Here is a 115,343-nt window from a genome sequence, read left to right as displayed (position 1 = left end):
CCGCCGATATCGGCATGGTGGCCGCGCGAGGCGACATAGAACAGGATGTCCGGTTCCTCCTTCCCAGTCGCGCCGCGAGCGCTCCCCGCCTCTCGTCCTTCTTCGAAGACCGGCGTGACCACGGTGATGTCCGGCAGGTGCGTGCCGCCGTTATAGGGCGCGTTCAGGGCGAAGACGTCGCCCGGCCGGATTGCGCCCCGGTTCTGCGCGATGACACTTTCCACCGAGCGGTCCATGGAACCGAGATGCACCGGCATGTGCGGGGCGTTGGCGACAAGCGCGCCGTTGGCGTCGAAAACGGCGCAGGAGAAGTCGAGCCGCTCCTTAATGTTGACGGACGAGGCCGTGTTCTGGAGCGTCACCCCCATCTGTTCGGCAATGGACATGAAAAGGTTGTTGAAGACCTCCAGAAGCACCGGATCGGCCTGCGTCCCCAGCGCCTTCTCCCGCGCCATCTCGCGCGAGCGGGTGAGGAGAACGTGGTTCCTGGCCGTGACGCCGAAGCGCCAGCCGTCCTCCACCACGATGGTCTGGTGCTGTTCCACGACCAGCGCCGGACCCTCCGCGCCTTGGCCGGGCTTCAGGTCTTCGCGCATGAAGACCTTGGCGGCGCGGGTCTTGCCGCCGGTGAAAATCTTCACCTCGCGAGCGGCTTCTGCGCCAAGGTCCGACAGGGCATGTTCGGGCTCGGCCAGAACCGAACCGCCGCCCACCGCCTCGACTTCCAGGGCCTCGGCGATCACGCGGCGATTGGTGAAGCGGAAGCCGAACTGCTTTTCGTGGGTTTTCTCGAACTCGGAAATCATGGTGTCAGCCGGTCCGAGATCCACCGGCAGGGCCGTGTCCGTGCCGTCGTAGCGCAGATGGACGCGCGCCTCGATCCGAACCTCGCCGGGGCCGAGCCCTTGCGCACCCATCTCCGCCAGGACCGCCGCGCCGAACTCCGCGCGCATGGCTTCCAGCGCCTCGCCCGCCTCCGCGACCGGCAGCGCGACGGTCTGCTGGCGGTGGGCGCGGGTGTCGGCGAGACCCATGCCATAGGCGGAAAGAACGCCCGAGAACGGGTGCATCAGCACGGTCTTCATGGCCAGCGTGTCGGCGATCTGGCAGGCATGCTGACCCCCCGCCCCGCCGAAGGAGGTCAGCGCGTAGTCCGACACGTCGTAGCCGCGCGCGACGCTGATCTTCTTCACCGCGTTCGCCATGTTCTCCACGGCGATCTTCAGGAAGCCTTCCGCCACCTCTTCCGGCGAGCGCCCGTCGCCGATCTCGGCGGCGAGGTCCGCGAAGGCCTCGCGCACCGCTTGCGTATCCAGCGGCTGGTCGCGGTTCGGGCCGAAGATCGGCGGGAAAAGATCGGGCCGCAGCTTGCCGACCATGACGTTGGCGTCCGTCACCGTCAGCGGGCCGCCGCGCCGATAGCTCTTCGGGCCGGGATTGGCGCCGGCCGAGTCCGGACCGACGCGAAAGCGCCCCGCCTCGAAGTGAAGAATTGAGCCGCCGCCCGCCGCCACCGTGTGGATCGACATCATCGGCGTTCGCATCCTGACGCCCGCGACCTCGGTTTCGAACGAGCGCTCATAGGCGCCGTCGTAATGGGACACGTCGGTGGAGGTGCCGCCCATGTCGAAGCCGACGACCTTGGCGAAGCCCGCGATCTCGGACGTCTTCACCGCGCCGACGACGCCGCCGGCGGGGCCGGACACGATGGCGTCCTTGCCTTGAAAGAGATGAGCTTCCGTCAGCCCGCCCGAGGACTGCATGAACATCAGGCGCGGAGCCTCCGCGCCGGTTCCCGCGCCGAGTTCCGCGGCGACCCGATCGACATAGCGCCGCAGGATCGGCGAAAGATAGGCGTCCACCACCGTCGTATCGCCGCGCCCGACGAGCTTGATGAGCGGCGAGACCTCATGGCTGACCGAGACTTGGGAAAAGCCGACCTCGCGCGCGATCCTTCCCACCAGCGTTTCATGGTCGGGGAACCGAAAGGCGTGCATGAACACCACGGCGAGCGCGTCGAAGCCCTCGGCACGCTTTTCCCGCAAGGCGGCGCGCAGCGTGTCGGGGTCAGGCGCTTGTTCCACCGTGCCGTTGGCGCGCACCCGCTCGGCGACTTCCAGCACGTCAGAATAAAGGAGTTCCGGCTTGACGATCTTCTTGGCGAAGATGTCGCTGCGCGCTTGATAGCCGATGGCCAGCGCGTCGCGAAAACCCTTGGTGGTGACGAGCAGCGTGCGCTCGCCCTTGCGCTCCAGAAGGGCGTTGGTCGCCACCGTCGTTCCCATCTTCACCGAGGCGATGCGATCGGCGGGAATGGGCTCGCCTGCTCCCAAGCCGAGAAGTTCGCGGATGCCCTGCACGGCCGCATCGCGATAGCTTTCCGGGTTCTCGGACAAAAGCTTGTGCGCCTGGAGCGAGCCGTCGGGACGCCGCGCGACGATGTCGGTGAACGTGCCGCCACGGTCGATCCAGAAGTCCCACTTGGCCGTCGTATCTATCGCCATCTTGCAACGCCTGCGCTCGGATCGCGCGGACCGGATCATTTTATGGATGAAGGGTCAATGATCGGGGGGTGTCATATGAAGCTTGGCCGTCGAGCGATCGGTTTCGTTGACTCCCACCGCCGAGGGTCTAGTATTTCCGCAAGCCTCCGGGTGGGGTCGTCGATGCGCCGTGCGCGCTCATGCCGTTCGAGGCATATGACGGAGAGCCTCGCGCTCGGGCAGTCGTCCTCGGCCGTCTCGCTCCGCTTCTCGCGCCATTCATCGGAAGAACAAATGCATCGCTTGCTTCGCGTGGCCGTCGCGGCTGTCGGCTTCGTGCTGGTGGGGATCGGAGCGTCCAGGGCCCAGTCCGCCCCGACCCTTTATTTCTCCGCCATTCCCGACGACGACGAAACGCGGCTGACGGAGCGTTTCGACAAGGTCGCGGCCTATCTTTCGCGGCAGCTTGGGGTTCCGGTCCGCTACGTGCCGGTGAAGAGCTATGCTGCTTCCGTCACGGCCTTCCGCAACGACCAGATCCAGCTCGCTTGGTTCGGCGGCTTGTCGGGCGTCCAGGCGCGGCTCGCGGTGCCGGGCTCGCAGGCCATCGCCCAAGGAACGGAGGACCGGACCTTCGTCACTTATTTCATCGCGAACAAGGAAACTGGGCTGCAAGCCTCCGAGACCTTTCCGGCGGCGGCCAAGGGTATGACCTTCACCTTCGGCGCGCAGACCTCCACTTCCGGCCGGTTGTTTCCCGAATTCTACATCCGCAAGGAAACGGGGCAGGCGCCGGAGACCTTCTTCTCGCGGGTCGGCTTTTCGGGCGATCACGCGCAAACGCTGCGTCTCGTTTCCACCGGCGCCTTCCAGGTCGGCGCCCTGAACTACACCGTTTATGACGCGGCGCTCGCCAAGAACGCGCCGGAAGTGGATTCCACGCGCGTCATCTGGAAGACGCCGCCTTATCCCGACTACAACTGGACGATCCGGGGCGATGTGGACGCGCGCTTCGGCGAGGGTTTCATGGGCAAGGTGCAGACCGCGGTGACGGGCATGACGGATGCCGATCTTCTGGCTTCCTTTCCGCGTTCGGGTTTCGTGAAGGCGGCGAACGAGGATTACGGGCCGATCGAGGAAACGGCGCGGGCCATCGGACTTCTCGACTGACGCTTCAAATTCATGCTGTGTTTCGAAGGCGAAACGCTCGCCTATGGTCCCATTCCCGTTCTGTCCGACCTCCATTTCTCGTTGAAGGCGGGCGAGCGCGTGGTTCTGCTCGGGCGGAGCGGGGCCGGCAAATCGACGCTTCTGCAGGCGGCCTATCGCAAGCTGGCCCCGACCCTGCCGGCGCTCGCGCTGGTGCCGCAGGAAAACGGCCTCGTGCCGCAGCTTTCCGTGTTCCACAACGTCTTCATGGGCCGGCTCGACGCGCACAGCCCCGTCTACAACCTCGCCAATCTCGTGTGGCCCTTTCCGTCCGAGCGGCGACGCATGTCGACGGTGCTGGAAGCGGTGGGCCTCTCGGGACTCGATCGCAAGTCCGTCGAAACGCTGTCCGGCGGGCAGAAGCAGCGCACGGCCCTCGCCCGCGCCTTTCACCGGGGCGGTCCGGTTCTTTTGGGCGACGAGCCCGTGTCGGCGGTGGACGAGCGGCAGGCGGCGAGCCTCGTGGACGAGATCGCCGGGCGTTTCGAAACAGTGCTTCTCGCGCTTCACGATGTCGGCCTCGCCCGCCGGATCGCCACGCGTCTCGTCGGGGTCGGCGGGGGGCGCATCCTTTTCGACAAGGCCGGCGCGAGCGTGACGGACGCCGACCTTCATGACCTCTACCGGGGCTGAGGGCCGGCGACGTCCGGGGCGCGTCGCGGCGGCAGCGTTTTTCCTGGCGCTGGCGCTCGCGCTTTTGCCGGTGGCGGACCTCTCGGTCGGCGCGCACGATCCGTGGGACGAGTTGCGGCGAATGGGGGCGGGCCTCCTGTCGCCCGACTTCTCGCCGCTCGCCACCTTGGTTCATGCGGCGACACTGACGCTCGCCTTCGCCTTTTGTGGGGTGGCGGCGGGCGCGGGCGCGGGGTTCGCTCTTGCACCCTTCTACCGTTTCGCCCCGGTGCGGCTCCTTGGCGTCGCCCTCCGCTCGATCCACGAACTCTTCTGGGCGGTGCTTCTTCTTCAGGTGACGGGCCTGTCCGCGACGACCGGCATCCTCGCCATCGCGCTGCCCTATGCAGGCATCTTCGCGAAGGTCTTTTCCGAATATCTCGACGAAACCGATCCGCGCGCCGCGGCCGCGATGCCTCCGCGCGCCGACCTCGTTTCCGTTCATTTCTTCGCGCGCCTGCCGCTCGCCTTGACTGAGATGCGCGTCTACCTGCTCTACCGCCTCGAATGCGGGCTGCGCTCCAGCGCTGTTCTCGGCTTCGTCGGGCTGCCGACCCTCGGCTTCCAGCTCGACACCTTTCTGCGCCAAAGCCTCTACGGCGGGGTCGGGGCGATCCTCCTGATCTACTACGCTTTGATCGGGACGATGCGCTTTTGGATGCGCCGCCGGCTCGCTTTCTTCTATCTCTTCGCCTCGGTGGTGGTGATGGCGCGGCTCGCGACGCCGCCGATGGCGGAAGGCGCGTTGTTCCGCTTCCTGACGAGCGACATCGTCCCCGCGCCCTTGCGCAACGGCGATCTGTCGAGCGCCGAGACATGGGGCCACCTCAGTGACTGGCTCCATTCCCTCTTCATGACCCAGGCGTTTCCCGGCCTCCTCGCGACCGTGGTGGTGGCGCAACTCGCGCTCGTCGTCACCGGGTTCATCGCCCTTCTCGGCTTTCCCCTGATCGTTCGGGCGGTCGCCGGCCGGCTCGGCGCTTGGGCTGGGCATGCCGGCCTCGTCGTCATCCGCTCGACGCCCGAATACATGCTCGCCTATATGGCGCTGCAGGTTTTCGGCCCGTCCATGCTGCCGGCCGTGATCGCGCTCGGGCTCCATAACGGCGCCATCGTCGCGCATCTTCTCGGGCGACAATCGGCGGGTCTCGTCCAGAACCTTCGGCCGGACGCGCCGCGCGGGCTCCTGCTCTACGCCTACGAGCTTCTGCCGCGCATCTACGGCTCGTTTCTGGCTCTTTGCCTTTACCGGTGGGAGATCATCCTGCGCGAGTCGGCGATCGTCGGTCTTCTCGGCATCACGACGCTCGGCTTCTATGTCGACGGCGCGATCCAGGAACTGCGGATCGACCGCGCCGTCATGCTGCTGCTCGTCGCCACCCTGGCGACGCTCGGCGTCGATATCCTGTCGAGACGCCTTCGCGCGGCGCTTGGCGTTTCCGCGTTGAAAACGCGAAAGGACGCCGAGCTGAACTGACTCTATTCCGTCGCGCTCCGGACATCGGCCGCGACATCGCGCAGGCTGACCGTCCCCTTGGTGATGACCTTTACCGCCGATTGCAGCTTGGCCCGATCCTGCGCCGTCAATTCTCGGGCGGAAAGCACGATCACCGGAATATCACGGTGACCCGGACGGTTGCGCAGGGCATGAAGGAAGGCGAAGCCGTCCATCACGGGCATCGTCAGATCGAGAAGCACGACGCGCGGCGGCGCGACCTCGACCTTGTCGAGGGCCTCCTGGCCGTTGCCGGCTTCGGCCACGGTCCAGCCGTCGCGCTCCAGAACGTGGCGCAGGCGCGAGCGCGCGTCCGGATCGTCGTCCACCACGAGCACGTCGCCGACATCCTCGCGGAAACGGTCCATCACCTGCCGGAAATTCTCCCAGCGCACGGGTTTGGGCACATAGTCGGCCGCGCCGAGCGAGGAGGCGAGCGAGCGCTCGCTGACCAAGGTCACCATCACCACGGGGATCGCGGCGAGGTCCGGGTCGGACTTCAAGCGGCTGAGCACCGTCCAGCCGTCGAGGCCGGGCATCATGACATCGAGAAGAATGGCGCGCGGCCGCATCTCCTTGGCGAGCGCCAGCCCCGTCTCGCCATCGGCGGCGGTCAGGGTCGCGAAGCCCTCGCGCGCCAGAAAGCGCGTCATCAATTCGCGCTGCGCCGGATCGTCGTCGATCACGAGAACGACCTTGCCGGGCTCGGCCACGAGATCCATGGGAAGCTGCGCCGCAATATCGGGCTCGTCGTTTTGGGGCGGGGGCTCGACATAGGTGGCGGGCAGGGAAAAGGTGAAGGCGCTGCCCTTGTGCTGCTCGCTTTCGACGCTCACCTCGCCGCCGAGCATGGCGCTGAAGGCTTTCGTCAGCGCAAGGCCAAGGCCCGTGCCGCCGAAACGGCGTGTGGTGGAAGCATCGGCCTGCGAGAAGCGCTGGAACAGGCGCTCGATCTGCTCAGGGGTCATGCCGATGCCGGTATCGGACACGCGGAAGCGCATCACCTCGCCGGCGCGCTCGACGCGCAGCGTGATCGTGCCGTCCTGCGTGAACTTGGCCGCGTTGCTGAGGAGGTTGAGGAGGATCTGCCGCAGCTTGGTGATGTCGGTGTTCATCTCGCCGGCGTCCTCGGCGATCTCCACGACGAGGCGGTTGCGCTTCTTGTCGACAAGCGCCTGCGCGGTGATCACCACGTCGCGCACGGCATCCGTGACGCGGAAGGTTTCGGCATAGACATCCATCTTGCCGCTTTCGACCTTGGACAGGTCGAGGACGTCGTTGATGAGGCCGAGAAGATGGCGCGCGTTGCTTTCGATCTTGCGGATATCGACAGCGAGGTCTTCCGGGTTCGTTCCCTCCTCCGCTTCCTCGATCAGGAGTTCGGCATAGCCGATGATGGCCGACAAGGGCGTGCGCAGTTCGTGGCTCATATTCGCCAGGAACTGGCTCTTGGCGATATTGGCCTCTTCGGCCGCTTGAAGAGCCGCGACCGCCGCGCGCTCGGCCATGATCTGGCCGGTGGTCTCGTTGCAGGGGCAGAAGAGGCCCGCGACCCCGCCGGTCTCGTCGTAAACGGGCGTATAGGAAAAGGCGAAATGAGCTTCCGCCATCTCGCCGTTGCGCTCCACGTAGAGGGTGATGTCGTCCATATGGACCGGCTCGCCGGCGAAGACGCGGGACACGAGCGGATCGATGTCCGTCCAGATCTCCGACCAAACATCGTAGAACGAAGCGCCGAGCGCCGCCGGATGCTTGCTTTGGAGGAGCGTCGCATAGGCATCGTTGTAGAGCATGATCTGCTCCGAACCCCAGGCGACATACATCGGCTGGCGGGAGGCGAGCATCAGCCCGACCAGCGTCTTCAGGGCGCGCGGCCAGTCGGAGGGTTGCCCGAGCGGCGAGGAAGCCCAGTCGAAAGCGCGAAGGCGCGTCGCCATCTCGCCCGAGCCGGTCAGGAACCGGGAAGTGACCATATCTCGCGTTTTCCTTCCGATACCCGCTTCCCGGGGCAGCCCCGCGCCGCGTTAACTTGACGAGAGCACCGTTGGTTCGGCCGTCAAGTGACGGGTGGACCTTGTTTTTCCGATCGATCCGCCGCGAACCGGCCCATGGCGTTGCACGATGGATCACTCATTCTTGTTGATTTAGCCGGCTTTCCCGTCGCATCCATGCTTTATCCGTCCGAGTCATGAACACGCGAGCCGCCCGACCCTTGCCGGAACAGATCGAAGCGCATGCCCTTCAGCCGGGGCACAACTGTCGGGAAATCGCGCGAGCCACACGGGCGGCGGTGGTGATCGACGCCGACGACTATTTCACCCACGCCCGCGCCGCGATGTTGAAGGCCGAGCGGCGAATCATGCTGATCGGCTGGGACTTCGACGCCCGCATCACGCTGGGGCGCGGCGGGGAAGACGACCATGCGCCCGAACCGCTCGGCGACTTCGTGCTGTGGCTGGTGCGGAACCGGCCGGAGCTCGAAATCTACCTCCTGCGCTGGGACCTCGGCGCGCTGAAGACGGTGTTTCGTGGCTCCACCGTCTTCACGCTTCTCAAATGGCTGCGGCATCGGCGCATTCACACGCTGCTCGACCGGCACCATCCGACCGCCGCCTCGCATCATCAGAAGATCGTGGTGATCGACGACGCGCTCGCCTTTTGCGGCGGCATCGACATGACGGAGGACCGTTGGGACACCCGCGAGCATCGGCACGACGACCCGCGGCGGCGAAAGCCGAACGGCGCGCCCTATAAGCCCTGGCACGACGCCACGACGGCGCTGGAAGGGCCGATGGCGGAAGCCATCGCGCGCATTGCCCGCGAGCGCTGGCAACATGCCGGCGGCGCGCCGCTGAAGGCTCTGAGCGGCCATCCCTCGCCCTGGCCCGAAGGCTTAGGAGCGACCTTCACCGATGTTGCCATGGCGGTGTCGCGCTCGATCCCGAAGATGGAGGATCAAGAGCCCGTCGCCGAGATCGAGCGCCTTTATCTCGATCTCATCGCGCGGGCCAAGCGCCACATCTATGCCGAAAGCCAGTATTTCGCCTCGCGCCGCATCGCCGAGGCCATCGCGCGCCGGCTCGACGAGGCGGACGGGCCGGAGATCGTGCTCATCAATCCGCTGACCGCGCAAGGATGGCTGGAGCCCATCGCCATGGATACGGCGCGCGCCCGCCTTTACGAGGCCCTGCGCCGCCGCGACAAGCATGGTCGCTTCCGCCTTTTCCACCCCTACACGTCCGGCGGCGAGCCGATCTATGTCCATGCCAAGATTCTGATCGTCGACGACGAGGTCTTGCGCATCGGTTCCTCCAACATGAACAACCGCTCGCTGAGGCTGGACACCGAATGCGACGTGACGATCGACGCGACCCTGCCCGGCAACGTGGAGGCGCGGCAGGTCATCGCGCGCATCCGCGCCGATCTTCTGGCGGAGCATCTCGGCGTGTCGGTGGAAACGGTCGCCGACCGGATCGGGCAAACGGGCTCCCTCATCGCGGCGGTGGAAGGACTCTTAGGCAAACCGAAGACATTGAGGCCCTACCAGACGCCCGACCTCAACGCCGTCGAGGCATGGCTCGCCGACAACGAAGTGCTCGATCCGGAAGGCCCGGACGAAATGTTCGAAGCCTTCAGCCGGCGGGGATTGTTCCGGGGCTGGCGTTGGACCCGCCGCCAGCGCGGCTGAGGGCGCACGACCCCGATCCAACGGTTTGTCGGCGCCCGTCGGCGTGACACCGCTGAAGGCTGCCTATCATGATTACGCGAAGGCCCGCGCCAAAGTCGCGCGATCTCGATATTGCGTGCTCATAGAGCTTTTAGTACGCTGGATCGACGATGAGCAACTCATCGTTCCGTGACGCCGCACGCTGAGAGGGCTGCGTCTCACCCTCAGGAAGTTGCCGAAAAGTGTCCTACCGCCGAAACAATGACGGTTGTTCGTTCTGGCGTGATTCCGAGGCTGTCGGTTTCTGTCGATGGCTCGGCATCAGGGCCGTGCGATCAGGTGCCCTGCAGAAGACCGCTGTGGAGGATTGTGGCGAGCCGACCTGCCAGCCGGCCGCGCATCGTCGCACCGTCCTGCGTTTCGAGGCGGGTCTCGGTCTTCGCATCCGGGGCGGGACTGTCGACATGCAGCAGATCGATCTGTTCGATTCGTGGTTCGAGCCCGATCCGCTCGATGACGCGATCACGTTTCGCCGCAACGACGACCCGCCCGTTCTGACGAGACTGGTGATTTCGCGGGCAGCGCACAAGAACTGACGCCATCGCCGAGCCGGGGTTCCGCTGCTTCGATTCCTTCGGCGCCCGCCTGCGGCCGTAGCACCGCTACGGCCTTATCGATCTCCTCGGCATCATTGCCTCCGACCTCCCGCACGGCGCTTCAAACCGCCTCGATGCGTTTCAGGCCTTGAAGGATGACCGCGCGCATGGCGGCGCGCGCCGAGTCGGGATCGCGAAGCTCGATCGCCTGCGCGATCATGCGGTGGCGGGCCACTGAAAGCGCGTGCGCGGAACTGCTGGAGATCGGCGAACTCACCATGAAGGCCGCTTCCAGCGCGACCTGGATGACGTAGCAGATCGAGCGCATCAACGGATTGCCCGACGCCTCGGCGATGGCCGTATGGAAGCGAAGATCGGCCCCCACGAAGCCTTCGGCGGAGGAATGCGAGCGTTCCATCTCGTCGATGCATTCGGCCAGTTCCACCAGATGCGCGTCGCTGCGCCGCTCCGCCGCCAGGGCCGCCGCTTCCGGCTCGAAAGCCAGACGCATTTCCGCGAGATTGAACAGGAAGCTGCGGTCGATCCCGATGGTCGCATGCCAGAACAGGATGTCGGGATCGAAATAGTTCCAGTCGCGGCGAAGCGTCACCCGCGTCCCGACCTTCGCCCTCGCCAGGATCATGCCCTTGGCGGAAAGCGACTTCAGCGCTTCGCGCAGCACCGTTCGTGAAACCGCGAAACGAGCCAAAAGATCGACCTCGTTCGGCAGCATCGTATTTTCGGCGAATTCTCCCCCGACGATACCGAGACCCAGGCCGTGCATGACCTGATCGTGCTGGGACGATGCCTTGCCGTTGGCCTTCTCTCCCCAGCGCGGGGTGGTGCGGAATCTGATCTTGTCTGACGCAAACATGATTTCGTCGCTTCGAATCGGCTTTACCAGAACCGCGAAGCGCCACGATATCGCGGGCATCATCGGATGCGGACGGATTGTCTTGGCAGGACCCCCGGAATCCGTACTTTCCCTTCGATTGCAGCGTTCTTCAAGACCGTTTCCGCGTTTCGCACCAAAAATTCATCATACATTTGGATGGAACGACAGTGGGACGAATGTCGGTTCCAACGGATGGTCCTGAACGGGGCGGCGGGTTTGAACGAGTGGGCCGACGAGCTTCCATCGCTTCGCTCGCGGCATTGAAGCACCTAATAGCGGGGAACGCGGCCGCGCCGCTGCCCTGCGAGCGTCGACGTTTCGCCGCTACCGACCATCTCTCACGCTCGCCACATAGAATACGACTTTAGCCGAAAAATATGACTTTACGACTTTCGGCGCCGCTGCTAGCTTCGATGCGTGGAGGTTGCCTAAAGTTGGGGACGTCGCGGTCGCCGCGCCGAAAATCGGGCTCTTGTCCGATCCGGCGCTCGATGCCGCACATCCGACGACGGCTTTTCCACATGGCGCGCGCCTGAGGGTCCGGCGCCTTCGGCTGAATTCTGACAGGCAGGCGAGATCGCCACGTGTTCACGATTGGTATCGATTACGGCACGAACTCCGTTCGCGCGCTCGTGGTTCGCTGTTCCGACGGCGCGGAGTACGGCGTCGGGGTGGTGAACTATCCGAGCGGCGACCAGGGCATCCTGCTCGATCGCAAGGACTCCCTCGTCGCCCGTCAAAGCCCCGCCGACTATATCCATGGCCTGAGGGAATCGGTACGCGCCGCGCTGGCGCAGGCCATAAAGCGCGAGGACTTCGCGCTCGACCTCGTCACCGGCATCGGTGTCGATTCCACCGGGTCGAGCCCGCTTCCCGTGGACGCCCGCAATCGTGCGCTGTCGGTGGATCCGCATTGGAGCGGCAATCTGGCGGCGCAATGCTGGCTGTGGAAGGACCATACCAGCTGGTGGGAAGCGGCGGAGATCACGCGTCTGGCCGCCGAACATCGACCCCATTACATCGCGGTCTGCGGTTTCACCTATTCCTCCGAATGGTTCTGGTCGAAGGTCTGGCATTGCCTGCGCACCGCGCCGGAGGTTTTCGAGGCGGCGCATTCCTGGGTCGAGCTGGCGGACTGGATTCCGGCCGTTCTGGCCGGTGTCGATGATCCGGCGCTCGTCAAACGCGGCGTCTGCGCGGCCGGGCACAAGGCGCTCTACAGCCGCAAATGGGGCGGGTTGCCGGACAAGGAATTCCTCGGCCTTCTCGATCCGAAACTCGCCGATCTTCGTGATCGTCTTTACGACGAGGCGCAGGACTCCTCCGTGCCGGCCGGGACTTTGAGCGCCGAATGGGCGGCGGAATTCGGTTTGAAGCCGGGCATCGCGATCGCCACCGGCGCCTTCGACGTTCATTACGGCGCGATCGGCTGCGGCGTCGCCGAGGGCACCCTCGTCAAGGTTATCGGCACCTCCACCTGCGACTGCGGCGTGGTGGCGGCCGAGAAGGATGTGGACGACGTTCCCGGCATCTGCGGCATCGTCGAGGGCTCTATCCTGCCGGGCTTCTTCGGCGTCGAAGCCGGCCAGTCGGCGGTCGGCGACATCTTCAAATGGTGGGTCGAGGGTATCTGCCGGGGCGACGGCGCGCTCCACGGCGCGTTGATGACCGAGGCTTCCGAACTGAAGCCCGGCCAGTCCGGCCTTCTCGCGCTCGACTGGAACAACGGCAACCGCACGATCCTCGTGGACCAGCTTCTCACCGGCCTCATGCTCGGGCAGACGCTTTATACGACCCGTGCGGAAATCTACCGCGCCTTGATCGAGGCGACAGCCTTCGGTGCGCGCGCCATCATCGAGCGGCTGCGCGAATACGGCATTCCGGTGGAGCGCGTCGTTTGCACGGGCGGCATCGCCGAAAAGAACCCGCTCCTCATGCAGATCTATGCCGACATCACCGGCTGCACCATGCTGGTCGCAAGTTCCAGCCAGACCTGCGCGCTGGGCGGCGCCATGGTCGCGTCCGTGATCTCGGGCCAGCACGAAAGCTTCGACGAGGCCAAGGCCGCGATGACCTCGCTTCGCGACGAGCAATACGTTCCCGATGCCGCGCGCGGCGAAGTCTACGATCGCCTCTACGGTCTTTACCGCGAGTTGCACGACAGTTTCGGCGGGCTGACGACGGCCGCCGATCTTTCCAAGGTGATGAAGCGCCTGATCGAGATCCGGCAGGACGCTTCGCGTTAGTCTTCGGCGAAAAAACGAATACTGGCGGTATCGAGCCGCCGTCCCCATTCGACGACCATACAAGGCATGAACATGATCGGTTTGAGTTCCCCCAAGATCTGGTTCGTTTGCGGCTCGCAGCATCTCTACGGGCCCGGGCCCCTCCAGGAGGTCGCCGAGAACGCGCGCAAGATCGCGGCGGGACTCCATGCCGAAGGCGGCTTCCCGCTGGAGATCGTGGCCAAACCCATCGTCACCACGCCCGACGAGATCGCCCGCCTTTGCATCGAGGCCAATGCCGACGAAGACTGCGCCGGTCTGATCCTCTGGATGCACACCTTCTCGCCGTCCAAGATGTGGATTCGCGGGCTGTCGCAGCTCCAAAAGCCCTTCCTGCACCTGCACACCCAGTTCGATCGCGAACTCCCCTGGGAGACGATCGACATGGACTACATGAACCTCAACCAGTCGGCGCATGGCGACCGCGAAGCGGGCTTCATTCACACGCGCCTGCGCCTTGGGCGCAAGGTCGTGGTCGGGCACTGGTCCGATCCGGAAGTGCATGCCCGCATCGACGCCTGGATTCGCGCCGCACGCGCCTGGCACGACTGGCAGGGCGCCCGCTTCTGCCGCTTCGGCGACAACATGCGCCAGGTCGCCGTGACCGAGGGCGATAAGGTGTCGGCGGAAATGACCTTCGGCTTTGCCGTCAACGGCTACGGCATCGGCGATCTCGCCGCGAAGATGAATGCCGTGTCCGACGCCGATGTCGCGGCGCTGGCGGCCGAATACGAGCGTCTTTATGCCGTCGTCGCGGATCTGAAAAAGGGTGGCGCGCGCCACGAGTCGCTTCTCTACAACGCCCGCCAGGAACTCGGCCTTCGCGCCTTTCTCGAGGAAGGAGGCTTCAAGGGCTATACCGACACGTTCGAGGACCTGCACGGCCTGACCCAGTTGCCGGGCATGGCGACGCAGCGCCTGATGGCCGACGGCTACGGCTTCGGCGGCGAAGGCGACTGGAAGACCTCCGCGCTGGTGCGCGCCATGAAGGTGATGGGCGAGGGGATGTCCGGCGCGACTTCCTTCATGGAAGACTACACCTATCACCTGCCGGCCGGCGGCGAAGTTGTGCTCGGCTCGCATATGCTGGAAATCTGCCCGACCATCGCGGAAGGTCAGCCCTCCGTCGAGATCCACGCGCTCGGCATCGGCGGCAAGGACGATCCGGTGCGTCTCGTTTTCGACGCCAAGCTCGGCTCGGCGCTGAACGCCACGCTGGTGGATCTCGGCAACCGCTTCCGGCTCCTTGTCAACGAGGTGGAATCCGTCGTCCATCCCGCGCTTCCCAAGCTTCCCGTGGCGCGCGCCGTCTGGGCCTGCAAGCCGGACTTCAAGACCGCCTGCCAGGCGTGGATTCTGGCGGGCGGCGCCCACCACACCGGCTACAGCTACGACGTGACCACCGAGATGCTGGAGGATTTCGCGACCATCGCAGGGATCGAGCTGGCCGTGATCGACGCCGACACCGAAATCCGCGCCTTCAAGCAGGACCTGCGCAACAACGAGGTCTATTATCACTTCGCCCGCGGCATCCGCGCCTGAGGGAGTTCGGATCGGTGTCGAACTACAAGGAACTGAAGCGCGAAGCCTTCGAGGCCAATGTCGCCCTGCCCCGGCAGGGCCTCATCAACCTCACCTTCGGCAATGCCAGCGCGGCCGACCGCGACCGGGGCGTCTTCGCCATCAAGCCGAGCGGCGTCGACTACGAGGAACTGCGCGCCAAGGACATGGTCGTCGTGGACTTCGAGGGCAAGCGGGTGGAGGGCGATCTGAACCCTTCCTCGGACACGCCGACCCATCGCCGGCTGCTTCTCGCCTTTCCGGCGATCGGCGGCGTGGTCCACACCCATTCCTCGCACGCCACCGCCTTCGCGCAGGCGGGCCAGGCGATCCCGATCTTCGGCACCACGCATGCCGATTATTTCAACGGCGACATTCCGGTGACGCGCAAGATGACGGAGGCCGAGATCGCCACGGCCTACGAATGGGAAACGGGCAATGTCATCGTGGAGCGGATGAACAATCTCGATCCGCTCGACTTTCCCGGCATTCTCGTGAACCGCCACGCGCCTTTCACCTGGGGCAAGACCGTTGCCAAGGCCGTGGAGGCGGCCGTCGCGGTGGAGTGCATCGCCCATATGGCGCTGATGTCGCTGCAACTGGCGCCCAAGCTGGCGCGGATCGAACCGGAGCTGCTGAATAAGCATTTCAAGCGCAAGCATGGCGCCGATGCGTATTACGGGCAGTCTTCGAAATGAATATCAGGCATGCCGCTAAGAAATCGGCATGCTCGGTGTAGTAGAATCCAATTGACTATAGGTAATCAATAGCTTACTGTCTAAATAGTCGATTGGGAGTGGATCGACAATTGGGAGGATTTATCATGACCAAGTGGAAAACTGGGGCTGCCGGCGTTCTGACGGCGATGTTGATGGCGTCGTCGGCCTATGCGGCCGATATGACGGTCGGCTTCTCGCAGATCGGCTCGGAGTCGGGCTGGCGCGCCGCCGAAACCACGGTGACGAAGAGCGAAGCCGAAAAGCGCGGCATCACACTGAAATTCGCCGACGCGCAGCAGAAGCAGGAAAACCAGATCAAGGCGCTTCGCTCCTTCATCGCGCAAGGGGTTGACGCGATCCTGGTGGCGCCGGTCGTCGCGACGGGCTGGGATGCCGTTCTGAAGGAAGCGCAGGAAGCCGAGATTCCCGTGATCCTCCTCGACCGCACGGTCGACGCGCCGGACTCGCTTTACCTGACCGCCGTCACTTCCGACCTCGTGCATGAAGGCAAGGTCGCGGGCGACTATCTCGTGAAGACGGTCGGCTCCAAGCCCTGCAACGTCGTCGAGCTTCAGGGCACCACCGGCTCCTCGCCGGCGATCGACCGCAAGAAGGGCTTCGAGGAAGCGCTGAAGGGTCACGACAACCTGAAGATCACCAAGAGCCAGACGGGCGATTTCACGCGCACGAAGGGCAAGGAAGTGATGGAAAGCTTCATCAAGTCCACCAATGGCGGCAAGGACATCTGCGCCCTTTACGCCCATAACGACGACATGGCCGTCGGCGCCATCCAGGCCATCAAGGAAGCCGGCCTGAAGCCGGGCACCGACATCATGGTCGTGTCGATCGACGCGGTGCCGGATATCTTCCAGGCGCTGGCCAAGGGCGAGGCGAATGCCACGGTCGAACTGACGCCGAACATGGCCGGCCCGGCCTTCGAAGCGCTGGCGAAGTTAAAGGCCGACGGCACCAAGCCGCCGAAGTGGATTCAGACCGAGTCGAAGCTCTACACCCAGGCCGACGACCCGCAGAAGGTCTACGAGTCCAAGAAGAACCTCGGCTACTGACGATCGCGACGGCGCCCGGCGGTTCGAGCCGCCGGGCGTTCGTCGTTCTCGATGTCGGCAGCGCTCCCGTGGGCTGCCGACCCATCCCAACGCATGGGTCAGGTTCGCATGTCCGCTTCACCTCCGCTGCTGTTCGTTTCCGGCGTGTCGAAGAGCTTTCTCGGCATTCCAGCGCTGCAGAACATCGACCTGACATTGCTTCGCGGCGAGGTTCACGCGCTGCTCGGCGAGAACGGCGCCGGCAAGTCGACCCTCGTCAAGATCATCACCGGCGTTTACCGGCGTGACGCCGGCGAAATGCGGCTCGATGGCGAAATCGTCGAACCGCGCGGCGTCGAGGAAGCGCAGGCCCTCGGCATCGGCACCGTTTATCAGGAGGTCAATCTCCTGCCGAACCTCACCGTGGCGGAGAATCTCTTTCTCGGGCGCGAGCCCCGCCGCTTCGGGCTCGTTTCGGTCGGCCGCATGCGGCGCATGGCGCGTGAGGTTCTGGCCCGCTACGGCCTCGACCTCGATGTCGGCGCCAACCTTTCGCGTTATTCGGTGGCCGTCCAGCAGATCGTCGCCATCGCCCGCGCCGTGGAGCTTTCCGGCAAGGTGCTGATCCTCGACGAGCCGACGGCCAGCCTCGATGCGGCCGAGGTGGAACGGCTGTTCACCATCGTGCGCAAACTGCGCGACCAGGGTCTCGCCGTGGTCTTCATCACCCATTTTCTGGATCAGGTCTTCGATCTGGCCGATCGCGTCACGGTTTTGCGCAATGGGCGCCTCGTCGGCACGAAGCCGATCAAGGGGCTGACGCGCCTTGACATCGTGCAGATGATGCTCGGGCGCGAACTGAAAGAGGAAACCGTCGGCGAGCGGCCGGCCCTCAGCGAGGGCGCCGACGGCGAGGCCGCCATCCGCTTTCGCGGTTTTGGACGCAAGACGAGCGTCAAGCCCTTCGATCTCGACATCCGACGCGGCGAGGTGGTCGGTGTCGCGGGGCTTCTCGGCTCCGGGCGCACCGAAACCGCTCGCCTCCTGTTCGGCGTCGACCGCGCCGACAGCGGCGAAGCGAGCGTCGAGGGAAAGAAGATCAAGCTGGACTCGCCGCGCGACGCCATTGCCCAAGGGTTCGGCTTCTGCCCGGAAGAGCGCAAGGTCGACGGCATCGTCGGCGATCTGTCGGTGCGCGAGAACCTGATCCTCGCCCTTCAGGCGCAGCGTGGCTGGTTGCGGCCCCTGCCCCGCGCCGAACAGAACGAACTGGCCGACCGCTATATCCGGATGCTCGACATCCGCACGTCCGACCGCGAGAAGCCGATCAAGTTCCTGTCCGGCGGCAACCAGCAGAAGGTGATCCTCGCCCGCTGGCTCGCCACCAATCCGCGCTTCCTGATCCTCGACGAGCCGACGCGCGGCATCGATGTCGGCGCTCATGCCGAGATCATCCGCCTCATCCGCGAACTCTGCGACAACGGCATGTCGCTTCTCGTGATCTCCTCGGAGCTCGAAGAGCTCGTCGCTTATTCGCGGCGCATCGTGGTGTGCTCCGAGCGTGCCCATGTCGCCGAACTCGTCGGCGAAGAGGTCACGGCCGACCGTATCCTCGGCGCCATCGCCTCGCCGGAAGCCAGAAGAGCCGTCGCATGAACGTTTTGAAGCGCCTTGCGCCCCAACTCGCGGTCCTGGCGATCGTGCTTGCCGTGAACGCCGTGATGTTTCCCGGCTTCTTCCACCTCGCCTTCCAGGATGGCCGCCTCTACGGCAGCCTGATCGACGTTCTCAATCGCGGCGCGCCGGTCGCGATCCTGGCGATCGGCATGACGCTGGTGATCGCGACGAAGGGCATCGACCTTTCCGTCGGCGCGGTGATGGCGATCTGCGGCGCGGTGGGCGCCAGCATGATCGAGCAGGGCCAGCCCCTCCTTCTGACGCTCGTCGTGGTTCTCGTGATCGGCCTCCTTTGCGGGTTATGGAACGGCTTTCTCGTCGCGGTTCTCGACATCCAGCCGATCATCGCGACCCTGATCCTCATGGTGGCGGGGCGCGGCGTCGCCCAGCTCGTGACGCAAGGGGCGATCCTCACCTTCAACGATCCGGCCTTCGCCTTTATCGGCAGCGGTTCCTTCGCCGGCCTGCCGCTCCCGGTTCTGATCTGGATCGGCCTTGGCCTTGCCGCGATCCTGGCCGTCCGGCGCACCGCGCTCGGCCTTCTGGTGGAAGCCGTCGGCGTCAACCGGCATGCCTCGATGCTCGCCGGCATCAACGCCACCGTCCTCATCCTCGCGGTTTATGCGGTGAGCGGCGTTTGCGCGGCGGTCGCCGGCACCATCGCCACCGCAGACATCCGGGGCGCCGACGCCAACAATGCCGGCCTGTGGCTGGAACTCGACGCCATCCTCGCCGTCGTGATCGGCGGCAATTCGCTCTTCGGCGGCCGCTTCTCCATCCTCGCCTCCTTGATCGGCGCGATGATCATCCAGGCCGTGAACACCGGCATTCTCCTGTCGGGCTTCCCGCCGGAGTTCAACCTCGTGATCAAAGCCGGCATCATCCTCGCGATCCTCGTGATCCAGTCGCCCGCCAGCCGCGTCGCGCTCGGCTATCTGCGCCTGCCCAAACGCCAAGCGAGCGCTGCAACAAGGACCGCGGCCGAATCATGATCCGCTCCCGCTACCTGCCCCTTCTGGCGACGATCCTCGTCTTCATCCTCGCCTATGCCGCTTCCGTCGCGCAGTTTCCGAACATGGCCACCACGCGGGTCGTGGGAAACCTCCTGACCGACAACGCCTTTCTCGGCATCGCCGCCGTCGGCATGACCTTCGTGATCCTGTCGGGAGGCATCGATCTGTCCATCGGTTCGGTGATCGCCTTCACCAGCGTGTTCATCGCCGTTCTCCTGCGCGACACCTCGATCCATCCGCTGGCGGCCTTCGCGCTGGCGCTTCTCGTCTCCACCGCCTTCGGCGCGTTGATGGGCACGATCATCCATTATCTCGCCATGCCCGCCTTTATCGTCACCCTGGCGGGCATGTTTCTGGCGCGCGGCATGGCCTTCATGCTGTCGGTGGAAAGCGTGCCGATCTCGCACCCCTTCACCGACTGGCTGCAGACCCTCTACTACCGGCTGCCGGGCGGCGGGCGCCTGACGCTGGTCGGTCTCCTGATGCTCGCCGTGTTCTTTATCGGCGCGGTTCTCGCCCAGCGCACGCGCTTCGGCACGAATGTCTACGCGCTCGGCGGCAGCGCGCAGTCGGCCGAACTCATGGGCGTGCCGGTGGCGCGCACGACGATCCTGATCTACGCCCTGTCCGGTTTCCTGTCCGGCCTGTCCGGCATCGTGTTCTCGCTCTATACCTCGGCCGGCTATTCCTTGAACGCGGTCGGCGTCGAGCTCGACGCCATCGCGGCGGTGGTGATCGGCGGCACGCTTCTCACCGGCGGCTCGGGCTTCGTGCTCGGCACGCTCGTCGGCATCCTGATCCAAGGCCTCATCCAGACATACATCGTCTTCGACGGAACCCTGTCGTCCTGGTGGACCAAGATCGTGATCGGCATCCTGCTCTTCGCCTTCATCATCCTCCAGCGCACCATTCTTTGGCTTTCCGCCAAGCAGCCGAAACCGACGGCGGCCGCCGAGGCCAAGCTGGCCTGACAAGGCGGTCCTGCCATCGGGCTGGAAGTTCGGCCTCCGCTGCTGCTATGACCTGAAGTCACGGCGGCAGCAGGTGATCATCATGTCCATGCGAGTTTTCGATCATCGAACTGGGTGGGCGATGGCGCGGGACGCCGTTTGAGCATGACCTCCCGCCTCGCCCATGTTTCCGTTCCCCCGATCGCGCAGGCCGGGCGCTGGGCCGCCCTCTACGACGGCCGCCACGGCGCGCTGATCGACTGCAGCCAGGCCGTTCCCAACCGGCCGCCCCCGCCCGAACTCGCCGAGCGCCTCGCGAGCGCGGCGGCAAGCGCGGGCTCCGCCCGCTACGGTGAGATCCTCGGCGACCGGACGCTGCGCGCAGCCTATGCCGCCCATGTTTCCGAGCGCTACCGGGTGGCTGTCGATCCTTCGCGCGTGGCGATCACCAGCGGCTGCAACCAAGCCTTCTTCGCCACGATGGTGGCTCTTGGCGGCGCGGGCGATGCGGTGATCCTGCCGGTGCCATGGTATTTCAACCATCTGATGACGTTGCAGATGCTGGGGCTCGAAGCGCGCCCCCTTCCCCTCGATCCGGCGAACGGCTTTCTGCCCGATGCGCTCGCGCTGGAAGCCTTGATCGATGAACGCACCAAAGCCGTCGTGCTTGTTTCGCCGAACAACCCGACCGGCGCGGTTTATCCGGATGCGGTTCTCGCCGAAATCCTGGCGCTTTGCGCCCGGCATGGGCTCACTCTCGTTCTGGACGAGACTTATCGCGACTTCCTGGCCAACGAGGCCGTACCGCATTCATTGTTCGGGCGAAGCGAAGCCGACGACCATCTCGTGGCGCTTTATTCCTTCTCCAAGACCTATGCGATTCCCGGCCATCGTGCCGGTGCGCTGGTCGCGGGTTCCCGCGCGATGCCGGACATCGAGAAGGTGATCGACTGCATCCAGATCTGCGCGCCGCGCGGCACGCAGGCCGTTCTGCCTTGGGCGATCGAATCGCTGGGTAGCTTTCGAAAGGCGAGCGCCGCCGAGATCGTGGCTCGGGCGGAGGTCTTCGCGCAGGCCATGGAGCCCCTGGCCGGCTGGCGCATCCGCCAGATCGGCGCTTATTTCGCCTATGTCGAGCATCCCTTCGCGGGGGAGCCGTCGGGCGAGGTTTCGCGGCGGCTGGCGAAGGAGTTGGGGATCGTCACGCTTCCCGGCAGTTTCTTCGGGCCGGACCAGGAACGGTTCCTGCGCATCGCCTTCGCCAATGTCGACGCGCCGGCCATCGCCGAGATGGCGCGCCGCCTCGCACTCCCCTCGCCTTCATCGGAGCCGGCATGAGCCACGACCTCGACGCCCTTCGCGCCCGCTTCGGGGGCGACAACGAGCGGCTCATTTATGACGAGGGCTTCGCCCGCGTCGCGTCCCGCTTGTTCGATCCGAAGGGAACGCGCGTCGCGCCCTTCGCCGGCATTCCGACGCTTCTGGATGCTCCTCACCGCCCGGTCGATTGGTCGGCGCCCGACCTGTCCGACCTCGATGTCGCGCTTCTCGGCGTGCCGATGGATCTGGGCGTCACCAACCGTAACGGCAGCCGCTTCGGACCGCGCGCCCTGCGCACCATCGAGCGTGTCGGCCCCTACAACCACGTCCTGAAAACCATGCCGACGCTGGATCTGCGCGTGGCCGATATCGGCGACGTGCCGTTCCGCTCGCGTTTCGATCTGGCGACTTCGCACGAGGATATCGAGGCGACGGTGACCAAGGTCACCCGCGCCGGCGTTCTGCCGCTGTCGGTCGGCGGCGACCATTCGATCTCGCTGCCGATCCTGAGGGCCCTTGGCCGCGAGCGCCCCGTCGCGATGATCCATATCGACGCCCATTGCGACACGAGCGGTCCCTTCGACGGCTGCAAGTTCCACCATGGCGGCCCGTTCCGCCAAGCCGTGCTCGACGGCGTGCTCGACCCCACACGCACGATCCAGATCGGCATTCGCGGCTCATCCGAATATCTCTGGGAGTTCTCGGCGGCGTCCGGGATGACGGTGGTCCACGCCGAGGAGATCTCCGATCTCGGGCTGAAGCGCAGCGTGGAGATGGCGCGCGAAACGGTCGGCGACGCGCCTGTCTATCTGTCCTTCGATATCGACAGCCTCGATCCGGCCTTTGCGCCTGGAACGGGCACGCCGGAGATCGGCGGCCTTTCCACCCGCGAGGCGCTCGGCCTTCTTCGTGGGTTGGCCGGCATCCGCATCGTCGGCGGCGACCTTGTGGAAGTCGCGCCGCAATACGACGCCTCGACCAACACCGCCCATGCGGGCGCGCAGATGCTGTTCGAGATCCTCAGCCTCGTGCCGTTCTCGCCGTCTTTCCGCGCCGCTTAAGGACTGGCGTAGCCTTTCCCGAATGCCCGCCGCCGCTCCCGTGAAACGGCGAGCGGCGGCGACCGGTCTTCCCTGTTGCTTTTGTTTTATCCGTTGCGCCCGTCGGATATCGGGCGATGCTTGGCGGCATACATCGTGGCGTCCGCCACCGCGAAGAGTTCTGCCGCGCTGACCCCCGTTCGCCATCGAGCCCCGCCGATGCTGACCGATAAGGGCGCGCCGCCGGGACCGACGAGCGCCTTGAATCGTGCGCCGAGGCGGTCAGCGACCGCGGCAAGCATGGTTTCGCGGGCCGTGAAGATCAGGGCCGCGAACTCGTCGCCGCCGATGCGATAAATGCGGTCGTCCCGGCGAAGACCCTGCCGCAGCGCCACCGCCACGCTCCGCAACACGGCGTCGCCCGCCGCATGGCCGTGCCGGTCGTTGATCGGCTTGAAGCGATCGATATCGAAAACCAGAAGCGCGAAGGGCTTCGATCCGCCGGTTGCGGCGGCAAGGTCCCTGTCGAAGGCGCGCCGGTTGCCGAGCGATGTCAGCCCATCCTCGTAGGCCGCCGATTCCAGGTCGCAAAGGGCAGCCTTGGCGCGGGTGACGTCGATGCAAAGACCAAGAACGTCCCGCCTGCCGCCCGCGTGCCGCACGAGCGGAAACAAGGAAAGGCGCCACCAGTGCGATCCCGTCGGCCGGGCCGGATGCTGTTCCTCCTGCTCCAGGCAGTTATCGGCGGAGAACAAGGCCGATGCCGTCTTCTCCAGCCACCGCCGCCGCATGTCGCCGGCATCATTGCCGAAGACCTCTTGATGCCGGGTGTTCGCCCGAAACGACGCGACCCTTCCCTCAGCGGTGATGGACGCGAGGAATGCCGGCTGCGGCAGGGACTCCAACCCGAAACTCGTGCCGAGCATCTGCGCGTTGCGGTTCGGGATGTCGGTGCACCTCATGACGCCTCCCAGGCTTCCCCGGCCCTTTGTCGTGGAGCGAGCCGTTGTGTTATCCCGCTATGTTATCAAGGGTTATGTCTTGAGAATGTGTGGATAGCCGAAACCCGAAGCCATGACAGTCCATAGCTGGCTCGCGGAAGATCGAAAAAGCCCCATCAGTTGAATGACTTGTTGGATCAAGACTTCGATAACCATAACCTGAGCATCTATCGAGTAGGCTCATTTGAGGAGATGACGCGCAGAACATTCCGATGTTTGCTAATGGTGCTGGATCGGAGAGCGGCCATGCCGTTGAACTCGAAGTTATATTTCCTTTCATTGAAGGCCTTGCGCTTCCGCCGTTGCCCTTCCGGCAGCAACGCGGTGGAGTTCGCCGTGCTGGCGCCGCTCCTTTGCTTCATGGTGATCGGCATGGCCTATCTGGCGTTGTTTCTGGGCACCGCCCATTCGCTCGCGCAGATCGCGGCGGACGTGTCCCGTTATGCCATGGTCGGGCACGACCCGGACGAGCGGCAGGAACTCGCCTCGCGCTGGATGACGCGGACGGCGACCTCTTATCCATTGATCGATGTGCGGCGGCTGCAACTCGAAACCATCGAAGCGGATGAGATGATGACCGTTTCGCTCGACTACGACATCTCCTACCTGCCGATGCCGACGCTCCTCGTGCAGATGCTCGATTTGAAGCCGTCGATCGTGCGCCATGCGGCGGTGCTTCTGCCATGAGGCGGTTTCTGTCGGCCTTGGCTTCCCGCGTCGCCGGCGACCGGAAGGCCAGCACCTCGCTTCTGTTCGGCCTCGCCGCGCCCGTACTTTTGGGGACTGCCGCCTTCGCCACGGATATGGGCGTCCTTTATCTGCGCCATCGCTCGCTTCAAGCGGCGGTGGATGCCGCCGCGGTGGCGGCCGCCGGCCATCCCGATATCGCGGCGACCGTCGCCAAGCGCGTCCTGAACGCCGCCGGCCAGTCCGACGCGGTGATCTCCCTTCAGTTCGGTCAGTACGACCGCGACGCCTCCGACCGCGACGAACGCTTCACGCCTCGAACGGCCGGGCTCGGCGATGCGGTGCGGATCGAGGCGTCGGTGAAGGGCACCCTCCACCTCGGCCGCATCATCGGCATTCCCGAGCCGCAAATCCGCGCCCATGCCGAAGCGGCGGTATCGCCTGTCGTGTCGATGTCGATCGGCAGCCGTCTGGCTGCCGTCGATCTCGATCCCCTGAACGCGCTTTTGTCGTCCGCGCTCGGTGTCACGATCAACCTGACACGAACGGATTACACCCATCTGGCACATTCCGAGATCGAACTCGGTGATCTCCTGGCGACCGTTGTGGGACCCGAGGGGAAGGTCGGCGAGGCCTTGGCGCGGCCGGTGCGAGTGGCTGACCTTCTGACGGAGATGGCACGCGTCATGGGTCGCCACGACGATCCGGTTGCCATGGCCGTTTTGAACAAGGCGGCGCGGCAGATGCTGCGCTCGGATGCCAAGCTTGCGCTCGGTCAGATCCTGCGCCTCGACGACGCCTTGCTGAAGGCGCGGGTGGCCTATCCCAGCCCGGCAATGAAAGCCAAGCTGTCCGTTCTCGATGTCTTCAACGGCGCGATGAAACAGCGCGGCATCGGCTCGCCGGTCTCCTTCCCTCTATCCGTTCCGGCGCTTGGCGGGGTGGAAATCGCCTTTCAACTCGGCGAAGCGGGTGTGTCGACGCGAGGCCTGTCGGTGTCGGAGGATCTGCCGCGCATCGAAACCGATCTCCTGCGGCTCCGAGCGAGGATTTCCACCGGCGGCCTTCTGGACAAGCTGCGGACCGGGCTCGATCTGCCGCTGGAACTCGTGGTCGGGGGCGGAACGGCGGAGGTGGTCGACGTCCAGTGCCCGTCGGACAAGTCGCTTCGCAAGGTCACGGTGCGCGTTCGCCCCGGCGTGGCGAAGCTGGCGCTCGGCAAGTGGACCGACCCGCTGTCGGAAGCCAGCATTCACGGCAGGCTCCCGCCCGTCCAGCTTCTGGAGGTGCTCGGTGCCGGCATCGAAGCCCAGGCCTTTGTCACGACACGCGCGGTGGCCGCAACGGAAGTGACCTTCACCAGCACCGACATCCAGAACGGCACGGTGAAGAGCGTGCGCACGTCGACGGTTTTGCAAAGCCTGATCGCAAGCCTTCTCCAGCAGGTGCAACTCACCCCCAGAGGGGCTGCGGCCTTGCCCCTGGTGCCGGTCGTCGGCACGGCGCTGGCGACCCTTGCGGTACCGCTGGACGCGCTGCTCAATTCGGTGCTGGCGGCAACCGGCATCGGCGTCGGCGAAGTGAACCTTCGCGTCGATGACCTCATCTGCGGGCACGCGCGTATCGTCGGCTAAAGGATGGACGCAAACGGATATACGATTTCTTAACCATGTTATTCCAAGTTGTTGAATATAACTTTTGGAAAACAGACATGATCGGGAATCTGCCCGTTCTCCGCCGCATGCCCTTTCGTTGCCTTTTGCGCGGCGCCGTCGTCGTGGTCGGCTTGTGGTCGTTTCCGGCAGAAGCGCAGATCGTCGATCTCGACACGGATCTCGCAGCGCTCCTGACGAGGCTTCTCGCCGTTCCGTCCACCGCCACGAGCGGGGCCCGTCTCGACAATCTCGACGACGTCGCGACCCGCCTTCTGTCGCCGGGCGGCCTCCTGTCGGATGTTTCGGCCAAGATCGGCGAACAAGGGCGGCTTCTCGACGTTCAGGGCGGCGGCCTGGCATCCCTTCGGGTCGATCTCTCGGACTTGCGCAAGTCGCTCGACCTGAACTCGCAGGATAACCGCACCGAACTCACCGACCTCCGCCGCACCGTGAATACGCACACGACGGTGCTGATGGATCACGAGCAGCGAATCGACCGGAATACCACCGACATCGCCACCCTCACCGAACGGAGCGTTGCGCAGGGGCGCGACGTGACGCGGCTGGACGGGCAGGCGCAGAACCATGAGAAGCGGATCACGGTGCTGGAAGAGGCGATGGACGACAACTGGAACGATCAGGTCGCCGGCCTCGCCGAATTCGGAAACGCGATGAACGAGCGCATGGATAACATGGATGCGCGTATGAGTAAGATGGACGCGCGGATCGACACGGCCAATGAAGGCGTGGCGCTGGCTCTCGCGTTGAAGAGCCCGTATGTCCCCGAAGACAAGAGGGTCGCGATTTCCGGCGGATGGGGCAGCTTCGAGGGCGAGAACGCCTTCGGCCTGTCGGGCGCGGTGCGGGCCGGCTCGAACTTCCAGATCGATGCCGGGCTGGCGGTGGGCGCCGGAAAGGGCAGCGTCGGCGGGCGGGCGGGTGCGACCTTCTCCTGGTAAGGCCGTCAGCCTTGCCGCCGCGCTTCCAGGATGCGGATGAGACTCGCCAAGTGATGCCGCACTTCCTCGTTCTCGATGCGGTCGAGAACGGCCTGCAACTCAGCGTCGTTCGTCCCCTGCGAGTCGGGACGCGCGGCCGTGCGGACCGGCGCCAGTCCTTCGAAGAAGAAGCTCGGTTCCACATCGAAGAACGCGGCGAGGCGGTAAAGCGTGCTGGCGCTCAGCCGGTTTTCGCCAAGCTCGTATTTGCGGATTTGCTGATAGGTAAGATCGACGGCCTGCCCTGCATCCTGCAGCGTGGCACCGCGCCTGTCGCGCAGCATTCGCAGACGCGATCCGATATGCGTATCGACCGGGTCCTTTGACAACGCGCTCAACCTTCGATAGAAACGCTCCCTGAACTCGGAGCGTTGCGGCTGTTTAACGCATTTGGTCGCGGCTTCGCAATGCGCTTCCTCACGCATTCGCGTAAATGTTTCGCAGGCTATGAAATCCGTGCATCGCGTGTTGTAGCTGCGTTACGCGTGGTTCAGCGGCGAGGCATCTCCTGTTCGCTGCAAGAAACCGCACCAAGCCGACGCCCCGCTTCCATCAGAACCGCCTCGACGAGTTTCGCCAGCATCGGCTCGCGCGCTGCGATGGCCAGTTCGTGGGAATGCATCAATCCCTCGACGATCGCCACATGAGGCTCGCTCGATTCGCTCGAGACGGTCACGTCGAGAAGTCGGCCGGGATAACAGAACGGACGGCCATCGGGATCGCGGAAGCAGACGCCTTCTACCTGGACCCAGCGAAGGCCGTAAATTCGGCTGTCGACCCGGTAGGTCTCGCGAAGGGGCTCCCCCGTCAACACCGAATGCTGGACGCTGTGCGCGACGCGATCCCGGTCGGTTGCGAAGATGCCCTGGAAGAAGATCCGTGATGGAACACCCCGGCGGCCTTCTTCCGGCGGAACGGAATAATAGCGGGAGACGGTTTCATCCGCTTGTATGATGTCGTCGCGGACATTCCAGACCCAGACACCACCCCGTTCGCAGATCGCCGGAAGGCTGTCTGAACGCTTCGAATGCGGCATCGGGTCTCCTTTTGGTAAGGATGAAACCTTGGAAACGCTTATCGGTCAGACGGTTACACCGATAAGGTGGCTAATGTCGGCCTCATAACGTTGTTCCCCGACGTAGCGTTCGACACAACTTGCAATTCCATAGCTGTCCAGCGGTTCCGCTGGGAAAGGAAGGGAGTTCCCGCATCCGATCATCGGCGTGACGAGGCGCCGATCAATCGGGAGCGAGACGATCGCGCAAAGGGCTGACGCCGCGAATGGATCAGCTTCCGCCGCGTCTGCCAGTGTCGTTCGAACGGAAAAAAGGCCCGGCAGAACATGCCGAGCCTTCCGATGATCCGATTCTGAAGGGATGCTTCAGAATTCGCGCAGGAACTGCAGGAAGCCGCGCGTCTGGCTGAGGTCGTCGAGTCCGCCCTTCAGATCGACGTCGCGATAGGTGACTTCGCCCAGGACCGAGAAATTGGTGGTGACGGCGTATTCCAAGCTGCCGCCGGCGCCCCAGATTTCGGAGCCCTGCGACACGCCGTTGGCGTAGTTGATCGCGAAGGTCTTGCCGTAGATGCCGTTCACATAGGCCGTCAGCTTGCCGAAGCTCTGCTGGTAGCCGGCGCCGACCTGATATTCTTCCGGAAGGGAGCCGAAGCTGAAGTTCGAGTTCGTATTGCCTTCCGCCTCGATGCCGAGGAGGTAGCCGCCGGGCGACAGCGAGGCGTATTCCGTCGGGTCGAAGGCATAGTGGCCTTCCACCTTGAAGGCGCTGCCCGTGTAGATCAGGTCCTTCAGTTCAGCGCCCGCCTTGATCGCGAAGGCGCCGTCCTCGCTTTGATCGGTCCCGTAGTCGTCCAGGTTAAAGATGGTCGGCTGCGTGACATTCGGATCGAAATTGTCTTCGTCGTAGACACCGGACACGTAGGCCGAGCCCCAGGCGCCCTTGTAGGCGACCTGCGCCACGACATCCGGGATCGCGTCGCCATCGCCTTCGTCCTCGACCGAGGTCGAGATCGTGAAGCCGTTGGTGGCGAAGGTGTAGCGGATCTGGTTCTGCGCCAGATCGCCGACCGACCAGTCGTTGTCGAGGTAGAGACCATCGTTCTCGGCCCAGAGCGAGTCGAGGCGACCCATGGTCAACCCGCCGAGCTGGATGAAGCCCTGGTCGAGATCGACGTTGTTATTGGATGTGCCGTAGCCGAGATCGGTGCCGGAAATGTTGGTAGCCTGGAGGCGCGTGAAGGCGCGCAGAGTGCCGAGCTCGGTTTCCTCGCGAGCGTCGAACTCCAGACGAGCACGAACCTGGGTATTGAAATCGTAGTCGCGCTCGAAAGCGTCCTCGTCCAGATCCCGGTCGTTGACCTCCCCAAACCCGCCCGGCGTTCCGCTGATGTCGCCCGAAGCGTTCAAGCGGACGCGGATATATCCGCCGATCTTGAGGCAGGTTTCGGTGCCGGGGATGTAGAAGAAGCCTGTGCCGTAGACGTCGCAGACGCGGACATATTCAACCGGCTCCGGCTCCACCATGGTCACGGGGGCATCGGCGGCGCGAGCGCCGGAAACCGCGACGAGACCAGCGACGGAACCAAGGAGAAGTTGCTTGAAGCTCATGACCGACCCCTGCCATGCCACCGACTTCCTTCCGCCATCGGCCAGATCAGGCGCGATACCCTCGGCGGCGGGAAAGTCCGTTGTTTGTTTTCGCGGTGAGATTGATCGAATTCGTCGGTTCCAACAAGTACAACCTCGCTGCTCGACACCTTTACGCCACAAACCGTTGCCCAATTATCACGAGGTCTCCGCCTGATAAGTCACTGAACTTATGAGGCGTAGGAAAACGGCACGCGTTCTACTTTCTAGATGAACGAAGCGTGGCAACGGTCCCTGCGCTCGACTCCGGTCTGGTGTGCTCGGCCGGTCCGTATCCTCAATCTCGGCAACCGGCGAAAAGCTGCCAAGCACCGCGAAGCTCTGTATAGACCAATGGAAAGGCCGGGCCGCGCTCGTTTATGCGGTTCGAATCGGTGGAGCCTCCACTTGGAAATGGGGATCGATGCCATGCTCGTCGTGCTGCGCCGCTTACCCCCGACCACTCTTTCGGCGTCCTGAATGGCGTTTCTTCTCCTTCGCCGCGTTCTCGGCCTCCTTCTGACGCTGGTTCTCGTTTCGTTGTCGATCTTCCTCTTGATGAACGTCCTGCCGGGCGATCCGGCGGCGATCATGCTCGGAACGACGGCGCGCCCGGATACGCTCGCGGCGCTGCGGGCCGAGATGGGGCTCGATGCGCCGATTATCCTGCGCTTCGGCCGCTGGATCGGCGGCGTCCTCGTCGGCGATCTCGGCCGGTCCACGACCTATGGCGTTCCCGTTGCGGGGTTGATCGCCGAACGGCTGGTCGTCACCCTGCCGCTCGCCGCGCTCGCCGTCCTTTTCTCCATCGCGATCTCGATCCCGCTCGGCACGGTAGCGGCCGCGCGGAAGGGCCGTTGGCCGGACATGGTCGCGACGCTCTTCGCGCAAGGCAGCGTCGCGTTGCCGAACTTCTGGATCGGGCTTCTCCTTATCCTTCTCTTCTCCTCCGCGCTCGGCTGGCTGCCATCGGGTGGCTTTCCTGGATGGCAGGCGGGCATCGGGCCGGCGCTGGCTGCGCTGCTTCTTCCCGCCCTCGCCCTCGCCTTGCCGCAGGCCGGCATCCTGACGCGCGTGACGCGAACGGCGGTTCTCGACGTTCTGAACGAGGATTTCGTGCGCACTGCGCGCGCCAAGGGGCTGACGCGCTCGGCCGCCTTGTGCCGCCACGCTCTGCCGAACGCGCTCGTGCCGGTCGCGACCATCCTCGGGCTGCAGTTCACCTATCTCATCGCCGGTTCTGTTCTCGTTGAAAACGTCTTCGGCCTGCCGGGTCTCGGGCGTCTCGCCTTTCAAGCCTTCTCGCAGCGCGATCTCGTGGTGATGCAGAGCGTCGTTCTGTTTCTCGCCGGGCTGGTGATCGTGGTGAACGCCCTCGTTGATCTCGCTTATCTCGTTCTCGATCCGCGCCTTCGCGCGAGGGGGGCGGCGTGAGAACCGCCGGCTCGCTCGCCATTCAGCCGAATCGCCCTCCCCTTCCCAATCGGCTGGTCGCGGGCCTCGCCATCGTCGGGTCGCTTGTGGCCCTCGCTCTTTTGTCGCTTGTCTGGACGCCGGCTTCCCCGACCCGCATGGCCATCTCCCAAAAGCTCCTGCCGCCGCTGGAGGGCGGGCTTCTCGGCACCGATCATTACGGCCGCGATGTCGCGTCCATTCTGATGGTCGGCGCGCAGAACTCGCTTCTCGTCGCGGGAGTCGCGGTGACGCTCGGGGCGGTCGTCGGCATCTTTCTTGGGCTCACCGTCGCGGCGCGGCGAGGCATCCTGGAAGCGATCGTGATGCGCGTCTGCGACGTCGTCTTCGCCTTCCCGCCGATCGTGTCGGCGATGATGCTCGGCGCCCTGATGGGACCCGGCCGCCTCACCGCGATCCTTGCCATCGCCACCTTCGGCGTTCCCGTCTTCGCGCGCATCGCGCATGGGGCCGCGCTCCGCATCTGGGCGCGGGACTATGTTCTGGCGGCGCGCGGGGCGGGCAAAGGCGCGTTCGGCATCACGCGCGACCATATCCTGCCCAATATCGCGGGCCTTCTCGTTGTTCACGTCACGATCCAGCTCGGCCTCGGCATTCTCGCCGAAGCGGGCTTGTCCTTTCTCGGCCTCGGCGCGCCCCCGCCGAGCCCAAGCTGGGGCCGGATGCTGGCGGACGCGCAGGAGCGGCTCGGCAGCGCGCCCTGGCTCGCGATCGCTCCGGGCGCTGCGATCGCGCTGGCGGTTCTCGGCCTGAACCTTCTGGGCGACGGTCTTCGCGATCTTCTCGATCCGCGTCGCGCGGGGGGTGGATGAAGACGCCTTTTCTGTCTGTAGAGGCGCTGGCGGTCGACATCCGCCAACCGGACGGCACGCGCCTTCGCGTTCTCGACGACATATCGTTTCACGTGGAACAAGGCGAAACGCTCGGCATCGTCGGGGAGTCCGGCTCGGGCAAGTCGATCCTGGCCCTGGCGGTGATCGGCCTCCTGCCATCGAATGCCGAGGCGACCGGCGCCGTTCGTCTCCACGGCCGACATCTCGTCGGCATCGGCGACCGGGCGCTGTCGCACGTGCGCGGACGCCGGATCGGCATGATCTTCCAGGAGCCCGCGACGGCGCTCAATCCCGCGATGCGCGTCGGCGACCAGATCGCGGAAGGTTTGAGAGCCGGCAGGGAACTGACGCGCGACCAGGCGCGGCGGCGCGCGCGCGAACTCCTGGACCGCGTCCGCATTCCCGACGCCGCGCGGCGCTTTCAGGCCTATCCGCACGAGTTGTCGGGCGGCCAGCGCCAGCGGGTGACGATCGCCATCGCGCTCGGCTCCGAGCCCGAACTGTTGATCGCCGACGAGCCGACCACGGCGCTGGACGTCACCGTTCAGGCCGAAATCATCGATCTCCTGGCCGAACTGGTGCGCGAAAGGACGATGGCGCTGATCCTCGTCAGCCACGATCTCGGGCTCGTGGCGCAAGCGACCGAGCGCATGCTCGTGCTTTATGCCGGCACTCGGATGGAGGAAGGCCGGAGCCTCGATCTCGTCCGCCGCCCGTCGAACCCCTACACGGCAGGGCTGCTCCGGTCCGTGCCGCGCCGCCCTCCCCCCGGCGGGCGCTTGTTCACGATTTCCGGCACCGTCCCCTCGCCGGCCGCCCTGCCCCCCGGTTGCCGCTTCGCCCCGCGCTGTCCGGCCCATATTCCGCAATGCGACGCCGGGGAGCCCGTCTGGCAAAAGGCCGGCAAAAGGCGGGGCCTGCGCTGCATCCGAGCCGAGCCCGGAACACCGGCCCCATGAGCGCCGCGCCCATCCTGCGGCTCCAAGATTTGGTGCGCGATTATCGCGGCGGGCTTCTCGGTCGAGGCGAAGCCCATCGCGCGCTGGACGGCGTTTCGCTGGAACTGGAGCCCGGCACCATCTTGGGCATCGTCGGGGAAAGCGGCAGCGGCAAGACCACGCTCGCGCGCATCGCCGCCGCGCTCGACCGTCCGACTTCCGGAAAAGTGTATCTTGCCGGCGAAGACATCCTCGCCTTGACGCCTCGCGAACTCGTTCGCCGTCGGGCCCGGTTCCAGATGGTGTTCCAGGACCCCCAAGGCTCGCTGAACCCGCGCCGCCGGATCGGCTGGTCAGTCGCCGAGCCGCTCGATCTTCTGCGCCCCCGTCTTGACCGGCCGGAGCGCGAAGCGCGGGTCGCGCAAATGCTGGAAGCGGTCGGCCTTCGCCCGGCCGATGCCGCCCGCGCCCCGCACGAGTTCTCCGGCGGCCAGCGCCAGCGCATCGCGGTCGCCCGCGCGCTCGTCACACAGCCGGACCTCGTGATCGCCGACGAAGCCGTCTCGGCGCTCGACCTTTCCGTTCAGGCGCAGATCCTGAACCTCGTCCTCGACCTGCGCGAGCGCTTCGGCACGGCCTTCCTCTTCATCACCCACAATCTTTCGGTGGTGGATGCGATCTGCGACCGCGTGGGGGTCATGTATCAGGGCCGGATCGTGGAAAGCGGCGGGGCGGACGCTGTCTTCCGGCACCCGTTGCATCCCTATACGCGCCTGCTTCTCGATGCCGAGCCTTCGTTGGACAAACCGGTGAAGAAGCGGCGACGTGTTTCCCTGCCCTTCCCCGACGAGCCGGTGGACTGGGCGGGGTGCGCCTTCCGTTCCCGGTGCCCGCTTGCCACGGAACGCTGTCGCCGCGAAACGCCAGTCTTGAGAGCGCTCGGGGATGGCGGACGCTTGGCGGCTTGTCACCATGCTGAAGCGATGTAGCCCACCCATCGCGACGACGTTGAAGCGCCCACGCCAGCCAATGCGATCATTTCTGTCGACACAATGAATGCAAGATGGCAGGATGATTCTCGTTCATTCCCTCTCGCGGTGCGAGCACGGGCGGCTGACATAACTTTCCCGAGGATTTCGCAATGAAGGCTTCCATCTTTTCCGGCGTCGTCCCCGCGCTGATGACACCTTGCCTTCCCGACCGGACGCCGGATTACGAGACCTTGGTGCGAACGGGCCGCGAACTGATCGCCGCCGGCATGTCCGCCGTGGTTTATTGCGGCTCGATGGGAGATTGGCCTCTCCTCACCGACGCGCAGCGCATGGAAGGCGTGAAGCGCCTGGCGGAAGCCGGCATCCCGGTGATCGTCGGCACCGGCGCGGTGAACACCGCCTCGGCCGTCGCCCACGCCGCCCATGCGGCGAAAGTCGGCGCCAGGGGCCTGATGGTGATCCCGCGCGTTCTGTCGCGCGGCTCCTCGGCGCAGGCGCAGCGGGCGCATTTCAAGGCGGTTCTGTCTGCCGCGCCCGATCTGCCGGCCGTGATCTACAACAGCCCTTATTACGGCTTCGCCACCCGTGCCGATCTGTTCTTCGCGCTGCGCGCCGAACATCCGAACCTCGTTGGCTTCAAGGAGTTCGGCGGCCCGGCCGATCTTCGCTATGCGGCCGAAAACATCACGAGCCGCGACGACGACGTAACGCTGATGGTCGGCGTCGACACGGCCGTCTTCCACGGCTTCGTGAATTGCGGGGCGACCGGCGCGATCACTGGCATCGGCAATGTTCTGCCGCGCGAAGTGCTGCATCTCTGCACCCTGTCTGCCGCGGCGGCGGAGGGCGATGCGCTGGCGCGTCGGCGGGCGCTGGAACTCGAAGCCGCCCTCGCCGTCCTGTCGTCCTTCGACGAAGGGGCCGATCTCGTTCTCTTCTACAAGCACATGATGGTGCTGAAGGGACATGCCGAGTACCGCCTCCATTTCAACGAGACGGATGCGCTCTCGGACAGCCAGCGCGGTTATGCGGAAGCGCAGTTGAAGCTTTTCGACGCATGGTACGGCGAATGGAGCCAGGAACTGGCCGAGGCAGCCCCGAAGCTCGCGGCCGCCTGAAACTTCCGAGGCGCCGCGTCAGGTCGCGGCGCCGTTTTCCAGAAGGCGGTCCAGAAGCGCGATCTCGGCGGAAACAAGGGCGATGCCCTCTGCCTTCGATCGCGCTCTTGCCATGAAGCGCCGCTGTGAGGGCAGCCGCGCGCCCTGCCCGAGGATCGCGTCGAACAGACTTTCCGCCCGTGCGAAGGGATCGCCGGCGCGGTTTCCGGCGAAGATTTTTGGCGAGAAGGCGAGGATCAACTCGCCGTGCATCGGGGCGAGCGTCGTGGTGCCTAGCTTGTCCAAAGCTTCCCGGCTCGTCAGGTCGCCGATCATGATGCCCGCCAGAAGCTCGATCATCGTGCCGATGGCCGAACCCTTATGGCCGCCGAAGGGCAGCATCGCGCCGCCGAGCGCCTTTTCCGGATCGATTGTCGGCTGCCCGTCCACGTCCACCGCCCAACCTTCGGGGAGCCGCTCGCCGGCCCGGCGTTTCAGCTCGATCTCGCCGCGCGCGGCCACCGAGGTTGCGAAATCGAAGACGTAAGGATCGCCGGCTCCGCGCGGCCAGCCGAAGGCGATCGGGTTGGTGCCGAGAAGCGCCCGGTTGCCGCCCGCCGGCGCGACCGTGGAATAGCTCGGGCACATGGCGAGGCCCGCGAGCCCCTGCCCCGTCAAGGCTTCGACTTCCGGCCAGAGAGCCGAGAAATGGGTGCAGTCGTTGATAACGAGAGCGGCAAGGCCGAGCCGCCGCGCGCGCTCCGCCAGAGCCGGGAGACCGAGCGCGAAGGCCGGCGGCGAGAAGCCTTGCTGAGCGTCGACGCGCACGATGGCCGTCCCGTCGTCGGCCATGAGTTCCGGCACGGCGTTCGGATTTACCTTGCCCGCCGCCACCGTTCGCAGGACGCCTTCGATCCGGTAGATGCCGTGAGACTTCGCCCCGTCCCGCTCACCCGCCGTGACGACCCGCGCCACCGCGCCCGCCTGGACCGCGTTCAACCCCGCCTTCGCTAGGATCGCCTCCACCCGCGCGGTGAGTTCATCGACGGTGAAGAAAGTCGTGTCGCCCATCTGTCAATGGCCTTCCGATCCTGGCGTGATCTTCAATTCATAAGACGGGTCGAGACGGATGGAAACCGCCGTACCCGCCTGGCACTGGGATGATATCGTCGTCAGCTCGTCGCTCGCAGGGCAGCCCGGCCCGTTCCACAAACCACCCGGCTGTGTCCACTGCCATCGGGCTACCTTCAATGTGGTTGTCAGCGGACAACCGGTGCAGCGAGATGATCCGGCTTCATCCGATGCTGTTTTCGGTGAGCATCATTGCGTCGACTTTCTCGATCTGAGTTTCGCGCGGACAGGGTTCGAGCCGATGTCCCCGGCAGGCTTACCGAGCCGTTGTCGTCATAGACGCGGCCGACCTATCTATGCTGCGATCGAGGGTCGCTGCTGCGACGAACGGCCGAACGATGAGAGTGGAAACGCGTGATGAGCGATGACGGCGAACAACTGCCGCCCAAAACCAAGCTCACGACCACGAAGGAGCGTTGGGCCGGCGAAGGGCGATTTCTGACGGGACGCGGCGCGGCGCGAGAAAGCGAACGCCTGCCGCCCGGCCAGCATCTGGTGCGCGATTGGCCGGTGCTCGATCTTGGCCTGAAACCCGATCTGTCGCCGCAGACGTGGCGGCTTCGAATGGACGGCGCGGTGGAGACTCCGTTGAGCTGGAGCCACGCCGATCTCATGGCTCAGCCGCAAACGGAATCGGTGTCCGATATCCACTGCGTGACGACATGGTCGCGATACGACAATCGCTGGAACGGCGTTGCGACATCCGATCTTATCGCGCAGTTGCAGCTATGGCCGGGCGCGCGCTTCGTGCGTCTTCATTCCTATGACGGCTATACCACCAATCTGGACCTAGAAGACTTTCTGGCAGAGGGCGCGATGCTGGTCCATTCCTGGGAAGGCCGGCCGCTGACCCTCGACCATGGCGGGCCGGTGCGTCTCGTGGTGCCGCATCTTTATTTTTGGAAAAGCGCCAAGTGGCTGAAGCGCATCGAGTTCGCAGTGGCGGACAAGCCGGGCTTCTGGGAAGTGCGCGGCTACCACAATCGCGGTGACCCCTGGGGCGAAGAACGCTACGACGAGTGATCGCGCGCGTCCGTCATGCGACCAGAAAGCCCTTCGGCCCCTCGCATGGAAGCCTTTCCCGGAGCTTGGGGCCCCGAGCAACGCTTTATTGACCCATCTTGCGACTCGTTGCGAATCGTGACCATTATGCCAGACGGAAACAAGGCGTCTGACGCTCTAATTCCGTCTGAAAGATGGAAGTCATGTCCGCCTTGAAAGCCGTCGCGCCCAACCATCCGCCTTCCGCCGCCGACCGCATCGCGCGGCATGCGGAGATTCTGTCGTCGCAACTGCGCTCCATGCGCGATGCCATGTTTCCACCGACTGCGCAAAAGACGCTGCGCAGTTTTTCGTCCGGCGAAGTCGCCCGGTTCGTCGGCGTCTCAGACGGCTATCTTCGTCAGCTTTCGCTGGACGGGCTCGGGCCTGTCCCGGCTTTGTCGGGCGGTGGCCGGCGGTCCTACAGCCTCGAACAGGTCAACGAACTGCGCCGCTTTCTGTCCGGTCACCGCCCGAAGGAAGCTTTGTCGTTTCTGCCGCGCCGGCGCGAGCACGAGAAGCTGCAGGTCATCGCGGTCGCCAACTTCAAGGGCGGCTCGGCGAAGACGACTTCCTCGCTTTATCTCGCGCAATATCTGGCGCTGCACGGTTATCGCGTTCTGGCCGTCGATCTCGACCCGCAGGCGTCTTTGTCGGCGATGTTCGGACACCAGCCGGAATTCGACATCGGCGAGAACGAGACGCTTTACGGGGCGATCCGCTACGACGGCGACCGCAGGTCGATGCGTGAAGTGATCCGCCCGACCTATTTCGACGGCATCGATCTCGTGCCCGGCAATCTGGAACTGATGGAGTTCGAGCACGAAACGCCACGTGCCATGATGCAGGGCGGGCGGGGGAAGGACGTCTTTTTCCGCCGCGTCGCCGGTGCCATTGCGGAGGTCGAGGCCGATTACGACGTGGTGGTGGTGGACTGCCCGCCGCAACTCGGCTTCCTGACCGTCGGCGCGCTGAATGCTGCGACGGCGATGCTGGTGACGATCCACCCGCAGATGGTGGATGTGGCGTCGATGAGCCAGTTCCTCCTGATGACCGCCGACCTGATGTCGGTGATCGAGGATGCGGGCGGGCGGCTCGATCTCGATTTCGTGCGCTATGTCGTGACGCGCCATGATCCGAACGATGTTCCCGAAGCGCAGATCGTCGCGCTTCTGCGCGGGCTCTTCGCCGATGACGTCTTGGCGGCGACCGCCTGGAAATCCACCGCCATTGCCAATGCCGGTCTCACCAAGCAGTCGCTTTACGAACTCGATCGCGGGGCCGTTGGACGCTCCGCCTATGATCGCGCCCTCGACAGCATGAATGCCGTCAACGGCGAGATCGAGGGGTTGATCGGGAAGGCGTGGGCCCGATGAACAAGAGGTCGAAATCCATCGCCTCGATCTTCGCGACGCGGCCGGAAGAACCGGAGTTGTCGGCTGACAACCCGTCGCGCACGGCGCGCGTGTCGGCGGGTTCGGTGCGCTCGATGAAGGAAAGCTTCTCGCATGTCGAGCGCGAGAACGAGGCGCTGCGCCAGAGCCTCGCGGACGGCGTTCGCATCGTGGAGGTCGATCCGTCGCTGATCGATCCGTCGCCCTTCGCCGACCGTTTTCCGGACGACGAGGATGCCTCCTCCTTCGAGGCGTTGAAGAATTCGATCGCGGAGCGCGGGCAGGAAGTGCCCGTGCTTCTCCGCGTCCACCCCAAAGATCATACGCGTTACCAGACCGCGTTCGGTCACCGGCGGGTGAGGGCGCTTGGGAGCCTGAAGCGCCCGGTGCGCGCGCTGGTGCGCGAACTCGACGACGAGGCTCTGGCCGTGGCGCAGGGTCTGGAGAACTCCGCGCGCCAGGATCTGACCTTCATCGAGCGCGCGGTTTTCGCTAAGCGTCTGGAAGATCGCGGCCAAAGCCGTGTCGTGATTCAGCACGCCTTGACGGTCGACAAGGCCGAAGCATCGAAGCTGATCACTATTGCCAGGGCGATGCCGGACGAGGTGCTGCGCTATGTCGGACGGGCGCCGAAGGTCGGGCGCGGACGCTGGCAGTCGCTGGCGGAAGCGCTGAAGGGGGAGGGCGCCGCGACGCGCGTTTCACGGTTTGTCGCCGAGCCGCCGGCTTCCGGAACTGACTCCGATGCGCGCTTCGCCGCCGTTCTGGAGGCGACGCGCGACACGCGCCCGGCGGCTCCCGTCGAGCGCACGGTTCTTTCCACGTCGGGACGCCGCATCGCTGCCCTCATCTCGATCGGGCGGGATGCGAAACTGACGATCGATCGCGAACTCGGCCCTTCCTTCGCCGATTTCCTCGCGGAGCGCCTACCGGCGCTTTACGAGGATTTCGTCGCGCGGGAGGGCGAGCCAGACCGTTCGGGCACCAAGCCCGCGCGGAAGAAGCAACGCAACTAAAGGGATCAACCGGCAAAAGAAAAAGCTCCCGAAACTCTCGTCCCGGAAGCCTTCTCGTCGTCTAGCAACTCGAGAATCGCATTTCCGCGAATCACTGTCAAGCGATGGACGCCGTTCCGGCGAGCGGATTTCTTTGCCCTGAGATGAGGCAAAGACATGGAAACCCATCTATCGGCGACGCCCTTCGGGCGGCGGTCGATGACGCTCGGCATGGTCGCGGCGCAGATGCGCGCCGAGAACTGCCCGCCGAACGCGCGCGTCGGCAAATGGCCGATCTTCCGCGCTATCTGCGAGGCGAAGGAAACGTTCGGTCTCGGTGACCGGGCTCTCGCCGTTCTCAGCGCCCTGATCTCCTTCCTGCCGGGCGACGAGCTTTGCGCCGAGGACGATCTCGTCGTGTTTCCGTCGAACCGGCAATTGTCGCTACGCGCCCATGGCATGGCGCCCGCCACGCTGCGCCGGCACCTCGCCGTGCTGGTGGGAGCCGGCTTGCTGATCCGTCGCGACAGCCCGAACGGAAAGCGCTACGCCCGCAAAGGCGAAGAGGGGGCGATCGAGCGGGCTTTCGGCTTCGATCTGCGGGCCATCCTCGCCCGCGTGGACGAGATCCAGGCGGCGGCCGAAGCGGCCACTCGCGCCCGCCGAGAACTTTTGGCCCTGCGTGAGACCGTAACCATCCTGCGGCGAGAGATCGTCAAGTCGATCGCGGTTGGGGAGACGTCGGGCATTTCTCTCGACTGGATGGGACTACGTTCCCGCTATCTGACGATCGCGGCGGCCATTCCGCGCAACGGCGATCGCGAACGGCTGCGTGTCTCGGCAGATGCCCTCGCGGACCTCGCGACCGAACTGCGCAACATCCTCGAAAATCTCGTGAATTCCTCAGATTCAAGCGCCAATGAGTCTCAAACTGAGCGCCACATACAAGATTCAAAACCCAAACCCTTAAATGAATCTGAACCTCGCCCAGAAAAGAGCGGGGTGCTGGGCGCAGCGCCCGAGCCGCCAAGGCCGCGGCTGACGGAAAAGACCTATCCCCTCGGCATGGTGCTTCAGGCTTGTCCGGATATCGCCGATTACGCGCGGGGCGGCGTGGCGAACTGGCAGGACCTCGCAAGCGCCGCGAAACTGGTGCGGCCGATGCTGGGGATCAGCGCCGATGCCTGGGAAGAAGCCTCGACGGTCATGGGTGAGGGGCAGGCGAGCGTGGTTCTGGCCTGCATCCTTCAGCGCGGCGAGGCGATCGGTTCGGCGGGAGGTTATCTGCGCTGCCTGACGCGAAAAGCACGAGACGGCGAATTCTCGCTCGGGCCGGTGCTGATGGCGCTTCTCGCCAAGCGTCGGCGAAGCGAAGAGGCGAGAATACCGGCATGATGGCTGACCCGACGACGATCGAACGAGATAAGCCGGCGAAGTTCCGTTCAAACGGCCGGAAGGCGACTTGCAAGGTCGAGCGTTTGGAGCGCGTCATAGGCGGCGAGAACGGTCGCGCTCTGCGCCGCGTGGGCAGCGGCGAAACCCGGACCCTGGATCGTTTCATCGGGATATTCGGTGATGAGCGTCATCGGGGGCGCGTATCGATCGTCCTGCGAGATCGAACAAGGGAAGCCGTCGAGAAGCGCGAAGCCGGGCTCGCCGGAATGGGCGCGGTAGAGTGCGAGTTGGGCTTGGTTGAAGGCCATGAGGCCGGGCAGGCGCGAAAGGCGTTGTGTCACCGTCCTCATCAGCGCTTCGGCCGGAGCTTCCCAGCCCATGTGGTAACGCATGATCAGGAAAAAGCCTCTCGGCAATGTCCAGGACCCAAAACCCTGCGGCACGTAGCCGGACAAGGGCCGCGTCCATTCATGCGCCGGGTAGCCGTGAAGATTGACGTGAAGAAGCGTCTGCACGCGCCGTTCCGCATCAGTGCGGATCGCCCTCTCATGCGGATCGTCACCGGCACGGACGTCCAGATCATCACCGAAGGCGGTGTAGCGCGCCGCGTGGTGCATATGGCGCGGATTGTCCTGAGAAAGGCGCAGGTGCAGCGCCTGTCCGTCCGGGTTCTCGGCGGGCGAGACGGTGAAATGCGCGTTCGGCCTCGCCGCCAGCACCTTCGCCGCGCGCAAGGCGCCGACGATGCCGCTCGCCTCGTTCGCATGCTGTCCGCCGGAAATCATGACAGCGCGGTCGGACCCCTCCCGATACCGCGCCCGAACCGTTCGCCCTGCTCTCGACCGGGCTTCGAAGGCGAGGCCGCTGATCTCTTCGAGTTCGCGCGCGACTGCTTGGGCCGACAAGGGACCCGCAGCTTCTTCGGCAGGTCCCGCGTTGCCCGGTGGTTCATCGGTGGAAAGTGGGCGGGTTTCGATGCGAAGGGTCAAGTGGCCGGGGGCAAAGGTAACCTCCGGCACGATCTGGCCGGGGCGCATGTCGCGCGCGTCGCGCGTCAGCCCCCGGCGATGGCCGAAGAGTTCCAGGATCGAAAAGTAAAGGTCCTCGTGCAAGGCTTCCCCAAGGCTCACGCATTCCTCGCCGACGGGAAGGCGCCGCTCGGCGAAGGGCAGGGTGGCGCGAAGGTTCAGTTCGGCGAAGAAGGGTTCAGCGTCTCCCCAGTCATGGGCGGAGACTGCGGCCATCGCTGCCGCGAAAAGCTGCTCGAAATCCGTTTCCAGCCGCTCGCCCCCGCTTGTTGCATCGACGCGGAGCCAGCCTGTCGGGGAAAGCAGCACCGTGCCATATGGGTCGACATGCGTGCGGTTCGGCGCAAGAATGCGTGTCCGGCTTTCGTGCCCGTTCCGCCATCGAAGATGGACGTCGTAGGCAAGGTCGAGCGTCTCGTTCGCCTCGAAGATCAATCGAGCGTTTCCGATGAGCGCCGCCAGCGGATAGGCTTCGAGACGAAAGCGGTTCGGCGCGGCGGCCGGATGCACCGGATAGCGAAGGACGATCTGGTCGAGGCCCTCGCGCTCCACCTCCTCGAGGAAGAAGTGGAGGAGCGGCTTATAGGCGGAGCGGATGCGGGCCTTAACCCCGACGCACGCCAAGCGTGCTTCCGCCGCGCGGCGGGTGGGGGCGTCGTCGAAAGTCCAGGCTTGGAGTTTCGAGCCGTCCGCGTCCTGTGTTTCGAAACGGTCGAGAAGCGTCTCGATCGTTCGGGGGAAGGTCGTATCCAGAAGAAGCGTCATCGCGGTTCAAATTGGCGACACGATGCGACGGTCGCATCGATAGCTTGTCAACGAAGACTGCGGAGAGGGGATGGCTAACGGGCCGCGGCCGCTTCGTCCCGCAAGGTTCCGCCGGCATGGCGCGGGGGTAGGCGGTCGCCTTCCCCGAACAGGCGATGGCGCAGGGTGCCCGTACGGTAAGCGGCCTTGTAGAGGCCGCGTTCCTGAAGGGCCGGCACCACGAAGCGCACGAAATCGTGCCAGCATTCGGGCGTCACCGTGCGGGTGAGGTTGAAGCCGTCGATCTCGCCTTCCTCGGCCCAGCGCCCGAGTTCGGCGGCGACCGTTTTGCCCGACCCGACCACCAGCGGATAACGGCTGTCGAGCCTGGAGGCTTCGAGAAGCTGACGCCTGGTCAGGCCCTTCTGGCGCGCCGCCGCCGTTGTCGACTGGATCGCGTTGGTCGGGCCATAGGAAATCTCGTCGTCGAGCCCGTAGCGCGAAAAGTCGATGCCGCTCCCCGCCGCGAAATGGGCGAGCGCGGCTTCCGGACTGGCATGGGTGACGTAATCGGCAAGCCGATCCTGGGCGTCTTCATCCGTTTGCCCGGTGACGACGCTCATCCCGACGAGGATGCGGATATCGTCCGGGCGACGCCCGGCGGCCACCACCGCCTCGCGCAACTGGCGGGAGGTGCGGCGCGCGGCTTCCGGGTCCGATGCGCCGATGAACACGCATTCGGCATGGCGGGCGGCGAAACGCTGGCCCCGGCCCGAGGTGCCGGCCTGGAAGATCACCGGCGTTCGTTGCGGGGAGGGCTCGGAAAGGTGGAAGCCGTGGCTTTGATAGAAGGGGCCGTCGTGCCGGATTTCGTGGATTTTCGACGGGTCGGCATAAAGGCGGGCGGGTTTGTCGCGCTTCACCGCCCCGTCTTCCCAACTCGTTTCCCAAAGCTTGTAGAGAAGTTCGAGGTAATCGTCGGCCCGGTCGTAGCGCTCGTCATGTTCGCGCATCGCGTCGCGCCCCACCGCGCGGGCGGCGCTGTCGAGATAGCCGGTCACGACGTTCCAGCCGATCCGGCCCTCCGTCAGGTGATCGAGCGTCGAGAAGCGGCGGGCGAAGGTATAGGGATGCTCGACGGCGGTGTTCACCGTGACGCCGAAGCCGAGCCCCTCCGTCACCGCCGCCATGGCCGGCACGAGAAGGGTCGGGTCGTTCACCGGAAGCTGGATGGCTTCGCGCGCGGTGAGATCGATCGATCCGCCATAGACATCGTAGACCCCGACGATGTCGGCGATGAACATCGCGTCGAACAGTCCTCCCTCCAGAACCTTCGCCAGATCCGTCCAGTGGGAGAGTTTGGCGTAATCCACCGAGCGGTCGCGCGGATGCGTCCAAAGCCCATGATTGATGTGGCCGACGCAGTTCATGCTGAAGGCGTTGAGAATAAGTTCCTTGCGCGCGCTCAATGGATCGCTTTCTCGAATGGCGCCGTGGCCGGGCGGGCGCTCGCCGGTGCGAGGATATCGGTCGACGGGGCGATATTTCCACCGGGGATCGCGCGGGGTTCGACGGCCGATGGCACGGACATTCGTTTCGATACAGCCTCGGTCGAGGGGTGGATCGACGCCGACGATCACCGTCGGGCGACCGATCGACGAATATCCTGGGGGCGACGTCGAGGCGGCGGTGCGCGATATCCGCCGCGAGCGCTTCGTGAACGGTCTGACCAAACGGTAGGATCAAACCCGCGCGAGGCGTTCGAGAATGAGACCTTCCTGCTCGGCCTTGATGGCGGCCACTTCCATCGAGGCCGTGGTGAAGTCGGCGGCCGCCCGGCGCGTCGGTGCGGTGCCGGGAAGGCCGGCCTTCGCGCCGATATGCTTCTCGAAGGGGAGGGACCGGAATAGCGCCGGGTCGGCCGACACGTCGAAAAGCGGGCGGTAGCCGAGCGACAGATACAGCGCGACGGCTTCGGGCTGGCGAAAACCGGTGGTGAGATAAGCGCGGGTGTATCCAAGGGCTGCCGCGCTTTCTTCCAGCGCTGCGACCACGCGGCGGGCAAGGCCCTGTCGCCGCAGATCTGCATGGGTCCAGATGCGCTTCAGCTCGGCGGTGTCGTCGTCATGACTCATGAAGGCCCCGCCGCCGATCGTTTCGCCGTTTCGTTGGAGAAGCAGGAAGTCGCCGAGCGGTGGCACGAAGGCTGCCGCCGGGTAGCGCTCGATCTCGGATCGTGCTCCGCCCGGCCGATCAATGCCGTAGCGGCGCGCGGACTCGGCGACGAGCCCTTCGATCAGGGCTTCAGCTTCGACGGCGAGCGGCGAGGAACGAAGAAGACGGTCGGCCATCCCGCGTTTCCCGTCAGGCCGCGGCTCGGCGCGGAACGGCGGCGATCAGCTCGATGGAGCGCAGTCGGTCTGCCCGGTCGGCGATCGGGGAGTCGAGCACGAACTCGGTGACGCCGTGCCGGCGGGCGAGGCCCCCAAGCGCGGCATGGATATCGTCGGGCGTGCCGGCCAGAACCTCGGGCCGGCGTTCCTCGACCTTGATCGGGCGGACGCCGAGTTGGCGCGCATATTCCTCGGCGGCGTCGAGGCTGCCGAGATTCACCGCCTGCCCACCCGGCAGATGGAGCTTGAACACCTTGTAGTCCGCCGCCGCGCGGGCTTCCTCGCGCGTCGGCGCGGCGATGGCGGTGACGGCCAGGATCGGTTGAGGGCCGGCGATGCGCGCGGCGGCAAGGCTGCGTTCGATGGCGTTCGCGTCGCCGTCGTGGTGCCCGGCATGGACGAAGCCCCAGCCGAGTTCGGCGGCAAGGGCGGCGCTCGCTTCGCTCGCGCCGAGCAGAAAGCGCTCGGGAAGAACGGCGGCGCGGGGAAGGGCCTCGGCGCCCGCCAAGGGATGGCCTTCCGGGGCGGCGGCGGAAAGAAGAAGGTCGAGATCGCGCAGCTTGGCGTCGAAGGAATGTCGGGGTGTCGCAAGCTCGGCCTGCAGCGCCTTCGTGCCGAGTGGCAGCCCGCCGGGCGCCTTGCCGATGCCGAGATCGACGCGCCCCGGCGCGAGCGCCGACAGGACGCCGAAGAGTTCCGCCACCTTGAAGGGGCTGTAGTGCTGGAGAAGCACGCCGCCGGTGCCGATGCGGATGCGCCGGGTGCGGGCGAGGAGATGGCTGGCCAGAACTTCCGGGGCGGCGCTTGCCAGGGCATTCGTGCCGTGATGCTCGGCCACCCAGAAGCGATGGTAGCCGAGGCTGTCGGCGAGTTCGGCATAGGCAAGGCTCGTCGCCAGGGCCTCGCCGGCGCTCGTGCTGGGCGCGATCGGGCTCTTGTCGAGGATGCTGAGGCGATAGGTCATGGCCGACCCTCCCGGTTTTGCGCCTCGTGAAAGGCCGACATCGCTTGGCCCGGCACGAACCGCGCACCGGGCGCGGTCGATCTTATGCAAGCATCGCCGGGATCAGGAAGAATAATATATCAAAATAATGGACTAAAAAGCAAAATGCCGCCCCTCGATGGTTATGTAACCTCAAGTAACATTTTGATGCTTAGATTGTCGTCGCTTTGCTGAAGGGAATGGAGGCGCGGACGTGGCCGTCTACATCGTGACGTGGAATATGCATAAGGAGCGACCGAACTACCTGGGCGCGCGGGATGCGTTCCTGCGGCTTCTCGGCCGGTACGACAACATCGCGGACGGCGGGCTGGAAACCGTGCGCTGGATCTCGACCACTCAGACCGTCGATCAGGTCAGCGCGGTCCTGCAGCAGCGGCTCGACGGCAACGACCGCCTGTATGTCGCGGTCTTGAGCGCCGGGCACCATTACGGATGGCTGAACCATTCCGTCTGGGAATGGCTGAAGACGCACCAATGATCGTCATGCGACAGGCGTAGCGCACGAGGCGGCCGTGACGCTTTCCGAGATTCCGCAGGCGTAATTTCGCCTGCGCCCGGTACGGCGATGCCGGTTACGTTTTCCTCATTCCGGAAGGTGTAGGGTCCTCTGAATACGGGGGTTGTTCATGCCCAACAGCATCAGCCAGACCTACCGAAAGGTCGTCACGAGGGTCACGTTGCCGATCATGGGCATCGTGGGGTTGATGATCTGCGCGGTGATCGCCATGGCCATTTTCGTCGCGCATCGGCAAACCGAGGACGCGCTGGAGCGTCAACGCGAGCTGGCGCGCGGCATGATCGACATCCGCCTGGCCGAGCTGTCCAAGATCGTCGACGATTACGCGCACTGGGACGACGCGCTGAACAATCTCGCGATCCGTCCCGATCCCGCATGGGCCGACGACAATATCGGACCGACGATGCAGGCCCGCTACGGTGTCGACACGACATTCGTCATCGATCCGGCAGGGCGAACCACATACGGCATGACGAACGGGGCGAGGTCCATCCAGCCGGCTGACCGTATCATGTCCTCCGGCTTCGACGGGATATTGCTGAAGCGTGCGTCCGGCGGACCCGATGCCGTCGTGTCCGGTCTCGTTCTCGCCAACGGCCGTCCCGCTCTCGTCGCGGTCGCCCCGCTGCGATCATACGATAATCCGGTCGACGAAACGCGTGACCGGCGCAGCATCCTGGCTTTCGTCGATCTTCTCGACGACGAGCAACTGAACCACCTCTCCGGCATCTACCGCCTGCCCGATCTTCACATCGAGAGCGGCGGGACGGACCTACCTGCATCCGTCGTGGTCACGACCTCGGACGGCAAGGTCCCTGTCCGATTGGCCTGGACCGGCGACGATCCGGGCGGGCGTCTCCTGTCTAAGCTTCTGCCGCCGCTGCTGGTCCTTCTCGCCGCCTTCGCGGGCTTGATCTGCTTCGTTCTTCGCCAAGCGACGCTTCTTCTCAAGGATCTCCGCCGAACGGAAGAGCGGGCTTCGCGAGACCCTTTGACGAGCCTCCTGAACCGATCTGTCCTGATGCGGCATCTGGATGCGATGACGAGGACCGATGGAAAGGTCGAGCCGCACAGTCTTTTGTATCTCGATCTCGACGGTTTCAAAGCGGTCAACGACACGTTCGGGCATGAGGTTGGCGACGCGGTTCTTTGCGAGGCGACGCGCCGCATCGGTGCCGCGCTGCCGAAGAACGCCACCGCTTATCGGCTCGGCGGCGACGAGTTCGCCGTTCTCATGTTCTGCGACAACGATATCCCCGCGATCCGCAGCGCGGGCGCTCGGATCATTGTTGCGTTGAGCACGCCGATGGTGATCGGGGATCATCTTGTCCGCGTCGGAGCGACCATCGGCATCGCGATCGCCCCTCAGGACGGCGCCTCGCCGGTCGAGCTCATCCGCCATGCGGACGAAGCGCTCTATATCGGCAAGCGCGAAAGAAAGGGATCCGTGAGGTTCTACATGGGCAGCGTCGCCGACGATCGAAGCGGCATGGTCGCGACGAAGAACTGAGGTCGTCCGAGAGGCGTGACGGGAAGGGGCCTATGGTTCCGGAGCGGCTCCCGCACCTATCTGATGATCAAGCCGCGCTCGCGCGCCGTGGTCAGCGCCACGACCACGATGATGAAGATCCCGTAGACGAGGCTTTGCGCTTCGGCGCTGAAGCGCAGAGCCTGGATGGCGACGGGCACGAAGGCGACGGTGAGGGCGCCGAAGACGACGTTGATCGGGTTGGTTTGCCCGCCCGAGATCGAGGTTCCTCCCACCAGCGCCGCGGCGATGCCGGGCAGAAGAAGGGCGCTGCCGAGACCGCTCGCGGAGGCCGATCCCGCCTGCGCCAGGATCGCGATCCCGGCCAGACCCCCGGTGAAGCCTGAAATGGCGAAGGCGAGGATCTTCACTCGGCGGTTGGGCACGGCCGAAAGGATCGCGCCGATCTCGTTCTTGCCGATCGCGGTCATGTTCTGCCCAACCCGCGTGAGGCGCAGAAGAAGCCAGTAGAAAAGCGCGACCCCGACCCCGAGCCAGAAGGTCAGCGGCACGTTCAGCCATTGGACCTCGTAGAAGAACGTCACGAGCTCGCGGTTCTCGTCGACATAGATGGTGTTCGCGCCGCTGATCACGAGAACCGCCGTTTGCAGGATGCCGAGCGTTCCGAGCGTCAGAGCGAAGGAGGGCACCTGGGCATAGGCGACCACCGCGCCGTTGACGGCCCCGATCACCGTGACGAGGAAGAGCACGAGAAGAAGCGAGCCGACCCCGAGCGAAGACAAGGTGAGCGCGATCAGGATGGAGCTGAGAAGGCCGATCGCGGCGTTCGTCAGATCGATCGACCCGATATTGAGGATCATGGCTTGGCCGAGCGCGACGAGGAGGATCGGCGCGGCGGTGGCCGTGACGATCGAGATGCCGAAGGGCCCGAGATAGGAGGGGTTCAGGATCGACACCGCCAGAAGCATCGCCGCGAAGACGCAGACGGGGGCCAGGAGATGCCAGGACGCGTGGCGGCGAAGCCGGTCCAACGGCCGCTCGCCAGGGGAAGCGGCGAGGGCGGCGGTGGCGCTTGCGGGGGAGGTCGCGTTCCGGTGGGTCATACCATCTCCGCCACGATCGTTTGGAGCGACAGGTCGCTTCGCTGGGTGAGGTCGTGGCGGGCCGAAACCTCGCCGTCGCGAAGGACGACGATCTCGCTCGCCATTTCGAGAGCTTCCTCGATCGTGTCGGGAACGAGGATCACGGCGGCGCCGGCATCGCAGGCTCGGTGGATTTCCGCGTTCACGGCCTGCGCGGCGCCGACATCGAGCCCGCGCAACGGGTGGTCGAGGATCAGGACCTTCAAGGCGGCCGCGTTCAGCCACTTCGCCATCACCACCTTCTGCTGGTTCCCGCCGGAAAACTGGATCAGGGGCTTGGCGATGTCGTTCGGCCGCACGTCGAGCCGGTCGAACCAGCCCTGCGCGACCTCGTTCATGCGGCCGGGTCGCAGAAACGGGCCGGATGCGCCTTCGCCCGGATGGACGATGGCGATGTTGCGGGCGGCCGAGTAGCCGCCGATCATGCCCTCGGTCTTGCGCTCGGCGGGCACATAGGCGAGGCCCGCCGCGACGGCGCGGCGGATCGACCAGTGCGAAACGGGCCGACCGTCGATCTCGATCGAGCCCGCGTCGAAGCGCTCGGCGCCGAAGATGGTGCGCGCGACCTCGCCGCTTCCCGATCCGTTGGAGCCGACGAGAGCTGTGACCTGCCCTTTCCGCGCGGTGAAGGACACGTCGCGGAAATGCCCGTGGCGGGTGAGGCCGCGAACCACGAGCACGGGCTCGGCCTCGTCCAGCGAGGCGGCCTTCGCGCCCTTGCGGGCCTCGGCCGCATTTTCCACCATCGCGTCGAAGAGCTGCTGCTTGCTCGTGTCGGCGGTCTTCCGGTCGCTGACGAGCCGCCCGCTGCGCATGACGATGACGCGGTCGCAGATGCGCATGATCTCGTCGAGGCGGTGCGATACGAAGATGACGCTGGCGAATTCCTTCAGCTTGCGGATCTCGCGCTCCAGAACGGCGGCCTCGGCTTCTTCCAGAACGGCGGTCGGCTCGTCGAGGATGATCAGCGGCGTTTGGCTTGTCGCCCGGTCGACGCACACGGCGCGGGCGATCTCCACCATCTGGCGGTCCACGAAGGACAGGTCGCCGACGCGCGCGGTCGGGTCGAGGCGCACCCCGATCTTGCCGAGCACGTCGGCCGCTTCCCGGTTCAGGCGGCGCCAGTTCTGGATGCCGAGGCGGCTCAGGATGTCGGTCTTGCGGCTTTGCCGCCCGATATTCTCGGCCACCGTCAGGTTGGTGAAGAGCGATTGTTCCTGATGCACGACGCCGACGCCCGCACGCTGCGCGTCGTAGGGGCCGCGAAAATTGGCCTTCCTGCCGTTGATCTCCATGGTCCCGGTGTCGGGCTGCTCGATGCCCGCCAGGATCTTCAGAAGCGTCGACTTGCCGGCCCCGTTCTCGCCGACGAGGCCGACGACCTCGCCGCGCTGGATCGTCAGCGAGATCGAATCGACGGCCTTGACCTTGCCGAAGGTGCGGCCGACGCCCGACAGGGTCAGAACGGGCGGATGGGAGACGGCGCTCATTTTTCCACCTTCAAACGGCTGCGGTCCGGCCAGGCGACGGCGACGATGGCGATCAGCAGGATCGCGCCGAAGACACCCGACTGATAGTTCGGGTCGACGCCCGCAAGGACGAGCCCGTTGTTGAGGATGATCAGCAGCATGACGCCGAGCGCGGACTGCAGAACGCCGCCCTCGCCGCCTTTCAGGGCCGTGCCGCCGATCACGGCGGCCGGGATCACGGTGAAAAGCTGGCTGGAGCCGATATCGGGCGAGCCGGAGCCGAGCTGCATGGTGGCGAGGATGCCGGCGAGGCCGCTGAGGCCCCCGGCGATCGTGAAGGCGGCGATCTTGATCCGGTCCACCGCCATGCCGCCCGAGCGCGCGATCGTCTCGTTGTTGCCGATCGCCAGGATGCCGCGCCCGAGATAGGTGTAGCGCACGACGAGCGTGCCGATGACGACGGTCGCGAAGGCCAGCCAGAAGGCGTTCGGTAACCCGAGCGTCGGCGTGATGGGCCAACGCGCCAGTCCCTCGTCGGTCAGGCTCGGCAGAAGGCTGTTGCCGTAAAGAAGGATGGCGATGCCGAGCCCGACATACCAGGTGCCGAGCGTCACCACGAAGGAGGGCACCTTCAGCTTGGCGTAGATCAACCCCGTCAGGAGCCCGATGGCGAGACCGAGGCCGAGCGCCAGAACCCACGACCAGCCCGCCATGTCGAGATCGAGCCGGGTGTTGGGCGACAGAAGAATCCAGGCCATGCCGGAAGCGCCCATGACGCCCTGAACCGACAGGTCGATGGAGCCCATCTGAATGACGAGCGTCGTGCCGACCACGATGATCAGCGGGACGGACGCCTGGTAAAGGACGTTCTGCAGGTTCTCGATGCTGGAAAAGCGCGGGTTCAGAAACGAGAACGCCACGACAAGCACGAGAAGCGAAAGAAGAAGACCGCCCGACGCCTTCCAGCGCGCCGACAAGGCCGAGCGCGCCGCGCCCGCATGGCCGGGACCATGTTTAGGCATGAGGTTGGTGTCGCCATGCGCGAAGGACATGTCGTCTCCTTGCCGACGAAACGGCGGTTGGGAGCGGTCGGGACGGTTCGGAACGGAAGGGGCGGGCGGCTGTCACTCGCCGCCCCCTCCTTCAGGCATTCGCCCTTAGGACTTGGGCATGACTTCGGGAGCGCCGCCGACCAGCGGCATGGGCTCGGTGTTCCAGGGACCGTTCTGAACCAGCCGGTCCACGAACTTCGCCGGCGCGTCGGCACTGTCGTACTGGAGATAGTCCTGGTAGTTGTCGGTCTTCACGCAGCTCAGCTTGAACAGGCTTTCGCGCTTTTCGGGCGGAAGCGTGGAGGGCTTCACCTCGCCGGTCGCCGCCAGATAGGCCGTGTAGAGACCGACCGCCGAGGCCATGTAGCCGCGATGGAAGGTTTCGCCGACGATGGCCTTGTTGCCGCGACCCGATTTGATGTCCTCGAGCGTCTTCGGATAAAGCCCGTCGGAAGCGAACTTCACCTTGTCGAGAAGCCCGGCATTCTCGAAGGACTGCATCGCGCCGATCTGCATCGCGTCGTCGGCGCTCCACACGCCGTTGATGTCGCTGCCGTATTTGACGATGAGGTCCTGCGCGTTGCGCGCGGCAATCTGCGGGTCCCAGTTCGAGGGCCGCGCGTCCAGGATCTTGATGTCGGGATATTTCTCCGCGATCTCGGCGCGGAAGCCGGCCACGCGGGTCTGGCTGGTGGTGGAGTCCTGGACGCCGGGCAGAAGAACGACGTTGCCCTTGCCCCCGAGCGCTTCGCCGATGGCCTGCGCGCCGCAGCGGCCGGATTCGACGCCTGGGATCTTCTGGAAGGCGACGAAGTTGTCGCCGACATTCTGCGGCTTGTAGCCGTCCGGCTTGTTCCACCAGATCGACACGTAGCCGCCCGCGCGCTTCACCGCGTCGACGATGGTCGGCGCATCGGAACTGGCGACGGTGTTGACGAACATGATCGGCTTCTTGCCGCTCGCCAGGATCGCCAGGATGTTCGAGATGCCGGTCTGGGAGGAATTGTTGGAGTTCACGATCTCCAGCGGAATGCCGAGCTTGGCGGACAGGGCCTTGGCGCCCTCGATATTGGAGATCATGTAGGGGTTGGTCGTGTTGATGACCGACACCACCATGACCATGTCTTCCTTGGCGATGCCTTGGGCATCGGCACCGGCCGACAGTCCGAGAACTGCGCCGAGGCCGAGCGCGGTCGCGGCGAAGGCGCCGAGGAACCGGGTCTTGGCGCGACGGCGGCCGAAATTCTTCGAATTCAATTCGGGCATGAAATCCTCCTCTGGTTTTTCTTTGTGTCAGCTTCGAAGGTCGCGGAAGAACGTGCGCACGTCGTCCACGAAGAGGTCCGGCACCTCGAGCGGCGCGAAATGTCCGCCACGGTCGTGGATGCGGTACTGCGCGAGGTTGAAGTATTTCTCGGTCCAGGTCCGCGGGGGCTTGTAGATCTCGCCCGGAAAGATCGAGACGGCGGTGGGGACGCCAACGACCGGGAAGCGGTCGTGGCTCGGCGTCCAGGGATTGCCCCGGCATTCCCAGTAGTAGCGCGATGAAGTTCCGCCCGTATTGGTCAGGAAGTAGACGGCGGCGGTGGTGACGAGGTCTTCCTTCGGCCACACGCGCTCGAAAGCCTCGGTTCCGACCCCGCGCTCGGCCAGGCCCCAGAAGTACCGTTTCTCGGTGATCCAGGCGAGCTGGCCGGCGGGCGAGTCGGCCACCAGCGAGGCGAGCGTCTGCGGTTTGGTGAGTTGCATCTCGCCATAGCCGCTTTCGCGCTCCACGAAGAGCTTGCCGCGCTCGAACCAGCCGGCTTCCTCGGCCGTGTATTCGGTCGCCGCCGGAAGCCCGAGGAGCGGGTCGTAGCGGATGCCCTCCGGCTGGTCCGGGTGGGCGGGCAGGTAATGGCTCATCTGCGCGGGAAAGTGCGTGTAAACGCCGATCACGTCGCGCTCGTATTTGTGGCCGTGCTGCTGGGCGATCAGCGCGCCCCAGTCGCCGCCGGCGGTGGCGTAGCGCTCGTAGCCGAGAACGTCCCGCATCAGCGTGTTCTCGAGATCGGCCGTGCGCCAGAAGTTCCAGCCCGTTTGCGTGAGGGGCGAGGAGAAGCCATAGCCCGGCAGGGAGATCAGGACGACGTCGAAGCTGTCCTCCGCCCGTCCGCCGAAGCTTTCGGGGTCGGTCAGGGGCCCGATCACCTTGCGCAGGTCCCAGAAGGTCCAGGGCCAGCCGTGATGGATCAGGAGCGGCATCGGGTTCGGCCCCTTGCCGCGCACATGAACGAAGTGAAGCGGCACGCCCATCAGGTCGATGCGGAACTGCGGCAGTTCGTTCATCCGCCGCTCGACGTCGCGCCAATCGTATTCGTCGATCCAGTACTGGATGAGTTCGCGGTGATACTTGGTGTTGTAGCCGTAGCGCCAATCGTCGTTGGCGAAGTCGTTCGAGTAGCGCGTGCGCTTCAGCCGCTCGCTGAGATCCGCCAGATCCTCGTCCGGGATATGGATCTTGAAGTCCCGAACCTCGCTCGATGATGCCATGTGCCCATTCCTCCCAGAATCAAAGGCGCAACTTCCCGTCGCGGGCCCACCGGAGGCCCGCGCTCAGCGCCGCTCGGCGCGGTTTTCCGTCGATCAGCGGTCGAGGTGGCGCATCACGTCCTTGATGAGCGGCCAAACGCGGGCCGCCGACGTGTGGTCCATGCTCTCCTTCGGCGAATGAAGGTCGTAGAGGTTCGTCCCGATGCCGATCGTGTCGAGCCCTTCGATGCGCTGGGTGAACATGCCGAGTTCGAGAGAGCAGACGGACACGAGGATGTCGGGCGCCCGGCCCATGACCCGCCCATAGCTTTCCTTGGCGATCTCCAGCATGCGCGATTGGGGGTTCCAGGGAAATTCCGGCGCATCGAGGCCGATCTGCTTGGCGGTGACGCCATCGCCCGCCATCTCCGCCAGCAGCATCATCTTGTCGAGAACGGCATGCTTGCGCGAGGTCACGGCGCTGGTGATCGTGGACACGATCTGGACGCCGTTCTTCTTGGTGCGCATCAGGCCGATATTGTTGGATGTTTCCCAGTTGCCCTGGACTTCGAGGTTCTGGGTCTGGATGCCGTCCGGCAGAAGCGCCAGGATGGCGATCAGCGCATCGCCCGCCCGTTTGGAGAAAACGCGCGAAACGTCCCGGTTCTCCTTCGTGACCTTGATGCGCAGGTCCGGGTCGGCGAGCGCGAATTCGCGCTTCAGCTCGACCGCAAGCGCTTCCACCGCTTTGGCCACTTTATCCGCTTCGGCGCTCGGCACCCACAGGACGGCCTCGCTTTCGGCCGGAATGACGTTGTTCTGGACGCCGCCCGAAACGCTCGCGATCCTGACATCCCCGGCTCTCGTCGCGGCGCGTACGAGCCGCCCCAGAAGCGTGATCGCGTTGCCGCGCTCGAAATGGATGTCGAATTCGCAATGGCCGCCGCGAAGCCCACGAAGGTCCACGACAAGCGCCGTGCGACCGGCCTCGGCCTCTTCCCAACCGGCCTCGACGTCGATCTGGCACGACACGTCGCCCGAGCAGCCCGCCAGAAGCTGATTCTCGTCGATCCAGTTGAAGTCGATCATCCGCTTGCCGGAAAGGAGCTTCAGGTCCACGCCGTCGCCGCCGACCTTGCCCATCTCCTCCATCGCCGTCATCACGCATTCGAGCGGCGGATGGGGGATGTCGCGGGAATCGAGAAGGGCGAGCATGTAGGAGATGCCGAGCCCGTTGTCGGCGCCGAGCGTCGTGCCTTCCGCGCGGACCCGGTCGCCGTCGAGCTTCAGCTTCACGCCCTGGCTGGCGAAATCATGGCTTACTCCGTCGTCGACCTTGCAGACCATGTCGAGATGGCCGTGCAGGATCACGGTCGGCGCCTGCTCATAGCCCGGCGTTCCGGGCTTCTTGACGATGATGTTCTGGAGTTCGTCGCGATGGTGCTCGAGACCGCGCTCCGTGGCGAAGTCGGCGATGAAGTCCGTCGCCTGCTTTTCGTGTTGCGAGCAGCGGTGGCGCGCGCTCAACTGTTCGAAGAACCCCATGACTTCACGCGGTTCGACATCTTCCAGAACCCGCATCGTTTCCTCCCAGAAATCCGATGTGCATTTAAAACTTTGTCGGCGTCTTCGAGGGCTCGCCCGGCCTCGCCGGATGGCGAGGCTATTGGGCCGCACCGGCATGCTCGCTGCGAAGATGTGTTCCGAAGAGCGTCATCCTTCCCGTGAATGGCGCTCGATCCGGATGTTCATGCGTAGATGGTACAAATGATCAAGGCATACGCATTTGTATCATATGTTCGTCGGAGCGCAAGCGACCTCTTGTGCTGCAATGCGATGGGACAAGGCCCGTTCGCGTGAAAAATCGCTCTTCACGTCAGTTCGAGCGAAGCTGGGCCGCCCGGGCGTCGCGCAGGCGCGCGAAATCCTTGCCGGCATGGTAGCTCGACCGGGTGAGGGGCGTCGCCGACACCATCAGAAAGCCCTTCGCCCGCGCGATCCGCTCGTATTCGGCGAATTCCTCCGGCGGGACGTAGCGTTCCACCGCGTGGTGGCGGGGCGTCGGGCGCAGGTACTGGCCGATCGTCAGGAAATCGACATCCGCAGCCCGCATATCGTCCATCACCTGAAGGATTTCCCGCCGCGTTTCGCCGAGGCCCACCATGATGCCGCTTTTGGTGAAGAGCGAGGGCCGCAGTTCCTTGGCGCGCTGGAGAAGGCGAAGCGAGGTGTAGTAGCGCGCCCCCGGCCGCACCTCGGCGTAGAGCCCCGGCACGGTCTCCAGATTGTGGTTGAAGACATCGGGCGCGGCCGCGATCACCCTTTCCAGCGCCGAGGAAGGGCAGCGCCGGAAGTCGGGCGTCAGGATCTCCACCGTGGTGTCCGGCGAATGACGGCGGATCATCTCGATCGTGCGCGCGAAATGGTCCGCACCGCCGTCCTCCAGATCGTCGCGGTCGACGCTGGTGACCACCACATGCGCGAGGCCCAGCTTCTTCACGGCGTTGGCGACGCGCGCGGGTTCGAAACGGTCGAGCGCATCGGGCCGCCCGGTGGCGACGTTGCAGAAGGTGCAGCCGCGCGTGCAGATGTCGCCCATGATCATCATGGTGGCGTGGCGCTGGCTCCAGCATTCGCTGACATTGGGACAGCCGGCCTCTTCGCAGACCGTGGTCAGGCGATGCGCTTCCACGATCTCGCGCGTCGCCTTGTAGCCTTCGCCGACACGCGCCTTGACGCGAATCCAGGCGGGTTTCGGCAGGTCGGGCGTCACCGGGCGATGGGCCTTTTCGGGGTGGCGCTCGGCGGGGATCGTCAGATCGCGGGACATGAAGTTTCCTTGGGGGCCGGAAGCCCGGTTCAGGCGGCGGCGAGGCGGCGCGGATGGTTCCAAAGGGATCGGGCAGCGGCCACCGTGTCGAGATAATGGTCGTAGCCCGCGCCGTAGTGTCGGGCGCTCGCCGCGCGCGGCTCGATCGTGCCGTGGGCCTTCGTCCAGGCTTCGGCGTCGTAGCCGATGCCCACCACGTCCATCGCCGCCATGCAGGCACCGCGCGCGCCGACCTCGGGCTTGGGCGCGACTTGGAGGGGTATTTGCAGGACGTCGGCCAGCATCTGCGACCAGGCCGGCGAGGAGGAGCCGCCCCCGCAGATCATCAACCGGCCGTCGAGCCCCGCCGCCTCGATGCAGTGGCGCGCCGCATAGGCGACCGACTCGCAAACGGCGGTGACGAGGTCGGCGGAGGTCGTTCGCGTGCAAAGGCCCGCGAGCTGCCCGCGCGCCCTGACGTCGCAGAAGGGCGCACGCTCGCCGATGGCGGAGAAATAAGGAAGGGCGGTGACGCCGTTCGCGCCCGGCACGCTGCGCGACAGAAGGTCTTCCACTTGGTCGTGCTTGGCGCCCACGAGGTTGAGGACCCAGTCCAGCGCCGCCGTGCCGACGGTGGCTGGAAGCGAGCGAATCCAGCGGTCGGGAGCCGGCGTACAGAGCGTCATACCGACGGGATCGGCGGCGGTGTCGATCCGGTCCACCATCACTTCGCAGGCCAGCGTCGTGCCCATGATGATGAGGCCGTCGCCAATATTGCGCACGCCCGCGCCGATGGGGCAGGCCACGAGGTCGAAGGGTCCGGCATGGACTGGGATGCCCTCGGGCAAGCCGGTCAGCGCCGCGCCCGCCGCGTTCAAGGGAAAGGCTTGCCCGGGCGCCGGCATCACGGGCGCCAGAAGCCGGCGATAGCGCTCGAGGCCGAGCAGCCGGAGGATCTCGGGATCGTAATCGCGCTTCACGATGTCGAGAAAGGGAAGCGAACTGTCGGAAGCGTCGGTCACGCGCGCGCCGGTCAGGCGCTGGAGAATGCCGTCCTTGAGGTAGCTCGCGGTCGCCGCTCGCTCCAAGGCGTCGGGCTCGGCTGCCGCCAGCGCGGCCATCAGCGGGGCGTGCGAGCCGGGGAAGATGGCGTTGGCGTTGCGCCTGAACACGGCGTCGTAGACGCCCGAGTCGATCCAGCGCTGGAGCGGGGCGGTGCCCCGGTCGTCGAGCCAGGAAATGGCGGGGCGCACGGCGCGCCCTTCCTCGTCCAGAAGCCATAGGCCGTCGCCCTGGCCGGTGATGCCGATCGCTTCGGGGATCTGGCCGGAGCGCTCGCAGACCTCGGCGATCACCTCACCGACCGAATGCACCAGCATCTCGAAGTCCTGTTCGACCCGCCCGTCGCCGGGTTGGTCGAACACCGTGCGGCGGGACGCGACGGCAAGGTTCCGGCCGTCAGGCGAAAAGCTTGCGGCCTTCACGACCGAGGTTCCAAGATCGATTCCGAGAATCATGCTTCCTCCCCTGTCCTGCCGGCGCGTCGCATTGTCGCGATCTTCGCCGGTAAGCAGCATGATTGAAGCATATGTTCATCTCATGAACAACTATTTCATTTCAGCGAATCCTTGAGTTCCCGACAAGGGCCGATCAGCGCCGCCGCCCGCCCGCCCGCCGTTCGGGCACGCTCGCGGCGCGGCTGCTTTCCGAAGCCGCCGCCCCCTCCTTGTCCGCCAGAAGAAAGGCGGCGCAGGCCTCGTCGGTGACGAGATGGGTGGCATATCCGCCGCGCAGCGTCGCGCGCACGATCTCGCGCTTCGTCGCGCCGCTCGCCACCGCCAGACGCTCGGGGATGCGCCGCAGCTCGTCAAGGTCGATGCCGATCGGATGGATGGTCGGGGGAAGCGGCACGGGGCGCCCGTCCGCGTCGATCCAGCGGCAGCCGATGTCGCCCACCGCCCCGGCGCGCTCGATGAAGGCGCGCTCGGCCGGATCGAGATAACCGAGCTTCAGCATGGTCGCGTTGTCGTCGAGCGCGCCGACGCCGAACACGACGAGTGAGGCATTGCGGGCCAGATCCAGCGCTTCGCCGAGACCCGGATCGCTTCGAAGCCCGGCGGCGGTGGCCTCGTTCTTGACGTAGACCGGCGCGTAAAGGGCGCGGGCGGGCGCCCGGAAATATTGCCCGAGCTGTTCGGCCACCTCGGACGGGTTCGTGCCCCGGCTCGCATTGTGGAGCCCCCCGACCAGCGCCACCGTCTGCATGTTGGAGACCTGCGTTTCGCCGAACAGCGAGTCGGCCATGGCCTGCAGCGTCGTGCCCCAGGACACCGCGACGATCGACCCGTCATGGACCATGCCGGTCAGCGTTTCGGCCGCGATCTGGCCGATCCAGCGGCGCTGCATGGCCTCGTCCTCGGCGCCCGGAACGATGCGCGCTCGTTTCAGGCCGTAGCGCGCCTCGATGTCGCGCTCGGCTTCGAAGGTCTGGGTGGAAACGCCGAGCGTGATCTGCACCAGCCCGCTTTCCTTGGCCCGGCGCAGAAGACGGATCACGGTGCTGCGGCTGACGCCGAGCTTCTCCGCGATCTGACTCTGGGTCAGTTCCTCGGCGTAGTAGAGCCACGCCGCTCGGGCCGGCTCATTGCTGATCCTATCGATTTCGCTCATGCGCGCCTGTTTCCCTCGTTCCTGGCTTTGCTCTGTGGGGCTTGGAGGAACATTCGTCCAGTGCGACCTCAACTGCGTCAGAAAGTCTTGCGGCCTGCCATGTCCGCGCGCCGACACCCTGATTCCCCCAGAACACGACGACTTTCGTTCTCCTTTGTCTACCCGCATGACGTGCGAGGAAAGGTACGAGCATGCATGCCTCGTCGATTTTTCCACTTGCGGCCCGCTGCGGACGTGATACTTAAGTTCAACAGTTGAACATTTGGTGCAAGGGGGAGGGCATGCAGAATTCGGCGTCCTTGTCGGCCGAGACGATGCTGGAGATGCAGCGTCGCATGTTGCGCATTCGTTTGTTCGACGAACGCGCGTCCAAGATGGTGAAGCGGGGCCAGATCCCCGGCACCGTTCACACCTCGATCGGGCAGGAAGCGCAGGTGGTCGGCGCCTGCATGGCGCTTCGGCGCGGCGACCACATGACCGGCAACCACCGCAGCCACGGCCATCCGATCGGCAAGGGCTCGCCGCTCGGGCCATTGATGGCCGAGCTCGTCGGCAAGGCCACGGGCGTGTGCAAGGGCAAGGGAGGCTCGCTGCACCTTGCAGACTACGCGGTCGGCAGCCTCGGCGAGTCCGGCATCACCGGCTCCTCCATCCCGATCGCGGTCGGGGCCGGCCTGTCGGCCCAGGTGCTCAAGCAAGACCGCATCGCCCTGTCCTTCTTCGGCGACGGCGCGGCCAACCAGGGCGTCTTCTACGAGGCGCTGAACCTTGCCGCCGTCTGGAAGCTGCCCGTCATCTTCCTGTGCGAGAACAACCAATACGCCCTGTCCACTCCGGCCCACACGGTGACGTCGGGCCGCATCGTCGACCGCGCCCACGGCTTCGGCCTGCCGGGCGTGCGCGTCGACAACGGTCAGGACGTGCTCGCCGTCTACGACGCGGTGGCCGAGGCCGCCGACCGGGCCCGCGCGGGCGAAGGCCCGACGCTGGTCGAGGTCATGACCTACCGCTTCCGCGAGCATTCCGAGGGGCTGCGCATCAACGTCGATTATCGCGACGCCACCGAGCGCGACCACTGGCTGTCGCAGGACCCGATCGTCCTGTTCCGCCAGGTGCTCATCGAGCGCGGCGTGGCGAGCGAGGCTCAGATGGACGAGATGGACGCCGCCATCGCGCAGGAAGTCGAGGACTGCGTCCGCTTCACGCTGGAAAGCCCCGATCCCGAGCCGCACGTCGCGTTCGAGGACCTCTACTCCGACGCCTACGATCTGGAGACCACTCTATGAGCGTGATGACCTACATTGCGGCCATCGGGGCCGCGCAGCGCGAGGCGATGGTCGCCGACGAGCGGGTGATCATCATCGGCGAGGACGTCGAGGCCAATGTCTACGGCACGACCGGCTCGGGCAAGGCGCGGGCCGAACGGGGCGACTTCGTGCAGGAATTCGGGCGCAACCGGATTCGCAACACGCCGATCGCGGAGGAAGCGATCGTCGGCGCCGCCATCGGCGCGGCGATGACGGGCCTCAGGCCCATCGTCGATCTCAGCTATTCGAGCTTCCTCTACATGGCGATGGACCAGCTCGTGAACCAGGCGGCCAAGAACCGCTATATGTTCGGCGGTCAGAGTTCGATCCCGGTCGTGTTCCGCTCGGCCATGTTCTACGGGCTCAACACCGGCGCGCACCATTCCGACCGGCCCTATCCGATGTTCATGAACGTGCCCGGTCTGAAAGTGATCGCGCCCGCCTCTGCCAGCGACGCCAAGGGCCTCCTGCGCTCGGCGATCGACAGCGACGACCCGGTGCTGATGTTCGAGGCGGTGCCTCTCTGGGGCCAGAAGGAAGAGGTCGACGACGAGGAATACCGGATTCCGCTCGGCGTCGCCCGCACGCGGCGCGAAGGAACCGACGTCACCGTGGTCGGCGTGTCCGGCTCGCTGGCGCTCGCCTTGAAGGCGGCCGACGCGATGGCCGAGCGCGGCATCTCCTGCGAGGTCATCGACCCGCGCACGCTGGTTCCGCTCGACACCAGAACCATCGTTGAATCGGTGCGCCGCACCGGCCGCCTCGTGATCGCCGAGCCCGCGCACCGCACCTGCGGCGCGGCGGCCGAGATCGCGGCCGTGGTCGCCGACGAGGCCTATGATGCCTTGCGCGCGCCCATCAAGCGGGTCGCGTCGCTGAACATGCAGGTGCCGTTCAGCCCGGCCCTGGAATCGCAGATCTATCCCACCACCGAACGCATCGTCGCCGCCATCGAGGCGGTGTGTTCGGACCAGAGCCAACGGAGGTTTGTCGCATGAAGGTCGAGGTTCTGCTGCCCCAGTGGGGCATGGGCATGAGCGAGGGCACCGTCTCGCAATGGCTGAAGAAAGTCGGCGACCGCGTCACCGAAGACGAGCCGCTGGCCGAGATCGAGGCCGAGAAGGCCACCCAGGAACTCGAGTCGCCCGCCACCGGCACGCTCACCGAAATCCTCGTCCAGCAGGGCGAGGAAGCCAAGGTCCGCTCCGTCGTCGCCATCATCGAGTCTGACGACTGACGGGCTGAAGACCCCCGACATGCGCCGCCGGCACCGGCCGGCGGTTCTTCCCCGCAACCTCCATCCCGGAACGGTGTGCCATGAGCGACATGGGAAGCGACCCGCAAACGGCGGCAGGCGGCAAGGCCCCCGTGCCCCAGCCCGAAAACGTCTTCGATCTCATCGTGATCGGCGCCGGCATCAACGGGGCCGGCATCGCCAGGGACGCGGCGGCGCGGGGTTTGCGCGTGGCGCTGGTGGAAAAGGAAGATATTGGCAGCGGCACCTCGTCCTGGTCGGGCCGGCTGATCCACGGGGGCCTTCGCTACCTGGAACAAGGCGATGTCGCCCTGGTGCGGGAATCGCTGCGCGAACGCGAACTCCTGTTCCGCCTCGCGCCCCATCTCGTGAAGCCCGTGCCGTTGATGATCCCCTTCTACCGGCATAACAAGCGCTCGCGCTGGATGATCCGCGCCGGCATGGTGACCTACGACGTCCTGTCCTTCGACAAGACGACGGACTCCCATAAGACATTGTCGCGCGAGGAAACCATCCGGCGCTTTCCCGGCATCGAGCGCGACGGCCTCGAAGGCTGCGCGATCTTCATGGACGGGCAGGTCGTCTGGTCGGAGCGTCTTTGCGTCGAGGTGGCGCTCGCCGCCAAGGCCGACGGCGCCCATATCTACACCCATGCCAAGGTGGACGGCTTCGTGTCCAACGGCCCGGCGATCCGCGGCATCCTCTTCACCGACACCCTGACGGGGACGCGCCATTCGCTGGCCGCACCCCTTGTCGTCAATGCGGCCGGTCCCTGGGTCGACGCCGTTCTCGACGGTTCGGGCGGCCAGCCGGGCGAGCGCCATATCGGCGGCGCCAAGGGCAGCCATCTGGTGCTCGACCCGTTTCCGGGCGCGCCGACCGATGTCGTTTACTACGAGTCGCGCGCCGATGGCCGCCTCGTCCTGGTGATCCCGTGGGGCAAGCGCATCCTGATCGGCACCACCGACAAGAAATTCTCCGACGATCCCGATACGGCGCGCGCCGACGAGGCGGAAGTCGAATACCTCCTCGGCGAGGTCAACCAGCTCGTTCCCGGCGCCAAGCTGACGACGGCGGACATTCTCTACACCTATAGCGGCGTGCGCCCGCTGCCCTTCGTGCCCGATCAATCGGAATGGAAGGTGCCCCGCAGCCACGTCCTGCGCGACCACGCTCCCGCCCGCCGGGGGCTCCTGTCGGTGATCGGTGGCAAGCTCACCACCTATCGCAGCCTCGCCGAAGAAGCTGTCGACGAGATCTACAAGCAGCTCGGCCGCAAGGCGCCGCCTTGTCCGACCCGGCGCACCCTTTTTCCCGGCGCCCGCGTCGGCGACTGGGACGCTTTCCGCCAAGGGCTGGAGCGCACTCGCGAGGCCTCGCCCGAAACGGTGCGCCGTCTTGTCGATACCTATGGCGCGCGTGCCGCCGAGATCCTGGCGCTCGCCCACGAACACCCCGATCTGGCCGAGCCCTTCGATCCCGATACCGGCGCGATCGGTGCGGAACTGGTCTTCACCTACCGGCACGAATTCTGCCGAACGCTCACCGATGCCCTGATCCGCCGCATCATGGTCGGGCTGAATTCGACCTGCGGGCGCGAGGTTGTCGAGGCGGCGGCAGATATCCTCGCCCGGCACGAGAACTGGGACGGCGCACGGCGCGCCGCCGAGATCGCGGACTACCGCCGCTACATCCGACGCTTCGACGTGCCCGGCCGCCCGGACACGTCCACCAACAACCGCCCGGCCTCCGCCGCCGCGGCCTGATTTTCCCCTCCACTATCTGTCGAGGACAGTTGCGATGACCCAGTCCGATCCCAGAGCGATCATCGAGGCCGCCCGCCAGGGCGGCTACGCGGTCGGCGCCTTCAACATGCACAACGACGAGACCGCCGAGGCCCTCGTTTGGGCGGCCGAGCGTGCCGACGCGCCGGTCTTTCTCCAAGTCGGCCGCGCGATCATCCCGCATATGGGCGTCAAGCGCGCCTATGAGCTGACCAAGCGCATCGCCGAGCGCTCGAACGCCCAATACGTGATCCATCTCGATCACGGCTCCTGGGACGAGGTCATGGAAGCGATCCGCCTCGGCTTCACCTCCATCATGTACGATGGCGCGCATCTGCCCTTCGAGGAGAACATCGCGACGACCCGCCGCGTCGTGGAGATCGCCCACGCCTTCGGCATTCCGGTCGAGGCCGAACTCGGCAAGATCCCCGATGTCGGCGAAAGCGTCGATTGGAACGACTACTACACCGATGTCGAGGAGGCTCGCCGCTTCGTGCGCGAAACCGGCATCGATTATCTGGCGATCTCCGTCGGCATCGTGCACGGCGTCATTCCGGGCCTCCAGACCGAGCCGATCAATATCGAGCGCATCCGTGAGATCCGCGAAGCGACGGGCATCCCGCTCGTCTTGCACGGCGCGTCCGGTTTGACCGACGAGGAAGTCAACGACGCCAAGGCTGCCGGCGTCCACAAGTTCAACGCCGACACGGATCTCCGCCACGCCTTCCGCCGCGGCTTCGAATCCGTCTGGGCCAAGGGCGACCGCCAGCTCGAAGAAGCGATGGCCGAAGGGCGCCGCCTCATGGTGGACGCCACGGAAGAGAAGATCCGCCTTTACGGCTGCGCCGGCAAGACCGCCGCGCTGCGCAAGGCGGCTTGAGGGGATCGACCGATGTCCGCAAGCCTTTCCCCGGAACCGTCGGGCCGCTCCAGGCCGCTGACCAAGACCGCCAAGCTGATGGCCCGTCACATGGCGACCGCCTGGTCGGCCCCGATGTTCGGCGTCACGATCGAGGTCGCGATGGAAGCGGCGAGCGCACGGCGCACGGAGGGCGTGACCCTCACCGACATCATCCTCGCCGACTGCGCCGCGACGCTGAAGGAGCACCCCCACGTCAACGCCCATTATCGCGACGACGCGATCGTGGAATATGACGAGGTCAATGTGGGGCTGGCGGTGGCGGCCGAGCGCGGGCTGACCGTGCCGGTGATCCACGGCGCGGACGCGTTGTCGCTTCCCGAAATCGCCGAGCGCCGGCGCGATCTCGTGGCCAAGGTGCGCGACGGGCGCATCGCGGTCTCGGACGTCGTGAACGGCACCTTTACCTTTTCCAACCTCGGCATGTTCGATGTCGCCCGCTTCACCGCGATCCTGAACCCGCCCCAGGTGGCGATCCTGGCCGTCGGCTCCACCAACCGCCGCCATGTCTGGAACGGGGGCGAGCCGGCCTGGCGGCAGATCGCCGAACTGACGCTGACCTGCGACCACCGCGCGCTCGACGGCGCGCAGGCCGCCGGCTTCCTGGCCGCCCTGAAGAAGCGCATCGAGCGCGACACGGACGCATGACATCCAATCGGCCTGGGAGGGCCGGAGGCTGGGAAGAACTCAGCCTTTGACGCTGAACATCAACGGGAGGAAATTCGCAATGAACCGGAACACGTTCACCAACTGCGTCGCCGGCGCGCTGATGGGCTCGGCCCTGGCGCTGGCCTTCGCGCCCCTGGCCGCGGGAGCGCAGGAAAAGGGCGCTATCGCGGCCTCGGTCGCCGACCAGAAGTCACTCTTCTATATCGCCGCCGTGGACGGCATGAAGGCCGCGGCGCAGGAGGCCGGCCTTCAGCTCAACGTGGCATCCGCCAACAACAGCTCGCGCGAGCAGATCAACCAGGTGCAGAACCTCCTGGTGCAGCAGCCCGGCGCGCTTCTCTTCATCTCGCAGGACTCCACCGCCGCCGCCGCGAGCGTTCGCGCCGCCAACCAGGCCGACGTGCCGGTGATCGCGGTCGACCAGCGCCCCGAATCCGGCAACGGCAAGATCGCCACATTCATCGCCACCGACAGCGTCAAAGCCGCCCGCGACCTTTGCACCTGGCTGTTCGGCCAGATGGGCGGCGAGGGCGAGATCGCGATCCTGACGGGGGTTCTCGGCTCCACGGCCGAACAACAGCGCACGAAGGGCTGCAACGAAGCGCTCGCCCAGCATCCCAAGGTCAAGGTCGTGGCGACCCAAACCGCGAACTGGGACGAGAACGAGGCCTTCCAGGCGACGCAGAACATCCTGACCGCCAATCCCAACATCAAGGCCGTCTTCGCCGAAAGCGACGCCATGTCGCTCGGCGCCGCCAAGGCGGCCCGCCAGGCGGGACGCACCGACCTTCTTTCCGTCGGTATCGACGGCTTCCCCACCATGTTCAAGGCGATCCGGGACGGCCTGACCCAGGCTACCATGGCCCAAATTCCCTACAAGATGGGCCAGATGGCGGTGCAGGACGCCGTGAAGGTGCTGAAGGGCGACGCGGCGTCGATCCCGGCCGAGCAGTATCAGGACGCCGTTCTCATCACCAAGGAGAACGTCGAGAAGTTCAAGGTCACCGATTTCTACGGTCCGGCCGCCGAACGCTACTGATCCTTTAAGGAACGACGGTCCGGCGCCTTCGGGCGCCGGATCGATCTCCCCATCGACCCGTCGCTCGCATCGGATTTGCCATGGACGCCACCGCTCCCGCAGAAGCCGGTCTGGTCTGCCGCCGGCTCGTCAAGAACTACGGCCCGATCAAGGTCCTGAAATCCGTCGACTTCGCGCTTCGGCCCGGCACCGTGGTCGGCCTCATCGGCGAGAACGGCGCGGGCAAGTCGACCTTCAACTCCATCGTCGCGGGCGTCGTTTCGCCGACCGAAGGCGAGATCTGGCTCGACGGCAAGCCTTACAGCCCCCGTTCGCCCTCCGATGCCCTGGCCGAAGGCGTCGCGCTGATCCATCAGGAAATCCGCCTCCTGCCCGGCCTGTCGGTCGCCGAGAACTTGTTTCTGGGACGCCTGCCGCTCCGCGGGGGCCGCGTCGACCGGGCGCGCATGGAAGAAGAAGCGCGCGCCGTTCTCGCCTCGCTCGGCGTCGCGGTGGACCCGCGCCGCACCGTGCGCGGTCTGACGATGGGCGTTCAGCAGGGCATCGAGATCGCCAAGGCGCTTCTGCGCAAACCGCGCTACGTCATCTTCGACGAGCCGACGGCGGCCGTCGGCGAGGCGGAGGCCGAACAGATCCTGGCGCAGGTGATGCGCCTTCGCGCCGAGGGCACAGGCGTCATCTACGTTTCGCATCGTCTCGACGAAGTGCAGAGCGTCGCCGACAGCGTGGTGTGCCTTCGCGACGGCGCCAAGGTCGCCGAATGGAACGTGAAGCCCGTCCCGAAGGACGAGATGATCAACGCCATGGTCGGGCGCGAATTCACCTTCGAGCACCATGCCCCCAAGCCGCGCGGGCAAAAGGTCGTGCTGCGCGTGAACGGGGCGTCCCGCCAGGGCGCGTTCCGCGACGTGTCCTTCGATCTCCAGGAAGGCGAGATCCTCGGTTTCGCCGGGCTCGTCGGGGCGGGGCGCTCGGAGGTCGTGCGGGCGGTCAGCGGCGCCGACCGCCTGGACGCGGGCACGATCGAGGTCGCCGGCCAGCCGGTCCGCTACACCAGCCCCGGCGGCGCCATGAAGGCCGGCATCTTCATGGTGCCCGAGGATCGGAAAGGTCTCGGCCTCAATCTCGACCGCTCCGCCGCCGCCAACATCACGCTGCCCTGGGAGCGCAAGCTCGCGCGCTTCGGGCAGATCACGCCCGCCGCGGTGAAGCGCGTGGGCGAAGAGCAGCGCCGCCGCTTCGACATCCGCGGGCGGCTCGACCTGCCGGTCGGCCACATGTCGGGCGGCAACCAGCAGAAGGTCCTCCTCGCCAAATGGCTGGTGGAGAATCCCAAGGTCTTCATCGTGGACGAACCGACGCGCGGCGTCGATGTCGGCGCCAAGATGGCGATCTACGAAATCCTGCGCAAGCTGGCCTCCGAGGGCATGGGCGTGATCGTCGTGTCCTCCGAACTGGAGGAGGTGCTCGGCCTGTCGCACCGCATTCTCGTCATGTCGGAAGGGCGCCAGCGCGGCATTCTCACGCGCGAGGAGGCCAGTCCCGAGAAGGTCATGTCGCTGGCGGTCAGCAACTAAAGGCTCGGTCCCCGCAAAATTCAGAAGGCAACGGCCATGTCAGACGCGAACACCCACGCCGCCGCGCCGAGAACGGTCCCGGCCACCTCCGCCAGGGATGAGACCGGCACGGGCCGCTCCATTCCGGGCCTGTCGGCCCTGCGCTTCGTACCGGGCCCCCTGATCGGCCTCGTGATCATCTGCCTCGTGTTCTCCTACCTGTCGCCGTACTTCATGACGACGCGCAACATGGTGAACATCTTCAGCCAGGTGTCGGAGATCGGCATCATGGCGGTGGGCGCGGCCCTTGTGATCGTAATCGGCGGCATCGATCTGTCGGTGGGTGCGGTTCTGGCCGTCAGCCTGATGGTGAATGCTTGGGCTTACCGCGAGTTCGGGGTGCCGTTCCCCGTGTCGTGTCTTGCGGGCCTTGGCGTTGGCGCGCTTGTCGGCTTCGTCAACGGCGTCCTGTCCACCTATGGCCGCATCCAGCCCTTCGTGGCGACGCTCGCCACCATGTCGGCCTGTTCGGGCATCGCGCTGTTCATCACCAACGGCGCCCCGATCACCGGCTTTCCCGACTATTTCACGGCGCTCACCTCGACGCGCCTTCTCGGCGTTCCGCTCGAAACCGTCCTCATGATCTCGATCTACCTGATCGCCGCCTATTGGCTGACCTTTCGGCCGGCGGGGCGCGCGCTCTATGCGGTGGGGGGCAACGAGGAGGTGGCCCGGTTGTCCGGCATCAACACGCGCCGCGTCAAGCTCGGCGTCTACGTCCTGGCGGGAGTGCTCGCGGCCGTCGCCGGCCTCGTTCTCGGCTCGCGCCTCGACACCGCCCATCCCACCGCCGGCGCCACCGATCTTCTCAGCGTCATCGCCGTGGTGGTGATCGGCGGGGCGAGTCTCGCCGGCGGATCGGGCGGCATGCTCGGCACCTTCATCGGCCTTTTGATCATCGGCGTCCTGCGCAACGGCATGGCGCTCCTCAACGTCTCCCCCAACCTCCAGCCCGTCGTGATCGGCGTCGCCATCATCGTCGCGGTGATGCTGGATCGCCGGTCGAGCCGATAAGGGTCCTTCCATGTCCCAGTCCCCGAGCCCCCAAAGCCCCCGGTCGAAGTTGGGTCTCCAACTGACGGACCTCGGACAGCTCGACCGCATCCGCGACGCGCTTTCCCGCAACGACCCGCGCTCGCAGTTCGAGCCGCTGGGCTTGAGGGAGATCGTGGTCGGCGAAAACGTCCTGCCGGATGTCGCGGAAACCGTGGCGCGTCACTTGCGCGAGGCGGGCGTCGCGCCGGACCGGAGCGCCCGCGTCCTCATGATGGTGGACCCCGTCACCATCCGGCGCGACGGCGCTGATTTCAAGAAGGCCGTGTTCGCCGAACTCAGCGGGCGCTTCGACGCTGCCTGGACGGTGCTCAACGACGGCCATGCCGTGATGCATGCCGACGACCCGGTGATCGACGAGGCGGCGCGGTTCGCCGTCGGGGCGCAATGCATCGTTTCCGTCGGCGGCGGCACGGTCACCGATGTCGCCAAGATCGCGGCGCAGAGGAACGGCGTGCCGGTTCATGTCGTGGTGCAGACGGCCGCCTCCGTGGACGGCTTCACGGACAACTTCTCCGTGGTGCTGCAGAACGGCGTGAAGCGCACCCTCCTGACGCGCTGGCCGGAAGCGGTCCTTGCCGACACGCGCGTCATCGCGACCGCGCCCCATGTCCTGAACGCGTCGGGCTTCGGCGAACTCCTGTCCATGTATTCCGCGCCCGGCGACTGGTTCCTGGCCTGCCAGATGGGGCTCGACCAGACCTATGCCCCGGTGCTTCTCGACCTTCTGGAACTCTGCGGCGAGGATGTCGAGACGTGGTCGTCCGGGGTGCGCAGCGCCGACCACGACAGTTGCGCGCGCCTTGCCAAGGCGCTTTTGATGCGCGGCATCGTGACGGGGGTCGGCGGCACCACCGCGCCCTTGTCGGGGATGGAGCATCTCTTCAGCCACATGCTGGACATGGTGTCGGGCGAGCGCGGCGAGCCGACGGGCCTTCACGGCGCGCAGGTCGGCGTCGGTTCGGTGATCCGCGCGGCCGCCTGGGAGGAGTTCCGCGATCGATGGAACTCCGGCCCCGTGGCCCTGGATCGGTTGTTTCCCGCAGCCGAAACCCTGGAAGCGACAGTGCGCGATGCCTTCGCCACCATTGATCCCTCCGGGCGGCTCGGCGAGGAATGCTGGTCGCGCTATCGCCGCAAGCTCGCCGACTGGCACGCCTCGCGCGCTAAGGTCGAGGCGTTCTTCGGCGCATGGGACGAAAAGCTGCGCCAGCACGAGGCGATGGTCCTGAGTTCCGGTGCGATCGCTGCCAATCTCCATCGCGCCGGCTCGGCCAAGCGTTCCCGCGATCTCGAACCCGCCCCCTCCGACGAGCTGACGCGCTGGGTTGTGGCCAACTGCCAGTTCATGCGCGAGCGCTTCACGGTGGCCGATCTTCTCCTGTTCTGCGGCTGGTGGGACGAGGCGGGCATCGCGCGGGTTCTCGCCCGCGTCGAGGCCGCCTGCGCGGCGGCCGAGGATGGCGCGAGATGACCGGCGACCTCGTTCTCGGCGTCGACTGTTCCACCACTGCCGCCAAGGCCGTGGTCTGGGACCGGCGGGGCCGGTCCTTGAGCATGGGCCGGGTGACCTTCGGCCATTCCACCCCGCGCCCCGGATGGGGCGAGCAGGACCCCGTGGAGTGGTGGCGCGCCACGTCCGAGGCGATCGGTCAGGCCTGCCGGCAGATCGATCCCTCGCGCCTCGCCGCCCTGTCGATCACCCACCAGCGCGAAACCTTCGTGTGCCTCAACGAGGACGGGCAGGCCCTTCGGCCCGCCATTCTCTGGCTCGACACGAGAGCGGCCGAGGAAGCGGAAACCTTCGGCACGCGCGAAGTGCACGAGATCACCGGCAAGCCGCCCAACACGGCGACGAGCTGGTACAAGTTCCACTGGCTGCGCCGGCACGAGCCGCGCGTTCTCGACCGTGTTTATCGTGTCGCCGACGTCCACACCTATCTCGTCCAGCGGCTGACCGGCGAATGGCGGACGTCCTATGCGAGCGTCGACCCGCTCGGCGTCCTCGACATGCGCTCCTTTCAGATCCACGACGGGCTCGTCGGCGAGGTCGGCCTGTCGCGCGAGCAGTTCGGCGAGACCTGCGCGCCGGGCGAGGTGGTGGGGGCGCTGCGCGCCGACGTCGCGGCGGATCTCGGCCTTCGACCCGGCCTGCCGGTCGTGGCGGGGCTCGGCGACGGGCAGGCGGCGGGCCTCGGCGTCGGCATCACGCGTCCGGGCCAAGCCTATCTGAACCTCGGAACCGGCATCGTGTCGGGCACCTTCAGCGCCGCTTATAAGGTCGACCGCGCTTTCCGCGTGATGGCCGGCGGCGTGCCCGGCTCCTACCTCATCGAGACCTTCTTCGGCGGGGGCACCTACAACATCAACTGGTTCGTGGATCGCTTTTCCGATGTCGGACGCGACCCGTTCGGGCTCGGCCTGTCCCCGGAGCAGGTCCTGGAAGCGGCGGCCGCCAACCTGCCGGTCGGCTCCGAAGGATTGCTGGCGCTGCCCTATCTGACGGGCGTTCTCACCCCCTACTGGGACAGCCAGGCGCGCGGCGTCCTGTTCGGCCTGTCGAGCCGGCACGGCAAAGCCCATTTCTATCGCGCGATGTTGGAGGGCCTCGCCATGGAGCAAAGGCTGTCCAGCACGGGGGCCGAAAGCGTCACGGGCCTCACCGCCGACCGTTTCCTGGTGATGGGGGGCGGAACGCGCAGCCAGCTCTGGTGCCAGATCCTCGCCGATGTGCTGCGCCGCCCGGTGGAGGTCGCCTGCGAGCCGGAAGCCACCTGCCTCGGCGCGGCCATGCTGGCGGCCAGCGCCGCCAAGCTCTTCGACAGCGTCGAGGAAGCGGTGTCGTCCATGAGCGGTAGCGGGCGCGTTTACCTGCCCGACGAGGCGAATGCGAGCCGCTACGACCGCTTCTACGACGTCTACAAGAATATCTACCCCTCGCTGCGCGAGGAGTTCGCGAAACTTCAGGACATCGCGCATGACGTCGCCTAGCACCGTTCCGCCGGTCCCGCCCGAGGCCCTGCGCGAGGAGACCGGCGTTTCCGTGGCGCCCCAGACCACGACGCTGAAACATGCCTTTGCGCGCTACGAGGCCATTCGCGAGCGCCTTCCCGCGATGCCGGACCGGGGTCCGCCCGTCCGGATGGAGAACCTTCTCGACACGGCCGAGCGCTTCGATGCCTATCTGTTCGACTCCTTTGGCGTCCTGAATGTCGGGGATACGGCGATTCCGGGCGCCGCGCAGTGCCTTTCGGCCCTTCGGGCAATGGGCAAGCCCTTCTGCGTCCTCACCAACGCGGCGAGCTACACGGGCGAGGCGGCGCTCGCCAAATATCGCCGCATGGGCCTCGACGTGCGGCGCGGGGAAGTGGTGTCGAGCCGTGACATCGCCTTCCGGCATCTCGACGCGCTCGCGCCCGGCATCGCATGGGCGGCGATCTCGGCGGAGGGAGACGGCTTCGAGGACACCGATGCGCGGCTCCTCGATCTGCTCGATCGCGACGAGGCCTGGTCGGCGGCCGAGGGCTTCATGTTTCTGTCCTCCGCGCGCTGGAACGAGCGCCTGCAGGACCGTCTCGTCGCCGAACTGTCCGCGCGGCCCAGGCCACTCGTCGTCGCCAATCCCGATCTCGTCGCGCCGCGCGAAGACGGCCTGACGCTCGAGCCCGGCTGGTGGTGCCACGATATCCAGGACCGCACGACGGTCCGGCCGCATTTCTTCGGCAAGCCCTACGCGGCGGCCTTCGAGCTCGCCGCCGAACGCCTTGGGCCGGGCCGGATCGCGATGGTGGGCGACACGCTCCACACCGATATCCTCGGCGGCGCGGCGGCCGGCTGCGGCACGATCCTCGTGACGCGCCACGGCATCCTCGCGGGCTCGAACGCCGACGAGGCGATCACCCGTTCGGGCATCGTCCCCGATGTGGTGATCCCGTCGATCTGAACCCTCGTTCCCGAATGCCACCGCCAGCTCACGGCGGCTCGGCGTCGCCGGTGGGACATGATCAAACGGCAGCTTGCCTTGCGAGACTGCTCAAGGCGCGGGGCACGTAGCGTCCCGTGCCCTTCGCGCCGACAAGCTCGCCGCCGCGCACCATGACCCGCCCGCCGACGATCACCGTTTCGGGCCAGCCCGTCACCTCGATGCCTTCATAGGGGCTGTAGTCCGCGCCGTCATGGAGGTCGGCATGAGCGATCGTCCGCTTGGCACCTGCGTCCCAGATCGCGATATCGGCGTCCATGCCGACGGCGATGGAGCCCTTCTTCTCGAGGCCATAGATTCTGGCATGGTTGGTCGCCGTCAGGGCGACGAAGCGCGACAACCCGATCCGGCCCTTGGACACGCCTTCCGAGAAGAGGATCGGCAGGCGCGTTTCGACGCCTGGAATGCCGTTCGGCACGTGGGCGAAACTGGTTCGGCCCTTCGGGTTGAGCTTGCCCGCCGGGTCGTCGTAGCGGAACGGGCAGTGATCGGAGGAGAAGAGGTCGAAGTCGCCTTGCTCGAGACCCGTCCAGCAGGCTTCCTGTTCCGCCGCGTTTCGCGGCGGCGGCGAGCACACGAACTTCGCGCCTTCCCAGTCCATGCCGTCGAGATCGGCGGCGGTCAGCATCAGATATTGCGGGCAGGTCTCGGCGACGACCTTTCGCCCCCGCCCGCGCGCCGCGCGGATTTCACCGAGCGCCGCTCCGTTGGAAACGTGGACGATCACCACCGGCACGTCGACGATCTCGGCAAGGCTCACCGCGCGGTGCGTCGCCTCGCGCTCGGCCGCCACGGGCCGGGTCGTGGCATGGGCGCGGGGGCCGACATCGCCTTGCGCCTCGTGCCGCCCGATCAGGTAGCGGATGGCGTCCTCGTTCTCGCAATGAACCATCACGAGCGCGCCGGTGCGCCGCGCCGTATCCATGGTGGCGAGGATTTCGGCATCGTTCAGGCGCAAGCCCTCATAGGTCATGAAGACCTTGAAGGACGTATAACCGTCCATCACCAGCGCCGGCAGTTCCTGGCCGAGCACGGATGGCGTCGGATCGGAAACGATCAGGTGGAAGGACACGTCCGTATAGCAGTTGCCTGTCGCCAGGGCATGATAGCCTCGGAGCGCGTCGCGCAGCGATTGCCCCTTGCCCTGCAGGCAGAAGGGCAGCACCGTCGTGTTGCCGCCGAACAAGGCCGAGCGCGTGCCGGACTCGAAGTCGTCCGCCATGCGGATGCCGTCGCCGGACGGCTGCGCGATGTGGACATGGCTGTCGATGCCGCCGGGCAGAACGAGACGGCCCGTGGCGTCGATCACTTGGCTCGCCTGACCCAAGCCTTCGCCGATCTGCACGATGCGCCCATCGCGGATGCCGACATCCGCCCGGAAGACATCCGACGCGGTCGCGATCGTCCCACCACGGATGACGAGATCGAGGCTCACAGATTGGGCTCCAGCGCCGCGATCAGGCGATCGACCTCCTCTAGCGTGTTGTAGTGGATCATCGACACGCGCACGACGCCGTCGCGGGCCATCAAGCCATGCTCTTCCACGATGCGGCGCGCGTAGAAATCGCCGAAGCGGATGCCGACCTTGGCAGCGTCCACTGCTTCCACGATCCGCTTGGAGCTTTCCTCGCCGACCGTGAAGGACAAGGTAGACACGCGATCTTCCACCGCCGTGGATGTGCGGCCGATCACCCGAACGGAGTTGCGCGACAGGAGGAAATCCATCAGCCGTTCGCTCAAGGTCCGCTCGTGCTCCGCGATGGCGGCAAAGCCCGCCTCAACCGCCGCGCGCCCTTCGGCCGCCCCTTCGCGCTGGCCAAGCTCCTCGACATAATCGACGGCGCCGATCGAGCCCCAAGCCGCTTCGTAGTTGATGTTGCCGGGCTCCAGCTTGTGGGGAACGCGGGCTTTGTCGAAGAAGTAGTGGTAGATGTTGTCCAGCGCCTCGAGCTTATCCCGCCGCCCGTACATCACCGCGTGGTGCGGCCCGAAGACCTTGTAGACGCTGAACACGTAGTAGTCCGCGCCGAGCCCCTTCACGTCGATCGCGCGGTGTGGCGCATAGGCAACGGCATCCACCACGAGATCGGCATCCACCGAATGGACGATCTTCGCGATCTCCGGGATCGGGTTGATCGTGCCGAGAATGTTGGATGCGTGCGTCACGCAGACGAGCTTCGTCCTCTCCGTCATCAAGATGCGCAGGTCGTCGAGGTCGAGTTCGAAAGTCTCGGGGTCGCAGCGCCACCACTTGATCGTGACGCCCCGCGCTTCGTGGCGCAGCCACGGGCCGATATTGGCCTCATGGTCGATATTCGTCAGGATGATCTCGTCGCCGGGCTGCAATCGCCCCGTCATCGCCTCGGACAGGAAGCGCAGGAGAATGGTGGTGTTCGGCCCTTCCAAGACCTCGCCGGGATCGCAGTTCATGAAGCGGGCGAAGGCGTCGCGCGTTTGCGACACCCGCTGCAGCGAACGCTGGCTCGGGGCGTAGCTCGCGCCGGTCTGGACGTTGGATGTCAGGAGGTAGTCCGACACGCGATCGGCCACCCGCCGCAGCACCTGAGAGCCGCCGGCATTGTCCATATAGGCCCATTCACCGGCGAGGGCTGGAAACTGCGAGCGGACGAAATCGAGATCGAGGGGCATCGGGCAAGCTTTCGTGAGGTGAGCGTCGTCAGCGCGCCGTGCGGCGCGCGTGACGGGTTTCGTAGCGCGCGACGAGGCGCACCATCGGCAGAAGCAGAAGTAGGTAGATCACGGCCGCGCCGATCAGCGGCGTCGGGTTGGCGGCAAGCGCCTGCGCCTGCGTCGCCTGCTTCAGGAGGTCCGGCAGCGCCACGACGGAAGCGAGCGCCGTATCCTTCATGACGTTGATCGAATTGTTGGTGAGCGGCGGTATGACGATCCGCACCGCCTGGGGCAGGACCACATGGCGCATGCGGCGATAGGCATGAAGGCCGAGGGCATCTGCTGCTTCGAACTGGCCGCGCGGGATCGCCTCGATGCCGGCGCGGAAGATTTCTGCCGCATAGGCCGCAGAAACCGTGGACAAGGAAAAGACGGCGGCCACGAAGGGCGAGAAGCGGACCCCGAGAAACGGCAGGGCGTAATAAACGACCACGAGCCATACGAGCACCGGAAGCGCCCGGAACACGTCGATATAAGCGATGGCGAGGATGCGGAACGGCTTCGTCGCGTAAAGCCGCACCAGCGCCAGGAGAAGCCCGCCGAGGAGGCCGAGGAGGATCGACAGGACCCCGAGCAGCACCGTTCGCCCCAGCCCCTGCAGCAGCAGGGGATAGTAGCGAAGAAGGACGTCGACGTTGAAGAAGGTTTGAACGATGCCCATGCCGATCCGTCTTCCAAGGGCGCCGCCGGCGGGAAACCGGCGGCGGGCGGGATGATTAGGGCTTCGGCATGGCGGCGTCGGCCGCCGTGGAGGTTCCGGCATCGGGTTCCGTGCCGAACCACTTGGCGTGGAGCTTCTGGACGACGCCTTCCTTCTTCATCGCGGACAGGGCCTTCGTCGCTTCGGTGGCAAGCGGCGAATCCTTGGCGAACATGATCGAATATTGCTCGCCCGTCTTGATGCGCTCCACCACCGCGTATTGCGGCTTGTCCTTGATGTAATAAGCGACGGCCGGGATATCGGAGATGTAGCCGTCGATGCCGCCATTGCCGAGATCGAGCATGGCAGGCGACAAGCCTTCGAAGCGGCGGATATCGGCGATGCCGTATTCCTTCTGGTGCTCGGTCGCCCAGATGTCGCCGGTGGAGCCGGTATCGACGCCGACCGTCTTGTCCTTCAAGCCCTTGAGCCCCTCGATGCCGGAAGACTTCAGAACCGACAGGGACTGGTCGCTGTCGTAATAGGGCTGGGCGAAGGACACCGATTCCAGCCGCTTCTTTGTAATGGTGATCGAGGAGATCGCGGCGTCGATGCGGCCGGACTGGACGGCGGAAAACAATCCGTTGAAGGGAATGTTCTCGACGCTCACCCCCTCGTAGCCGATTCGCTTGGCGACTTCGTTGACGAGATCGATCTCGAAGCCGACCGTGTCGCCCTTCTCGTCCTGGAACTCCCACGGCACGTTGCCGACATTGGCGCCGACATTCAGCGTCTTGGCGGATGCGGGACTGGCCAGGGCGACAGCGGCCAGCGCGAGGGCAGCGAATGTCTTGGCGATCATGACCTTCTCCTTCTTGCGCATCCCGCGCCGGAGCATCAACCCTCATCAAGGGACGTGATGCTCAACGATTGACCAAAAATCCTGCATGCACTTTCATGTGCAGACTGCATGGAAATTTGATCGGTGCGCAAGCGAAAATTTCAGTCGGACGCCTCCTTGCGGTTTTTGGAGGCAGACTGCGTGCGCGATGGGCGCGCTTTGGGTTCCGGTTGCTCGCCGACCGCGTAAGGGGCGAGGACGTCCATCAGGTCGCCGCGTGTCGGGGGCGTCTTCAGGAAGGCGCGGGCCGCGACCTGATCGAGATGATCGGCCATGAGGTCGGCGGCCTTCTGCGCGTCGCCGACGGCAAGGGCTTCGATCACGCCCCGATGCTCGGATACGGCGCAATCGGGCGAATGCGGCCGGCCGAAGGTCGCGAGCGACAGGCTCGATCGGTAGGCGATCTCGCGGACATAGCGGGTCAGCGTCGGCTTGCCCGTCATCTCGGCCAGCCGCACGTGGAACTCGGTCGCCAAGCGGATGGAATTGGCTTCGGGGCCGCCGCGCGCGTGTTCCTCTTCCGTGACATGGGCGCTCAGATCCGCGATCTGCTCCGGCGTCAGCCGCCCGCAAAGGGCGCGCACCACCAGCCGCTCCAGTTCACGGCGGATATCGAACTCGTCCCGCGCTTCCTCGAAGGAGGGCGTCGCGACAAGGGCGATCCGGTTGCGGCGAAGCTCCACCAGCCCTTCCGACGCCAGTTGGCCGAGCGCGTGCCGGGCGATGGTGCGGCTGACGCCGAAGCGCTCGCCCAGCGTATCTTCCGGCAGCTTGTCGCCCGGCGCGAGAGCCTGTTCGAGAATGGCGCGCCGGATGGCGCGGCAGATGATCGATGCGCGGTCGGATGCGTCCATGCGCGGTTGTCGCCTCCTTCGAAGCCTCTTTGCCTAAAGGCCCAATAGCAGCTTCGGGAGCATAGGCTCAAAGCAATTTGCGGCATCACCCTGTATTCATTTCGCCAATAAATCGCATACAGTTTCGGCGTCTTCATTCACAGGGGGTATCATGAGTGCGCCAAGACAACCGATCCGCAATCGGCACTCGTATGAAGATCAGATTGCCGGAGTCGCACCCGACAGATCTCGGCTCGCTGCGGCTGACGAGCATTCTTTCCAAGCTCGCCCGAAGCCCGACGCTCAACAGTGGTCGGCAAAAGGGCTTGCGCTCGCTTCGATCCGATGGATTGCTTCGGTTCCCCATCTGGAGAGCCTTCATGTCAGTCGAGCATTGGTTAGCCTTCGTCGCAGCCTCGGCGGTGCTTCTCGCGATCCCGGGGCCGACGGTCCTTCTGGTCATCTCCTATGCCCTCGGTCACGGCCGAAAGGCGGCCAGTGCGACCGTCGCCGGGGTGGCGCTCGGTGATTTCACCGCGATGACGGCATCCATGCTCGGCCTCGGCGCCCTTCTTGCCGCCTCGGCCACGCTGTTCACCAGCCTGAAGTGGATCGGCGCCGCCTATCTCATCTATCTCGGCATCAAGCTCTGGCGCGCTCCGGTCCGGGTTGGAGCAATCGACGAGGCGGCGATGGATGCGCCGAAGGAACGGCCCTTCCGCATCTTCCTTCATACCTATGTCGTGACGGCGTTGAACCCGAAGAGCATCATCTTCTTCGTCGCCTTCCTGCCGCAGTTCCTCGACACCTCGCGTCCCGTTCTTGGTCAGATGATCGTCTTCGAGGTGACGTTCCTGGTGCTCGCGACGATCAACGCCGCGCTCTACGGCGTTCTCGCCACCATGGCTCGCAAGTCGATCCGCAAGCCGGGCGTGCAACGGGCGATCAACCGCATCGGCGGCTCGCTCATGATCGGCGCCGGTGCCCTGGCGGTCGGATGGCGTCGCGCCGCCGCCTGAAAGGCATTGTTGCGATCGATCCGGAGGGGCTGCGCTCTTCCGCCGTCGACGGTTTTCAAGTTTCGCCGATGGCAGTTCTATCGGCACGGCGGTGCCCGCTCACCGTCCGGGCATGCCCTTCAATCAGCCGCGCCGCCAGCCAGGCGCTCAGGTTCGCGGCATCCGGCGGGGCGGGACCTTGAGCGGCTTCGCCATGCGCCGCGCCTTCGGGCGGGGGCAGGTGATCGGTCCCGTGATCGCCGAAACCGAAGCGGATGCCGTGCACCTCGTCGCCTCGCTTCTGGAGGGCATGGAGAACCGCTTCGTGCGCCTCGACACCCGCCAGCCGGAAGGCTTGCTGCGCGCCTTCATCGAGGCGTCGGGCTTGCCCCTCTTCGATACGGTGCGCACCCTCACGCGCGGCGGCACCCTTGCCCCCGTCGAGCCGGGACGCCCCGGCGTGTACGGCCTGGCCGCGCATGCCCTCAGTTGACCTTGGCGCGCTTGGCCCCGGCCGCTCTTTCCCGCAACCCCTTCATGAAGACCCGACCCATCATGGAAGCTGCACCCATCCGGGACCAACACGGTGACATCGCCCTCGTGCCCTTCGCCGAACGGCATCTGGAAGGCGCGCACCGGCTTTCGCGCGCGCTTGTCTGGCCCTTTCGCAGGGAGGACTGGGCCTTCGCGCTCACCGTCGGGCGCGGCTTCGTTCTGGAGCGGGCGGGCGCGGTGATCGGCACGGCCATCTGGTTTCCCAATGGCGAAAGCCATGCGTCGGTCGGCATGATCATCGTGGACGGCGCGGAGCAAGGGCGTGGCTACGGGGCGCGGTTGTTCGACGAACTCCTGGACGCGGCGAAGGGCCGCTCGATCCTTCTCAACGCGACGCCCGAGGGGCGGGGGCTCTACGAGCGGCGCGGCTTCCGGGCGATCGGCATGATCGAGCAGCGCCAGGGCGTCCTGCCGGGCCGCCACGAGGCGCCGCCAGAGAATGTCGTGCGCCCGATGCGGCCGGACGAGTTCGACGCTCTCGCGCGGCTCGACCGGGCGGCCAGCGGCCGCGAACGCACCGCGATGCTGCAACGCCTCGTGGCGGCCGGCGAAACCTTCGTTCTTCTGCGGAACGGCGAGCCGGCAGGCTACGCGATCTCGCGGCTATTCGGTCGTGGGCATGTGGTCGGGCCGGTGGCGGCGGAAAGCCCCGCGGCAGCGCGCCTTTTGATCGAGGCGGCGCTTTCGCGGCTTGAAGGCCGCTTCGTCAGGATCGACCCTCCGGTCGATGCAGGCCTTGGCTCGTGGCTCGACGAGATCGGCCTGCCGCAGATGAGCGACGCGCTGACCATGGTTCTGGGCACGGTGGAGCCCACCGGCCCCGCGCGCCTTTTCGCCCCCTCCAACCAGTCCTTTCTTTGAAAGAGATCGGAATGACGCAAGCCCCCGCCGCCACGGCCACGCTCCGCTCCCCCGAGACGCCGGCCCTCGTTCTCGATCGCGACCGGCTGGACCGTAATCAGAATGCTGAGCGCCGCCGAAACGGAAGCGGTGATTCCGGGCAACGGCCGCCGATGGCTCGGCGGCGTTCACTCGACCGACGACGGCAAGGGCGAGCCGCCGATCGCCGCGCCGACGATCGCCGACGGCGCGCGCCGGTTCGGGGCGACGATCCATCAGGACTGCGCTGCCCGCAGCCTCGACATCGCAAACGGGTCGGTGGCCGGCGTCGTCACCGAAAAGGGGCTGATCCGGACGAAATCCGTGCTTTGCGCCGGCGGCGCCTGGACCTCGTGGCCGGAGATCGCCCCTGCGTCGATCCCACGCCCTTCCGGCTCTCGCGCTTCTTCGACGGCGGCAAGGTGAATGTCGGAGCCATCTGACCGGAGAGCCGATGCCCGTCCGGGGACGAAAGCGCAGGCTCGCTCTTCGACGAACCGGCTGCTCAAGGCTTCGCCCGAGTGGCCCTTACTCCAGCACCAGCACGGCCCGGAAGTCGTTGACATTCGTGAGGGTCGGTCCGGTGACGACGAGATCGCCGATCCCGGAGAACAGGCTGTAGCTGTCGTGGCCCGTCATGAGGGCGGCGGGATTGAGACCCGCCTGCCGGGCGCGATGCAGCGTGTCCGGCAGGACAAGGGCGCCGGCGGCGTCCTCGGTTCCGTCGATGCCGTCCGTATCGGCGGAAACCGCGAAGACGCCCGGCTCGCCGCCCAGCGCGATGGCGAGCGACAGAAGAAACTCGGTGTTGCGGCCGCCTCGTCCCGGCTTTGCCGTGCGGCCCACCGACACCGTGAACTCGCCGCCCGACAGGATAACGGCCGGCGCGGGCAGCGGCAGGCCGTGCCGACGGACGGAGCGCGCCATGCCGGCCATCAGGATGCCGGCCTCGCGCGCTTCCCCTTCCAGCGCGTCGCCCAGGAGGAGCGGCGCGATACCGTGGCGCCGCGCCACGGCGCTCGCGGCTTCCAGCGCCATCTGCGGGGTTGCGATCATCCGGTAATCGGCGGTGAACGCCGGGCGCGCCGCCGCTGGGCGCAGGAGAAGGCGACGGGCCGCGTCCGGCAGGTCCGGCCCCAGGCGAGCGACGACCGAGGAAAGGTCCTGCCCTTCCTCCGGGTCGTGAACCGTCGGCCCCGAGGCGATCGCCAGAGGATCGTCGCCCGGCACGTCCGAAATCGCCAGCGTCACGAGGCGTGCGGGGCGGGCGGCTTCCGCGAGGCGGCCACCCTTGATCCTCGACAGGCGGCGGCGCACCCGGTTCATTTCGTTGATGCCGAGACCGGAGGAAAGAAGCAGCCGGTTGACCGTCTTCTTGTCTTCCAGCGTCATGCCTTCCGCCGGCAACGCCATCAGCGCGGAGCCCCCGCCGGAGATCAGCGCGAGGACGAGGTCGTCCTCATCGAGGCCGGAGACGGTTTCGAGGATTCGCCGCGCCGCCCTTTCGCCGGCCTCGTCGGGCACGGGATGGGACGCTTCCAAGACGTCGATGCGCCGCGTCGGCACCGCATGGCCATAGCGGGTGACGACGACGCCGGACAGATCGACCTCCGGCCAGGCCTCCTCCACGGCCCGCGCCATCACCGCCGCCGACTTGCCGGCTCCGACCACCACGCAGCGGCCGGCGGGTTTTTCCGGCAGGGCGGGCTTCAGGACACGCATTGGATCGGCCGCCGCCACCGCGGCAGTGAAGAGCTCGGCGAGAATCCGCCGCGCCGCCTGATCGCCGTTCGAACCGCTGGAAGCTTGAATCACGGTGGCCCTTCGCTGGGGTTTAGAGAACGATGTTGGAGCCGCGGATGGCCTCGCAAACGGCCTCCGTCACCTCCCGCGTATTGGCCGTGCCGCCGACATCGGGCGTCGTGACGCCGCTGCCGGTGACGGTTTCGACCGCGTGCATCAGGCGTCGCGCCGCCTTCGGCTCGCCAAGATGCTCCAGCATCTGCGCCGCTGTCCAGAAGGTCGCGACGGGATTGGCGATGCCCTTGCCGGTAATGTCGAAGGCCGAACCGTGGATCGGCTCGAACATGGAGGGGAAGCGCCGTTCGGGATCGATATTGGCCGTCGGCGCGACGCCGAGGCTGCCCGCGAGCGCGCCCGCCAGATCCGACAGGATGTCGGCATGGAGGTTGGTCGCCACGATCGTATCGAGGCTCTGCGGCTTCAGGGTCATGCGGACGGTCATCGCGTCCACCAGCATCTTGTCCCAGGTCACGTCCGGAAACTCCTGCGACACCTCGGCCGCGATTTCGTCCCACATCACCATGCCGTGGCGCTGGGCGTTGGACTTGGTGACGACGGTGAGGAACTTTCTCGGCCGCGACTGGGCGAGACGGAAGGCGTAGCGCATGATGCGGGTGACGCCGACGCGGGTGAAGATCGCGACCTCGGTGCCGACTTCCTCGGGCAGGCCGCGATGGGCGCGGCCGCCATGGCCGGAATATTCGCCTTCCGAATTCTCGCGCACGATCACCCAGTCGAGGTCGCCGGGCTTGACGCCGGCCAGCGGCGAAACGATGCCGGGCAGGATCTTGGTCGGCCGCACATTGGCATACTGATCGAAGCCCTGACAGATCGGCAGGCGCAGGCCCCAGAGCGTGACGTGGTCGGGCACGTCCGGCGCGCCGACCGCGCCGAAGAAGATGGCGTCGAAGCGCTTGAGCTGCTCCGTGCCGTCCGCCGGCATCATGGTGCCCGTGCGCTTGTAGTAGTCCGAACCCCAGTCGAAATGGGTGACGTCGAGCTTGAAGCTGCCCTCGCGCCGCTCCAGCGCTTCCAGGGCCTGGAGGCCGGCGGCGATCACCTCGGGGCCGATGCCGTCGGCGGGAATGGCGGCGATCTTGTAGGTCTGCATGGGGATCATCCTGGTCGGAATCGAAGGGGGCCGGACGGATGGTGGCCGCCCGTCCGGCGCGATCGGAAAAGCGTCTTCAGGGCTGCTTGGCGTTGGCCAGAAGCTGGCCCCATCGCCCGATCTCGGAGCGGAAGCGCTCGTCGAGGGCGGCGGGCGTGGCGAGCTCGGCGGCGACGGGGGCGGTGCCGAGCCCCGCGAAACGCTCGATCACGACCGGGTCGGTCAAGGCTTTCTGGAGCGAAGCGGAAAGGCGCCGGCGGATCGGCTCGGGCGTGTCCTTCGGCGCCCAGATCGCGTGCCAGGCGGTGATCTCGAAACCGGGCAGGCCGGTTCCCGCCATGGTCGGCACGCCCGGCAGGATGGCGATCGGTTCCTTGGTGGTCACGGCATAGGCCTTGATTTCGCCGGCCTTGATCTGGTTCGCCGTGTTGGTGGTCTGATCGCACATCAGGTCGATCTGGCCGCCGATGAGGTCCGTCATGGCAGGACCCGTGCCCTTGTAGGGCACGACGGTCAGTTCGGTGCCGGTCGCCTGCGTGAAAAGGCGGCCGCAAAGGTCCGACACCGCGCCGACCCCGGCCGTGCCGAAGGTGGCGCCCGCACCCTCGCCCTTCAGCCATGCCAAAAGGGCGCCGAGATCGGCGGGCGCCAAGTCCTTGCGCCCGACAAGCGTCATCGGCACGTCGGTGACGAGCCCGATCGAGGAGAAGGCCTCGCCGGGTTGATAGGGAAGGGACGGGTAGAGCGCGCCGAAGGTCGAGGTGGCGACATGGTAGAGGAGAAGCTTGTAGCCGTCCGGCGCGGCCTCAGCGACCTGACCGGCGCCGAGCGAGCCGCCGGCCCCGCCGGCATTCTCGACCAGCACCTGTTGTCCGAGATCCCTGGTCATGGCCTCGGCGACCAGACGCGCCACCGTGTCGCTCGGCCCGCCGGCCGCCGCCGGCACGACGATGGTGACGGGCTTGGACGGATAGGCCTCCTGCGCGTGGGCAGGTCCCGCCAGAGCCGCAGCGAACATTGCCGCCAGAAACGTCTTCATATCCATCCTCCCGGATTGTGTGGAGGCGGCCCGGGAACTCCCCTTCCCGGAACCCGCCCGTGATGTCTGCCCTTCGATCGACGGCTTGCGGCGGCGGGCGCGGTGCCCATGCCATCCTCCCGACGATCTGCGCCGCTTCTCCCACGGCACCATTCCAGGCACGAGGCTACGGGATAGACCGACGCAGGCTCCATCGCTTAGAGATTATATTTTCAAGTGATATGATCGGGCATGGAGCTCAAACAGATCCGATGCGTGCTGGCGGCGGCCGAGGAAATGCATTTCGGCCGCGCCGCCCGCGTCCTCGACATCCTGCCCGCCGGGCTCGGGCGCCAGATCCGGCTTCTGGAAGAGGAACTCGGCGTCCGGCTTTTCGAGCGCACGACGCGATCCGTCGTCCTGACGGAGGCCGGTCGCCAATTCGTGCGCGACGCCCGGCATCTCGTCACGACCGCCGACGAGATGGTCGAGCGCTTCCGGGATCGCGGCCGCTCGAAAAGCCGCGTGATCCGGCTCGGCGCGATCGACAGCGCGGCGGCCGGCCTCGTGCCCGCACTGATCCATGACCTCCATGCGCGCGATCCGGCCCTGACGATCCAACTGACGGAAGAGAAGTCGATCCGCCTCGTGCCGAAGCTCCTTTCCGGCCGGCTGGACCTTGCCATCATCCGACCGGGCGTGCGGCTCGACCCGCGCCTTCGGATGCGCCTCCTTCTTCACGAGACGGCGGTGGTCGCTCTGCCGGCAAGCCATCCGCTGGTGGAACGGAGCCATGTGTCCGTCCCCGCGCTCGCCGATGTCGCGATGATCATTCCGGAGCGCCGTTCGCGTCCGCACAGCCACGACCTGACGATGAAGCTCTTCGAAGAAGAGGGGCTGACGCCGCGCATCGCGCAGATCGCGGAAGAGAAGCAGACGATCCTCAACATGGTCGCGGCCAAGATCGGCGCGGCGATCGTTCCGCAGTGGTCGAAGCGTCTCGCCGTTCCAGGCGTCGCCTTCCGCCCGCTCCTCATCCGAACGGCCACCGGTGCGAACCGCCTGCCGCTGGCCGTCGCATGGCAGGCCGATGTGCGAGACGCTAATCGCGACCTTCTCCTGCAGCTTCTGGAAGAGAATCTCGACCGCTACGCCGGGCAGGATTGATCTGCCGGCCGCCCGGTCCGACCGCGAGAGGCGTTGGATATTGATCGAGGCGCGAGATCTTCTTCGAGCTGCACGCCGCGCCGAACGTCCGTCTTCAGACCTACGATACGTTCAATCATCTTTGTTTCGAGTTGCTCATTGACCTCGTCAAGCGTTCAATCCAAAGCCTTCAAAGGGATATCTGGAAGGCAGGAAGGTTTTGTTGCTATTCTCGCAGCTCCACCTCGCGTCCAGAACCCTTGTCAGCGTGCCTTCCACCCGGTCGAGGCCGCCGAGCCTGAAGATTATGAACCTCGTCGCATGGTGAGAGGAAGATGATACCGCCAGCGCCCTTGTCGTTCTCGACGCGCTCGGAGCGGCGCATCAACGGCTCGATCGCCGAATGGCTCGGCCGGCAGATCGTGACGGGCCATCTGGCGGTCGGGGACGCAGTCCCGAAGGAAATGGAGTTCTGCGCGACGGCGGGCGTGTCGCGCGGCACCTATCGCGAGGCGTTGCGGCATCTGGCGGGCAAGGGCATGCTCGTCAGCCGGACCCGGACGGGCACGCGCGTCGCCGCCCGCGAGGGGTGGTCGCTCCTCGATCCCGATGTCCTGCGCTGGTTCTTCGAAGTGGGAACGCCGCCGAACTGGTTCATCCGCGCGCTCTACGAATTGCGGGCGATGGTGGAGCCGCCCTGCGCGGCGCTGGCGGCCGAGCGCAGAACCGACGAGGACCTGCGCGCTTTTCGCCAAGCCCTTCACGCCATGCGCACCTGCGACGTGACGCAGGACAGTTGGCATCAGGCCGATGCGAGCTTTCACCAGACGGTTCTTCGCGCTTCGCACAATCCGGTTCTGGTGACGTTCGAAGCCGGCATCCGGGCGGCGGTGGCCTATACCACCGCCTTCCGCTACCGCGACATGCCCAAGCCCCATACCCGCAACCCGATCGAGGAGCACGCCGCCGTGTTCGAGCGCATCGAAGCGCGGGACCCGGTCGGGGCGCAGCGCTTGATGGCGGAACTCGTCGACACCGCGCTTCTCGACAGTTCGGGTACGACCGTCGCGGATTTGCGGCTCAGCCTTTGACGCCGGACGAGATCATGATGGCTTCGGTGACGCGCTTCTGGAACACGAGATAGGCGATGGCGACGGGCGCGGCCGCCAGAAGCGCCACGGCCATGAGCCGGGCATAAACGACGCCGAAGGAATCATTGACCTGCGTGATGCCGACCGGGATCGTCATCATGTTCTCGCTGGTTTCCACGAGGAAGGGCCAGAGAAAGGCGTTCCAGGAGGTGATGAAGGTGATGATCGCCAGCGCCGTGGTGATCCCCCAGTTGAGGGGCATGTAGACCTTCCACAGAAGGGTGTAGTCGCTGCCCCCGTCCAGGACCACGGCCTCCTTCATCTCCTTCGGCACGGCGTCGAAGAACTGCTTGTAGACGATGATGACGATCGGCACGACGAGCTGGGGCAGGATGATGCCGGCCCAGGTGTTGATGAAGCCGAGATGGTTCATCAGGATGAACTGCGACACGACGAGCGCCTGCGCCGGGATCATGAAGCTCGCCAGAACCACGCCATAAAGGATGCGACGGCCGGGAAAGCGCATCTGCGACAGGGCATAGGCGCACATCATGCCGGTCACGATCACTATGAGCGTGATGATCAGCGAGGTGCCGACCGAGTTGATGTACCATGTGCCAAGCCGCGTGTTGAAGATCGCGTTGGCATAGGCCGTCAGGTTGAACTCGTCGGGCAGGATGCCAGTCTGCGCACTCACCACGCGGTCTTCGGCGCGTAAGGAGGTGACGATCGCCCAATAGATCGGGAAGAACCAGATCGCCCCGGCGATCAGCGCCAGAACCGTCAGAAGAAGATTGGCGAGCCGCGCGGATCTCATCGCCGTCCTCCCATGCGCAGAAGCTGGAACTGGAGAACGGACAGAACCATGATGATCACGAAGAGCACGAGGGCGATGGCCGAAGCGTAGCCGCCCTGATTGAGCTGGAACGCCGCGCGATAGACCATCATCAAAAGCACGTAGGAGGAGTTGAACGGCCCGCCCTCCGACAGGAGATAGACCTGATCGAAGAGCTTCAGTTGCAGGATGAGCTGCAGGGTCAGGACGAGCGCCGTGACGGGCCACAGAAGCGGCCATGTCACGCGGCGGAACTGCTGGGCGCGCGTCGCGCCGTCCAGCGCCGAGGCCTCGTAGAGATCCTGCGGAATGTTGCGCAGCCCTGCGAGGAAAAGAAGGACGTTGAAGCCGTTGGTCCACCAGATCGTCACCACGGCAATGGCCGGCATGACCCAGGCCGGATGCTTGAAGACGGGGATCGGCCGGCCCGTGATGAGCGTGATGAGCGACTGGAGAACGCCGAACTGCTGGTCGAGGAGCCAAGCCCAAATGGTCGTGACGACTGAGACGGGCAGGACATAGGGCAGGAAGAAGAGCGCCAGAACGAGAGCCTGCATCCGCCCCGTCAGGCGGTTCACGAGAAGCGCGATGCCGAGCGCGATCAGCGTCGTCGGGACCACCGTCAGAACCAGGAAATAGCCGTTGTTTTTCAGCGACGTCCAGAACAGGCGGTCGCCGAGGAGCTTTCGGAAGTTGTCGAGACCGATAAAGGCGCCGTCGCCGACAAGGCTGGAATCGGTGAGGCTGAGCTGCGCGATGCGGAAGGCGGGATAAAGAAAAACGAGACAGAAGATGGCGATGAACGGCAGCACCAGCGTGAAGGCGGTCAACACATGCTTTCGGCGGTTCTGCAGCATCGCCATTCAGGAACTCCCGTTGATTCATTCCGGAGGAAGCCGGGCAGACAACGCCGCCCGGCCATGCGCTCGAAGGCGCTTATTTCAGGAGGTTCTGGAGATCGCTCTTCATCTGAGCGACGGCGTCCGCGGCCGGCATGTAGCCGTGGATGGACGGCGAGATGATGTTGACGGCCGCATCATAGACCGGCGAGGCGACGCCGGCGATCTTGGAGCGCGGATCGTAGACGGCGGTTTCGGCGAGCTTGGCGTAGGTCGCGTTCGGCTCCATCTTCTTGTAGTCGGCGCTTTCGGCAACGGGCTTGTAGGCCGGGATATGGCCCGCTTCGGCCCAGCGGACGGAGTTCTTCTCCATCCAGCCGATGAAGGTCATCACGGCCTTGCGCTTTTCAGGCGTCATCGTCTTTTCGCCCTGGACGGGGATGGCGAAGGCGTGGCTGTCCGCCCAGGTCGCCTGTTTGCCCATGAGGTTCGGCACTTCCACCGCGCCCCATTCGAAGCCGAGCCGGCCGGAGGCCTGGAGGTCCTTCATGGTCGGCACTTCCCAGACGCCGTTGATGCTAAAGGCGGACTGGCCGGACGTGAACAAGGCGACGGAAGCGGGATAAAGCGCCTGTTCGGGCTGCCATCCCTGTTCGTGCCAGCGCGTCATGGTCTCGACGGCCTTGACGGCCTTCGCCTCGTTGTCACTCGACAACACTTGCGTGCCGTCCGTGATGAGTTCGCCGCCCTGCTGCGCGAGCAGTGTATAGAAGACGCGATAAACGCCGCCATCGTCGCCCGTCGCGTAGGTGAGGGGCGTGGCCGAGCCCTTTTCCTTGGCCGTCGCCAGCGCCTTCTCGAAGCTCGCCAGATCCGTGATGCCGGTCAGCTTGCCATTGGCGTCCAGAAACTCGGTGCCTTCGAGGTAACGCTTGTTGTAGTAGAGAACCACCGAATGGATATCGAAGGGCACGGCATAGAGCTTGCCGCTGTCGCTTGCGGCTTCCACCGCGTTCTCGAAGAAATCTTCCTTTTTCACGCCCGCCGCCGCCAGATCGTCCGGCGTCACTTCCGTCAGCACCTTCTCCGTCAACGCCAAGGGCAGGCGGGACAGATGGTAGCTCATCACGTCCGGCCCCTGGCCGACCGCCGCCGCGGTGCGGACCTTCGTGTAGAAGGGAACGCCCCATTCGAGCGAGGTCGCCTCGATCTTGATGTTGGGATGCTCCTTGTTGAAGTCCGACAGGAGGGCCTTCATGCGAACGCCGTCGCCGCCGACGAAGAAGTCCCACAGGGTCACGGTTTCCGCGGCCTGCGCCGGCAGCACCGCCAGCATCGTCACCGACGCAGCGACGAGTGTTTTCAGTCTGTTCATGGGTTTCGATCCTCCCGTTTGATGTTTTCACCCGGCGCCGATCCCACGAGCCGCCGGGCGTCGATGTTCCTTGGCGACACTAGCGCAGGCGCTCGCCTTCGGGCGAAAAGACCAGAATGTCGCTCCCCTCGGCGGTCACGAAGACGCGCTGCCCGTCCATTCCCTCGCGGCCCCCGCGCCGTTCCACCACGAGATCGCCGCCTGTCGCCGTGCGCGAATGGAGGTACGAAACGCCTCCCAGTTCCTCGATCATCTCCACCGTCACCGGCAGGCCCTGTTCCGCGAGGCGCAGCTTTTCCGGGCGAAGGCCGAGAACGACCCTGGCCCCGCTGCCGACATTTCCCGACGAAAGCGGAATGGTGAATTCGGGGCCGTCCTCGTCGACCCGCACCCGAATGCCGTCGCCGTCCTGCCGCAACACCGTCGCATCCACGAAATTCATGGCGGGCGAGCCGATGAAGCCGCCCACGAACCGGTTCGCCGGATCGTCGTAGAGGTGCAGCGGGCGGCCGGACTGCTGCAGCGTGCCGTTCTTCAGAACGAAGATCTCGTCGGCCAGCGTCATGGCCTCGACCTGATCGTGGGTGACGTAGATCATGGTGGCGCCGATCTGGCGGTGGAGGCGCGTCAGTTCGAGCCGCATCTGGACGCGCAGTTCCGCGTCGAGATTGCTCAAGGGCTCGTCGAACAGGAAGACGTCCGGCTGGCGCACGATGGCGCGGCCGATGGCGACGCGCTGGCGCTGGCCGCCCGAAAGCTCGGACGGCTTCTTCCCGAGATGATCGTCGAGGCGAAGGATGCGCGAGGCTTCGCGGACCTTTTCCTCCACGACGGCCTTCTTCGCCTTCGCGAGCCGCAGGGAAAAGGCCATGTTCTCGTAGACGTTGAGATGAGGGTAGAGGGCGTAGGACTGGAACACCATCGCGACGCCGCGCTTGGCGGGCTCGACCTCCGTCACGTCGCGCCCGCCGATCTCGATCGTGCCGCCGGTGGTGTTCTCCAGCCCCGCGATCATCCGGAGCAGCGTCGACTTTCCGCAGCCCGATGGGCCGACGAAGACGCCGAAGCTGCCTTTGGGCACCTCCAGCGACACGCCCCGGATGACCTCGGCCGATCCGAAGGCCTTGCGGACCCCCGTGAGTTTGACGCCCGACATGCGGTCAGACCGACAAACGGATCATGTGGTAGGACAAGGGCGCGATGCGGCCTTGCAGCCGATCCCCGTCGGTCACGAGCCCCGAGCCTCCCTTCGGGGCCACCGCGTCCGGTTTGTCCGGCCCGTTGGTGTCGCGAAGGCCATGGCCGGCGAGCGTGCGGTGTTCGGCGACGCGCAGCGCGCCGAAGCCACCGAGCGACAGATCGAGATCCAGCGTTTCGGTCAGGTGCCGGTTCACGGCGAAGAGCGTCAGCATTCCGCCCTCGTTCTCCACCGCCGCGACATCGAGATAGGCCACGTCGTCGGCGACCGAGCAATCGTAGGTCGGCCCGTCCACCGCGACCCTCAAAGCCCGGCCCCGGCCATAAAGCGAGGCGAACTGATAGGGCCAGTAGATCGTCTGGCGCCAGGCCGGGCCGTTCTTCTCGGCGCGGATCGGCGCGATGACGTTGACGAGCTGCGCGATGCAGGCGATGCGAACCCGGTCGGAGCGGCGGATGAACTCGTTCAGAAGACAGCCGATGAAAAGCGCGTCCTCGAAATTGTAGTCCTCCTCCAGAAGGTCGGGCGCTTCCGGCCAGTTCCAGGTCCGCCAGCGGCGGGAATCGTCTTCCCGCTTGTGATACCAGACGTTCCATTCGTCGAAGCAGATGTAGACGTCGTTCTTGGCGCGCTTCTTGGCCTTCACGAAGTCGATTGCGCCGGCGATGGCCTGGATGTAGCGCCCGGTTTCCTCGACCTTGCCGAAATAGTTCAGCGTGTCGTGGCTGGAATTGCCGAAATACTTGTGCAGCGAGATGTAGTCGACGTTCTCGTAGCACTCTTCGAGGACTTCGCGCTCCCAGTCGGGATAGGTCGGCATCTGGTCGTTGGAGGAGCCGCAGACAATCATCTCGGCATTGGGCGTCAGCGCGCGGAGCGCCTTGGCTGTCTCGTCGGCGAGCCGCCCGTATTCCTTGGCCTCCTTGTGGCCGATCTGCCAGGGGCCGTCCAACTCGTTGCCGAGGCACCACATGGTGACGCCATAGGGGTCGGCGACGCCGTGAGAGCGGCGCAGGTCCGACCAATAGGTGCCGGAGGGGTGGTTCACGTATTCCACGAAGTTGCGCGCGTCATCGAGGCCCCGCGAGCCGAGATTGAGGGCGAGCATCATCTCGATGCCCGCATCCTTGGCCCAGACGGCGAATTCGTTGATGCCGACCTGATTGGTTTCCTTGGAGCGCCAGGCGAGGTCGAGCCGCACCGGGCGGTTCTCCTTTGGGCCGATGCCGTCCTCCCAGCGATAGGCCGACACGAAGTTGCCGCCGGGATAACGGATCGCCGGGATCGCCAGATCTTTCACGAACTGCATGACGTCGCGCCGGAAGCCGTTCTCGTCGGCTTGGCTGTGTCCGGGCTCGTAGATGCCGGAATAGATCGCCCGGCCCATATGCTCGATGAATGCGGAATACAGCCGGTTGTCGATCTCGGAGATCACGAAACCCTTGTGGACCGCAGCACTGACTCGCATTCCGTTCTCCCCTATTTGTCTGACAAATGAAGCCGGGACGGGAGGGGCTGTCAAGTCGTGACGGATGAAGCCGTCTCAAAGGCCTCGTGAAAGGGGCTCGGCCAGAAAGCCCGCCGCCATCGTTCGGAACGCTTCGACGGCTTTCGGCAGAACGGCGGAGGGGTCGTCGCTGGCGGCGACCCAAAGGGCGGCGTTGAGAGCGGCGCCGCTCAAAAGGCGAGCCGCCGCTTCCACGTCGACGCGCTTCATGACGCCCTCAGTGACAAGGCCGGCCACCGCCTGCTTGGTCAGTTCGAGGCAGGCGTTCTGGCTCGGCCAGGTCGACGGATCGCCGAGAAAGGCCGGGCCATCGAGAAGCACGATCCGCCGGATCTGCGGGTCGAGCGCCATCTCGATATAGGCCGATCCTTCCGCCAGAAGGGCCTCCCATCCGTTCGGTGCGGCGGCGGCCGCGTCATGGGCGCGTGCCGCCATCTCTCCGTCGACCTCGGCGACGACCGCGGCGAGCAGGCCCTTCTTGTCGCCGAAGTTGTGATAAAGCGCCCCGCGCGTCAGCCCGGCTTCGGCTGTCAGGTCGTCCATGGACGCGGCAGCGAAACCTTTCGCCCCGAAGGCCCGGCGCGCCGCCTGGAGAAGCTTGGCGCGGTTCTGTTCCATCGTCTCCGAACGTCGGGTGGGGGGCATGGCGGCTCTTTCTTCGGAATGGGGCCGCATGACGGTTGACATACGGACCGTATGCGAGATATCTCAGATACGCTCCGTATATCAGATGGGGCGGCGTCTTCAACGCTGCCGCCGATCGAGCGCTGCGCCATCCCCTTGCCCCATGAAGGAACCCACCATGACGAAGCGCGATCCCGTTTTTCCCGCCGACCGTCACGCACTCTACGAGAAGCACGCTTATTCGGCCGCCATCCGGTCCGGCGACATGCTGTTCGTGTCGGGCCAGGTCGGAAGCCGCTCCGACGGCTCACCCGAGCCCGATTTCCGGACGCAGGTGCGACAGGCCTTCGCGAACCTCGATGCGGTTCTGAAGGCTGCCGGCTGCACCTTCGATGACATCGTGGATGTCACGACCTTCCACACCGACCCGGAAAACCAGTTTCCGGCGGTGATGGACGCCAAAGGCGAAGCCTTTCCGCAAGCGCCTTATCCGAGCTGGACGGCGGTCGGCGTCAACTGGCTCGCCGGCTTCGACTTCGAGATCAAGGTCATCGCCCGGATTCCGACGACCGCCTGATGCTTCGTCTTCCGGCCGCTGCGCGGACCGCGAAGCGCTGGAGGACCACCTCATCGAAGGAGCGCACATGCACACCCTGATCGTCGTCGCCCATCCCGACCCGGCGTCCTACAGCCATGCCGCAGTCGCCCGGCTCGTCGCCGGTCTCGAAAGCGTTGGAGGCGATACCACCGATGTCCTCGATCTCGCGGCGGAGGATTTCGACCCGCGTTTCACCGCCGCCGACAACGATCTGTTCCACGGCCGCGGAGAACCCGGCGACGATATCCTCGCGCAGCAGCGACGCGTGGACCGGGCCGACATGCTGGTCCTCGTGTTCCCGGTTTACTGGTGGTCGATGCCGGCCGTCATGAAGGGTTGGATCGATCGCGTGTTCATTTCCGGCTGGGCATATGTGGATAACCCAGAGAAAGGAACGACGCGCTTGCTGGGCCGGCTGAAAGGGCAGGTCGTCGCGATCGGCGGGGTCAATCAACAAACCTACGAGCGCCGAGGGTATCTCGACGCCCTGAACACGCAGATCGTCGGAGGCATCTTCGGGTATTGCGGCATAGAGTCGGTGGGTCTGGATCTCCTCCTGCCGATCGATCCGGCGGGCGCGCGGGAGGGTCTGCAAAAGGCGTACCACATCGGACAACGCCTTTCGGGCAAGCTTTCCTGATCGCCCGCGAGTAGGGGAGCCCCGCCGGCACATCGGCATTGCGCTTTCGCCGCTTCGAGCGCCGTCCCGTTCTCGCAAAAGGTTCAAGGCTCGCGGATGTTTCGCCGCTTGCCTTGCTGCCGTCACGGAACCCCGGCACGAGGGGCGGAGCGATTCGGGAGGGTTTGAAGGGAATGTTTCACAGATCCGCGCTTCGATTCGGTCTCGCGCTGGCGGCGCTCGCTTCCTCGCTGCCGGGGCCGGCTCTCGCCGGCTCGCCGACGACGCTCGGGACCATGCGCTTCGAGGCTCCGAGCGTCGGTTCGGGCTGGGTGGCCAAGCCCGTGAAGGGCGGGATGCTCTACCAGAAGGAGTTCCCCGCCACCGAAAAGAACCGGCGCAAGGGCGGCGCGATCATCCAGATCCTCGGTCCGTTCCCCGGCACGACGGCGACGCTCGACAAAGACTTCGAAACGGTGGCGACTGGCGTCAAGGGCATGGAGAAGGAGCGCCCCTCCTCGAAGTCCGACGGCACCACGGTGAACGGCCATCGCATTCGCGCCGACTATCGCTGCTGCGCCCGGGCGCAAGGACTGTCGGTCGGCCAGCGCACCGTCGGCATCGCGTCCGGTCGCCATCAGGTCGTCCTGGCTCTGGTCGGGATCGAACTGCGCGACGAAGCCAGGAAAAGCGCGGAAGCCGACTTCGAGGCGCTGGTCCGCTCGGTGGCGCTGGAGCCGGCCGACAAGCCGTTCGAGCTTGTGCCCCAGGCCGGAGATGGCGGGCTCGACGGCGTCTACACCCACCTCCAGACCGGCGTCACGCCGAACGCCTTCGGCGGCATGGACTTCACCTCGGACAGCGAGATCACCGTGTTCGATCCATCCGGCCTTTACGCCACCGAACTGCCCGAGAACGGCGACATCACCGTCCATTGCCGCGCCAAGCCGACGGATTGCGGCCTCTACAGGCTGAAAGGCGGCGGTCTTCTCAGTGGCGCGAGCGAGATCGAGATGCGCGAAGTCGGCGACGCGTTCGGCACGATCGAAGCCGAAACCAAGCCCTTCGCCAAGCAGGGCGACGGCCTGGAGATCGACGGCGGCGCTTATAGCCGCATTCCGCCTTTCCCCGAAGGAACGGTTCTTGCCGGAAGGTGGCGCTATTTCTACGCCTCGTCCGGCTCCACGGCCTTCGCCTCGAACAGCGTTTCCAGCGAACGCATTCTCACGCTTGCCTCCGACGGCACGTTCCGGCGCACCGGCTGGTCGGGCGCCAGCGGCACGAACGACACCGGCGGCGGAACAACCGGGTTCACGGCGAGCGGCAAACGCCCGGCGAGCAGTGGACGCTACAAGATCGTGGGCTACACGCTGGAACTGACGGGAAACGACGGCCGGACCGAACGCTCCTCCATCTTCGCGCCCGACAAGGACTCCGACAAGCTCCTCGTGATCGGCGGATCGAACTACCTGAAACAGGAATGAATCGAGCGGCACGACACCGATATGAAAGCGGTGAAGTCGGCCTATCTCGGATGGCGGGCGTTAGGCCTTCCTAACGGGCGTGTTCGAGCACCTCGCTGGCCTCGGCGGCGGGACGCTTGGTGCCCTCGGCCACGCGGCCGTGGCCGCTGATCTCGCGGCCGGCATCCACTGCGAAGCGCAGGTTCCAGACCGTCGCCACCAAGGAGATCGCCACCACCACCGCGAAAGCCGCCGAGAAGTCCGAAAGCTCTGGCACGCCGTGGTTCTGGACCTTCATCGAGCCGTGGAGCGCGAGCGCCGCCACGCAGATGCCGAGCGACAGCATCAGTTGCTGGAAGGTCGTGTAGAAGCTCGTCGCCGAGCTTATCTGCGCCGGCGAGATCCGGTCGTAGGCCACTGTATTATAGGCGGTGAACTGGAACGACATCGAGAAGCCGCAGCAGACCAGCACCCCGAAGATCAGGGCCAGCGGCCAGTCCGGCCGGAAGAAGGCGCAGGCCCCGTAGAGAAGCGCGGCGACGATGCCGTTCACGGCCAGAGCGTTGCGAAAGCCGAAGCGCCGCAGGAGACGGGGCGCCACCGCCTTCATCAGGAGGGAGCCGATCGCCGTGGCGATGGTGATGAGGCCGCTCGTCGCCGCCGAAAGGCCGAAGCCGAGCTGCATCATCAGCGGCAGCAGGAAGGGCTGCGCGCCCTGCGTGATGCGCGTCAGCGATCCCGCGATCACGGAAGTGCCGAAGGACGGAACGCGCATCAGCGCCGGGTCGAGGATCGGCGCGGCGTGGCGGCGGGCATGGCGCAGGTACACCGCTCCGGTCACGAGCCCGAACGCGACGAGCACCAGCGCCATCAGCCCTTCTCCTTCGCGGCTGGCGGTCTCGAAGCCGAAAAGGAGAGAGCCGAGCGAAATGCCCGACAGCATCATGCCGAGGGCGTCGAACGGCCCGGAGCGCTCGCCTCTGGTTTCCTCGATGAAGAGGCTGACCAGCACCATGCCGACGAGGCCGATGGGCACGTTGATGTAGAAGATCCAGCGCCAGTCGGCATGATCGACGATGAGACCGCCGACCGGCGGTCCGAGGATCGGGCCGATCAGCGCGGGCACGAGCAGCCAGGACATGGCCGAAACGAGGTCGCGTCGCTCCACCGAGCGCAGGAGCACGAGCCGCCCGACCGGGATCATCATCGCCCCGCCGATGCCCTGCACGAGCCGCGCCACCACGAGAAAGGCCAGCGAGGGCGCCAAGGCGCACAGGATCGAGCCGAGGACGAAGACGCCGATGGCCGCCCGGAACACGGTGCGCGAGCCCCATCGGTCCGCCACCGCGCCGCTGACGGGAATGAACACCGCGAGGCTGATGAGATAGGAGGTGAGCGCGATGCTCATGGAAGGCGCGCCGACGTCGAAGTCGCGCGCCATGGTGGGCAGGGCCGTCGCCAGGATCGTGGCGTCGAGCTGTTCCATGAACATGGCGCTGGCGACGATCAGCGCGACGGTGCGGAAATTGCGCCGGGCGGCCGGCGCGGCATCGGCCTTGCCGATGCCTGAAACCTCATTCGGCATGGGATCGAAACGAACGCTTCACGGGCGGCGACGAGCCGGGCCGCCGGACGGCGTGACACCTTCGACAGGCAATCGCTAGGCGCGAGATACGGCCTCCGCCCGCCCGGCACCACCCTCTCCGTGTTCACATTCTCCGCATCCGCGACATGCCGGCGCGAGCGCGAAGCCGAATTTAAGGTGATCGGGGGGAAGGCAGCCTGATCGGCGGGGCCGGATGCCGTCCGATTGCGCCCTACATTCAGCAACAGGCTTGGGATCGGGAGCGCGCATTCGTGGAACAGGGTTCTTCAGCATCGTTCTCGACGCCCCGGCCAGAGGAACTCGGCCTGCGCCGGATCGCGAACGGCGGCGGGCTGATCTGCGACCTTCTGCCGAACGGCACGGTTTTCGGGCTCGCGCACGAGGCCGAAGGGCGTCGGACTCTCATCGGGCAGGTTCTCGGCTCGCCGTTGGGATGCGGTTTGGCGCGGATCGTGCTGCGCGTCAGTGGCACTGAACCCCGGCAGATCGATCTTCTCGGGGGCCGCGCGCGCGGCCGGTTCGGGGTCGACCGGGACCGTGCCGTCTGGGAAGGCGAGGATCGGGGCGTCCGCCATCGCCTGACCTTGTCGCTCGACCCGATGGGCGCGCTTTGGCTTTGGCGAGTGGAGATCGAGAACGGCTCGGCCGAGCCCGTGCCCTGCGACACCGTCCTGATTCAGGATCTCGGTCTCGGCGATCCGGGCTTTCTGATGAACAACGAGGCCTATGCCTCGCAATACCTCGATCATCATGTGGCCTCAGCCGGGCGCATCGGGCCGGTGCTGATGACGAGGGCGAACCTTGCGCAAGGGCATGCCCACCACTGGGCGGCCCATGGCTGTCACGACGGCGCGGCGGCTTTCGCCACCGATTTTGCGCAAGTGATGGGTCCGGCGTTCCGCGATGCCGACGAACTGGCGGCCGGCTTCGGCACCGACTTGTCCTCCATCCGGCTGCAAGCCGAAACGGCCTGCGCCGCGCTGCAATCGCATCCGAGGACGGTTCCGCCAGGGCAAGGCGCGGCTTGGACCTTCTTCGGCAGCTTCCAGCCCGATCACCCTCATGCATCGGGGAACGAAGACCTCCCCGTCGTGGAGGCGGCGGAGCGGGCGCATGCGGCTTGGACCTCGCGCCCTGTCACAACCTCGACCCCCGAACGCAACCTCCTTCAGGATGCGCCGGCGCTCGTCTCGGAAGCTCTGGACGAGGCGGAGGTCGCGGCGCTTTATCCGGAGCGGCGGCACGAGGAGCGCCGCGACGGGCACCTCCTGTCCTTCTTCGTGCCTGGCGAGGGGCATGACCGGCACGTGGTGCTGCGGGACAAGGAACGCATGGTCGCGCGGCGCCACGGCGCGATTCTGCGCAGCGGGCGCGCCCTCGTGCCCGACGACGCCACACTCAGCGCGACCGCGTGGATGCACGGCGTCTTCGGCGCTCAACTCACGATCGGCAACACTTCGCTCCACCAGCTCTTTTCGGTCTCGCGCGATCCTTTCAATATCGGGCGCGATGGGGGCTTGCGCATCCTCGCCGAACTCGACGCCGCCTGGCATCTTCTGACGATCCCCTCCGCCTTCGAGATGGGGCTCGGGGACTGCCGTTGGCTCTACCGGCTTCCGGATCGCACGATCACGGTCTCGTCCGTGGTTTCGGCCGACGATCCGGCGCTGCAATGGCGCGTCACCGTGGAGGGGAGGGCGTGCCGCCTCCTCGTCTTCGGCCGGCTCGTGCTCGGATCGCGGGAGTTCGGGGGACGAGGGCGCATTTCCGTCGATCCTTCGACCAAGCGCTTCACGTTCAGGCCCGACCCGGAAGATGCCTGGGGCCGCACCTATCCGGCGGCGAGCTATCATCTGGTGGTTTCCAATCCGACTGCGGTAGAAGCGCTCGGCGGGGACGAACTGCTTTACTCCGACGGCGTCCGGCGCAGCGGCGCCTATGCCGCGATCCGCACCGCGCCGACGCACGAACTCACCTTCGCCGTCGTCGGCTCGCTGACCGACGCGGGCGCAGCGCGAGCGCTGGCCGATCGGTTTGCGGGAGGGTGCGACGAGACCGCTATGCGCCAGGAAATGGCCGACTTCTGGCGGCAGGTGACCCGCGACCTGCATTTGGCCGGTATTTCCAGCAACGCCGATGTCGAGGCCGTCAACACCGCCTTCCCCTGGCTCGTCCACGACGCGATGGTGCACCTCACCGTGCCGCACGGGCTGGAACAATATACAGGCGCGGCCTGGGGCACGCGCGACGTCTGCCAGGGTCCGGTCGAACTTCTGCTGGCGCTGGAACACGATGCCCCGGTGCGGGAAATCCTGCGACGGCTGTTCGCGGAGCAGGACAAGGCGGCGCGCGACTGGCCGCAATGGTTCATGCTGGAACCCTATGCCGCGATCCGGGGCCGTGAAGCGCATGGCGACGTCATCGTCTGGCCGCTGAAAGCGCTCTGCGACTATATCGAGGCGACCGACGATCTCTCGATCCTCGGTGAACCTGTGTCTTGGCGGCGCGAGGACGAAGGTGCGGCGCTCAGTGCGGCGACGCCCATCTCGGCGCATGTCGAGGGGTTGCTGATGGCGGTTCAGGAGCGTTTCGTGCCGGGCACCGCCCTGATCCGCTACGGCCACGGCGACTGGAACGATTCCCTCCAGCCGGTCGACCCGGACCTTCGCGACCGGATGGTGAGCAGTTGGACCGTGGCGCTGCTCACCCAGCAGATCCGCCGCTATGCCGAAATTCAGCGCCGCGCCGGCAACCCCGACGAGGCTTCAAAGCTCGATGCGCTCGGCGACCGGATGCACGGCGACTTCGAGCGCCTGCTCATACGGGACGGCACCGTCGCGGGCTATGCGATCTTTTCGCCAGAGGGCGGGGAGCCGGAACTTCTGCTGCATCCGGCCGACCAACGGACGGGGCTGCATTATTCCCTCTTGCCGATGACGCAGGGCATGATCGGCGGATTGTTCACGCCGGAACAAGCGCGCCATCATCTGGATCTCATCCGCCGGCACCTCGCCTTTCCGGATGGCGTGCGGCTCATGGAACATCCGCTCGCCTATCATGGCGGGCTGGAGACGATTTTCCGCCGCGCCGAATCCTCGGCCTTCTTCGGCCGGGAGATCGGGCTGATGTATACGCATTCGCACCTGCGCTACGCCGAAGCCATGGCGATGCTGGGGGAACCCCAGGCCCTGTGGGATGCGCTGGCGGTGGTGAACCCGATTTCCGTCACCGACCGGCTGGCTCACGCCTCGCTCCGGCAGCGCAACACCTATTTCTCCTCTAGCGATGCCGCCTTCCCGGACCGCTATACCGCGAGCGCCGAATGGTCCCGCGTCAGGGACGGTACGATCGCGGTGGACGGCGGCTGGCGCATCTATTCCAGCGGGCCGGCGCTTTACGTCAACATGCTCGTGCGCCACGCGATGGGCCGCCGCCGCATGTTCGGCCGGCGCGAGCGGGTGCCGTGCCTGCCCGATGCGCTGCGGAATCTCAGCCTTGTAGGCGACCTTTCGCAGCCGAGCGCGCCGCCGCAGCCGTGATGAAACAAGCATAGCTCCAGGTGAGGTGCTTGGCCGAGGCTTGTTCGCCGGTGTTCTGGTCGAACTGTTCGGCCATCTCGCCCGAAGCGGGAATGAAGGCTTGAGCGGTTCGCATGATGGCATCGCCCCGGCTGAAGGCCGCAGCGGCGTTTGCCAGTGCGTCGCGACCAGCGGGCAGGCGTTCTCGGAACCACTCGTTCTCGGGCGAGACCGGCAGTTCCGCGCCGGTCGCCAGGGCGGCGGACAGCCGGTAGTAGAATTCGGCCGCCGCAAGGGTCGAGAAGTAATAAGCGCCGCCGCTGTAATAGCGGTCGCCGGGGTAGCGGCCGAGCGCCGGTCCTCGGGTCTTCGGGCGATCCTGGTTGATCGCGTATTCGGCCTCGAACAGGGTTTCGAGGGCGGTCACGGTTCCCTGCGCTCGGGGATCGAGAACGCTGTGCGGCCCGGCAGTGCGACCGGCATGGACCACGGCGAGAAGGATTGCCGCGTCGAGGAGCTTCCGTTCCGAACCGCCCGAAACACCCAGCCGCGAGCGGATGAAGCCGAGCCCGGCATCCCAGAAACCTTCGAGCCGGGATGCGAGCTCGCGAGTGCCCGCCTCGCAGGCCCGCGCCTCATCCAGCCGGTCAAGGGTGGCGAACCACGCGGCGCCAAGGCCGAGCGCTTCGGCCTGGACAAGCCCGGTATAATAGTGGTGCCCGAGTTCCTCCTCCCAGATATCGTAGGAGGGCTCGGCACTGTGTCGCAGGGTGAAGGCGAGGTCGGCCTCGATCACCGCTTGCATGCCCTGGTGAAGGCGCGAATCTACCACGTCCCACCAGCGCAGAAGCGTGATCGCCCGTAAGGCGACGCCATCGGTCTGCGGGCGGTCCCAGCGGGTGAAGTCGGGCGACCCATCCGGGTTCACGCGGGTCTCGTTGCGGACCCAATCCGCCGTCCAGCCTGCGATCTCCGCTTCGTCTCGGACATAACGCATGAAGTCCGGCGTGACGCCTTCCCGGAACCGCGCGTGAGCGGGGATGCCGTCGCGATCCATCCGGTCGAGGGACAGGGTGAACTCGACGAACTCGGCGAGGCGTTCCTCTGCGACATCGCCGAGAAGCCCCTCGATCCTCGCCACCCGCAGGGCGTCGATCACGATGGCGGAATCGCGGTACCAGTGGAAGAAGTAGTCGGGATCGGGGTCGTAGGAGGCCGGCACGGGCGAGGCCAGCACGGAACCGGGGTGGGGAACCACCGTCTGCCCGAAACCCGGCCGGTCCTTCACGAGGTCCGTCGCTGAGATGGCGCGCAGCATCCTCGTCGCAGCGACTTTGGCTTGGTCCGAAATCCAGCGGTCGAGTGCCGTGTCGCTCATGCCGACAGCGCCGGCGATTGGAACTCCAGCCGCTTCAGCCCGACCTGAATCTCCGGAACGCTCATGAACAGGCGCCACATCAGCCCGCTTCGATGGTTCTCGATCATCGTGACGATCGGCCCCTGGTCGATGCCGAGGAACCAGTCCGCCACCCAGTCGTGCTCCTGGCTGAAGGCGTCGAGAAACCCGTAGCGACCCCAGAGCCGGTCCCCGAGATCGTCGTGGAGATGGCGCAGCACCGCCATCACCTCGGTCGGCGCGTAGGGCAGGCTCGATAAGGCGGCCGTCGGGCTGATCACGGAGAGGTCGTTCTCCGGCGAATGCGCTTCGTAGCCGTTGACCGAGTCGCTGGCGGTCAGGCCCCAGCAGTCCGGCCCATAGCCCTTGAAGCCCTTCGGGTTGCGGATACAGTAGGCGCGGTTGACCAAGGTGTGGCGGACATTCTGCTGCCAGTAGTCTGCGTAGGCGTCGTTAAGGCCGCGCGGATCGAGACCGCAGAAGGAGTAATGCGCGAAGAACAAGGGCCCGCCGCCTTCCGGTCCGAGCGGCAGTTCGATGCGTTCCTGGTATCGACCGTTCAGGAAGAAGCGCCCTTCCGCGTAGCCTCGATGATACACCGATGGTGCGATCGGGAATGTCGGCGAGGATGCCGCCAGGACATAGGCGATCAGGCACTCGTTCCAACCGCGCACGGGGTGGTTCAACGCAAAACCGTTCGTCGGGCTCCAGTGCCATGTCAGGACCTCGCGCCCTTGGGTGTACCAGTCCCATTCCGCGTCGTTCCAGAGATAGGTGACCGCCCCGCGCAGCCGCTTCTCGCCGTCCGTGTCGGCGTCGAAATAGGCGCGCGCGCAAAGGAGGCCCTGGAGGAGGAGCGCCGATTCCACGACGTCGCCGCCATCGTCCTTGCGCCCGAACGGAAGGACGGCGCCGGTCGCGCCGTTCATGAAATGCGGAAACATGCCGTGGTAGCAGGGGGCGTTCGTCAGAAGGCCGAGCATCCGGTTGATGCGATCCACCGCTTCGGTGCGGGTTATCCAGCCGCGCTCGCAGGCCACGATGATGGCCATCGCGCCGAAGCCGGTGGCCCCGATCGCCACCGCGTCGTCCTCGGGATCGCCTTCGCGCCGGATGCGGTCGCGTGCGAGGCCGCTCGTCGGATGGCCGCCTTCCCAGAAGTAGAGGAAGGACTGCTTCTGCACGCGGTCGAGAAGCTGTTCGTCCGTCAGTCGCTTGCCCGGCATGTCTTCTCCCGTCATTGCGCGGGCTCCACCTGCTTCACCGATCGCCTGGTCTTCCTCGCCGCCGCCTTTGCCGCCGCTTCAGCATCGGCGACTGGCTCGAAGGTCGGGCCGGCGGGGTTCGGGACGAGGTGCAGGGTCCGCGTGAAGAGGTCGCCGGGCTCGGCTTCCCCAAGGCTGATGATCCCCATGTCCTTCAGCTCGCCCCGAAGCAGCGCCTCGACCCGAGCCCGGCTTTCTTCTTCCAGAGAATCCAGGACGTGGTCGAGCACTAGCCAGTCGGGCCGCTGCAGGATCACCCGGACAAAGGCGAGGCGCTGCTGCTCGTCGTTGCCGAGCTGGTCCCATCGCTCCACCGTGTCGAGCGAGCCGAGACGGCGCTCGAGCCCGAGGGCTTCGAACGCCTTGGCGATCTCGCCGATGGGCTGCGTTTCGTCGGAACGGGGATAGGAGATCGCCGCGCGCAAGCTTCCGGGCGGCATATAGGCCTGCGCGGGCATGAACATGATCGAGCCGCGCGGGGGATGGACGACCCGCCCGCTTCCCCAGGGCCAAAGGCCGGCGAGCGCCCGGAACAGCAAGGTGCTTTGTTCGCCGGTCTCGCCTGCGACGGACACCCGCTCGCCGGGCTCCAGCTCGACCGCCGTTTCCTTCAGCCGGCAGCATTCGGGAGCGGCGATGGCAAGATTCTCGAAGCGAAAGCCCGACCCGCCTTCCTCGAAGGTGATCTGGCCTTCGGTGCGGCCCAGTGTGTCGATGGCCAGGATCGTGCGCCGGAAGCTCGCGATGCGGATCAGGGTGGCGCGCCAGTCGGCGATCACGGAGAAGTTGTCGACGAACCAGCGAAGCGACTGCTGCACTTGATTGAAGGCCCCGACGATCATCATCAGCTCGCCGAAGGTCAGGTTGGCATTGGGGTTGAAGTAGATCGGGGCGGCCACCAGGATCGGGGCGATGATCGTGAACCAGCCGTAGCCCGCCGTCACCCAGGTCAGCCGGGTCACCGCGCCGACGATCCGGCGCGAGCTTGCCAGAACGGTCTGGAAGATGCTCTCGACCCGCCCCCTTTCGTCCGCCTCGCCGCCATAGGCGGCGATGCTTCCCACCCCCTCGTTCATGCGTACCAGCGCGAACCGCAGCTCGGCTTCGCGGGCATAGCGCGCGGCGTTGAGCTGGATCAGCGGCCGCCCGATCCACCAAGACAGGAGCGAGGCCGCGCCGGCGTAGAACAGGGCGCTCCACACCATGTAGCCGGGAAGGACGAAGTCATGGCCGCCGACATGCAGAACCATGCTGCGCGACAGGCCCCAGAGAACGCCGACGAAGCTGACGAGGAGAAGCGTCGCCTGGAGGAGGCCGATGCCGAGATCCACAGACAGTTCGGTGAGGTGCCTCGCATCCTCGTGGATGCGCTGATCGGGATTGGCGCCGATCTCGCCCGCATTCGACAGGCGGAAAGCGCGCAGCGGCTTCAGCCACTCGTCCAGAAGATCGTGCACCAGCCCTTCGCGAAGGGTCACCTTGCTCGTCTGGTTGAGCCAGAGCTGCGCGACGTTCAGGGCGAGGAGCACGCTGGCCAGACCCGCGAACACCCCGAGCTGACGCACGAACTCCCCGAAATCCTTTCGGGCGAGAGCGTCGTAGAACGGCCGGTTCCAGGCGTTCAGCCAGATCTGGGCGTAGGCCGCCAGCCCGACCACGGCGACCAGCGCGAGGGCCAGCAAAAGGATCTTGTTGCGCTGCGGCGATTTCCAGAAGGCGGATGCGATCATAGCGGCATGTGTCCCGAACCCTTACGCACCGGTGATCCGATCATGCACCCGCCGTCCTTCTCCGGGAGACTCAACTCAAGCTATATAAGCAACTCCCGTTAACGTGCCCCTCGAACATCCGTGTTCGGCGCGCGGGTTATCGTCGCTCCCTCCAGCGCGCCTGCTTTATCCGATGGCACTCCCCAGGAGCCAGTCGCGAAAGGCGCTCATGGCGCCCGTGACGGGGCGGGTTTGCTGCGAGGTCAGCCAGTAGCCACCGAGCACCGTCTCGGCCGCAAAGGGGCGGACGATCGCGCCCGCGTCCAGTTGACGGGCGAACATCAAGGGCGGCGCCAGCGCCACGCCCGCCCCCTGGACCGCCGCTTCCATCATGGCGAGCGAGGAATCGAACACGATGGTGCTTCGATGCGGCGCGGGCTCAGATAAACCCGCTGCCGCGAACCACGTCGTCCATTCGTCGGCGCGATAAGAGCGCAGAAGCGTTTCGTGAACGAGAGCGGAGGGCTCGCCGCTGAGCCGGCGGGCGATCACCGGGGCGCAGAGCGGGGTGAAGGGGGCATTGAGGACGGACACGGCGTTCAGGCCGTGCCAGGCGCCCGCACCGAAGCGGATCGACAGGTCGAGGCCTTCCGCCGCCATGTCGACGCGGTTGTTGTTGGTGGAAAGCCGAAGATCGATGAAGGGATGGCGTTCGCGGAATTGGCCCAAGCGCGGCAGAAGCCAGCCGACCGCGAAGGTGCCGACCGCCCCGACCCTCACCACCTCGCGATACTGCCCGCCATCGAAGCGCTGCAGCGTGCCGGCGATCCGGTCGAAGGCGTCGCGCAGGGTCGGCAGCAGCGTTTCGCCTTCCTGCGTCAGCATCAGGCCGCGCGGCAGGCGCTCGAACAGGACGACGCCGAGAAGGCTTTCCAGCGCTTTCACCTGATGGCTGACGGCCCCTTGCGTCACGCAAAGCTCGATCGCCGCCTTGGTGAAGTTGCGATGCCGCGCGGAGGCTTCGAAGGCCCGGAGCGCGTTGAGGGGTAGATGCGGACGGACCATCGGAACCCTCAATTTTTCTCATGGCTCTGTCGAGATATCGTGCTTTGTCAGGATCGAGACATCGGAGCAATGACACGTTTGGGAGGGCTCTCCCGCGACCCGATCACTCAAAGAGATTCCGATGTCGATCCGAAAGCTCCGTTTTCCCGCATCGCTCGGCCTCGCCGCGGCTTTGCTTTCCCCGGCCCTCAGCGCGAAGGCGGCCGAGCCGAGCGCGGCGGACCCGGTCCACTCGGTCGTGGACAAGACCGTCGGCGCCCTCATGAAAGCGAACCGCATTCCCGGCATGGCGGTCGCCGTCACGGTAGACGGCAAGCCGCGCGTCTTCACTTACGGCCGGACGTCGATCGAGAACGGCAAGCCGGTGAACGAGCGCACCCTCTTCGAAGTCGGCTCGCTGTCGAAGACCTTCACGGGCACGCTCGGAGCTTGGGTGGAAGCGCGGGGCAAGCTGTCCTTCACTGACCCGGCGTCGAAGCATCGAGGCGAACTCGGCGGAACCGCGTTCGACACGATCACCCTTCTGGATCTCGCGACCTACACCGCAGGCGGTCTGCCGCTGCAGTTCCCGGACGACGTTTCGGGCGAGAAGCAGTCGCTCGACTTCTTCCGCAACTGGAAGCCGAGCTATCCGGCGCAAACCCGGCGCCTTTATTCCAATGCCAGCATCGGCCTTTTCGGCGATCTGGCAGCGCGGGCGGAGGGGGTGCCGTTCGATGAACTGATGACGAAGACCCTTTTGCCGAAGCTCGGGCTGGAAAACACGTTCCTCGGCGTGCCGGAAAAGGAACGTGGCCGTTACGCCTTCGGCACTTCCAGGGCTGGCAAGCCGGTGCGCGTGTCTCCGGGTCCCATGGACGCGCAGGCTTACGGCATCAAGACCACGGCGGGCGACATGATCCGCTTCGTGGAACTCGCCATGGACCCCGCCTCGCTGGACGAGCCTTTGCGGAAAGCCGTGAACGCGGCGCAGACCGGCTACTACCGCTTCGGTGCGACGATGCAGGGCCTCGGCTGGGAGATCTACGAGGCGCCGCAATCGCAGGACACGCTTCTGGCCGGCAACGCCACCGAGATGGCGCTCGAACCCCAGCCCGTCACCAGGCTCGACCCGCCGCAAGCGCCCAAAGCCGACCGGCTCGTCAACAAAACGGGCTCCACCGGCGGCTTCGGCGCTTATGCCGCCTTTCTGCCGGAAAAGCGCATCGGCGTCGTGCTTCTCGCCAACCGGAACTATCCTATCGCCGAACGGGTGAAGGCCGCCTGGGCGATCCTGTCCGCCCTTCGGTAACGGCTTTCCGAAAGGCGGCCTCCTCTTAAGCCCCGGCGGTCCGGCGTCCCGTCAGCCCTTGGTGGATATTCGTTCGAACTGTCGCTCAGTGAATCACCAAGCCGTGCCGAACTGTGTTATGCCGCAGATCCGGACCGCCAGGGCTTGCGTCGCTGTTGACGAATGCGCCGGCCGAACGAAAAAGCCCTGAGGCGCGATATCGCCGGGGATGCGGACTTTTCATGAACGAGCTCATACCGCCAGCGATGCAAACGAACACCGATACGACATCGAGCGACAAGAAAGAGCCGGCGTGGAGCGAGGGCGAGCGGGTCGCGGCGCTTCAGCGCTACGCCATCCTCGATACGCCGCGCGAGCCGGAATTCGATGATGTCGTTCGGCTGGCCGCGGACCTTTTCGGGGCCCCGATCTCGATCGTCAACCTGATCGCGGCCGATCGGCAATGGTTCAAGGCGGAGGTCGGGGTCGGCACGAACGAGTTGCCCCTCGACGCCTCGCTTTGCGCCCACGCCATTCTCCAGCCGGATATCTTCGTGGTTCCCGACACCACGAAGGACGAGCGCTTCGCATCGAACCCGCTCGTGACAGGCTCTCCCAGCCTTCGTTTCTATGCCGGTGCCTTGTTGCAGACATCCGACGGGTTTCCGATCGGCACGGTCTGCGTCCTCGATACAAAGCCGCGCCCCGAAGGGATCACCGAACAACAACGGCTCGCGCTCGGCCTCCTGGCGCGCCAGGTGATGACCCAGCTCGAACTGCGCCGCGAAATCACGCTGAGGGACGAGCGGGCGGCGCGGTTGGAGGCCGAGATCGCCGGCCGGATCGCCGCCGATCAAGCGCAACGCGACAGCGAGCGGCGGCTGAATGCCGTTCTCGACAACACGCGCATGGCCGTCTTCATGATGGACGAGCACCAGCAATGCGTCTACGCGAACGCCGCTGCCGAAGCGTTGACCGGCTATTCGCTCGGGCAGATGCAAGGGCGCCCGCTCCACGACGTCGTGCATCACACCCGCCCCGACGGTTCGCACTACCCCTTGCACGAATGCCCTATCGACCGCGCCTTCCCCGAGCGGGCGCAGATGGATGGCGAGGAGATGTTCGTGCGGCCGGACGGCAGTTTCTATCCGGTCGGTTTCACGGCGAGCCCCTTGCTCGATGACCATGGCCAGGCCGTCGGAACCGTGATCGAGGCCCGCGACATCACCGCCAATCGGGCGCGTGACGCGGCGCTGCGGGAGTCCGAGGCGCGGTTTCGCAACATGGCCGACCATGCCCCCATCATGATGTGGGTGACCGACGTGGAAGGGCGCTGCACCTATCTCAACCGCGGATGGTACGAGTTCACCGGCCAGGACGAGCGCGCCGCCGAAGGTTTCGGCTGGCTGGATGCCGTCCATCCGGAAGACCGCGCGTGGTCCGGCGACGTATTCCTGGCCGCCAATGCCAAGGCGGAGCCGTTCAGGCTGGAGTATCGGCTGCGCTACCGGGACGGCTCGTATCGCTGGGCGATCGATGCCGCATCGCCCCGGTTCGGCAGCCAGGGCGAGTTTCTCGGCTATATCGGCTCGGTGATCGACATCCACGAGCGGCGCGAGGCGGAAAACGCGCTGCGCACCAGCGAGGAGCGCTACCGCACGCTGTTCGAGGCGATCGATGCCGGCTTCTGCATCGTGGAAGTGATCTTCGACGGCGAGCGCGCGATCGATTATCGCTTCGTGGAGGCGAACCCCGCCTTCGAGCGGCAGACGGGTCTGGTGGATGCCGCCGGCCGGACCGCTCTGGAACTGGTGCCCGGTCTCGAAGAGGTCTGGTTCGAGCGTTACGGCCATGTCGCGCGGACCGGCGAACCCATCCGCTTCGAGAACGGCTCCGAGGCGATGGGGCGGTGGTTCGATGTCCATGCGCTGCGCGTCGGCCCGCCTGAGGCCCGGCGCGTCGCGATCCTCTTCAACGATATCAGCGCGCGGCGCAACGCGGAACTCAAGTTGCGCGAGATGAACGACACGCTGGAGCTTCGGATCGAGGAAGCGGTCGCCGAGCGCAAGCTTTGGGCCGATGTGATCGAGAACACCGATGCCCTGATCGGCGTGATGTCGCCGGAATTCCGGTTCCTCGCCCTGAACGCCGCCTATGCGGACGAGTTCGAGCGCATCTACGGCGTTCGCCCGCGCGCGGGCGATGCCCTGCCCGACCTGATGGAGCGCGTTCCCGAGCATCGCGACGCGGTTCTGGGCATTTGGCGGCGGGCCTTGGCTGGCGAGGAGTTCACGATCGTCCAGGAATTCGGCACGCCGGAGCGGGCCCGTCCGTTCTTCGAGCTGAGGTACAACGCCCTGCACGACCGCCTCGGCAGGTTCGTCGGCGCGTTCCAATACGCGGTGGACGTGTCCGATCGCCTGCGCGATCAGGCGCGTCTGGCGGATGCGGAAGAACAGCTCCGTCAGGCGCAGAAGATGGAAGCGGTCGGGCAACTTACCGGCGGCATCGCCCACGACTTCAACAATCTTCTCGCCGGCATCAGCGGCAGCCTGGAGATCATCGAGCGCCGGTTGTCATCGGGCCGAACCGAAGGGTTGGAGCGTTTCATCAACGGGGCGCAGACCTCCGCGCGCCGCGCCGCCGCCCTGACGCAGCGGCTGCTGGCCTTTTCGCGCCGCCAGACGCTCGATCCCAAGCCCACCGACGTGAACCGGCTGGTGTTCGGCATGGAAGACCTGATCCGGCGCACCGTCGGGCCGGCGATCAAGGTGGAGGTCGTCGGGGCGGGCGGGTTGTGGTCGGCGAAGGTCGATCCGGCCCAGCTCGAAAGCGCGCTTTTGAACCTCGCCATCAACGCCCGCGACGCGATGCCCGGCGGCGGGCGTCTCACCATCGAGACGGCGAACAAATGGCTGGACGATCGCGGCGCCCGCTCGCGCGATATTCCGCCCGGTCAATATCTCTCGATCTGCGTGACTGACAGCGGCACGGGCATTCCGAAGGATGTGGTCGACCGCATCTTCGATCCGTTCTTCACCACGAAGCCGATCGGTCAGGGAACCGGGCTGGGTCTATCGATGATCCATGGCTTCATGCGCCAGTCCGGCGGACAGGTGCGCGTCTACACCGAGGAAGGGCAGGGCACGACCATGTGTCTCTACCTGCCGCGGTTCCTCGGCGAAATCGGCGAGGACGAAGCGCCGGAAGAAGCGATCTCCGACGACGGCACCGGGCGCACCGTTCTCGTGATCGACGACGAGGCGACCGTCAGGATGCTGATCGTCGAGGTTCTGGAAGAAGCGGGATATACGGCGATCGAAGCCGACGACGGACCGTCGGGTTTGAAGGTCCTGCAATCACCCGTCGACATCGACCTCCTCGTCACCGACGTCGGACTTCCGGGCGGCATGAACGGCCGTCAAGTCGCCGATGCGGCGCGCGAGCTTCGCCCGGATCTCAAAGTCCTGTTCGTCACCGGCTTTGCGGAAAACGCGGCGATCGGAAACGGCCATCTTCCCCATGGCATGGGGGTCGTCACGAAGCCGTTCGTTATGGCGGAACTGGGAAACAAGATCGCTGAGATGCTCGAGGCCTGATGGCAAGCGCCGAGGTGCGGCCCTCGGCACCACTTGGCCGGCGTCCGGTGAGCGTCTTCGCGCTTCGTCCTGGACTTCGCCTCACGCCGCCATTTTGGTGAGAACGAGAAGCGCGAAACCGCAATTGGCACAAAGAAGGCAGAACACCGCGAAGGAGCCGAGATCCTTCGCCGGATATCGTCGTCATCTCATCATGCAAATATCGTATCACGCTGAGTAACCGGCGGCGCCAAGCGTTCCTGACGGATCACGTCCCGACGTTTTTTCATTCCTTTGAAGTATAACCTTAGGGAACCACTCAACCGATATTGTAAACATCGTCAACCTTAACGTAAACTAGTTGGCGATAACGGTAGCGCTTATCTGCATGTTCAAATGTCCGCGTGCTATATGTCTCTTGAAGACGCTTCCAGATGAAGATTTGATATCTACAGGGCCGGTCCGATGGTGGATGAATCGAGCATTCGACAGATACTCGGCAATATCGAGGCGCTGAAGCCTGTTGCGGATACATTGAGAGCCGACGAAGATCTGTTCGCCAAAGGTCTGACGTCATTCGACTCCGTGCAACTGATGTTGGCGCTCGAAGAACATTTCGACATCGAGTTTCCGGATCATCTTCTCAATCGCAAGTCCTTCTCGTCGATCGACAATATTCGGGAGACCGTCGAGTCGCTGCTCGTCGGGGAAGCCGCGTGAATACGCTTGCGCAGCGCGCCCGGCGCGTTGCCGACATCGCGGCGCTGAATGCCGATATCGTGGATCGCGACGCGCGATTTCCCGTCGAAGCCGTCGATGCCCTGCGGCAGGAACGGCTTCTGGGCATCCAAGTGCCCGCCCGGTTCGGTGGCGAGGATGTGGGTCTCGCCGAGATCGCCGAACTCTGCTGCACGCTGGGACAGGCCTGTTCGGCCACCGCGATGATCTTCGCCATGCATCACATCAAGCTCTGCAGCCTGGTGACGCATGGCGCTGAAAGCGAATGGCACTGCGACCTGATGGAGCGCGTGGCGCGCGATCAGCTTCTGATCGCGTCCTCCACGACGGAAGCGGGGATCGGCGGGGACCTGCGCAACAGCCTTTGCGCGGTGGAAGTCTCGGGCAACCGCTTCAGCCTCACCAAGGACGCCAGCGTCATCTCCTACGGCGCCCATGCCGACCTGATCCTCGCCACGGCCCGCCGCGACCGCGATGCCCCGAGTTCGGATCAGGTGCTCGTGGCGCTTCTGCGCGACCAGCTTTCCCTGGAGCGCACGAGCCGCTGGGATACGCTCGGCATGCGCGGCACCTGCAGCGACGGCTTCCTTCTGGAAGCGCGCGACGTGCCGGTGGTCCAGATCCTGCCCAAGCCCTTCGCCGAGATCGCGGCCCAGTCGATGCTGGCATCCTCGCATTTGTTGTGGGGCAGCGTCTGGTTCGGCCTCGCCAGCTTCGCGGTCGACCGGGCCCGCGCCTTCGTGCAGATGGAAGCGCGCCGCAAACCCGGACAAGTCCCGCCGGGGGCGCTGCGCCTCGCCGAGGTCGCCAACGAATTGCAGGCGATGCGAAGCGCGGTGGTCGCCGGTCTTCGCCGTTTCGAGATCGCGCAGGGCGACCCGAACGAGTTGGGGTCGATCGGCTTCACGGTGATGCTGAACAACGTCAAGCTGACCGCCTCCAGCATGGCCGTCGGCATCGTCCAGCAGGCGCTGTCGATCGTCGGGCTCGCCGGCTACAAGAACGGCACGCCGTTCAGCCTTGGGCGGGTGATGCGCGACGTCATGTCGGCGCCCCTGATGATCGCCAACGATCGAATCCTTTCCAACACCGCCAACCTCCTTCTCGTCCAGAAGGGCGGCGGACAACTGTTGAGCGCCTGACGGCGCGGATGGTGAACCACATGGCGCACACCGCAGCGAACGCGACAGCGGAAACGCAAGCCACGCCCCTTCTCGACCGGCTGTTCGAGGCAGGCCTCCTGATCCGCACCGGCGTCGACGGCCTTTACGGGCGCTCCGGCACCTTCGAGCGCATCGTGGAGGGCGTGGATCGCCTCGTGACGCGCATCGGCCGCGACGACGGCGCCGAGGCGATCCGCTTTCCCCCCGGCATGAGCCAATCGGCCTTCGTCCGCAGCGGTTACCTGAAAAGCTTTCCGCATCTGGCCGGCACCGTGCACAGCTTCTGCGGCTGCGACGCCGACCATGCCGCGCTGCTGCGTTGCCTGGAAACCGGCGAGGACTGGACCGCCAACCAGGCCGCGACCGAGATCGTGCTGACGCCGGCGGCCTGCTACCCGCTTTACCCGGTGGCCGCCGAACGGGGCCGCCTGCCGGCCGATGGTCTCCTGTTCGATCTCCAGTCCTATTGCTTCCGGCACGAGCCCTCGCTGGAGCCGACGCGCATGCAGATGTTTCGGATGCGCGAATATGTGCGCATGGGCACGCCCGAACAGGTGATCGCCTTCCGCCAGACATGGCTTGAGCGCGGAACCGCGATGATGCGCGATTTCGACCTGCCGCTGGCGGTCGATCCCGCCAACGATCCATTCTTCGGCCGCGCCGGCCGCATGCTCGCCAACAACCAGCGGGTCCAGGGGCTGAAATTCGAGCTGAACGTGCCGATCAACAGCGTCGAAAAGCCCACCGCCTGCCTCAGCTTCAACTATCATCAGGACCATTTCGGCACGACCTGGGGCATCGAGCAGGCCGACGGCTCCGTCGCCCACACGGCCTGCGTCGGTTTCGGGCTCGAACGCATCACGCTCGCCCTGCTGCACCGCCACGGCCTCGATCCGGCGGCGTGGCCGGGGGTGGTGCGCGAACCGCTCGAGCTTTGACCGCCATGGCGAGCCTTGCTTCGCGCCATCCGACCGCAGTCCCGAACGTCTGGCCGGCGTTCCAGCCGCATTCCCTTCATGCCGCCGATCGGGTCTGGCCCGAAACGAACTGCTATGTGGATCTGTGGATCGAGCTTCTGAACCACCACGGCTTCCTGCCGGAGGCGATGCTCGGCTTCACGCTGCGCCAGGATTTCGAAGGCGACCAGTTCACCTTCTTCAAACCGGGCATGGCCGATATCGAGCGGCTCTACGGCCTGCGGCTGGAAGAACTTGCGATCCATGAGAGCCTGGAGCGCCACGCGGAGATCCAGACGAGGGCAGGGCGGGTGGTTCTGGTCGAGGTCGATGCGATCCACCTGCCGGACACGGCCGGCACCACCTATGGCCGCGAGCATTCCAAGACGACGATCGGCATCTTCGCGATCGATCCGGTCGCGCGCAGCCTCGATTACCTCCACAATGCCGGCCGTTTCCGTCTCGACGGCGCGGACTACGAGGGGGTCTTCGCGGCCTCCTTGCTGCCCCCTTACGCCGAGTTCGTGAAGCGGACGGGCGAGCCCATGGCGAGCGACGCCCTGCCGGCCACCGCCCTCGGCTTGCTTTCCCACCACCTCGCTGCCGCGCCGCGCGCCAACCCTGTCCATGGCTTCCGGGCGGCGCTGCGGGAAGAAGCGCCAACGCTGGTTCGCCAGCCCTTGTCGGTGTTCCACCGCTACGCCTTCCACACGACGCGCCAGCTCGGCGCGAATTTCGAGCTTCTGGGCAGTCATCTTGCCTGGCTCGACGCGACGGGCGCGGCCGATCTCGGCGAGGCCGCCGCTCTTGCCGGGGCGCTGGCGCAGGACGCCAAGGCCTTCCAGTTCCATCTGGCGCGCGGCTTCGGCAAGAAGAGCGCCGACGGGCTCGAAACCCGCCTCGACGGCGCGGCCGCGCGCTACGACGCGCTTTTCGCCTCGCTCCGACGCGTCGTCGCCTGAGAAGCCGCGGTGGCGCGCGTCCGTTCCCTCGACGCTGCTGG

General features: G+C 65.8%; 95 protein-coding genes and 1 pseudogene (1 of these 96 running past the window's edge). 56 read left to right on the top strand and 40 right to left on the bottom strand.

Annotated elements, in window-relative coordinates:
• Positions 1 to 2,504, bottom strand: partial view of a hydantoinase B/oxoprolinase family protein gene (locus tag F9929_RS15290; RefSeq protein WP_152047451.1) — the 5' portion only. It extends 1,186 nt beyond the left edge of the window; 2,504 of the gene's 3,690 nt are visible here — the first part of the coding sequence; the start codon lies at positions 2,502 to 2,504; its stop codon lies beyond the left edge, outside the window.
• A 195-nt stretch (positions 2,505 to 2,699) separates the two neighbouring features.
• Here F9929_RS15290 and F9929_RS15285 point away from each other — a divergent pair, with 195 nt between their 5' ends.
• From F9929_RS15285 to F9929_RS15275, 3 genes are read left to right on the top strand one after another with little or no spacing between them, the layout of a single operon-like run.
• On the top strand, positions 2,700 to 3,653 hold the full coding sequence (locus tag F9929_RS15285) for a putative selenate ABC transporter substrate-binding protein (protein ID WP_235919340.1): 954 nt from the start codon (positions 2,700 to 2,702) through the stop codon (positions 3,651 to 3,653).
• Positions 3,654 to 3,665: 12 nt separating this feature from the next.
• Positions 3,666 to 4,325, top strand: coding sequence for an ATP-binding cassette domain-containing protein (locus F9929_RS15280; protein WP_152047450.1), 660 nt, complete (start codon positions 3,666 to 3,668; stop codon positions 4,323 to 4,325).
• Complete coding sequence (locus F9929_RS15275; RefSeq protein WP_152047449.1) at positions 4,306 to 5,841, top strand: PhnE/PtxC family ABC transporter permease; 1,536 nt, start codon at positions 4,306 to 4,308, stop codon at positions 5,839 to 5,841. The genes F9929_RS15280 and F9929_RS15275 overlap by 20 nt, the downstream gene beginning before the upstream one ends.
• A 2-nt stretch (positions 5,842 to 5,843) precedes the next feature.
• Here F9929_RS15275 and F9929_RS15270 read toward each other — a convergent pair whose 3' ends face one another.
• On the bottom strand, positions 5,844 to 7,832 hold the full coding sequence (locus F9929_RS15270) for a response regulator (protein ID WP_152047448.1): 1,989 nt from the start codon (positions 7,830 to 7,832) through the stop codon (positions 5,844 to 5,846).
• 239 nt (positions 7,833 to 8,071) lie between these two features.
• On the opposite strand from F9929_RS15270, the gene F9929_RS15265 reads away from it, so the two are divergent.
• Positions 8,072 to 9,547 carry a phospholipase D-like domain-containing protein gene (locus tag F9929_RS15265; RefSeq protein WP_235919337.1) on the top strand — a complete coding sequence of 492 codons (1,476 nt, stop codon included), beginning with the start codon at positions 8,072 to 8,074 and terminating at the stop codon, positions 9,545 to 9,547.
• Positions 9,548 to 9,885: 338 nt separating this feature from the next.
• Positions 9,886 to 10,122 (top strand): hypothetical protein, encoded by a 237-nt coding sequence (locus F9929_RS15260; RefSeq protein WP_152047446.1) that lies wholly within the window; start codon positions 9,886 to 9,888, stop codon positions 10,120 to 10,122.
• A gap of 121 nt (positions 10,123 to 10,243) precedes the next feature.
• Here the strand turns inward: F9929_RS15260 and F9929_RS15255 are convergent, their stop codons facing one another.
• Positions 10,244 to 10,996 (bottom strand): FadR/GntR family transcriptional regulator, encoded by a 753-nt coding sequence (locus F9929_RS15255; RefSeq protein ID WP_152047445.1) that lies wholly within the window; start codon positions 10,994 to 10,996, stop codon positions 10,244 to 10,246.
• 605 nt (positions 10,997 to 11,601) lie between these two features.
• On the opposite strand from F9929_RS15255, the gene F9929_RS15250 reads away from it, so the two are divergent.
• The 9 genes from F9929_RS15250 (at position 11,602) to speB (ending at position 22,648) form a co-directional block, all read left to right on the top strand.
• Entirely contained in the window at positions 11,602 to 13,263 is a 1,662-nt protein-coding gene (locus F9929_RS15250; protein WP_152047444.1) for a ribulokinase, read from the top strand.
• Between the two features lie 66 nt (positions 13,264 to 13,329).
• The gene (araA, locus tag F9929_RS15245) at positions 13,330 to 14,844 is read left to right on the top strand and encodes an L-arabinose isomerase (RefSeq protein WP_235919335.1); all 1,515 of its coding nucleotides are present in this window, start codon (positions 13,330 to 13,332) and stop codon (positions 14,842 to 14,844) included.
• Between the two features lie 14 nt (positions 14,845 to 14,858).
• Positions 14,859 to 15,560, top strand: a complete 702-nt coding sequence (gene araD / locus F9929_RS15240) for an L-ribulose-5-phosphate 4-epimerase AraD (protein ID WP_152047443.1) — start codon at positions 14,859 to 14,861, stop codon at positions 15,558 to 15,560.
• Positions 15,561 to 15,685: 125 nt separating this feature from the next.
• Positions 15,686 to 16,648, top strand: a complete 963-nt coding sequence (gene ytfQ, locus F9929_RS15235) for a galactofuranose ABC transporter, galactofuranose-binding protein YtfQ (RefSeq protein ID WP_152047442.1) — start codon at positions 15,686 to 15,688, stop codon at positions 16,646 to 16,648.
• A gap of 108 nt (positions 16,649 to 16,756) precedes the next feature.
• Positions 16,757 to 18,283: a sugar ABC transporter ATP-binding protein gene (locus tag F9929_RS15230; protein ID WP_152047441.1), complete on the top strand. Its 1,527-nt coding sequence runs from the start codon at positions 16,757 to 16,759 to the stop codon at positions 18,281 to 18,283.
• The gene (locus F9929_RS15225; protein WP_152047440.1) at positions 18,280 to 19,296 is read left to right on the top strand and encodes an ABC transporter permease; all 1,017 of its coding nucleotides are present in this window, start codon (positions 18,280 to 18,282) and stop codon (positions 19,294 to 19,296) included. The genes F9929_RS15230 and F9929_RS15225 overlap by 4 nt, the downstream gene beginning before the upstream one ends.
• The gene (yjfF, locus tag F9929_RS15220) at positions 19,296 to 20,288 is read left to right on the top strand and encodes a galactofuranose ABC transporter, permease protein YjfF (protein WP_152047520.1); all 993 of its coding nucleotides are present in this window, start codon (positions 19,296 to 19,298) and stop codon (positions 20,286 to 20,288) included. Before F9929_RS15225 ends, yjfF begins: the two co-directional genes overlap by 1 nt.
• 144 nt (positions 20,289 to 20,432) lie before the next feature.
• On the top strand, positions 20,433 to 21,605 hold the full coding sequence (locus tag F9929_RS15215) for an aminotransferase (protein WP_152047439.1): 1,173 nt from the start codon (positions 20,433 to 20,435) through the stop codon (positions 21,603 to 21,605).
• Positions 21,602 to 22,648 (top strand): agmatinase, encoded by a 1,047-nt coding sequence (gene speB, locus F9929_RS15210; RefSeq protein WP_152047438.1) that lies wholly within the window; start codon positions 21,602 to 21,604, stop codon positions 22,646 to 22,648. Before F9929_RS15215 ends, speB begins: the two co-directional genes overlap by 4 nt.
• 86 nt (positions 22,649 to 22,734) lie before the next feature.
• On the opposite strand, the gene F9929_RS15205 is transcribed toward speB, so the two are convergent.
• Entirely contained in the window at positions 22,735 to 23,589 is an 855-nt protein-coding gene (locus tag F9929_RS15205; RefSeq protein ID WP_152047437.1) for a GGDEF domain-containing protein, read from the bottom strand.
• Positions 23,590 to 23,880: 291 nt separating this feature from the next.
• On the opposite strand from F9929_RS15205, the gene F9929_RS15200 reads away from it, so the two are divergent.
• From F9929_RS15200 to F9929_RS15190, 3 genes are all read left to right on the top strand, one after another.
• Complete coding sequence (locus F9929_RS15200) at positions 23,881 to 24,315, top strand: TadE/TadG family type IV pilus assembly protein (protein ID WP_193227784.1); 435 nt, start codon at positions 23,881 to 23,883, stop codon at positions 24,313 to 24,315.
• Entirely contained in the window at positions 24,312 to 25,949 is a 1,638-nt protein-coding gene (locus F9929_RS15195; protein WP_152047435.1) for a pilus assembly protein TadG-related protein, read from the top strand. The genes F9929_RS15200 and F9929_RS15195 overlap by 4 nt, the downstream gene beginning before the upstream one ends.
• Positions 25,950 to 26,026: 77 nt before the next feature.
• Entirely contained in the window at positions 26,027 to 26,929 is a 903-nt protein-coding gene (locus F9929_RS15190) for a YadA C-terminal domain-containing protein (RefSeq protein ID WP_193227783.1), read from the top strand.
• A gap of 5 nt (positions 26,930 to 26,934) precedes the next feature.
• On the opposite strand, the gene F9929_RS15185 is transcribed toward F9929_RS15190, so the two are convergent.
• From F9929_RS15185 to F9929_RS15175, 3 genes are all read right to left on the bottom strand, one after another.
• Positions 26,935 to 27,306, bottom strand: coding sequence for a helix-turn-helix domain-containing protein (locus tag F9929_RS15185; protein ID WP_193227782.1), 372 nt, complete (start codon positions 27,304 to 27,306; stop codon positions 26,935 to 26,937).
• Between the two features lie 152 nt (positions 27,307 to 27,458).
• The gene (locus F9929_RS15180) at positions 27,459 to 28,004 is read right to left on the bottom strand and encodes a PAS domain-containing protein (protein WP_152047432.1); all 546 of its coding nucleotides are present in this window, start codon (positions 28,002 to 28,004) and stop codon (positions 27,459 to 27,461) included.
• A gap of 345 nt (positions 28,005 to 28,349) precedes the next feature.
• On the bottom strand, positions 28,350 to 29,594 hold the full coding sequence (locus F9929_RS15175) for a porin (RefSeq protein ID WP_152047431.1): 1,245 nt from the start codon (positions 29,592 to 29,594) through the stop codon (positions 28,350 to 28,352).
• Positions 29,595 to 30,092: 498 nt separating this feature from the next.
• Between F9929_RS15175 and F9929_RS15170 the strand changes: the two genes are divergently transcribed.
• From F9929_RS15170 to F9929_RS15155, 5 genes are all read left to right on the top strand, one after another.
• The gene (locus tag F9929_RS15170) at positions 30,093 to 31,046 is read left to right on the top strand and encodes an ABC transporter permease (RefSeq protein ID WP_152047430.1); all 954 of its coding nucleotides are present in this window, start codon (positions 30,093 to 30,095) and stop codon (positions 31,044 to 31,046) included.
• Positions 31,047 to 31,066: 20 nt separating this feature from the next.
• Positions 31,067 to 31,897 carry an ABC transporter permease gene (locus tag F9929_RS15165; RefSeq protein WP_407922242.1) on the top strand — a complete coding sequence of 277 codons (831 nt, stop codon included), beginning with the start codon at positions 31,067 to 31,069 and terminating at the stop codon, positions 31,895 to 31,897.
• Entirely contained in the window at positions 31,894 to 32,877 is a 984-nt protein-coding gene (locus F9929_RS24065; RefSeq protein WP_193227781.1) for an ABC transporter ATP-binding protein, read from the top strand. Before F9929_RS15165 ends, F9929_RS24065 begins: the two co-directional genes overlap by 4 nt.
• Positions 32,874 to 33,845, top strand: a complete 972-nt coding sequence (locus F9929_RS24060; RefSeq protein ID WP_193227780.1) for an ABC transporter ATP-binding protein — start codon at positions 32,874 to 32,876, stop codon at positions 33,843 to 33,845. Before F9929_RS24065 ends, F9929_RS24060 begins: the two co-directional genes overlap by 4 nt.
• 152 nt (positions 33,846 to 33,997) lie before the next feature.
• Entirely contained in the window at positions 33,998 to 34,966 is a 969-nt protein-coding gene (locus F9929_RS15155; RefSeq protein ID WP_152047429.1) for a dihydrodipicolinate synthase family protein, read from the top strand.
• A gap of 18 nt (positions 34,967 to 34,984) precedes the next feature.
• Here the strand turns inward: F9929_RS15155 and F9929_RS15150 are convergent, their stop codons facing one another.
• A complete protein-coding gene (locus tag F9929_RS15150; RefSeq protein ID WP_152047428.1) occupies positions 34,985 to 36,016 on the bottom strand; it encodes an Ldh family oxidoreductase in 1,032 nt (343 codons plus the stop codon).
• A 417-nt stretch (positions 36,017 to 36,433) separates the two neighbouring features.
• On the opposite strand from F9929_RS15150, the gene F9929_RS15145 reads away from it, so the two are divergent.
• From F9929_RS15145 to repC, 4 genes are all read left to right on the top strand, one after another.
• Positions 36,434 to 37,099: a sulfite oxidase-like oxidoreductase gene (locus F9929_RS15145; protein ID WP_152047427.1), complete on the top strand. Its 666-nt coding sequence runs from the start codon at positions 36,434 to 36,436 to the stop codon at positions 37,097 to 37,099.
• A gap of 173 nt (positions 37,100 to 37,272) precedes the next feature.
• Positions 37,273 to 38,493, top strand: coding sequence for a plasmid partitioning protein RepA (repA, locus tag F9929_RS15140; protein WP_407922237.1), 1,221 nt, complete (start codon positions 37,273 to 37,275; stop codon positions 38,491 to 38,493).
• A complete protein-coding gene (repB, locus tag F9929_RS15135) occupies positions 38,490 to 39,527 on the top strand; it encodes a plasmid partitioning protein RepB (protein ID WP_152047425.1) in 1,038 nt (345 codons plus the stop codon). The genes repA and repB overlap by 4 nt, the downstream gene beginning before the upstream one ends.
• Positions 39,528 to 39,683: 156 nt before the next feature.
• Complete coding sequence (gene repC / locus F9929_RS15130; protein ID WP_152047424.1) at positions 39,684 to 40,901, top strand: plasmid replication protein RepC; 1,218 nt, start codon at positions 39,684 to 39,686, stop codon at positions 40,899 to 40,901.
• A 47-nt stretch (positions 40,902 to 40,948) separates the two neighbouring features.
• Here the strand turns inward: repC and F9929_RS15125 are convergent, their stop codons facing one another.
• The 4 genes from F9929_RS15125 to F9929_RS15110 form a co-directional block, all read right to left on the bottom strand.
• Positions 40,949 to 42,694, bottom strand: coding sequence for a M14 family metallopeptidase (locus F9929_RS15125; protein WP_152047423.1), 1,746 nt, complete (start codon positions 42,692 to 42,694; stop codon positions 40,949 to 40,951).
• A 74-nt stretch (positions 42,695 to 42,768) separates the two neighbouring features.
• On the bottom strand, positions 42,769 to 44,103 hold the full coding sequence (locus F9929_RS15120; RefSeq protein ID WP_152047518.1) for an LLM class flavin-dependent oxidoreductase: 1,335 nt from the start codon (positions 44,101 to 44,103) through the stop codon (positions 42,769 to 42,771).
• A 312-nt stretch (positions 44,104 to 44,415) separates the two neighbouring features.
• Positions 44,416 to 45,024 carry a GNAT family N-acetyltransferase gene (locus tag F9929_RS15115; protein ID WP_152047422.1) on the bottom strand — a complete coding sequence of 203 codons (609 nt, stop codon included), beginning with the start codon at positions 45,022 to 45,024 and terminating at the stop codon, positions 44,416 to 44,418.
• A gap of 13 nt (positions 45,025 to 45,037) precedes the next feature.
• Complete coding sequence (locus F9929_RS15110) at positions 45,038 to 46,030, bottom strand: MsnO8 family LLM class oxidoreductase (RefSeq protein WP_152047421.1); 993 nt, start codon at positions 46,028 to 46,030, stop codon at positions 45,038 to 45,040.
• A gap of 232 nt (positions 46,031 to 46,262) precedes the next feature.
• Here F9929_RS15110 and F9929_RS15105 point away from each other — a divergent pair, with 232 nt between their 5' ends.
• Both F9929_RS15105 and F9929_RS15100 read left to right on the top strand, forming a co-directional pair.
• The gene (locus F9929_RS15105; RefSeq protein ID WP_152047420.1) at positions 46,263 to 46,547 is read left to right on the top strand and encodes a hypothetical protein; all 285 of its coding nucleotides are present in this window, start codon (positions 46,263 to 46,265) and stop codon (positions 46,545 to 46,547) included.
• A gap of 148 nt (positions 46,548 to 46,695) precedes the next feature.
• Positions 46,696 to 48,096, top strand: a complete 1,401-nt coding sequence (locus tag F9929_RS15100; RefSeq protein ID WP_152047419.1) for a diguanylate cyclase domain-containing protein — start codon at positions 46,696 to 46,698, stop codon at positions 48,094 to 48,096.
• 56 nt (positions 48,097 to 48,152) lie between these two features.
• Here F9929_RS15100 and F9929_RS15095 read toward each other — a convergent pair whose 3' ends face one another.
• The 9 genes from F9929_RS15095 to F9929_RS15055 form a co-directional block, all read right to left on the bottom strand.
• Positions 48,153 to 49,178, bottom strand: coding sequence for an ABC transporter permease (locus F9929_RS15095; protein WP_152047418.1), 1,026 nt, complete (start codon positions 49,176 to 49,178; stop codon positions 48,153 to 48,155).
• The gene (locus F9929_RS15090) at positions 49,175 to 50,707 is read right to left on the bottom strand and encodes a sugar ABC transporter ATP-binding protein (RefSeq protein ID WP_152047417.1); all 1,533 of its coding nucleotides are present in this window, start codon (positions 50,705 to 50,707) and stop codon (positions 49,175 to 49,177) included. The genes F9929_RS15095 and F9929_RS15090 overlap by 4 nt, the downstream gene beginning before the upstream one ends.
• Positions 50,704 to 51,738 carry an ABC transporter permease gene (locus tag F9929_RS15085; protein ID WP_152047416.1) on the bottom strand — a complete coding sequence of 345 codons (1,035 nt, stop codon included), beginning with the start codon at positions 51,736 to 51,738 and terminating at the stop codon, positions 50,704 to 50,706. The genes F9929_RS15090 and F9929_RS15085 overlap by 4 nt, the downstream gene beginning before the upstream one ends.
• 105 nt (positions 51,739 to 51,843) lie before the next feature.
• Positions 51,844 to 53,004: a sugar ABC transporter substrate-binding protein gene (locus F9929_RS15080; RefSeq protein WP_152047415.1), complete on the bottom strand. Its 1,161-nt coding sequence runs from the start codon at positions 53,002 to 53,004 to the stop codon at positions 51,844 to 51,846.
• 27 nt (positions 53,005 to 53,031) lie between these two features.
• Complete coding sequence (locus tag F9929_RS15075; protein ID WP_152047414.1) at positions 53,032 to 54,270, bottom strand: epoxide hydrolase family protein; 1,239 nt, start codon at positions 54,268 to 54,270, stop codon at positions 53,032 to 53,034.
• 93 nt (positions 54,271 to 54,363) lie between these two features.
• Positions 54,364 to 55,830: a beta-Ala-His dipeptidase gene (gene pepD, locus F9929_RS15070; protein ID WP_193227779.1), complete on the bottom strand. Its 1,467-nt coding sequence runs from the start codon at positions 55,828 to 55,830 to the stop codon at positions 54,364 to 54,366.
• A 295-nt stretch (positions 55,831 to 56,125) separates the two neighbouring features.
• Positions 56,126 to 57,079, bottom strand: coding sequence for a lipoyl synthase (gene lipA, locus F9929_RS15065; RefSeq protein WP_152047412.1), 954 nt, complete (start codon positions 57,077 to 57,079; stop codon positions 56,126 to 56,128).
• Between the two features lie 29 nt (positions 57,080 to 57,108).
• The gene (locus F9929_RS15060; protein WP_152047411.1) at positions 57,109 to 58,575 is read right to left on the bottom strand and encodes an FGGY-family carbohydrate kinase; all 1,467 of its coding nucleotides are present in this window, start codon (positions 58,573 to 58,575) and stop codon (positions 57,109 to 57,111) included.
• A 133-nt stretch (positions 58,576 to 58,708) separates the two neighbouring features.
• Positions 58,709 to 59,728, bottom strand: coding sequence for a sugar-binding transcriptional regulator (locus tag F9929_RS15055; RefSeq protein ID WP_193227778.1), 1,020 nt, complete (start codon positions 59,726 to 59,728; stop codon positions 58,709 to 58,711).
• Positions 59,729 to 60,009: 281 nt separating this feature from the next.
• On the opposite strand from F9929_RS15055, the gene F9929_RS15050 reads away from it, so the two are divergent.
• The 12 genes from F9929_RS15050 to F9929_RS14995 all read left to right on the top strand — a co-directional run bounded on the left by F9929_RS15050 (position 60,010) and on the right by F9929_RS14995 (position 73,313).
• A complete protein-coding gene (locus F9929_RS15050; protein WP_210251349.1) occupies positions 60,010 to 61,014 on the top strand; it encodes a thiamine pyrophosphate-dependent dehydrogenase E1 component subunit alpha in 1,005 nt (334 codons plus the stop codon).
• On the top strand, positions 61,011 to 62,033 hold the full coding sequence (locus F9929_RS15045) for an alpha-ketoacid dehydrogenase subunit beta (protein ID WP_152047409.1): 1,023 nt from the start codon (positions 61,011 to 61,013) through the stop codon (positions 62,031 to 62,033). The genes F9929_RS15050 and F9929_RS15045 overlap by 4 nt, the downstream gene beginning before the upstream one ends.
• A complete protein-coding gene (locus tag F9929_RS15040; RefSeq protein WP_152047408.1) occupies positions 62,030 to 62,272 on the top strand; it encodes a biotin/lipoyl-containing protein in 243 nt (80 codons plus the stop codon). The genes F9929_RS15045 and F9929_RS15040 overlap by 4 nt, the downstream gene beginning before the upstream one ends.
• 80 nt (positions 62,273 to 62,352) lie before the next feature.
• Positions 62,353 to 64,056 (top strand): glycerol-3-phosphate dehydrogenase, encoded by a 1,704-nt coding sequence (gene glpD, locus F9929_RS15035; RefSeq protein WP_210251348.1) that lies wholly within the window; start codon positions 62,353 to 62,355, stop codon positions 64,054 to 64,056.
• Positions 64,057 to 64,090: 34 nt separating this feature from the next.
• Positions 64,091 to 64,954, top strand: coding sequence for a class II fructose-bisphosphate aldolase (locus F9929_RS15030; protein WP_152047407.1), 864 nt, complete (start codon positions 64,091 to 64,093; stop codon positions 64,952 to 64,954).
• A gap of 12 nt (positions 64,955 to 64,966) precedes the next feature.
• Entirely contained in the window at positions 64,967 to 65,641 is a 675-nt protein-coding gene (locus tag F9929_RS15025) for a 2-oxo acid dehydrogenase subunit E2 (RefSeq protein WP_152047406.1), read from the top strand.
• Between the two features lie 79 nt (positions 65,642 to 65,720).
• Positions 65,721 to 66,701 (top strand): substrate-binding domain-containing protein, encoded by a 981-nt coding sequence (locus tag F9929_RS15020; protein ID WP_210251347.1) that lies wholly within the window; start codon positions 65,721 to 65,723, stop codon positions 66,699 to 66,701.
• 80 nt (positions 66,702 to 66,781) lie between these two features.
• Entirely contained in the window at positions 66,782 to 68,278 is a 1,497-nt protein-coding gene (locus tag F9929_RS15015; protein WP_152047405.1) for a sugar ABC transporter ATP-binding protein, read from the top strand.
• Between the two features lie 36 nt (positions 68,279 to 68,314).
• Entirely contained in the window at positions 68,315 to 69,331 is a 1,017-nt protein-coding gene (locus F9929_RS15010) for an ABC transporter permease (RefSeq protein WP_152047404.1), read from the top strand.
• Between the two features lie 10 nt (positions 69,332 to 69,341).
• Positions 69,342 to 70,844, top strand: coding sequence for an iron-containing alcohol dehydrogenase (locus tag F9929_RS15005; RefSeq protein WP_152047403.1), 1,503 nt, complete (start codon positions 69,342 to 69,344; stop codon positions 70,842 to 70,844).
• Positions 70,841 to 72,361 (top strand): xylulokinase, encoded by a 1,521-nt coding sequence (locus F9929_RS15000; RefSeq protein WP_152047402.1) that lies wholly within the window; start codon positions 70,841 to 70,843, stop codon positions 72,359 to 72,361. Before F9929_RS15005 ends, F9929_RS15000 begins: the two co-directional genes overlap by 4 nt.
• Complete coding sequence (locus F9929_RS14995; protein ID WP_152047401.1) at positions 72,348 to 73,313, top strand: HAD-IIA family hydrolase; 966 nt, start codon at positions 72,348 to 72,350, stop codon at positions 73,311 to 73,313. The genes F9929_RS15000 and F9929_RS14995 overlap by 14 nt, the downstream gene beginning before the upstream one ends.
• A gap of 61 nt (positions 73,314 to 73,374) precedes the next feature.
• Here F9929_RS14995 and hydA read toward each other — a convergent pair whose 3' ends face one another.
• The 5 genes from hydA to F9929_RS14970 form a co-directional block, all read right to left on the bottom strand.
• Entirely contained in the window at positions 73,375 to 74,787 is a 1,413-nt protein-coding gene (hydA, locus tag F9929_RS14990) for a dihydropyrimidinase (protein ID WP_152047400.1), read from the bottom strand.
• Positions 74,784 to 76,001 (bottom strand): cysteine desulfurase-like protein, encoded by a 1,218-nt coding sequence (locus F9929_RS14985; protein ID WP_152047399.1) that lies wholly within the window; start codon positions 75,999 to 76,001, stop codon positions 74,784 to 74,786. Before F9929_RS14985 ends, hydA begins: the two co-directional genes overlap by 4 nt.
• 28 nt (positions 76,002 to 76,029) lie before the next feature.
• Complete coding sequence (locus F9929_RS14980) at positions 76,030 to 76,704, bottom strand: amino acid ABC transporter permease (protein ID WP_152047398.1); 675 nt, start codon at positions 76,702 to 76,704, stop codon at positions 76,030 to 76,032.
• Positions 76,705 to 76,759: 55 nt separating this feature from the next.
• Complete coding sequence (locus F9929_RS14975) at positions 76,760 to 77,545, bottom strand: transporter substrate-binding domain-containing protein (protein WP_152047397.1); 786 nt, start codon at positions 77,543 to 77,545, stop codon at positions 76,760 to 76,762.
• A gap of 140 nt (positions 77,546 to 77,685) precedes the next feature.
• Positions 77,686 to 78,438 carry a GntR family transcriptional regulator gene (locus tag F9929_RS14970; protein ID WP_152047396.1) on the bottom strand — a complete coding sequence of 251 codons (753 nt, stop codon included), beginning with the start codon at positions 78,436 to 78,438 and terminating at the stop codon, positions 77,686 to 77,688.
• Positions 78,439 to 78,797: 359 nt separating this feature from the next.
• Between F9929_RS14970 and F9929_RS14965 the strand changes: the two genes are divergently transcribed.
• The 4 genes and pseudogenes from F9929_RS14965 to F9929_RS14950 all read left to right on the top strand — a co-directional run.
• Positions 78,798 to 79,436, top strand: coding sequence for a LysE family translocator (locus F9929_RS14965; RefSeq protein ID WP_152047395.1), 639 nt, complete (start codon positions 78,798 to 78,800; stop codon positions 79,434 to 79,436).
• Positions 79,437 to 79,548: 112 nt separating this feature from the next.
• Positions 79,549 to 79,908 carry a GNAT family N-acetyltransferase gene (locus tag F9929_RS14960; protein ID WP_193227777.1) on the top strand — a complete coding sequence of 120 codons (360 nt, stop codon included), beginning with the start codon at positions 79,549 to 79,551 and terminating at the stop codon, positions 79,906 to 79,908.
• Between the two features lie 62 nt (positions 79,909 to 79,970).
• Positions 79,971 to 80,831, top strand: a complete 861-nt coding sequence (locus F9929_RS14955; protein WP_152047393.1) for a GNAT family N-acetyltransferase — start codon at positions 79,971 to 79,973, stop codon at positions 80,829 to 80,831.
• Positions 80,832 to 80,930: 99 nt separating this feature from the next.
• Positions 80,931 to 81,242, top strand: a pseudogene (locus tag F9929_RS14950) (NAD(P)/FAD-dependent oxidoreductase); the annotation flags it as partial.
• A gap of 135 nt (positions 81,243 to 81,377) precedes the next feature.
• On the opposite strand, the gene F9929_RS14945 reads toward F9929_RS14950, so the two are convergent.
• From F9929_RS14945 to F9929_RS14935, 3 genes are all read right to left on the bottom strand, one after another.
• Positions 81,378 to 82,664 (bottom strand): glycerate kinase type-2 family protein, encoded by a 1,287-nt coding sequence (locus tag F9929_RS14945; protein ID WP_152047392.1) that lies wholly within the window; start codon positions 82,662 to 82,664, stop codon positions 81,378 to 81,380.
• A gap of 19 nt (positions 82,665 to 82,683) precedes the next feature.
• Positions 82,684 to 83,763 (bottom strand): tartrate dehydrogenase, encoded by a 1,080-nt coding sequence (locus tag F9929_RS14940; protein WP_152047391.1) that lies wholly within the window; start codon positions 83,761 to 83,763, stop codon positions 82,684 to 82,686.
• Between the two features lie 76 nt (positions 83,764 to 83,839).
• The gene (locus tag F9929_RS14935) at positions 83,840 to 84,802 is read right to left on the bottom strand and encodes a tripartite tricarboxylate transporter substrate-binding protein (protein ID WP_152047390.1); all 963 of its coding nucleotides are present in this window, start codon (positions 84,800 to 84,802) and stop codon (positions 83,840 to 83,842) included.
• Between the two features lie 231 nt (positions 84,803 to 85,033).
• Between F9929_RS14935 and F9929_RS14930 the strand changes: the two genes are divergently transcribed.
• Positions 85,034 to 85,948 (top strand): LysR family transcriptional regulator, encoded by a 915-nt coding sequence (locus F9929_RS14930; RefSeq protein WP_152047389.1) that lies wholly within the window; start codon positions 85,034 to 85,036, stop codon positions 85,946 to 85,948.
• A 314-nt stretch (positions 85,949 to 86,262) separates the two neighbouring features.
• Complete coding sequence (locus tag F9929_RS14925; RefSeq protein ID WP_152047388.1) at positions 86,263 to 87,018, top strand: FadR/GntR family transcriptional regulator; 756 nt, start codon at positions 86,263 to 86,265, stop codon at positions 87,016 to 87,018.
• On the opposite strand, the gene F9929_RS14920 is transcribed toward F9929_RS14925, so the two are convergent.
• The 6 genes from F9929_RS14920 to F9929_RS14895 form a co-directional block, all read right to left on the bottom strand.
• Complete coding sequence (locus F9929_RS14920) at positions 87,008 to 87,835, bottom strand: carbohydrate ABC transporter permease (RefSeq protein WP_152047387.1); 828 nt, start codon at positions 87,833 to 87,835, stop codon at positions 87,008 to 87,010. The two genes, F9929_RS14925 and F9929_RS14920, sit on opposite strands and share 11 nt — an antisense overlap.
• Positions 87,832 to 88,710, bottom strand: a complete 879-nt coding sequence (locus F9929_RS14915; protein WP_407922241.1) for a carbohydrate ABC transporter permease — start codon at positions 88,708 to 88,710, stop codon at positions 87,832 to 87,834. Before F9929_RS14915 ends, F9929_RS14920 begins: the two co-directional genes overlap by 4 nt.
• 79 nt (positions 88,711 to 88,789) lie before the next feature.
• Complete coding sequence (locus tag F9929_RS14910; protein ID WP_152047385.1) at positions 88,790 to 90,067, bottom strand: extracellular solute-binding protein; 1,278 nt, start codon at positions 90,065 to 90,067, stop codon at positions 88,790 to 88,792.
• Between the two features lie 79 nt (positions 90,068 to 90,146).
• Positions 90,147 to 91,223, bottom strand: coding sequence for an ABC transporter ATP-binding protein (locus F9929_RS14905; RefSeq protein WP_152047384.1), 1,077 nt, complete (start codon positions 91,221 to 91,223; stop codon positions 90,147 to 90,149).
• A gap of 4 nt (positions 91,224 to 91,227) precedes the next feature.
• The gene (arfA, locus tag F9929_RS14900) at positions 91,228 to 92,733 is read right to left on the bottom strand and encodes an arabinosylfuranosidase ArfA (RefSeq protein ID WP_152047383.1); all 1,506 of its coding nucleotides are present in this window, start codon (positions 92,731 to 92,733) and stop codon (positions 91,228 to 91,230) included.
• Between the two features lie 75 nt (positions 92,734 to 92,808).
• A complete protein-coding gene (locus tag F9929_RS14895; protein WP_235919333.1) occupies positions 92,809 to 93,417 on the bottom strand; it encodes a TetR/AcrR family transcriptional regulator in 609 nt (202 codons plus the stop codon).
• Positions 93,418 to 93,574: 157 nt separating this feature from the next.
• On the opposite strand from F9929_RS14895, the gene F9929_RS14890 reads away from it, so the two are divergent.
• The 3 genes from F9929_RS14890 (at position 93,575) to F9929_RS14880 (ending at position 96,097) form a co-directional block, all read left to right on the top strand.
• Positions 93,575 to 93,973, top strand: a complete 399-nt coding sequence (locus F9929_RS14890; protein ID WP_152047382.1) for a RidA family protein — start codon at positions 93,575 to 93,577, stop codon at positions 93,971 to 93,973.
• A gap of 67 nt (positions 93,974 to 94,040) precedes the next feature.
• Complete coding sequence (locus F9929_RS14885) at positions 94,041 to 94,634, top strand: NAD(P)H-dependent oxidoreductase (protein WP_152047381.1); 594 nt, start codon at positions 94,041 to 94,043, stop codon at positions 94,632 to 94,634.
• A gap of 173 nt (positions 94,635 to 94,807) precedes the next feature.
• Positions 94,808 to 96,097 carry a hypothetical protein gene (locus tag F9929_RS14880; protein ID WP_152047380.1) on the top strand — a complete coding sequence of 430 codons (1,290 nt, stop codon included), beginning with the start codon at positions 94,808 to 94,810 and terminating at the stop codon, positions 96,095 to 96,097.
• Between the two features lie 70 nt (positions 96,098 to 96,167).
• Here F9929_RS14880 and F9929_RS14875 read toward each other — a convergent pair whose 3' ends face one another.
• Positions 96,168 to 97,661 (bottom strand): MDR family MFS transporter, encoded by a 1,494-nt coding sequence (locus F9929_RS14875; RefSeq protein WP_152047379.1) that lies wholly within the window; start codon positions 97,659 to 97,661, stop codon positions 96,168 to 96,170.
• A gap of 272 nt (positions 97,662 to 97,933) precedes the next feature.
• On the opposite strand from F9929_RS14875, the gene F9929_RS14870 reads away from it, so the two are divergent.
• A complete protein-coding gene (locus tag F9929_RS14870) occupies positions 97,934 to 101,221 on the top strand; it encodes a GH36-type glycosyl hydrolase domain-containing protein (RefSeq protein WP_152047378.1) in 3,288 nt (1,095 codons plus the stop codon).
• On the opposite strand, the gene F9929_RS14865 is transcribed toward F9929_RS14870, so the two are convergent.
• The 4 genes from F9929_RS14865 to F9929_RS14850 form a co-directional block, all read right to left on the bottom strand.
• The gene (locus F9929_RS14865) at positions 101,172 to 102,578 is read right to left on the bottom strand and encodes a glycoside hydrolase family 15 protein (RefSeq protein ID WP_152047377.1); all 1,407 of its coding nucleotides are present in this window, start codon (positions 102,576 to 102,578) and stop codon (positions 101,172 to 101,174) included. The two genes, F9929_RS14870 and F9929_RS14865, sit on opposite strands and share 50 nt — an antisense overlap.
• Positions 102,575 to 103,837: a glucoamylase family protein gene (locus F9929_RS14860; protein WP_152047376.1), complete on the bottom strand. Its 1,263-nt coding sequence runs from the start codon at positions 103,835 to 103,837 to the stop codon at positions 102,575 to 102,577. Before F9929_RS14860 ends, F9929_RS14865 begins: the two co-directional genes overlap by 4 nt.
• Positions 103,834 to 105,591: an ABC transporter ATP-binding protein/permease gene (locus tag F9929_RS14855; protein WP_152047375.1), complete on the bottom strand. Its 1,758-nt coding sequence runs from the start codon at positions 105,589 to 105,591 to the stop codon at positions 103,834 to 103,836. The genes F9929_RS14860 and F9929_RS14855 overlap by 4 nt, the downstream gene beginning before the upstream one ends.
• Before the next feature lie 165 nt (positions 105,592 to 105,756).
• A complete protein-coding gene (locus F9929_RS14850) occupies positions 105,757 to 106,635 on the bottom strand; it encodes a LysR family transcriptional regulator (protein WP_152047374.1) in 879 nt (292 codons plus the stop codon).
• Between the two features lie 121 nt (positions 106,636 to 106,756).
• Between F9929_RS14850 and ampC the strand changes: the two genes are divergently transcribed.
• The 6 genes from ampC to F9929_RS14820 all read left to right on the top strand — a co-directional run bounded on the left by ampC (position 106,757) and on the right by F9929_RS14820 (position 115,302).
• Complete coding sequence (gene ampC / locus F9929_RS14845; protein WP_152047373.1) at positions 106,757 to 107,926, top strand: class C beta-lactamase; 1,170 nt, start codon at positions 106,757 to 106,759, stop codon at positions 107,924 to 107,926.
• A 221-nt stretch (positions 107,927 to 108,147) separates the two neighbouring features.
• On the top strand, positions 108,148 to 111,504 hold the full coding sequence (locus tag F9929_RS14840) for a PAS domain S-box protein (RefSeq protein WP_152047372.1): 3,357 nt from the start codon (positions 108,148 to 108,150) through the stop codon (positions 111,502 to 111,504).
• A gap of 444 nt (positions 111,505 to 111,948) precedes the next feature.
• Positions 111,949 to 112,203 carry an acyl carrier protein gene (locus F9929_RS14835; RefSeq protein WP_152047371.1) on the top strand — a complete coding sequence of 85 codons (255 nt, stop codon included), beginning with the start codon at positions 111,949 to 111,951 and terminating at the stop codon, positions 112,201 to 112,203.
• Positions 112,200 to 113,363, top strand: a complete 1,164-nt coding sequence (locus F9929_RS14830; RefSeq protein WP_152047370.1) for an acyl-CoA dehydrogenase family protein — start codon at positions 112,200 to 112,202, stop codon at positions 113,361 to 113,363. Before F9929_RS14835 ends, F9929_RS14830 begins: the two co-directional genes overlap by 4 nt.
• A gap of 20 nt (positions 113,364 to 113,383) precedes the next feature.
• Positions 113,384 to 114,322: an amino acid--[acyl-carrier-protein] ligase gene (locus F9929_RS14825; protein ID WP_152047369.1), complete on the top strand. Its 939-nt coding sequence runs from the start codon at positions 113,384 to 113,386 to the stop codon at positions 114,320 to 114,322.
• 5 nt (positions 114,323 to 114,327) lie between these two features.
• Entirely contained in the window at positions 114,328 to 115,302 is a 975-nt protein-coding gene (locus F9929_RS14820; RefSeq protein ID WP_152047368.1) for a DUF1839 family protein, read from the top strand.
• The last annotated feature ends 41 nt before the right edge of the window (positions 115,303 to 115,343 follow it).

It is taken from the genome of Aureimonas psammosilenae, assembly GCF_009176975.1.
GTDB lineage: Bacteria > Pseudomonadota > Alphaproteobacteria > Rhizobiales > Rhizobiaceae > Plantimonas > Plantimonas psammosilenae.
Note: the sequence above shows the minus strand (reverse complement) of the source record. Positions and strands in the feature narration are given on the sequence as shown.

What these genes read in the sequence shown, in the direction of transcription:
- F9929_RS15285 (WP_235919340.1), top strand. Translation starts at nt 2,700, where the DNA reads ATGACGGAGAGCCTCGCGCTCGGGCAGTCGTCCTCGGCCGTCTCGCTC.
- F9929_RS15280 (WP_152047450.1), top strand. Translation starts at nt 3,666, where the DNA reads ATGCTGTGTTTCGAAGGCGAAACGCTCGCCTATGGTCCCATTCCCGTT.
- F9929_RS15275 (WP_152047449.1), top strand. Translation starts at nt 4,306, where the DNA reads ATGACCTCTACCGGGGCTGAGGGCCGGCGACGTCCGGGGCGCGTCGCG.
- F9929_RS15270 (WP_152047448.1), bottom strand. Translation starts at nt 7,832, where the DNA reads ATGGTCACTTCCCGGTTCCTGACCGGCTCGGGCGAGATGGCGACGCGC.
- F9929_RS15255 (WP_152047445.1), bottom strand. Translation starts at nt 10,996, where the DNA reads ATGTTTGCGTCAGACAAGATCAGATTCCGCACCACCCCGCGCTGGGGA.
- araA (WP_235919335.1), top strand. Translation starts at nt 13,330, where the DNA reads ATGAACATGATCGGTTTGAGTTCCCCCAAGATCTGGTTCGTTTGCGGC.
- ytfQ (WP_152047442.1), top strand. Translation starts at nt 15,686, where the DNA reads ATGACCAAGTGGAAAACTGGGGCTGCCGGCGTTCTGACGGCGATGTTG.
- F9929_RS15230 (WP_152047441.1), top strand. Translation starts at nt 16,757, where the DNA reads ATGTCCGCTTCACCTCCGCTGCTGTTCGTTTCCGGCGTGTCGAAGAGC.
- F9929_RS15225 (WP_152047440.1), top strand. Translation starts at nt 18,280, where the DNA reads ATGAACGTTTTGAAGCGCCTTGCGCCCCAACTCGCGGTCCTGGCGATC.
- F9929_RS15215 (WP_152047439.1), top strand. Translation starts at nt 20,433, where the DNA reads ATGACCTCCCGCCTCGCCCATGTTTCCGTTCCCCCGATCGCGCAGGCC.
- speB (WP_152047438.1), top strand. Translation starts at nt 21,602, where the DNA reads ATGAGCCACGACCTCGACGCCCTTCGCGCCCGCTTCGGGGGCGACAAC.
- F9929_RS15205 (WP_152047437.1), bottom strand. Translation starts at nt 23,589, where the DNA reads ATGAGGTGCACCGACATCCCGAACCGCAACGCGCAGATGCTCGGCACG.
- F9929_RS15195 (WP_152047435.1), top strand. Translation starts at nt 24,312, where the DNA reads ATGAGGCGGTTTCTGTCGGCCTTGGCTTCCCGCGTCGCCGGCGACCGG.
- F9929_RS15190 (WP_193227783.1), top strand. Translation starts at nt 26,027, where the DNA reads ATGATCGGGAATCTGCCCGTTCTCCGCCGCATGCCCTTTCGTTGCCTT.
- F9929_RS15180 (WP_152047432.1), bottom strand. Translation starts at nt 28,004, where the DNA reads ATGCCGCATTCGAAGCGTTCAGACAGCCTTCCGGCGATCTGCGAACGG.
- F9929_RS15175 (WP_152047431.1), bottom strand. Translation starts at nt 29,594, where the DNA reads ATGAGCTTCAAGCAACTTCTCCTTGGTTCCGTCGCTGGTCTCGTCGCG.
- F9929_RS15170 (WP_152047430.1), top strand. Translation starts at nt 30,093, where the DNA reads ATGGCGTTTCTTCTCCTTCGCCGCGTTCTCGGCCTCCTTCTGACGCTG.
- F9929_RS24065 (WP_193227781.1), top strand. Translation starts at nt 31,894, where the DNA reads ATGAAGACGCCTTTTCTGTCTGTAGAGGCGCTGGCGGTCGACATCCGC.
- F9929_RS24060 (WP_193227780.1), top strand. Translation starts at nt 32,874, where the DNA reads ATGAGCGCCGCGCCCATCCTGCGGCTCCAAGATTTGGTGCGCGATTAT.
- F9929_RS15155 (WP_152047429.1), top strand. Translation starts at nt 33,998, where the DNA reads ATGAAGGCTTCCATCTTTTCCGGCGTCGTCCCCGCGCTGATGACACCT.
- F9929_RS15150 (WP_152047428.1), bottom strand. Translation starts at nt 36,016, where the DNA reads ATGGGCGACACGACTTTCTTCACCGTCGATGAACTCACCGCGCGGGTG.
- F9929_RS15145 (WP_152047427.1), top strand. Translation starts at nt 36,434, where the DNA reads ATGAGCGATGACGGCGAACAACTGCCGCCCAAAACCAAGCTCACGACC.
- repA (WP_407922237.1), top strand. Translation starts at nt 37,273, where the DNA reads ATGGAAGTCATGTCCGCCTTGAAAGCCGTCGCGCCCAACCATCCGCCT.
- repB (WP_152047425.1), top strand. Translation starts at nt 38,490, where the DNA reads ATGAACAAGAGGTCGAAATCCATCGCCTCGATCTTCGCGACGCGGCCG.
- repC (WP_152047424.1), top strand. Translation starts at nt 39,684, where the DNA reads ATGGAAACCCATCTATCGGCGACGCCCTTCGGGCGGCGGTCGATGACG.
- F9929_RS15125 (WP_152047423.1), bottom strand. Translation starts at nt 42,694, where the DNA reads ATGACGCTTCTTCTGGATACGACCTTCCCCCGAACGATCGAGACGCTT.
- F9929_RS15120 (WP_152047518.1), bottom strand. Translation starts at nt 44,103, where the DNA reads ATGAACTGCGTCGGCCACATCAATCATGGGCTTTGGACGCATCCGCGC.
- F9929_RS15115 (WP_152047422.1), bottom strand. Translation starts at nt 45,024, where the DNA reads ATGGCCGACCGTCTTCTTCGTTCCTCGCCGCTCGCCGTCGAAGCTGAA.
- F9929_RS15110 (WP_152047421.1), bottom strand. Translation starts at nt 46,030, where the DNA reads ATGACCTATCGCCTCAGCATCCTCGACAAGAGCCCGATCGCGCCCAGC.
- F9929_RS15100 (WP_152047419.1), top strand. Translation starts at nt 46,696, where the DNA reads ATGCCCAACAGCATCAGCCAGACCTACCGAAAGGTCGTCACGAGGGTC.
- F9929_RS15095 (WP_152047418.1), bottom strand. Translation starts at nt 49,178, where the DNA reads ATGACCCACCGGAACGCGACCTCCCCCGCAAGCGCCACCGCCGCCCTC.
- F9929_RS15090 (WP_152047417.1), bottom strand. Translation starts at nt 50,707, where the DNA reads ATGAGCGCCGTCTCCCATCCGCCCGTTCTGACCCTGTCGGGCGTCGGC.
- F9929_RS15085 (WP_152047416.1), bottom strand. Translation starts at nt 51,738, where the DNA reads ATGTCCTTCGCGCATGGCGACACCAACCTCATGCCTAAACATGGTCCC.
- F9929_RS15080 (WP_152047415.1), bottom strand. Translation starts at nt 53,004, where the DNA reads ATGCCCGAATTGAATTCGAAGAATTTCGGCCGCCGTCGCGCCAAGACC.
- F9929_RS15075 (WP_152047414.1), bottom strand. Translation starts at nt 54,270, where the DNA reads ATGGCATCATCGAGCGAGGTTCGGGACTTCAAGATCCATATCCCGGAC.
- pepD (WP_193227779.1), bottom strand. Translation starts at nt 55,830, where the DNA reads ATGCGGGTTCTGGAAGATGTCGAACCGCGTGAAGTCATGGGGTTCTTC.
- lipA (WP_152047412.1), bottom strand. Translation starts at nt 57,079, where the DNA reads ATGTCCCGCGATCTGACGATCCCCGCCGAGCGCCACCCCGAAAAGGCC.
- F9929_RS15060 (WP_152047411.1), bottom strand. Translation starts at nt 58,575, where the DNA reads ATGATTCTCGGAATCGATCTTGGAACCTCGGTCGTGAAGGCCGCAAGC.
- F9929_RS15055 (WP_193227778.1), bottom strand. Translation starts at nt 59,728, where the DNA reads ATGAGCGAAATCGATAGGATCAGCAATGAGCCGGCCCGAGCGGCGTGG.
- F9929_RS15050 (WP_210251349.1), top strand. Translation starts at nt 60,010, where the DNA reads ATGCAGAATTCGGCGTCCTTGTCGGCCGAGACGATGCTGGAGATGCAG.
- F9929_RS15045 (WP_152047409.1), top strand. Translation starts at nt 61,011, where the DNA reads ATGAGCGTGATGACCTACATTGCGGCCATCGGGGCCGCGCAGCGCGAG.
- F9929_RS15040 (WP_152047408.1), top strand. Translation starts at nt 62,030, where the DNA reads ATGAAGGTCGAGGTTCTGCTGCCCCAGTGGGGCATGGGCATGAGCGAG.
- glpD (WP_210251348.1), top strand. Translation starts at nt 62,353, where the DNA reads ATGAGCGACATGGGAAGCGACCCGCAAACGGCGGCAGGCGGCAAGGCC.
- F9929_RS15030 (WP_152047407.1), top strand. Translation starts at nt 64,091, where the DNA reads ATGACCCAGTCCGATCCCAGAGCGATCATCGAGGCCGCCCGCCAGGGC.
- F9929_RS15025 (WP_152047406.1), top strand. Translation starts at nt 64,967, where the DNA reads ATGTCCGCAAGCCTTTCCCCGGAACCGTCGGGCCGCTCCAGGCCGCTG.
- F9929_RS15020 (WP_210251347.1), top strand. Translation starts at nt 65,721, where the DNA reads ATGAACCGGAACACGTTCACCAACTGCGTCGCCGGCGCGCTGATGGGC.
- F9929_RS15015 (WP_152047405.1), top strand. Translation starts at nt 66,782, where the DNA reads ATGGACGCCACCGCTCCCGCAGAAGCCGGTCTGGTCTGCCGCCGGCTC.
- F9929_RS15010 (WP_152047404.1), top strand. Translation starts at nt 68,315, where the DNA reads ATGTCAGACGCGAACACCCACGCCGCCGCGCCGAGAACGGTCCCGGCC.
- F9929_RS15005 (WP_152047403.1), top strand. Translation starts at nt 69,342, where the DNA reads ATGTCCCAGTCCCCGAGCCCCCAAAGCCCCCGGTCGAAGTTGGGTCTC.
- F9929_RS15000 (WP_152047402.1), top strand. Translation starts at nt 70,841, where the DNA reads ATGACCGGCGACCTCGTTCTCGGCGTCGACTGTTCCACCACTGCCGCC.
- F9929_RS14995 (WP_152047401.1), top strand. Translation starts at nt 72,348, where the DNA reads ATGACGTCGCCTAGCACCGTTCCGCCGGTCCCGCCCGAGGCCCTGCGC.
- F9929_RS14985 (WP_152047399.1), bottom strand. Translation starts at nt 76,001, where the DNA reads ATGCCCCTCGATCTCGATTTCGTCCGCTCGCAGTTTCCAGCCCTCGCC.
- F9929_RS14980 (WP_152047398.1), bottom strand. Translation starts at nt 76,704, where the DNA reads ATGGGCATCGTTCAAACCTTCTTCAACGTCGACGTCCTTCTTCGCTAC.
- F9929_RS14975 (WP_152047397.1), bottom strand. Translation starts at nt 77,545, where the DNA reads ATGATCGCCAAGACATTCGCTGCCCTCGCGCTGGCCGCTGTCGCCCTG.
- F9929_RS14970 (WP_152047396.1), bottom strand. Translation starts at nt 78,438, where the DNA reads ATGGACGCATCCGACCGCGCATCGATCATCTGCCGCGCCATCCGGCGC.
- F9929_RS14965 (WP_152047395.1), top strand. Translation starts at nt 78,798, where the DNA reads ATGTCAGTCGAGCATTGGTTAGCCTTCGTCGCAGCCTCGGCGGTGCTT.
- F9929_RS14960 (WP_193227777.1), top strand. Translation starts at nt 79,549, where the DNA reads ATGCCCTTCAATCAGCCGCGCCGCCAGCCAGGCGCTCAGGTTCGCGGC.
- F9929_RS14955 (WP_152047393.1), top strand. Translation starts at nt 79,971, where the DNA reads ATGGAAGCTGCACCCATCCGGGACCAACACGGTGACATCGCCCTCGTG.
- F9929_RS14940 (WP_152047391.1), bottom strand. Translation starts at nt 83,763, where the DNA reads ATGCAGACCTACAAGATCGCCGCCATTCCCGCCGACGGCATCGGCCCC.
- F9929_RS14935 (WP_152047390.1), bottom strand. Translation starts at nt 84,802, where the DNA reads ATGAAGACGTTTCTGGCGGCAATGTTCGCTGCGGCTCTGGCGGGACCT.
- F9929_RS14930 (WP_152047389.1), top strand. Translation starts at nt 85,034, where the DNA reads ATGGAGCTCAAACAGATCCGATGCGTGCTGGCGGCGGCCGAGGAAATG.
- F9929_RS14925 (WP_152047388.1), top strand. Translation starts at nt 86,263, where the DNA reads ATGATACCGCCAGCGCCCTTGTCGTTCTCGACGCGCTCGGAGCGGCGC.
- F9929_RS14920 (WP_152047387.1), bottom strand. Translation starts at nt 87,835, where the DNA reads ATGAGATCCGCGCGGCTCGCCAATCTTCTTCTGACGGTTCTGGCGCTG.
- F9929_RS14915 (WP_407922241.1), bottom strand. Translation starts at nt 88,710, where the DNA reads ATGCTGCAGAACCGCCGAAAGCATGTGTTGACCGCCTTCACGCTGGTG.
- F9929_RS14910 (WP_152047385.1), bottom strand. Translation starts at nt 90,067, where the DNA reads ATGAACAGACTGAAAACACTCGTCGCTGCGTCGGTGACGATGCTGGCG.
- F9929_RS14905 (WP_152047384.1), bottom strand. Translation starts at nt 91,223, where the DNA reads ATGTCGGGCGTCAAACTCACGGGGGTCCGCAAGGCCTTCGGATCGGCC.
- arfA (WP_152047383.1), bottom strand. Translation starts at nt 92,733, where the DNA reads ATGCGAGTCAGTGCTGCGGTCCACAAGGGTTTCGTGATCTCCGAGATC.
- F9929_RS14895 (WP_235919333.1), bottom strand. Translation starts at nt 93,417, where the DNA reads ATGCCCCCCACCCGACGTTCGGAGACGATGGAACAGAACCGCGCCAAG.
- F9929_RS14890 (WP_152047382.1), top strand. Translation starts at nt 93,575, where the DNA reads ATGACGAAGCGCGATCCCGTTTTTCCCGCCGACCGTCACGCACTCTAC.
- F9929_RS14885 (WP_152047381.1), top strand. Translation starts at nt 94,041, where the DNA reads ATGCACACCCTGATCGTCGTCGCCCATCCCGACCCGGCGTCCTACAGC.
- F9929_RS14880 (WP_152047380.1), top strand. Translation starts at nt 94,808, where the DNA reads ATGTTTCACAGATCCGCGCTTCGATTCGGTCTCGCGCTGGCGGCGCTC.
- F9929_RS14875 (WP_152047379.1), bottom strand. Translation starts at nt 97,661, where the DNA reads ATGCCGAATGAGGTTTCAGGCATCGGCAAGGCCGATGCCGCGCCGGCC.
- F9929_RS14865 (WP_152047377.1), bottom strand. Translation starts at nt 102,578, where the DNA reads ATGAGCGACACGGCACTCGACCGCTGGATTTCGGACCAAGCCAAAGTC.
- F9929_RS14860 (WP_152047376.1), bottom strand. Translation starts at nt 103,837, where the DNA reads ATGACGGGAGAAGACATGCCGGGCAAGCGACTGACGGACGAACAGCTT.
- F9929_RS14855 (WP_152047375.1), bottom strand. Translation starts at nt 105,591, where the DNA reads ATGATCGCATCCGCCTTCTGGAAATCGCCGCAGCGCAACAAGATCCTT.
- F9929_RS14850 (WP_152047374.1), bottom strand. Translation starts at nt 106,635, where the DNA reads ATGGTCCGTCCGCATCTACCCCTCAACGCGCTCCGGGCCTTCGAAGCC.
- ampC (WP_152047373.1), top strand. Translation starts at nt 106,757, where the DNA reads ATGTCGATCCGAAAGCTCCGTTTTCCCGCATCGCTCGGCCTCGCCGCG.
- F9929_RS14840 (WP_152047372.1), top strand. Translation starts at nt 108,148, where the DNA reads ATGAACGAGCTCATACCGCCAGCGATGCAAACGAACACCGATACGACA.
- F9929_RS14835 (WP_152047371.1), top strand. Translation starts at nt 111,949, where the DNA reads ATGGTGGATGAATCGAGCATTCGACAGATACTCGGCAATATCGAGGCG.
- F9929_RS14825 (WP_152047369.1), top strand. Translation starts at nt 113,384, where the DNA reads ATGGCGCACACCGCAGCGAACGCGACAGCGGAAACGCAAGCCACGCCC.
- F9929_RS14820 (WP_152047368.1), top strand. Translation starts at nt 114,328, where the DNA reads ATGGCGAGCCTTGCTTCGCGCCATCCGACCGCAGTCCCGAACGTCTGG.